At 61.3% G+C, this 115,343-nt stretch carries 84 protein-coding genes, 3 tRNA genes and 3 pseudogenes (2 of these 90 cut by a window edge); 41 read left to right on the plus strand and 49 right to left on the minus strand.

Annotated elements, in window-relative coordinates; all coding sequences use genetic code 11:
* From LOY22_RS16760 to LOY22_RS27080, 4 genes and pseudogenes are all read left to right on the plus strand, one after another.
* Nucleotides 1–486, plus strand: partial view of a PLP-dependent aminotransferase family protein gene (locus LOY22_RS16760; protein ID WP_093381222.1) — the 3' end only. 933 nt of this gene lie to the left of the window's left edge; 486 of the gene's 1,419 nt are visible here — the last part of the coding sequence; its start codon lies off the left edge, out of view; its stop codon occupies nt 484–486.
* A gap of 271 nt (nt 487–757) precedes the next feature.
* Entirely contained in the window at nt 758–2,146 is a 1,389-nt protein-coding gene (locus LOY22_RS16765) for an APC family permease (RefSeq protein ID WP_093381219.1), read from the plus strand.
* 336 nt (nt 2,147–2,482) lie between these two features.
* Nucleotides 2,483–3,490 (plus strand): annotated as a pseudogene (locus tag LOY22_RS27075) (HAMP domain-containing protein); the annotation flags it as partial.
* Nucleotides 3,491–3,592: 102 nt separating this feature from the next.
* Nucleotides 3,593–4,348, plus strand: a complete 756-nt coding sequence (locus tag LOY22_RS27080; protein ID WP_371128676.1) for a methyl-accepting chemotaxis protein — start codon at nt 3,593–3,595, stop codon at nt 4,346–4,348.
* Between the two features lie 72 nt (nt 4,349–4,420).
* On the opposite strand, the gene LOY22_RS16775 is transcribed toward LOY22_RS27080, so the two are convergent.
* On the minus strand, nt 4,421–4,753 hold the full coding sequence (locus tag LOY22_RS16775; RefSeq protein ID WP_249744419.1) for a hypothetical protein: 333 nt from the start codon (nt 4,751–4,753) through the stop codon (nt 4,421–4,423).
* 293 nt (nt 4,754–5,046) lie between these two features.
* On the opposite strand from LOY22_RS16775, the gene LOY22_RS16780 reads away from it, so the two are divergent.
* Nucleotides 5,047–6,384, plus strand: coding sequence for a ferric reductase-like transmembrane domain-containing protein (locus tag LOY22_RS16780; protein ID WP_258594083.1), 1,338 nt, complete (start codon nt 5,047–5,049; stop codon nt 6,382–6,384).
* A gap of 3 nt (nt 6,385–6,387) precedes the next feature.
* Here LOY22_RS16780 and LOY22_RS16785 read toward each other — a convergent pair whose 3' ends face one another.
* From LOY22_RS16785 to LOY22_RS16820, 8 genes and pseudogenes are all read right to left on the minus strand, one after another.
* The gene (locus LOY22_RS16785) at nt 6,388–7,140 is read right to left on the minus strand and encodes a sulfite exporter TauE/SafE family protein (protein WP_258594085.1); all 753 of its coding nucleotides are present in this window, start codon (nt 7,138–7,140) and stop codon (nt 6,388–6,390) included.
* 95 nt (nt 7,141–7,235) lie between these two features.
* A complete protein-coding gene (locus LOY22_RS16790; protein ID WP_258594087.1) occupies nt 7,236–8,108 on the minus strand; it encodes a hypothetical protein in 873 nt (290 codons plus the stop codon).
* A 30-nt stretch (nt 8,109–8,138) separates the two neighbouring features.
* Nucleotides 8,139–8,576 (minus strand): hypothetical protein, encoded by a 438-nt coding sequence (locus tag LOY22_RS16795; RefSeq protein ID WP_258594089.1) that lies wholly within the window; start codon nt 8,574–8,576, stop codon nt 8,139–8,141.
* Entirely contained in the window at nt 8,573–9,481 is a 909-nt protein-coding gene (locus LOY22_RS16800) for an NAD synthetase (protein WP_258594091.1), read from the minus strand. The genes LOY22_RS16795 and LOY22_RS16800 overlap by 4 nt, the downstream gene beginning before the upstream one ends.
* Before the next feature lie 274 nt (nt 9,482–9,755).
* Nucleotides 9,756–10,355, minus strand: coding sequence for a putative adenosine monophosphate-protein transferase Fic (locus tag LOY22_RS16805; protein ID WP_258597816.1), 600 nt, complete (start codon nt 10,353–10,355; stop codon nt 9,756–9,758).
* Nucleotides 10,355–10,528 (minus strand): YhfG family protein, encoded by a 174-nt coding sequence (locus LOY22_RS16810; protein WP_258597817.1) that lies wholly within the window; start codon nt 10,526–10,528, stop codon nt 10,355–10,357. The genes LOY22_RS16805 and LOY22_RS16810 overlap by 1 nt, the downstream gene beginning before the upstream one ends.
* 197 nt (nt 10,529–10,725) lie before the next feature.
* A pseudogene (locus LOY22_RS16815) lies at nt 10,726–10,872 on the minus strand (NAD synthetase); the annotation flags it as partial.
* Nucleotides 10,873–11,067: 195 nt separating this feature from the next.
* On the minus strand, nt 11,068–12,333 hold the full coding sequence (locus LOY22_RS16820; protein WP_258594092.1) for a phospholipase D family protein: 1,266 nt from the start codon (nt 12,331–12,333) through the stop codon (nt 11,068–11,070).
* 112 nt (nt 12,334–12,445) lie between these two features.
* Here LOY22_RS16820 and LOY22_RS16825 point away from each other — a divergent pair, with 112 nt between their 5' ends.
* Nucleotides 12,446–13,789, plus strand: a complete 1,344-nt coding sequence (locus LOY22_RS16825; RefSeq protein WP_258594094.1) for a hypothetical protein — start codon at nt 12,446–12,448, stop codon at nt 13,787–13,789.
* 64 nt (nt 13,790–13,853) lie between these two features.
* Here the strand turns inward: LOY22_RS16825 and LOY22_RS16830 are convergent, their stop codons facing one another.
* Together LOY22_RS16830 and LOY22_RS16835 are read right to left on the minus strand one after the other, a co-directional pair.
* Nucleotides 13,854–14,144, minus strand: a complete 291-nt coding sequence (locus LOY22_RS16830; RefSeq protein WP_258594096.1) for a DUF3077 domain-containing protein — start codon at nt 14,142–14,144, stop codon at nt 13,854–13,856.
* Nucleotides 14,145–14,225: 81 nt separating this feature from the next.
* On the minus strand, nt 14,226–14,453 hold the full coding sequence (locus tag LOY22_RS16835; RefSeq protein ID WP_258594098.1) for a hypothetical protein: 228 nt from the start codon (nt 14,451–14,453) through the stop codon (nt 14,226–14,228).
* Between the two features lie 427 nt (nt 14,454–14,880).
* On the opposite strand from LOY22_RS16835, the gene LOY22_RS16840 reads away from it, so the two are divergent.
* A complete protein-coding gene (locus tag LOY22_RS16840; protein WP_258594100.1) occupies nt 14,881–15,843 on the plus strand; it encodes a bifunctional GNAT family N-acetyltransferase/nucleoside diphosphate kinase regulator in 963 nt (320 codons plus the stop codon).
* 756 nt (nt 15,844–16,599) lie between these two features.
* Nucleotides 16,600–18,282 carry a hypothetical protein gene (locus tag LOY22_RS16845; RefSeq protein WP_258594102.1) on the plus strand — a complete coding sequence of 561 codons (1,683 nt, stop codon included), beginning with the start codon at nt 16,600–16,602 and terminating at the stop codon, nt 18,280–18,282.
* A gap of 225 nt (nt 18,283–18,507) precedes the next feature.
* Here the strand turns inward: LOY22_RS16845 and LOY22_RS16850 are convergent, their stop codons facing one another.
* Nucleotides 18,508–20,529, minus strand: coding sequence for an ATP-binding protein (locus LOY22_RS16850; protein ID WP_258594104.1), 2,022 nt, complete (start codon nt 20,527–20,529; stop codon nt 18,508–18,510).
* 83 nt (nt 20,530–20,612) lie between these two features.
* Between LOY22_RS16850 and LOY22_RS16855 the strand changes: the two genes are divergently transcribed.
* Nucleotides 20,613–21,050 (plus strand): very short patch repair endonuclease, encoded by a 438-nt coding sequence (locus tag LOY22_RS16855; protein ID WP_258594106.1) that lies wholly within the window; start codon nt 20,613–20,615, stop codon nt 21,048–21,050.
* On the opposite strand, the gene LOY22_RS16860 is transcribed toward LOY22_RS16855, so the two are convergent.
* Nucleotides 20,989–21,237 carry a DNA cytosine methyltransferase gene (locus LOY22_RS16860; protein ID WP_258594108.1) on the minus strand — a complete coding sequence of 83 codons (249 nt, stop codon included), beginning with the start codon at nt 21,235–21,237 and terminating at the stop codon, nt 20,989–20,991. The two genes, LOY22_RS16855 and LOY22_RS16860, sit on opposite strands and share 62 nt — an antisense overlap.
* Nucleotides 21,238–21,946: 709 nt before the next feature.
* Between LOY22_RS16860 and LOY22_RS16865 the strand changes: the two genes are divergently transcribed.
* From LOY22_RS16865 to LOY22_RS16875, 3 genes are all read left to right on the plus strand, one after another.
* A complete protein-coding gene (locus LOY22_RS16865) occupies nt 21,947–23,050 on the plus strand; it encodes a DUF262 domain-containing protein (protein WP_258594110.1) in 1,104 nt (367 codons plus the stop codon).
* Nucleotides 23,037–23,774 carry an MAE_28990/MAE_18760 family HEPN-like nuclease gene (locus LOY22_RS16870; RefSeq protein ID WP_258594112.1) on the plus strand — a complete coding sequence of 246 codons (738 nt, stop codon included), beginning with the start codon at nt 23,037–23,039 and terminating at the stop codon, nt 23,772–23,774. Before LOY22_RS16865 ends, LOY22_RS16870 begins: the two co-directional genes overlap by 14 nt.
* Before the next feature lie 114 nt (nt 23,775–23,888).
* Nucleotides 23,889–24,122 carry a hypothetical protein gene (locus LOY22_RS16875; RefSeq protein WP_258594114.1) on the plus strand — a complete coding sequence of 78 codons (234 nt, stop codon included), beginning with the start codon at nt 23,889–23,891 and terminating at the stop codon, nt 24,120–24,122.
* Nucleotides 24,123–24,191: 69 nt separating this feature from the next.
* Here the strand turns inward: LOY22_RS16875 and LOY22_RS16880 are convergent, their stop codons facing one another.
* Nucleotides 24,192–25,244 carry a DNA cytosine methyltransferase gene (locus LOY22_RS16880; protein WP_258594116.1) on the minus strand — a complete coding sequence of 351 codons (1,053 nt, stop codon included), beginning with the start codon at nt 25,242–25,244 and terminating at the stop codon, nt 24,192–24,194.
* A 599-nt stretch (nt 25,245–25,843) separates the two neighbouring features.
* Between LOY22_RS16880 and LOY22_RS16885 the strand changes: the two genes are divergently transcribed.
* Together LOY22_RS16885 and LOY22_RS16890 are read left to right on the plus strand one after the other, a co-directional pair.
* Nucleotides 25,844–26,227: a nucleotide pyrophosphohydrolase gene (locus tag LOY22_RS16885; RefSeq protein ID WP_150761950.1), complete on the plus strand. Its 384-nt coding sequence runs from the start codon at nt 25,844–25,846 to the stop codon at nt 26,225–26,227.
* A 24-nt stretch (nt 26,228–26,251) separates the two neighbouring features.
* Nucleotides 26,252–28,120 carry a DUF2075 domain-containing protein gene (locus LOY22_RS16890; RefSeq protein WP_258594119.1) on the plus strand — a complete coding sequence of 623 codons (1,869 nt, stop codon included), beginning with the start codon at nt 26,252–26,254 and terminating at the stop codon, nt 28,118–28,120.
* A 531-nt stretch (nt 28,121–28,651) separates the two neighbouring features.
* Here the strand turns inward: LOY22_RS16890 and LOY22_RS16895 are convergent.
* The 9 genes from LOY22_RS16895 to thrS all read right to left on the minus strand — a co-directional run bounded on the left by LOY22_RS16895 (nt 28,652) and on the right by thrS (nt 36,125).
* Nucleotides 28,652–28,728 (minus strand) — tRNA-Pro (locus LOY22_RS16895).
* 106 nt (nt 28,729–28,834) lie between these two features.
* Nucleotides 28,835–29,191: a MerR family transcriptional regulator gene (locus tag LOY22_RS16900; protein ID WP_038994582.1), complete on the minus strand. Its 357-nt coding sequence runs from the start codon at nt 29,189–29,191 to the stop codon at nt 28,835–28,837.
* Nucleotides 29,172–29,474 (minus strand): integration host factor subunit alpha, encoded by a 303-nt coding sequence (gene ihfA / locus LOY22_RS16905; RefSeq protein WP_002553164.1) that lies wholly within the window; start codon nt 29,472–29,474, stop codon nt 29,172–29,174. The genes LOY22_RS16900 and ihfA overlap by 20 nt, the downstream gene beginning before the upstream one ends.
* Before the next feature lie 3 nt (nt 29,475–29,477).
* The gene (gene pheT / locus LOY22_RS16910) at nt 29,478–31,853 is read right to left on the minus strand and encodes a phenylalanine--tRNA ligase subunit beta (protein ID WP_123565570.1); all 2,376 of its coding nucleotides are present in this window, start codon (nt 31,851–31,853) and stop codon (nt 29,478–29,480) included.
* Between the two features lie 36 nt (nt 31,854–31,889).
* Nucleotides 31,890–32,906, minus strand: a complete 1,017-nt coding sequence (gene pheS / locus LOY22_RS16915; RefSeq protein ID WP_038994580.1) for a phenylalanine--tRNA ligase subunit alpha — start codon at nt 32,904–32,906, stop codon at nt 31,890–31,892.
* A gap of 104 nt (nt 32,907–33,010) precedes the next feature.
* Complete coding sequence (gene rplT, locus LOY22_RS16920; RefSeq protein ID WP_010222414.1) at nt 33,011–33,367, minus strand: 50S ribosomal protein L20; 357 nt, start codon at nt 33,365–33,367, stop codon at nt 33,011–33,013.
* A 29-nt stretch (nt 33,368–33,396) separates the two neighbouring features.
* A complete protein-coding gene (rpmI, locus tag LOY22_RS16925) occupies nt 33,397–33,591 on the minus strand; it encodes a 50S ribosomal protein L35 (RefSeq protein WP_045194535.1) in 195 nt (64 codons plus the stop codon).
* Nucleotides 33,592–33,651: 60 nt separating this feature from the next.
* Nucleotides 33,652–34,203 carry a translation initiation factor IF-3 gene (gene infC, locus LOY22_RS16930; RefSeq protein ID WP_174242331.1) on the minus strand — a complete coding sequence of 184 codons (552 nt, stop codon included), beginning with the start codon at nt 34,201–34,203 and terminating at the stop codon, nt 33,652–33,654.
* Nucleotides 34,203–36,125, minus strand: coding sequence for a threonine--tRNA ligase (thrS, locus tag LOY22_RS16935; RefSeq protein WP_045194537.1), 1,923 nt, complete (start codon nt 36,123–36,125; stop codon nt 34,203–34,205). The genes infC and thrS overlap by 1 nt, the downstream gene beginning before the upstream one ends.
* A gap of 384 nt (nt 36,126–36,509) precedes the next feature.
* On the opposite strand from thrS, the gene LOY22_RS16940 reads away from it, so the two are divergent.
* Complete coding sequence (locus tag LOY22_RS16940) at nt 36,510–36,812, plus strand: hypothetical protein (RefSeq protein WP_082075393.1); 303 nt, start codon at nt 36,510–36,512, stop codon at nt 36,810–36,812.
* Between the two features lie 163 nt (nt 36,813–36,975).
* A complete protein-coding gene (locus LOY22_RS16945; RefSeq protein ID WP_007956027.1) occupies nt 36,976–37,188 on the plus strand; it encodes a cold-shock protein in 213 nt (70 codons plus the stop codon).
* Between the two features lie 131 nt (nt 37,189–37,319).
* On the opposite strand, the gene LOY22_RS16950 is transcribed toward LOY22_RS16945, so the two are convergent.
* Both LOY22_RS16950 and LOY22_RS16955 read right to left on the minus strand, forming a co-directional pair.
* Complete coding sequence (locus LOY22_RS16950) at nt 37,320–37,637, minus strand: I78 family peptidase inhibitor (protein WP_093381150.1); 318 nt, start codon at nt 37,635–37,637, stop codon at nt 37,320–37,322.
* A 130-nt stretch (nt 37,638–37,767) separates the two neighbouring features.
* Nucleotides 37,768–38,070 (minus strand): hypothetical protein, encoded by a 303-nt coding sequence (locus tag LOY22_RS16955; RefSeq protein WP_045194544.1) that lies wholly within the window; start codon nt 38,068–38,070, stop codon nt 37,768–37,770.
* Nucleotides 38,071–38,262: 192 nt separating this feature from the next.
* Here LOY22_RS16955 and LOY22_RS16960 point away from each other — a divergent pair, with 192 nt between their 5' ends.
* The gene (locus tag LOY22_RS16960) at nt 38,263–38,472 is read left to right on the plus strand and encodes a hypothetical protein (RefSeq protein ID WP_045195702.1); all 210 of its coding nucleotides are present in this window, start codon (nt 38,263–38,265) and stop codon (nt 38,470–38,472) included.
* On the opposite strand, the gene LOY22_RS16965 is transcribed toward LOY22_RS16960, so the two are convergent.
* The 7 genes from LOY22_RS16965 to LOY22_RS16995 form a co-directional block, all read right to left on the minus strand.
* Nucleotides 38,444–39,415, minus strand: coding sequence for a nucleoside hydrolase (locus tag LOY22_RS16965; protein ID WP_408980924.1), 972 nt, complete (start codon nt 39,413–39,415; stop codon nt 38,444–38,446). The two genes, LOY22_RS16960 and LOY22_RS16965, sit on opposite strands and share 29 nt — an antisense overlap.
* A 72-nt stretch (nt 39,416–39,487) precedes the next feature.
* Nucleotides 39,488–39,892, minus strand: coding sequence for a D-ribose pyranase (rbsD, locus tag LOY22_RS16970; RefSeq protein ID WP_258594125.1), 405 nt, complete (start codon nt 39,890–39,892; stop codon nt 39,488–39,490).
* The gene (rbsK, locus tag LOY22_RS16975) at nt 39,889–40,797 is read right to left on the minus strand and encodes a ribokinase (protein WP_258594126.1); all 909 of its coding nucleotides are present in this window, start codon (nt 40,795–40,797) and stop codon (nt 39,889–39,891) included. Before rbsK ends, rbsD begins: the two co-directional genes overlap by 4 nt.
* A gap of 14 nt (nt 40,798–40,811) precedes the next feature.
* Nucleotides 40,812–41,834, minus strand: coding sequence for a LacI family DNA-binding transcriptional regulator (locus tag LOY22_RS16980; RefSeq protein WP_258594127.1), 1,023 nt, complete (start codon nt 41,832–41,834; stop codon nt 40,812–40,814).
* Nucleotides 41,835–41,838: 4 nt separating this feature from the next.
* Nucleotides 41,839–42,831, minus strand: a complete 993-nt coding sequence (locus tag LOY22_RS16985; RefSeq protein WP_258594128.1) for an ABC transporter permease — start codon at nt 42,829–42,831, stop codon at nt 41,839–41,841.
* Nucleotides 42,828–44,378, minus strand: coding sequence for a sugar ABC transporter ATP-binding protein (locus LOY22_RS16990; protein ID WP_258594129.1), 1,551 nt, complete (start codon nt 44,376–44,378; stop codon nt 42,828–42,830). The genes LOY22_RS16985 and LOY22_RS16990 overlap by 4 nt, the downstream gene beginning before the upstream one ends.
* Before the next feature lie 47 nt (nt 44,379–44,425).
* Entirely contained in the window at nt 44,426–45,385 is a 960-nt protein-coding gene (locus tag LOY22_RS16995) for a sugar ABC transporter substrate-binding protein (RefSeq protein WP_258594130.1), read from the minus strand.
* A gap of 335 nt (nt 45,386–45,720) precedes the next feature.
* Between LOY22_RS16995 and LOY22_RS17000 the strand changes: the two genes are divergently transcribed.
* From LOY22_RS17000 to LOY22_RS17010, 3 genes are all read left to right on the plus strand, one after another.
* A complete protein-coding gene (locus tag LOY22_RS17000; RefSeq protein WP_045194561.1) occupies nt 45,721–46,809 on the plus strand; it encodes an asparaginase in 1,089 nt (362 codons plus the stop codon).
* Nucleotides 46,810–46,974: 165 nt separating this feature from the next.
* On the plus strand, nt 46,975–47,244 hold the full coding sequence (locus LOY22_RS17005) for a DUF1654 domain-containing protein (protein WP_045194563.1): 270 nt from the start codon (nt 46,975–46,977) through the stop codon (nt 47,242–47,244).
* A 6-nt stretch (nt 47,245–47,250) separates the two neighbouring features.
* Complete coding sequence (locus tag LOY22_RS17010) at nt 47,251–47,943, plus strand: endonuclease (RefSeq protein ID WP_045194565.1); 693 nt, start codon at nt 47,251–47,253, stop codon at nt 47,941–47,943.
* A 3-nt stretch (nt 47,944–47,946) separates the two neighbouring features.
* On the opposite strand, the gene LOY22_RS17015 is transcribed toward LOY22_RS17010, so the two are convergent.
* The 4 genes from LOY22_RS17015 to LOY22_RS17030 all read right to left on the minus strand — a co-directional run bounded on the left by LOY22_RS17015 (nt 47,947) and on the right by LOY22_RS17030 (nt 49,871).
* Nucleotides 47,947–48,372, minus strand: coding sequence for an HD domain-containing protein (locus LOY22_RS17015; protein ID WP_093381127.1), 426 nt, complete (start codon nt 48,370–48,372; stop codon nt 47,947–47,949).
* 458 nt (nt 48,373–48,830) lie between these two features.
* Nucleotides 48,831–49,403 carry an SPOR domain-containing protein gene (locus LOY22_RS17020; protein WP_258594132.1) on the minus strand — a complete coding sequence of 191 codons (573 nt, stop codon included), beginning with the start codon at nt 49,401–49,403 and terminating at the stop codon, nt 48,831–48,833.
* Between the two features lie 155 nt (nt 49,404–49,558).
* A tRNA-Val gene (locus LOY22_RS17025) sits at nt 49,559–49,635 on the minus strand.
* Nucleotides 49,636–49,794: 159 nt separating this feature from the next.
* A tRNA-Val gene (locus LOY22_RS17030) sits at nt 49,795–49,871 on the minus strand.
* A 186-nt stretch (nt 49,872–50,057) separates the two neighbouring features.
* Here LOY22_RS17030 and LOY22_RS17035 point away from each other — a divergent pair.
* The gene (locus LOY22_RS17035; RefSeq protein WP_045194571.1) at nt 50,058–51,341 is read left to right on the plus strand and encodes an FAD-binding oxidoreductase; all 1,284 of its coding nucleotides are present in this window, start codon (nt 50,058–50,060) and stop codon (nt 51,339–51,341) included.
* Between the two features lie 22 nt (nt 51,342–51,363).
* Here LOY22_RS17035 and LOY22_RS17040 read toward each other — a convergent pair.
* Nucleotides 51,364–52,102 (minus strand): annotated as a pseudogene (locus LOY22_RS17040) (peptidase C39 family protein).
* Between the two features lie 161 nt (nt 52,103–52,263).
* On the opposite strand from LOY22_RS17040, the gene LOY22_RS17045 reads away from it, so the two are divergent.
* Nucleotides 52,264–52,440 carry a hypothetical protein gene (locus LOY22_RS17045; RefSeq protein ID WP_177329140.1) on the plus strand — a complete coding sequence of 59 codons (177 nt, stop codon included), beginning with the start codon at nt 52,264–52,266 and terminating at the stop codon, nt 52,438–52,440.
* 77 nt (nt 52,441–52,517) lie between these two features.
* On the opposite strand, the gene LOY22_RS17050 is transcribed toward LOY22_RS17045, so the two are convergent.
* Nucleotides 52,518–53,267: a TerC family protein gene (locus LOY22_RS17050; RefSeq protein ID WP_045194575.1), complete on the minus strand. Its 750-nt coding sequence runs from the start codon at nt 53,265–53,267 to the stop codon at nt 52,518–52,520.
* 32 nt (nt 53,268–53,299) lie between these two features.
* A complete protein-coding gene (locus LOY22_RS17055) occupies nt 53,300–53,542 on the minus strand; it encodes a hypothetical protein (RefSeq protein ID WP_045194576.1) in 243 nt (80 codons plus the stop codon).
* A 137-nt stretch (nt 53,543–53,679) separates the two neighbouring features.
* Here LOY22_RS17055 and nhaR point away from each other — a divergent pair, with 137 nt between their 5' ends.
* The 3 genes from nhaR (at nt 53,680) to LOY22_RS17070 (ending at nt 56,727) form a co-directional block, all read left to right on the plus strand.
* Nucleotides 53,680–54,576 carry a transcriptional activator NhaR gene (gene nhaR, locus LOY22_RS17060; protein ID WP_045194578.1) on the plus strand — a complete coding sequence of 299 codons (897 nt, stop codon included), beginning with the start codon at nt 53,680–53,682 and terminating at the stop codon, nt 54,574–54,576.
* A 198-nt stretch (nt 54,577–54,774) separates the two neighbouring features.
* Entirely contained in the window at nt 54,775–55,986 is a 1,212-nt protein-coding gene (gene sstT / locus LOY22_RS17065) for a serine/threonine transporter SstT (protein WP_258594135.1), read from the plus strand.
* Nucleotides 55,987–56,082: 96 nt separating this feature from the next.
* Nucleotides 56,083–56,727: a YceH family protein gene (locus tag LOY22_RS17070; RefSeq protein ID WP_258594137.1), complete on the plus strand. Its 645-nt coding sequence runs from the start codon at nt 56,083–56,085 to the stop codon at nt 56,725–56,727.
* A gap of 85 nt (nt 56,728–56,812) precedes the next feature.
* On the opposite strand, the gene LOY22_RS17075 is transcribed toward LOY22_RS17070, so the two are convergent.
* On the minus strand, nt 56,813–57,631 hold the full coding sequence (locus LOY22_RS17075; protein WP_045194586.1) for a shikimate 5-dehydrogenase: 819 nt from the start codon (nt 57,629–57,631) through the stop codon (nt 56,813–56,815).
* Nucleotides 57,632–57,887: 256 nt separating this feature from the next.
* Between LOY22_RS17075 and LOY22_RS17080 the strand changes: the two genes are divergently transcribed.
* Nucleotides 57,888–58,070: a hypothetical protein gene (locus tag LOY22_RS17080; RefSeq protein ID WP_093381111.1), complete on the plus strand. Its 183-nt coding sequence runs from the start codon at nt 57,888–57,890 to the stop codon at nt 58,068–58,070.
* Between the two features lie 227 nt (nt 58,071–58,297).
* Entirely contained in the window at nt 58,298–59,221 is a 924-nt protein-coding gene (gene pbpG / locus LOY22_RS17085; protein WP_258594139.1) for a D-alanyl-D-alanine endopeptidase, read from the plus strand.
* 39 nt (nt 59,222–59,260) lie between these two features.
* Here the strand turns inward: pbpG and LOY22_RS17090 are convergent, their stop codons facing one another.
* Nucleotides 59,261–59,710 carry a hypothetical protein gene (locus tag LOY22_RS17090; protein WP_249744418.1) on the minus strand — a complete coding sequence of 150 codons (450 nt, stop codon included), beginning with the start codon at nt 59,708–59,710 and terminating at the stop codon, nt 59,261–59,263.
* Between the two features lie 186 nt (nt 59,711–59,896).
* On the opposite strand from LOY22_RS17090, the gene pvdM reads away from it, so the two are divergent.
* From pvdM to LOY22_RS17120, 6 genes are all read left to right on the plus strand, one after another.
* Nucleotides 59,897–61,246: a pyoverdine-tailoring dipeptidase-like protein PvdM gene (gene pvdM, locus LOY22_RS17095; protein WP_258594141.1), complete on the plus strand. Its 1,350-nt coding sequence runs from the start codon at nt 59,897–59,899 to the stop codon at nt 61,244–61,246.
* A 17-nt stretch (nt 61,247–61,263) separates the two neighbouring features.
* Entirely contained in the window at nt 61,264–62,535 is a 1,272-nt protein-coding gene (locus tag LOY22_RS17100) for an aminotransferase class V-fold PLP-dependent enzyme (RefSeq protein ID WP_258594143.1), read from the plus strand.
* 12 nt (nt 62,536–62,547) lie between these two features.
* Nucleotides 62,548–63,411, plus strand: coding sequence for a formylglycine-generating enzyme family protein (locus tag LOY22_RS17105; RefSeq protein ID WP_093381102.1), 864 nt, complete (start codon nt 62,548–62,550; stop codon nt 63,409–63,411).
* A gap of 112 nt (nt 63,412–63,523) precedes the next feature.
* Nucleotides 63,524–64,870, plus strand: coding sequence for a lysine N(6)-hydroxylase/L-ornithine N(5)-oxygenase family protein (locus tag LOY22_RS17110; RefSeq protein WP_093381099.1), 1,347 nt, complete (start codon nt 63,524–63,526; stop codon nt 64,868–64,870).
* A gap of 14 nt (nt 64,871–64,884) precedes the next feature.
* The gene (locus LOY22_RS17115; RefSeq protein WP_093381096.1) at nt 64,885–66,534 is read left to right on the plus strand and encodes a cyclic peptide export ABC transporter; all 1,650 of its coding nucleotides are present in this window, start codon (nt 64,885–64,887) and stop codon (nt 66,532–66,534) included.
* Nucleotides 66,535–66,627: 93 nt separating this feature from the next.
* On the plus strand, nt 66,628–69,087 hold the full coding sequence (locus LOY22_RS17120) for a TonB-dependent siderophore receptor (RefSeq protein ID WP_052676483.1): 2,460 nt from the start codon (nt 66,628–66,630) through the stop codon (nt 69,085–69,087).
* Between the two features lie 75 nt (nt 69,088–69,162).
* On the opposite strand, the gene LOY22_RS17125 is transcribed toward LOY22_RS17120, so the two are convergent.
* The 7 genes from LOY22_RS17125 to LOY22_RS17155 form a co-directional block, all read right to left on the minus strand.
* Nucleotides 69,163–70,122 carry an alpha/beta hydrolase gene (locus LOY22_RS17125; protein ID WP_258594146.1) on the minus strand — a complete coding sequence of 320 codons (960 nt, stop codon included), beginning with the start codon at nt 70,120–70,122 and terminating at the stop codon, nt 69,163–69,165.
* A gap of 65 nt (nt 70,123–70,187) precedes the next feature.
* On the minus strand, nt 70,188–79,355 hold the full coding sequence (locus tag LOY22_RS17130; protein WP_408980925.1) for an amino acid adenylation domain-containing protein: 9,168 nt from the start codon (nt 79,353–79,355) through the stop codon (nt 70,188–70,190).
* 13 nt (nt 79,356–79,368) lie between these two features.
* A complete protein-coding gene (locus tag LOY22_RS17135; RefSeq protein WP_309475561.1) occupies nt 79,369–82,782 on the minus strand; it encodes an amino acid adenylation domain-containing protein in 3,414 nt (1,137 codons plus the stop codon).
* Complete coding sequence (locus tag LOY22_RS17140) at nt 82,782–95,153, minus strand: non-ribosomal peptide synthase/polyketide synthase (protein ID WP_258594150.1); 12,372 nt, start codon at nt 95,151–95,153, stop codon at nt 82,782–82,784. Before LOY22_RS17140 ends, LOY22_RS17135 begins: the two co-directional genes overlap by 1 nt.
* Before the next feature lie 2 nt (nt 95,154–95,155).
* The gene (locus tag LOY22_RS17145; RefSeq protein ID WP_258594152.1) at nt 95,156–98,260 is read right to left on the minus strand and encodes an amino acid adenylation domain-containing protein; all 3,105 of its coding nucleotides are present in this window, start codon (nt 98,258–98,260) and stop codon (nt 95,156–95,158) included.
* 9 nt (nt 98,261–98,269) lie between these two features.
* Nucleotides 98,270–99,328: a TauD/TfdA family dioxygenase gene (locus LOY22_RS17150; RefSeq protein WP_045194609.1), complete on the minus strand. Its 1,059-nt coding sequence runs from the start codon at nt 99,326–99,328 to the stop codon at nt 98,270–98,272.
* Nucleotides 99,329–99,397: 69 nt separating this feature from the next.
* The gene (locus LOY22_RS17155) at nt 99,398–108,664 is read right to left on the minus strand and encodes a non-ribosomal peptide synthetase (protein ID WP_258594153.1); all 9,267 of its coding nucleotides are present in this window, start codon (nt 108,662–108,664) and stop codon (nt 99,398–99,400) included.
* A 225-nt stretch (nt 108,665–108,889) separates the two neighbouring features.
* Here LOY22_RS17155 and LOY22_RS17160 point away from each other — a divergent pair, with 225 nt between their 5' ends.
* From LOY22_RS17160 to LOY22_RS17195, 8 genes are read left to right on the plus strand one after another with little or no spacing between them, the layout of a single operon-like run.
* The gene (locus LOY22_RS17160; RefSeq protein ID WP_045194614.1) at nt 108,890–110,092 is read left to right on the plus strand and encodes a PepSY domain-containing protein; all 1,203 of its coding nucleotides are present in this window, start codon (nt 108,890–108,892) and stop codon (nt 110,090–110,092) included.
* Nucleotides 110,089–110,625, plus strand: a complete 537-nt coding sequence (locus tag LOY22_RS17165) for a thiamine pyrophosphate-binding protein (RefSeq protein WP_213603814.1) — start codon at nt 110,089–110,091, stop codon at nt 110,623–110,625. The genes LOY22_RS17160 and LOY22_RS17165 overlap by 4 nt, the downstream gene beginning before the upstream one ends.
* On the plus strand, nt 110,622–110,939 hold the full coding sequence (locus LOY22_RS17170; protein WP_184959411.1) for a hypothetical protein: 318 nt from the start codon (nt 110,622–110,624) through the stop codon (nt 110,937–110,939). The genes LOY22_RS17165 and LOY22_RS17170 overlap by 4 nt, the downstream gene beginning before the upstream one ends.
* The gene (locus LOY22_RS17175) at nt 110,936–111,505 is read left to right on the plus strand and encodes a DUF6162 family protein (RefSeq protein ID WP_258594156.1); all 570 of its coding nucleotides are present in this window, start codon (nt 110,936–110,938) and stop codon (nt 111,503–111,505) included. The genes LOY22_RS17170 and LOY22_RS17175 overlap by 4 nt, the downstream gene beginning before the upstream one ends.
* Nucleotides 111,506–111,519: 14 nt before the next feature.
* A complete protein-coding gene (locus LOY22_RS17180; RefSeq protein ID WP_045194619.1) occupies nt 111,520–112,437 on the plus strand; it encodes a metal ABC transporter substrate-binding protein in 918 nt (305 codons plus the stop codon).
* A complete protein-coding gene (locus tag LOY22_RS17185; protein WP_258594158.1) occupies nt 112,434–113,183 on the plus strand; it encodes a metal ABC transporter ATP-binding protein in 750 nt (249 codons plus the stop codon). The genes LOY22_RS17180 and LOY22_RS17185 overlap by 4 nt, the downstream gene beginning before the upstream one ends.
* The gene (locus LOY22_RS17190; protein WP_038994524.1) at nt 113,183–114,082 is read left to right on the plus strand and encodes a metal ABC transporter permease; all 900 of its coding nucleotides are present in this window, start codon (nt 113,183–113,185) and stop codon (nt 114,080–114,082) included. Before LOY22_RS17185 ends, LOY22_RS17190 begins: the two co-directional genes overlap by 1 nt.
* Nucleotides 114,079–114,999 (plus strand): metal ABC transporter solute-binding protein, Zn/Mn family, encoded by a 921-nt coding sequence (locus LOY22_RS17195; RefSeq protein ID WP_093381075.1) that lies wholly within the window; start codon nt 114,079–114,081, stop codon nt 114,997–114,999. Before LOY22_RS17190 ends, LOY22_RS17195 begins: the two co-directional genes overlap by 4 nt.
* A gap of 61 nt (nt 115,000–115,060) precedes the next feature.
* Here LOY22_RS17195 and LOY22_RS17200 read toward each other — a convergent pair whose 3' ends face one another.
* A protein-coding gene (locus LOY22_RS17200; protein WP_045194627.1) for a DUF1615 domain-containing protein crosses the window boundary here: on the minus strand, nt 115,061–115,343 show its 3' portion. It continues 797 nt past the right edge of the window; the window shows 283 of its 1,080 coding nt (coding positions 798–1,080); the start codon falls outside the window, past its right edge — the gene reads right to left on this strand; the stop codon is at nt 115,061–115,063.

Genomic DNA, 115,343 nt, shown 5'->3' on the forward strand with positions numbered 1-115,343 from the left:
GTCGGCAGCTACTCGAAGAGCATCTCGCCGAATGTGCGGGTCGGTTTCATGCTGGCCAACCCTGAACTGATGCAGCAACTGCTGCAACTGAAAATGCGTTCGGGCCTGACCACCTCGCAGGTGATGGAACGGGTGGTGTACGCGGCCATCACCGACGGCCGCTGGCGTAAGCACCTCAAACGCCTGCGCCAGCGCCTGGCCGATGCGCAGCAGCAGGTCAGCGAACAGCTCACGCGGCTGGGTTTCGAGCGCTTTATCGAAGGCGATGAAGGCATGTACCTGTGGACCCGCCACCCGGCCATCGCCGACAGCGCGGCGCTGGTCGACGACGCCCTGGAGCAAGGCATCATGCTCGGCCCCGGGCAGTTGTTCATGGTCGACTCACAAGCGACCGGGTGGATGCGCTTCAACGTGGCGTTCAGTACCGACGCGGCGTTGTGGGAGAAACTTGAGAAGTTGCTGGTCAAGCATGGGCGGCGTCAGTAGGAGCGGGCTTGCCCCGCGATGGCGACAAGGTAATCGATATAAATCGATTACTTTGAAAAACACAAAGCTCAGCGTCTATTTTATTCAACACGCACTCTTACCCATAAACCCCGCCATAGAGCCACACAGATCGCTTTTTCGAACCCCGCACCGTACCAACCAGAAATTTCTTGTAAAAATTTAATTGACACACCTCTGTCACTCTTCTTATTTTCCCTCCCTGCCTCACCTTCATAAAAATAATTTCAAACCCTACGGGCAAGCGCCATCCATGCCAGTCTCTTCGCGTGCAGCACACCAGCAGAACACAGGAACGGTTCTCGACTCCGCAGCGGACGCACACTTCAAAAAGACCCTGAAACTCTGGCAAGTGGTCATCATTGGCCTGGCCTACATCGCCCCGATGACCGTGTTCGATACCTTCGGCATCGTCTCCGGCATCACCAATGGGCATGTGCCCAGCGCCTACGTCCTGGCGCTGCTGGGCATCCTCTTCACCGCGGTCAGTTATGGCGTGCTGGTTCGGCGCTTTCCCGAGTCTGGTTCGGCCTATACCTACACGCGCCGGGCAATCAACCCGCACGTGGGCTTTCTGGTCGGCTGGTCGTCGCTGCTCGATTACCTGCTGCTGCCGATGGTCAACGCCCTGCTGGCCAAGCTCTACCTGTCGGTGATGTTCCCCGAGGTGCCGGCCTGGGTCTGGGTGGTGGGCTTCGTCACGGTGATGAGCCTGATCAACATGCGCAGCATCAACCTGGTGGCCAACTTCAATACCTTGTTCGTCGCCATCCAGGCGCTGATCATCGGCGTGTTCATCTACCTCACCATACGCGGCCTGCACAGCGGCGAAGGACTCGGCACTTCGTGGAGCCTGCTGCCGTTTGCCGATCAAGGCACGCACTTCAACGCCCTGGTCGCCGGCGCCACCATCCTCTGCTTCTCGTTCCTGGGTTTCGATGCGGTGACCACCCTGTCGGAAGAAACCGAGAACGCGCAGAAAGTCATCCCACGGGCGATCTTCCTGATTGCTTTGATCGGCGGCCTGGTGTTCATCGTCGTGTCCTACTACATCCAGGCGTTTTTCCCGACCATGGACCGGTTCCAGGACCACGAAGCGGCCCTGCCGGAAATCGCCCTGTATGTCGGCGGCAAGCTGTTCCAGTCGATCTTCATCTGCTGCACCTTCATCAACACCCTGGCCTCGGGCCTGGCTTCGCAAGCCAGTGTGTCGCGCCTGTTGTACGTCATGGGCCGCGACAACGTCATCCCGCGGCGCTACTTCGGCCGCCTGCACGGCAAATGGAAAACCCCGGTGATCAACATCGCCATCGTCGGGCTGATCTCGCTGTCGGCGATCTTCTTCGACCTGGTGACCGCCACCTCGGTGATCAACTTCGGCGCGCTGGTGGCCTTCAGCTTCGTCAACCTCTCGGTGATCGTGCACTGCTACCTGCGCGAAGGCTGCAACAAGACCTGGCTGGACAAGCTCAAGTACCTGGTGGTGCCGACCATCGGCTTTTGTATCATCGCCATCCTCTGGCTGGACCTGGACAGCCACTCGCTGCTGTTCGGCGGGGTGTGGGCGACGCTGGGGGTGTTGTACCTGGCGTACCTGACCAAAGCCTTCAGGGTCGCACCGCCCAGCTTCATTGCCGAGTAACTGCCCGTAGGAAACAGCCCGTCGATACTGACGGGCTTTGTGCATTCAACAACCCGACAGAACAAGGACGCCCTCATGCTGCTGCGCCGCCTGCTGATTCAATGGAAGATCACTTTGCTCGCCGGCCTGTGCCTGCTGGCCATCGTGGTGGTGCTGATGGCGGCCACGCTGATGCAGTCGAGCCGCAGCGCCGCGCTGGTCAACACTGCCAACACGCAGATGCTCGACCACAACGCACGGCTGCGCCTGCACACCTCGGCCCAGCTGCAGGCAGCGAATATCCAGCGTTACTTTCGCGATGCGTACCTGTATGGCGATGGCGTCGCGCAACTGGTGATGTTCTTGAAGGCCCAGGGCAACGACAACCTGCGCCACGACCTGACCGAACAGACCCGCAAGGCCTTGGGCAAGAACCCCGACCTGCTCGGCCTGTACCTGGTGTTCCTGCCCAACGCCCTGGACGGCAAGGACAGCGCCTTCAGCGATCAGGCCGCGGTCGGCAGCAACGAGAACGGACGCTTCTCGCTGTACTGGTCGCAGCCCAAGCCCGGCGAGCTGGAGTCTGAAGCCATGCCCGAGTCGATGCTTGCCGACACCAGCCTGTCGGCCAACGGCTCGGCCTACAACCGCTGGCTCACCTGCCCGCTGGAAACCGGTGAAGCCTGTGTAGTCGATCCGTACTTCGACAGCGTCGGCGACCGTACGCCATTGATGACCAGCATCGCCTTCCCGCTCAAGCAGGACGGCAAGATCGTCGGCGTCATGGGCCTGGACATCAGCCTCGACAACCTGCAGCAACTGAGCCTGGACGGGCGCAAGGAGCTGTTCGACGGCAACGGCCAGGTCAGCATCGTCAGCCCCGCCGGTTTGCTCGCCGGGCATAGCCGCGATGCCGCGCAGCTAAGCAAGAAATTCGAGCAAGTGTTCGGCCAGCAGGCCAGCGCCGTGGCCGCGCAGATGCGCGCCGGCAAGGCGGCTGAGTTCAGCGACAACGGCGTGCTGCAGGTCAGCCAGTCGTTCGCCCCGGTGCCCGGCGCACAACCGTGGAGCGTGCTGCTGGAAGTGCCCGAACAGGTGCTGCAAGCGCCGGCGATTGAACTCAACGCGCGCCTGGACGCGCACAACAGCAGCGCCAACCTCAGCAGCCTGCTGATGGCCCTGGCCGCGGCCTTGGTGGGCCTGGTGGTGATCTGGCTGACCGCCCGTGGCGTGACCCGGCCGATTTTAAGTGTGGCGGCGATGCTCAAAGATATCGCCAGCGGCGAAGGCGACCTGACCCGGCGCCTGGACTACGCCAACAAGGACGAACTCGGCGAATTGACCCACTGGTTCAACCGCTTCCTCGACAAGCTGCAACCGGTGATTGCCGACGTCAAAGCCTCGGTGCAGGATGCGCGCAGCACCGCCGACCAATCGGCGGCGATTGCCAGCCAGACCAGCGCCGGCATGCAGCAGCAATACCGCGAGGTCGACCAGGTAGCCACAGCCTCCCAGGAAATGAGCGCCACCGCCCAGGATGTCGCCCGCAACGCCGCGCAAGCCGCCGAAGCTGCGCGCGGCGCCGACCTTGCCAGCCGCGAAGGCCTGAGCATGATCCGCAACACCACCCAGGCGATCGAACGCCTGGCCAATGAAATGACCGCCGGCATGCAAGAAGTCCAGCAACTGGCCAGCCGCAGCGAGCAGATCGGCTCGGTGCTGGAAGTGATCCGCGCCATCGCCGAGCAGACCAACCTGCTGGCCCTCAACGCCGCCATCGAAGCGGCCCGCGCTGGCGAGGCCGGGCGCGGCTTTGCGGTAGTGGCCGATGAGGTGCGCAACCTGGCCAAACGCACCCAGGACTCGGTGGACGAAATCCGCGTGGTGATCGAAGGCCTGCAACAAGGCACCCGCGAAGTGGTCGACACCATGCACAGCAGCCACCGCCAGGCCCAGGACAGCGTCGCCCAGGCCGAACAGGCGCTACCGGCGCTGCAGCGAATTGGCGAAGCGGTGACGGTGATCACCGACATGAACCTGCAGATCGCCTCGGCGGCCGAAGAGCAAAGCGCGGTGGCCGAAGAAGTGAACCGCAACGTAGCGGGGATTCGCGACGTGACCGAGTCGCTGTCGGGGCAGGCGCAAGAATCGGCGCAGATCAGCCAGGCGCTGAACCGCCTGGCCAATCATCAGCAGGGGTTGATGCAGATGTTCCGGGTGTAGCGCTCCCCTGTGGGAGCGGCGGTGCGACGACTCGACTTGACCCGCGATGAGACCAGCAGCCAATGCACGATCTCACCGCCGCCGATAACTCTTCTTGCCACTGGGCGTCAGGCAGTACACCCCACCCCGCGGCCCCGTGCAGAAGCTCCCGGTCCCACAGCCACAGCCCTCACTTGCCCCGCGCAACGGCTGTAGCGCGGGCCGAGCCGCCCTGCCACCCATGGTCGCCGAGCAACTTTTCTTAGAAGCACTGATCGACCCGTCATTACACAAAAACAGATCGCCATCACATCCAGCAATCCCCCCCTTGCGCCCGGAGCAAGGCGTGTTGCCCGCCAACGCCGTGGACGCCGCCAACACCAGTACCAGGGCCAACCCTAGCCGCCCGTAAAAACAACGTGCCACAGCATTCCCTCCGTAGAATATGGCCGAATGCTATCAGCGTTGCCATAGCTCAGCAAAACCCGGCCATCCGTGCTCCCAGGGCAAAGCTGATTGTCCCCGTCGACTATCAACCCGGTGGCGATCCGCTAAAGGCGTAATGAGTAACGTTCACAGCAAAGTCCAGCGAAAAATCTCACCTTAATCGCTAACTGATTGATCTATATCAATATTTAACTAGTTAACTTATCAACAGATGCCCGCAACTGCCCGTTTAATGCCGAGAATGTCTACACCATTCACGGTGGAGAGTAGAGTTGAAGCGCATCAAGATAGTGTTGTGGTCGTTGTTCATCGGCTTGACCCTGCTATGGGCACTGGCAGATACCTTTGTGCCCACCCCACTGACTTACTTCTCGCTACGTTCAGTGCTGGTGCAATACACCGGCGTCATCGCCATCGCCGCCATGAGCGTGGCGATGATGCTGGCCGTGCGCCCGCGCCGCCCGGAACCGCTGCTGGGCGGGCTCGACAAGATGTACCGGCTGCACAAATGGCTCGGCATCAGCGCCCTGATATTCGCCAGCGTGCACTGGGTCTGGGCCAAGGGCACCAAGTGGGCGGTTGGCTGGGGTTGGCTGGTCAAGCCGGCCAAGGGCGGCGGCGCGGCGCCGGAACTCGGCGCGATCGAGCAGGCGCTGCGCAGCCAGCGCGGCCTGGCTGAAACCCTGGGGGAATGGGCGTTCTACGCCATCGGCGTGCTGATCATCCTGGCCCTGGTCAAGCGCTTCCCGTACCACTGGTTTGCCAAGACCCACACGGTGCTGGCTGCGCTCTATCTGGTGCTGGTGTTTCACACCGTGGTGCTGCTCAAGTTCGACTACTGGCTGCAACCCATCGGCATCGTCACCGCACTGCTGCTGGTCGGCGGCACGCTGGCGGCGCTCCAGGCACTGTTCAAGCGCATCGGCAAGCAGCGCAAGGTCCAGGGTCAGATCCAGACCCTGATCCACTACCCGCAGGCGAACCTGCTGGAAACCCATATTGCCCTGCAAGCGGGCTGGCCCGGGCACCAGGCTGGCCAGTTTGCTTTTGTGACCTCATCCGAGTCGGAGGGGCCGCACCCGTACACCATCGCCTCGGCCTGGGACCCGCAAGCGGCGCAACTGCGCTTTATCACCAAAGGCCTGGGCGACCACACCCGTAGGCTGCCAACGCGGCTGAAAGAAGGCGACCCGGTGACGGTAGAAGGCCCCTACGGCTGCTTCACCTTCGAAGACCAAAAGCCACGGCAGGTCTGGATCGGGGCCGGCATTGGCATCACGCCCTTCGTGGCCCGGCTCAAGCAACTGGCGCTGGAGCCGGACCGGCAACACAGTATCGACCTGTTCCACCCGTGCGGCGCGGATGCTGCCGACGCCATCGACAACCTGCGCGCCGACGCGGCCGCTGCCGGCGTGCGTTTGCACCTGTGTGTGTCTGGCCAAAATGGCCGGCTCAGTGGCGAACGCCTGCGCAAGGAAGTTGCCGACTGGCAGCAGGCGAGTTTCTGGTACTGCGGGCCTGCGGACTTTGGCCAGGCCCTGCGTGACGACCTGGTAGCCCATGGGCTGAAGCCGAAAGACTTCCACCAGGAGTTGTTCCAGATGCGCTGACGATCAGAGCACGTGGCGCGCCAGCAACCCGGGCACGGCCGCCACCAGCATCGCCACCCCGGACAGGGTCAACAGGCCCAGTACCAACCGGCGGAAGGTCACCTCGCTGATGCCGATGTACACCCGCGTACCGATCAGCGTCGGCAGCAGCATCGCCGGCGCCACCACCGCGAACATCGGCAGCATCGACGGGGTCACCAGGCCAGTGCCCAGGTACGTGAGCATGGTCACCATCAACATCGACAGATTGAAGTTCTGGATTACCGCTCGCTGCGCGTCGCGATCAAAGCCGCGCAGCGTGCACCACAGCGTCGGTACCGTACCGGTAAAACCACCGATGCCACCCAGCGCCCCGCCCGCCATCCCCACCACCCCGTCTGCCAGACGCCCGCCGCGCAACCGCGGCAAGCGCGGTGCGGCCAACATCAACGGGCACCAGAGCACCAGCAAGGTGCCGAACACCGCCTTGAACCAGAGCATATCCAGGTAAGGCAACACCCACACCCCCATGGGAATGCCCGCCAGCCCGCCCAGCACAAACGGCCACAACAATCCCCAGCGAAAGCCCCGGCGCATGCTGAACGCCGCAATCAACTGCCCGGTCAGCCCGCCGAACACCGTCAACACCGCCGCCACCTGCGGCTCCAGGCTCCAGGCCCAGAACGACATCGCGACCATGCCGAAGGCAAAGCCCGACAGGCCCTGGACAAAGCCGGCGACCATGGCGCCGAGGGCGATCAGGTAAAGAGGGTCCATGAGGAGTGGCGTCCTTTTCGTGATGACGGAGAATCAGAACTGGCACACATGCTATTACAGTGGGAGCGGTCTTGCCCCGCGATAAGGCCGCCAGATCACTTACCAGCCTTACGCAACCGCAACCGCCGCCGCACCGCAAAACGCTTACAAAACTGCCGATGGTGGTGACTGTTCAACAAAACCAGCGCCACCGTAGGCAGTGCAATCGATGTCGCGGAAAAAAACAGATGGATACCACCTCCCAAACTGGCGATGGCCATTAGCAGACTCGTCACCGCAACCGCAACGAGGCACCATACCCCCCAGGCAAAACCGTTAGCGATCAGACCAGCGCCTACGCCACACACCGCCACCCCGAGCAAAGTCACAATCAGCACATACCCCATGTTCTCGAGATGCCCGGCAAAGTAGGCGTACTCCAGCTGCACCGTTGCCAGCGCAATAGAGGCCATGGTCAAGAAAAACGCGGCGCAGGAGCGGCCCATGTAACGCCCCAAGAACGCCGCCATCCCCGGATACCGCAACACATCCACAGGCTCACCGGGCAAGCGCTTGGCGCGGGGAGCCTTGCTGATCTCGACGAACCTTGCATATATCCGCCGATAGCCCTGGCTGTTGAACACCAGCAGACCAGCCAGGGGACAGAAAAGCGCCAGGTAATAAACCAGCCCAGGTGGACGCTGGGCATACATCCCCAAAGCGACCAGCAAGCAACACACCAGCAGTGCCACCAACCACCAGATCAACCGCGTGCTCCCCCACACCAGCAAGAGGTGCAGCAGGGTCGGGATAACCACGCCGTTCTTCACGCCGCGCAAGATGTCGGATGAACTCATGGCGCTCAGAGAGTGTGCGCCGTTAATCACCAGCATCAGGCTCATGAGGGAAGCAACCGACAGCAACCAGCTCAAGGTCAGCAGCGGGAAATTGCGGCGTAGGCAGGCGTTGATTTGTTCTTGGTGATTCATCCGTGAACCTTTGAGGGGGAGGGTTCGATTTTATCGTTTGCCAGACACAGGCTTGAAGTGATTGCGCCGGATATCCGACAGGGTTTTGCTCATTTCTCGATAACGGCGGCTGTTATACGCCAACAGCGCCAACAAGGGGGCAATTACTGAAGCCACTGCCAGGAGTGCATCGTGAGCAAAGGGATAGGTCAGCACGCCGGCAACCAGACAAACGAGCAACAGCCCGACCACTGCACGGTTTCCGGATGAGTAGCCGCGTATTACAGCGAATTGGCCGATGCCGAGGGTGGATGAGCCTAAAATGAGCATGATAACGATGTAGATCGGCCGATTGGGATCACCTGCGAAATAGGTCTCTCCCAAGCGGATGAACGCAGCGGTGAAGGATATAACGGCCAGGAAAAATCCGGTCCATAGCACGGGGTAGTATCGACGTATGAAGGCCGGTAGTTCTTCAATGCTAATCATTCTTCAATCTCCCCCACCAAACTTAACGCAATACTGCGTACCCCATCGCTACCGGCAATACTCATAACGGCCCCGAGCGAATCCCTGATCGCAGCAGTAGTCGAATTCTTAATTTCAGTGGGCGTATAACGCTTTGGTAATGCGCCGAGCTTTTGCTGAAGTTTAATCTGCTTGGCTGTCAATGAAGGATGCTTGATAGATAGAACCTCTTTCATGAGCGCACGGCGCTGCTGCCGACTCAATGTCTTGCCAAGGTCAAACCAATCGCTTTTTGTGGCGGCTTTTCGCACTTGAAGGGACCTGAACACGGATGTCAAAGAGGCCGCAGCCCCTAGGAAGGAGATAGCATCCAGAAGTGGCATCAACACCTGGTACCAGAGCTGACGGTCAAGTAAGTCATTGCCTTCAGGACCTTGGTGCTCTTCATAAACTCTATACGAGCCGATTACACATTGAGTAACGCTAGCTGCCACAGCTGCTGCCCCAATTCTGGCGATTGTAACCCCCACCAACCCGGTGAAGGGCACAATCAAACCACCACTTACGATCGCGACAACGCCGAAAATCGCACTACCGCAGGCAAATCGCGCATTCGCGACTTCCTCCACCATCCGTGTTTGCCGAATATTGTGCTGCAATTCCAGAGCGTACTGCTCAGGCGTCAAATACCGCTTCACCTCCTGCAACACCACCCGCTTGGGCAACACACTACAAATCGGCCGAAACTCCCGCAACGTCACCACGTTGTAGTCCGCATCGATGTACACCACCCCTGCCCCAACGATCCCAGGATCGGCATCAATCGCTGCGAACAACCTCGGCACATTGACCAGGCTTTCAATCCGCTGGCGCGCAAAGTACTGCGACGGGCTCGCGCCAAGCCCGCTCATCCTTGAGTCGTTCATGGGGTCTCCTGAAACGTGAAAGCGCCTGCAAACCCGAGGTTGCAGGCGCTTGAGCGGCCTAGTTTTAGCAGCTAAGAATCAACGTTTCAGAAGTGTATTTTTGCCGGTTATGTCGTCCTACACACTCAAAACAGGAAGTACGCACGGGGTGCGTAGGACGCATCTTTTACCCTTGGGTGATCGCGCGCTCACATAATGCTGGTTGCCAGCCGACGCACAGCTTAAGTTGCACCACATTCATGCTAGCCAATTGATAAAAGTCCTGAGCGCTAATTTACTCAATGATGGTTTGCCCGATGCACTTATCGAACACCAATGCCATTAACCGGTAATCACAGACGACCGCCTCGATATTAGCACGTAGCCATTCTTGCTCGTTTACCGCCCACCAACTGACGGTATAGCCAGCATTGAGAATAAGATGTTCAAAGAGAATGCGTTGCGCACGGCCATTTCCCTCACGGAAGGGATGAAGCATGTTCAGGTCACCAAAATGCTCAGCACAGGCGGTGACCAAGTCGCCTCGGGTAAGATTTTCCAGCCAGTTTTCCTGGGCGAGACGTTTGAACAGTTTTACCGATTCGGGCTCGATTCGATTGACGGTGCAGAAATGCGTATCGCCCTTGGAGATGTCGACCGTACGCAACTCACCGGCCCAAGCGTAGAGGTCCTGGAACAATCGACGGTGAATATTCTGCAAATATGGGAGGTCGTAAGGAGGTAGGGCGAAATCAATTTCGCTGGCGGCGATACTGGAAAGATCGCGCTCAGCCTGGCTTAGCAGCGTGTCGTCCTGAAGGTCGAGAAGATTACGTAGAACCCCCGTACCGGCATAGCAGTATGGGTCCTGTCCTACCCCATACTTATCCAGGATCAGCCCCTGGCCTGTTGCCGATACGCTTTTAGGACGGCTTCACGGGTAGGTAGCTTGCGTTCAGCATCATCCGGCGTGACATCGAAGCCTTCAAGACGCAGGCTGGCCGAATAGTTGGACTGACGCGTCTTGGCGCAATGGGCTTTCTTGGCTTGCAAGCTTGGCGTTTTCAACGGCATGGCCTCATGGTTGAGCAGTGCTGACAGTATAACCCAAGCGCCGCCGAGCAACGGCAGCACTATCGACAATGTGCAATACGCTTGCGGCGGCTGCCATCAGCCATCCAGCCCGTCGCCATAATGAACCAACGCCCGGATGTGCACCTTTGGTCAGCACAGATCATTCACTTCGTATCAAATATCGCTGGGATGATATACACCACCCCTGCCCCGACGATCCCAGGATCGGCATCAATCGCTGCAAACAGCCTCGGCACATTGACCAGACTCTCAATCCGCTGGCGCGCAAAGTACTGCGACGGGCTCGCGCCAAGCCCGCTCATCCTTGAGTCGTTCATGGGGTCTCCTGAAACGTGAAAGCGCCTGCAAATTCGAAGGTTGCAGGCGCTTGAGCGGCCTAGTTTTAGCAGCTAAAAATCAACGTTTCAGAAGTGTATTTTTGCCAGGTATGTCGTCCTACTTTTCAAAAACCAGAAGAAAAACAATGACATGTAGGAATAGTCCTGCAAAGCGTGAGATAAAAATACTTTGCCCTACCCAGCCGGTTCTTCCTCGGGCTCAAGCACCCGCAACGCAACGTTGGAGCGCAGTTTGACCAGGCACAAAGTGTGCGAAGTACCCTCCGCGCCAAAGAACTTATCCGCCCTCTCGCCCGTCAGGTTTTCCTCGAATTTGAACGGCGTGGTGATCAGCCGTTTGATGTCCCGCGCGAAGCTCTCGGTGTTGGCATCGATCCACTTGACCGCCTTGCGTCGCTCATCGGCAGGCGCCTTGGGTTTACCTGAATTGCGGAGCATCACGGCAGGATAAACATCAAGGTCTTCGGTGTTGTAGCGCATAAACACATGGCACAGCTCTTTATCCTCGCGATCGATCACGGCCACGCGCAAGTTGTAATCGCCCTTCCTGGCCTTGCAGGCTTTGTCGCTCGCATCAATTGCCACCCCCCACTGCCCCTGACCCTTGATTTGACCTCTGTCAACGCCGATCCGATTCTCGATGAACGAATACACGGTCTTGTTCACCCTGACCCAGCCAAGCTTGCCGGCACCGGAGATACACAAATAGCGATGCTGGGGTTTGAGGTCGTGGGTTTTCTTGCCGATAGGCCAGGTCAGCAACTCTTCGCCTTTCAATGAGTGTTGAAGACGTGCGTATTTCTCATCAAAGCGAGAAACGATGCTGCACTTGCGGGGATTGGACTGCGGCCGTTTGGCGAGTTCCGAGCGAACCTCGGCATCGATTGCCCGTTCGCCGCGTTGCGCACCTGCGCGCGACTTTTCGGCAGCAATCAACTCGCGATCCAGTTTGTCGGCCTGCTCACGCAACGCCTTGTATTCGCCAGCCAGCGCCTGCGCAGCTTTATTCACCGACTCCAAAAAGCCTGGCGTCAGCAAGGTGGCCTGGCGCTCCATCTTCGCCACCAACGCCTGCACGCCCTTGCTGACCCCACGAACGCGAATGTTGGTTTCAAGGTTTGCAGTCGCACCCCGCTCGGTAAAATTCTGGCTACCCAACGTCACGAAGCGGTCTCGGGCCACAACCATCTTCGCGTGAAGTTTGGGCAATACGTAGACCGGGATCTCATTGTCCAATAGGGTTTTGATGGTGTCGCAATTCGAAGCGCCAGAGGCAAGCACCTGCACATTGACCAACGTATAAACCTTGGCGCTTTTACCCAGCTGGGCAATTTCCAGCGCGACCGAACCGGTCAGGTACGGCGAGAAAATCTTCAGATCAACCTTGTCGTTTTGCAGCTGTTCTTTTATCAGCGGCACGATATTGCTAGTGAACTTCAATCGTCGGCTTCCTTGTACGAATCTCTGCCGATAATACTACATTGCCACTATCAACCGATTAGCCCAAAATCCCGCCCCTCGCACGCCCAAGCCGCCCTACAAGGAAACCGCCATGGCCCAGCCCCTGCTCGATGCCTTCATTGCATGGATGAGCGCCAACCTGGACAACGCCACCCTCGCCCACGGCTACCAGAACCGCATGAGTGGCGAGCCCTGGCACTGCAGCAGCCTGTTCAACGCCTATGAAACCTACCACTGGCCGCACCCGGCGATTGCGCACCTGGACATCGACAAGGGCAGCGACATCACCAGTAACACCCGCGCACTGACGGCGCTTGAGCAGCAACTGCAACGCGCCCTGGCGCCCGCGCCTGATGACCTCGCCGCCAGCCGCGCAGCCATTGATGTGATGATCTGGGGTGGCGTACAAAACGGTAACGTCAGTTGGCTGAGCAACAATGCTGAGGGCTTGGCCCAACTGTTGATCGACACCCGCGACGCAATCGACAGCGGTGCTCTGAATCATCAACTGCTGCTTGACCCAGAGCTGCGCTTCAACGCCGGCATGACCAAGGTCTACTCGCTGATCTGCAAGCAGTTGGTGATTTACGACAGCCGCGTTGCTGCCGCGCTGGGCTGGGCGGTGGTGAAATTTTGCAAGCAGGTCGAGCCTGAACTTACCCAGGTTCCGCCCGAGCTGGCCTTCCCCTGGGCGTCGGCCAGGCCGAACAAGGGCATCTGCAAACAGCGCGATCCGTCCCAGGGCAACTTGCAGTTCCCGCCGCTGCAGGCCGGCACCCTGCACGCGCAGTGGAACATCCGCGCCAGCCAGATACTGGCGGCGGTGCTCGCCCATGACAATGCAAAGCACAGCGGCTTCAATCAGGACGACGGTACAGGCAGCAGCCCGTTGCGACGCCTGGAAGCGGCGTTGTTCATGATCGGCTACGACCTGGGCGGCGGTACGGTAACGAATTCGCAGCCAAAGGCTACCAGCCAGAGCGAGGTAATTGTGCAAACTCTGGGCTGGACTGAAGGCTGGACGCCCAAACAGCGCAAGGCTTTTCTCTATCGCCTGACCGAACAGGGCTTTGAAGCCCGCGGCACGAGTATCACCCGCTACCCGCTGCCGGTAATCAACGACACCCTTAACTACCTGTGGCAGCAGTTCGGTCGCGGGCCATTCCCCCTGGCCAATAGCGCCGACGGTGTGCCGGCCGGCACCAGCGAAGAAGGCATCGGCACCGCTTACTACCAGGCAATCAACCGGCAACAGCGGGTGCCGGAGTCGAGCCGCCTGGCTGCGATCCTTGAGGACCTCGGGGTGATTCAGCTAGTGAGCCGTGGGAAAAAACACTGGGTGTTGAACCTGGAGTTGCTGGACGCTACTGATAAAGGCACTTTGGATATCGAGCCGCTAGTGCTGCGTTTGCTTGAAGACGAGGCGCAGGACTAGCCCGCGCTGCCCGCCTGCAGTCATCGCCTCGGCCTCTTCGGCGAGCGCTGGTCCAACAGCTGCATCATTGCGGCCGGTCCAGCATGGCGTGAGCCACATCCTCCACCAGAGCTTTGGCCATGCCGCTAAGGTAATGCGCCGCCCAGGTCAGCTTGGGATCGTGCTCGATGCCGGCATGCAGGGTCAGCCGGTTTACGCAGCCCATCAGCAGCGACGACTGCTCCAGAGCGAACGCCGCACTGTGGCCGGGCTCGACGCGGAACAGCCTTTGTGTGGAGTGCCCACTTTCGCCTTCACCGAAGGCCGCGATGCCAGCGGTCTTCAAGGTACTGGCTGCCTTCAAATCCTCATCCATTGACAGGTCCTCCTGCTGAAATCGCTAGCCCGCGTTGCCAAGGGATTTCGTCAGCAACGCGGGCGTCTGCTGATTGGCAACTCAGTGGCGTGACTGCACCTTGCTCAAGGCCACTTCGACCAGAGCACGGGCGTGTTCGATTTCATGCAGGGTCGCCAAGGTGAGGACCTGGTCGGGAGCGTTGGGATGGAGCAGGACGGATTGTCGGGCGATGGTCTGGGCGCGGACCAGGTATTCGGAGGTCTGGACCAGGAGGTCTTCGAGGGACTGGTTGGGGTGGTGAGGTGGGTCGGGGACGATTTTTAACATTGCGAACTCCTTTGCTTTACGGAGCCGCCACACATTTGCTGTCAAACAAAAGGTGGCAGCCATACGTGGGTTGACAGACCGGCAAAGCAAAGGAAAACCCGGCGCACACGAAGGTGCCCCACGTACAGCCGCCATAACGCGTGCACATGCGGATTCACTTTGAATTCGGTCTGTCAAAACCGGTCGTTGAATTGGCAACGACTGGCGGAGACTAGAGCGCTCAAGGAACCACTGCAATGGCTTAACGGCGGCGGAAGTATGATTGGGAAATGGACTACAGGGAATCAGGAAATTCTGAAGAATTTGAGGGGCGGATGTTCATCGGCAAGGTCATCGAAAAGAACGGCAAAAGCCTGCCAGAGTGCGCAGGCTATTCGCCATTCACTAGCGTTTTGCCATAAAATGGCCGGTTGCCGAAAGAACCGTCATGGCCATAGCCATGAAGGGCTTTCATTCTTTCCAAATAACTGTGGTGAAGATGAACAAGCCTTTCATTTCGCTGTGCCCGGAAATTACTCGGGCACATGCACTGACGCTCATGGATTGGTTGGAAGATGAGCGCGTTACCTGCTACTTGAGCGATTCGCGTCATGTCTCCCGCTCCATCGAGCAAGTTATCGATCGGACCCAATTGCCGATCCTGACCCATCTATTCAACCGGGGCGGCCGATTCTTCATGGCCTACGACCGGCATGACGCCCCGGTGGGCTTTGTCCGCCTGATCAAGACCAGCTCCAATTGCGAAATCGTCCTGGTCATCGGAGACAGCGACAAATGGGGCCGAAACCTTGGCGCGCGCACAATCCGCGAAGGCATGAAACTGGCCTTCCTCGACATGCGCGCCGAGAAGCTCATCGCCAAGATCCACCCCGACAACACCCGCTCGCTGAAAGCCTTTGTGCGCAGCGGTTTTCTGCTTGAAAGCGAAACGCCGACATTGAAGTCATTTTCCATGACGGCCGCGCGCTATCTGCGGTTCTTGCGCGAAGGTGCCGTGGCCGACTCAACTGAGATCTACATCACCGAAATCGACAAGGCCAGGCTCGAGAGCCTGATCGCGCTCGAGCAAGGCCCGGCCGTTGTTGAGCTCGAACATGAGCTTGAGCGCGCCATTGTCGTCAAGCCGCAGCAGGTGGCGCGCAATGTCGTCACGATGAACTCCAGGGCCTTGCTGCAGCTGGACGACGAAGAGATCGAAGTGGCCCTGGTCTACCCTGAAGACGCCGACAGCAGCGCCGGAAAGTACTCCGTGTGCTCCGACATCGGCGCCGCCATCCTGGGCTATCAGGAGGGGGACGCCATCGACTGGCGAGTTTCTGACCGAACCCGCCGGATCGGGATCAGGAAAGTGCTTTACCAGCCGGAGGCTGCGGGCGATTTCCACCTGTAATTGAGCCTTTAGCTAAGTGCTCCATCAGGCACGAAGATCCCCAACGATTTCCGTGCCTGATGCAGACAGGGTGGACAAGGTCAGGACTTGGCCAGAGGGCCTCCTTCCTGCGCTCAATTTGGTAACAACAAGTAGGACCAATCCTTCATTTTCGTAGGATCTCGCGGTGTGGTTGCTGGCGATATGCCAGACCTGTAAGGACGCGAGATGCAATTTTTCTGGGTGAACTTAGGTACAACGCACAAAGAGGCCAGGGCCGGCAATTTTCTCTGGGCCCCGCTGAGCTCGCGAACACAAGCCGGCAAGGCCCACCTTTCGGTGAGCATCTTGAGTACTGCATATGGTACGGAACCAAGAATCGAACGATTTTTATGTATTTGATTCTTATAGATTTTATTTGAATATTTAAATCGAACTATCCATTTCAAGGTCCTTTCCCCGGACCTTGATCGAATCGGTCATCACACCTGATCTGCAGCTACTTCAAACCGTATTTGGATTACTCTCCAAAATGCAACCTGAGTTGTATTTCAAGGGATGAGCAACAGAAAGCGGTGGCGATGGCGGTTTTTCGGTGAGACGTGTGTCGACCCGAGCCTCAATAACATAGCTTTGATTTACCTCGTCTGGATGGCGATGGCTAACCAATGAACATTTGTGCAAAAAGAGGGCAGCGAGCCAAAAAATAATTCTGTCCCACACTTCTCTTTTAAATCAAAATGACATAAATTTCGTCTCTCGCCAAAGCAAAACATCATGAAAAACCCAATAGATCTCCTCCAAAAAACAATCGAAGATGAACGGTATCTATTAAGTGGCTACGAAAAACCTTCAGAATCTTTGACATTTGAGGCTCTTCGCGCTATTGACTTCGCGTTCTGTCGCGAACTAATCCCTGAATTGCAGCGCTTGGATGATTCAGAGCGACAGATGGAAAACGTTCGCAAACATGCGATCAACGCCGCCTTGCAACGAATTTTACCTACCGAACTGAAAACCGATGCGCCCAAGCTTTTCGCCTCTAACTCGAAGACCGCCGAACAAACAGACGAGTTCCTGTTGCGAATGGGCTACCTCACTATGGCCGAGAAGCAGCTGAGCTTGTTGCGCTCAGGTGCTCTAAAGGCTGAGATCGACCAGCGCAAGTTGAAAGGAATGACGCTACTCGTGCTGTCGATCAATGATACGACTGCCTACCGCGAGCAGATTGGGGCCGAAGGGCTGAACTGGCTCAGCGATATGACAGTTGCAGAAGATCGTCAGAAGGAAGAGGCCTTGGAGCTCCGCCATGTGGAGATACTCCCTCATTTGATTAAGTATCTACGCAGCAACACATCTCCTGAAGAGCTACCATTCAATGGCGTCGATGACTACTTCAGGGAGTGGGCGTCCCTGTATCTGCGAAGAATCTCATTTAGGGATATGTTGGATGACAATGATCAATTTGGCGGTCGTCCATATTCAGCGTACATAGCAGTCTTGGAAGCATTATCTGCGATGTCGCAGCAAAGGTTATGTTATGCCGGACTTCGCAACGAAGATGATCCTAGGATCGGCATAAGGAACCTAATTACTGGCAGCGCATTTCTTGAAGATCTTGTCGAGGGAGTGGCTAATTTTCTTCAAATAACGCGAGAGGATGTATCTGACATTCTCGATCATCTAACATTGAGTCCGGAAAACTCCAAGGATCATCTGAAACGTGGCATGCCGACGCTCGCACCTGTCGTTAGGACAAGTCAAGATTTCGTAGTGCTCCCAATGTATGGCCTAGAGCTCAACCCATTCTCGTTCCTTTGGACAGAGTTGCGCGGGCGGTACGAAAAAGAATGGTTTGAGGCGGCAAATCGGCGCGAGTCTCGATGGGTCTCTCAGCTTATAAAACAGTTTCCATCTCCTCGCTGGAGATGCTCGCATGGCGTCAATATAAAACGAGATGGTAAGGTGATCACGGATATTGATTTCGTTGCATATGATGCTGATTGCAACAGTGTCATCCTCTTCCAGCTCAAATGGCAGCAGCCATTCTTGAATGATGAAAAGTTGCGGCGGAACAATGCAAGTAGTCTAGTCCGTGACAGCAACAAATGGGTCTTGGCAGTATCGGACTGGATAGCATCCGTTGGCATCAATGGGGTGAAGGAGCGTCTCTCGATCAAATCTGATGAAGAACTTTCCATTCATCTCGTAGTTTTGGGACGTTACTATGCTCATTTCACTGCCGCTGAAGATTACGACACACGAGCAGTCTGGTGTGATTGGGGTAACTTCCTGCGTCAACGCACAAGTAACTCCAGAGCGTCAGCCATAGAGTTCGTTACACTCCTTCGCGAGTCTGTGGAGCAGGCAATCATGCAGGTGGAACCAGAGTCCTTCTTCTTCCCTCTGGGCAATATCATTTTGCTGGTCAATCCAAAACGAACGAAATCCACGAAATAACTCCCACAAGGAAAGGGGAAATCAATTAGTCGGCATTAAATCAAAGTTAAAATCCACTTTACCCTATAAGAAAGGGGAGAGATTTATCTGCGATTTGCTCACGCCGAGAAAATAAACCTGTCTCCTTTTCGATTTCTGCCAAAAGCGGACGGTGACACAGAAAACAAATCCATCTTGAAGAAAATCTGCCCTGCCTTATTTGACCATAAGGCAGGGCATGCGTGATCAGGTTATGTTCGACACGATGTCATCAATGATGGAAACACTCGGCGATGCATCCAAATACTCCTGATATGCTCTCCGCGCATTCACGATCATTCCCTCGTAAGTGAACGATTGCATTTGGTTTCCTCTGAGAATTTCCAGAACATCGCCGTCGCTGGTCCTAGGGAGTTCGCCGGTCACAAATACAACATCGATGGCTGGTCTGCGGCCATTCAGGCCTCCAATATCGCTATGCTTGCGGAGATATTCCGTAACCGCACCTCGATATTTCCGTCCTTGCTTCGTAAGGTCATCTACATCTATCGATTTTTTGTCAGGTTTCTTCAGCTCCACAATGACGTGGCGACCTGTCGAAGTTCTGTAGGCGATATCAATCCGTGCACCGGTAGGATTATCAGGCGCAATGTCTTTCAACTCTTTGGTGAGAGTCTGCTCCATAACCTTACTTTCACCTACCGGCCCCCATGTCGGGTCAAGTAGCCACAAGTGGTCGAACAAATAGTTTTGAGCAACCTTCTCAAGCGCATCTGTGTTAGCAATTTCTTTTTCGAATTTTTCAATCACCTGCAATCTGGAGCGGGTGATTTCGTGATAGTGGGTCGCTTCAACGTTATCGAGATTAAGAAACAGCCTCTGAAACTCGACGGACAACACATCGGTGACTTTTTCGAGCTTGTCCAGCTGCTTCCGGATTCGTAATTTTTCAAAGCCGACAATCGCACTACGTACCAAGTCTCGCTTGATGTCCTTGTTCTTGGTGTCATCATTCGAGTGCTCAGCCGACAGGATGGGAGTGATAAGTTTCTGAGCTAGCTTCCTATCTCGGCCGTCCGTCAAAGAGGCGTACCATTTTTCCAGCGCCAGCTTGGTGCGCTCATCGTCGCTATCGACATTCTGCTGGCGTCTCCAGTCATCCCACTGGTCCGCAATATCGTCAAGAGTATTCTTCAACCACGCGCGGACAGCGCTTACCAGAGGGTCTCCGGTTTTCACCGATTCCCTATTTGCCGTTGCCCGGTCAGTTCCATCCCTATCGAGAAAGTCCGCATGAATCTCACCAACGATGTAGCTGTTAAACACCTTGGCATTGCCGATGTCCTTCAGCATATCCTCTTGGAATACCCGGCCATTGGCAAACAGTGAGATCTGATTGATGTTGTCATCAGTCTTTTTCAGGCTCTTCGGCTTCGCGACAGTGGCGATGAAGCCTCGGAGGGTATAGGCATGGTTTTCGACGACTACGACGTTGTTTATGCGCTTTATACACTCCTGGCCATCTTCGTCGGTCGCAAGATTCTTGAGTAGAGGCTTTTGCTCGGATCTGGTTTCATCCTCCAAATCCCACCAGAACTGGACGTCTGCATGATACCCGCGATCTTGGGTCGTGATTTCATGCCCATCAATGATTACTTTAAATTTATGGATATCCCCCAGCACACTGAAACGCCTCGCTATGCGGGGACGGAGAAAGCTCTCCGTTTTATCCGTTCCCGCCGTTAGCTTCGAAAGAACGATGCGTGTTCCGGTCTTGTCTCCCCAGTCATATTCTGTGTCCAGCTTTTCGAGAGAATATTTCTTGGCTGACTGAATGTCTTTCCGGAGTTGTTCGACGTTGATTCGAGCGGAGACAGGAGGACCCCCGGCTTTTTTTGACCAAATGTCGATTTGGTCCGCTAGAGAGAACATGGCCAGTTTCCCGATTCCCTTTCGGCCCATCACCGGGCGGTCAAGAGTGTCGCTTTTATTGCCTTTCGGTTGGTCTCTGCGGGCATATCCGACGCGAAGGAATCGGGCCTGCAGCTCTCCGTGCCCCATCCCGTGGCCATCGTCTTGAACGATAATCTTGTCTTGCTGAATGTCTACCGTAACGGCATGGGCGTCGGCGTCCCATGCGTTGGCGACGATTTCGGTGACTACGGCGGGCGTGCTGCTGTATAGACCTATCCCCAGGTGATTCAACACGTTGAGGTCGATTTCCAAAAATAATTCCTGATCCTCAACCGCTTCGACTATTGCATCCATTGCTGTTTTTCCCTGTTGTGTTCGTTTGGCTTTGGCTGCATGGTTACACAAGTGGATCCGCAATTCAGCAGCGAAGAGCCACTATGAGCCAGTTCACGGCATCCGATCGGATGCGTTTGATCAAGCGGGAGCACACGCAGCCAGAATTGGTCGTGCGGCGCCTGCTCCATCGCATGGGGCTTCGATTCCGTCTGCATTCGAAGTTTCTGCCTGGCAGTCCAGACGTCGTCCTTCCTAAGCGAAGGACGGTGGTTTTCGTCCACGGATGTTATTGGCACCGGCATCCGGGGTGTCGTTACGCCTCGACGCCGAAAATACGCCAAGATTTCTGGCTACCGAAATTTGCATCGAATGTGGAGCGGGACAATAGGAAAGCCGAACAATTGCGCGACCTGGGCTGGCGAGTTGTCGTCGTTTGGGAGTGTGAGACCAAGGACTTGATGTCCTTGGATGCTCGACTCAGGAAGGTGTTTTTAGTCGCTCCAGCTCCTCAAGGTGACGCTGGATGCTCAGGCCAATGATTTCGCCCAACCTTACGGGAACCGTATTGCCAATCATGCGGCCTACGGACTTGAAAGTGATTTCTTCCGGTGGCATGAATCTGTAATCCTGGGGAAACGATTGCAGTGTGACCGCTTCCCTTAACGATATGGTGCCGCAGTTCAAGGAATGGACTGCACCTGACTGAGTCAGGCATGCCCCGGTCATCGCATTGCTGCTTGCACCTAGCTCAGGGTCTCGCGGCACTGGTCTCGTCAGCCAATGCAGCTTCCACCCGCCCACCGACAACGTTGCTCAGGAGGCCAGATCATGAGATGACCTGCTCCCGGAGGTAAGGAGCCGCCAGTCCCGCGTTAGAGGACATCCCCACAGGTACCAGGGGCCTTGATCCCTGATAACACTCAGCATTCTTGGCGGGATGACGTGGGGATTCAATGAGACTCAACTGCTAGAGGAGACAGATCATGTATGGCTGTTAAGCTGGGTTGCAGACATGCCACATTCGGCTTAGGCATCCAATCTTAAGTAATTACTGCGCTACCGACTGGTTATCGGGCATTCCCGAATGCGGGATAAAAATTGGTTTCGCTTGACCCGAAAATACCGACCTTCATGCTAGCAAAGGGCTTCCATTCACCGCCATTAATGGCAAAATGCCTTTCAGCGAAAAGATGGTTTTGCAGAGAATGCAGGCATTACGCGAAATCCCTCGGCGCCCCTTGCGAAGCATCCGGGGGGCAAGTTACCCGAGGAGCGAATGCTCAGCCCCCTCAAACCGTTTTATCGAACCCTATCAACTCATACACCGTCGGAAGGTGTAAGCTTAACCCAATGGTGGCAGCACAGACGGATAAAACCAAAAACCTCGCAACACCAATTAACAATTTGACCAACAATCAGCAGATAAGGAATTTTAATGGCGAAGCAGGGAGAAATGTTCGCACTTATTAGCGACGAACAAAAAATTGAAGCTGAAAAACAAATCATTGAGAGGCAAAAAGAAACAGACTTTGATATAAGAGAGTACCCTATCGAAGTAATTGTATCGAAATATGTAGACAAACTAGAGGAAACCGACAAAGCTGAGCTATTCATTCCAGATTATCAGCGCGAGCTAGTCTGGAGCGAGGAACAGCAAGGCAGATTTATTGAATCAATACTACTTAATTTACCAATACCATATTTATATGTCGCCGATGTACACACCGGCGAAAACGAAGGCCGCTTAGAAATAGTTGACGGATCGCAAAGAATAAGAACACTTGTACGTTTTTTAGGTAACGAGTTCAAGCTTGATGATTTGAAAATGTTACCAATGTTGAACGGATTTTATTTTAAAGATTTCCCAGTCTCACGCCAGCTTAGATTTAGACGCAAAACAATGCGAATGATCGAGTTAATGGAAGTTGATGAAGAGGCGCGCCGCCAGCTCTTCGATCGCCTTAACACTGGCGGGACAAAATTGAAGGACATGGAGCAACGATTCGGCTCACAGGATGGTCCGTTCACTGACTTTGTTCGAAACACTGCTGCCAACCTACGTTTCAGACAGCTCTGCCCTATCAGTGACGTAAGAATCAATCATCGCGACTATGAGGAGATGGTACTTAGATTTTACGCCTACCTACATAGATATGAAGCATTCAACAAGCGGGTCGATGAATTCCTAGACGAATATCTTGACCATATGAACAACCATGATTTCGACCGGGAGGAGCTCCTCACAACATTCGAAAACATGCTTGACTTCGTTCAAAGATTTTTCCCTCACGGATTCAAGAAAGCGCCCAATAATTCTTCGGTACCTCGAATTCGATTTGAGTCAATTTCAGTCGGTGTAGCCCTTGCTCAAAGAATAGCTCCAGGGTTAGTTCCCGCTTCAATGGCATGGCTGGCAAGTGATGAATTCAAGACGCTCACTCGCTCAGATGCAAGCAACTCCAGGCCAAAAGTGGTAAATCGAATCCACTTTGTCAGAGACAACCTACTGGGTCGAGAGGTCCAGTATGACCAACAGTGAAGTTCTTGTCGTCGAACTCTACGACCTATTCAGGCAAAGAAGCGCCGAGGTAAGCAGATACATTGATTTCATAGAGATAATTGCGAACAATCGTTCTGTTTCACTTGCCGGGGAAACTGACGGCGAAATCGCTCCAATTGCAGGAGCCGAGCTCTCGCGCGAGCTCACAAAAACATTACGCGCGAACACCTACTTGCTTCTTTACAATTTGGTGGAAGCGACTATGACAAATGCCATTGACGCAATTCACAAAGCTGTGGATGGCGACAACCTGGGTTTTGACCAATTAAGCGGAAACTTACAAAACATTGCACTTAGTCATTTTAAGCGCGCCATCAAAGACAATCATAGCTCAGCCTTGGATGGAAGAACGCACCCGATTGAAATTGCTATAACAAGACTTGGTTACGATAGAGAAAAAATATTCTCCGGAAATGTTGATTGCGCAGAGATAAAAACGACAGCTAAAAAGTACGGCTTCCAAACTGCAGACCCAAACTTAAACGGCCGTCAAACGCTGCGCCAACTACGAGACGTGAGAGATAAAAGAAATGCATTGGCTCATGGAAGGCTATCATTTGAACAGTGCGGGCAAGATACCTCACCAGAGTATCTTTCCAAGGTCCACTACCAAACTACGGTTTATCTAAGATCCGTGTTATGGTCGATTTCTTCATATCTGAGAAAGAAGAAATATGCAGCACCTACTGCACTACCAGCCTAATTTGGAGAACGACTGAACGAGACAGAAAAGCCACAAATACGCTTTAGGATTATGAAATCCGTAGGGCGCGCGCACATCCACCCTTAAATCGAGGCTAAACGCTTACTTCATCAAATGGGACTCCAATTCAGGCTACACAAAAAATCGCTTCCTGGAAGCCCGAATATAGTTCTACCGAAACATAGATCAATAATATTCGTGCAAGAGTGTTTTTGGCATCACCATCAGAAGTGCAAGTATGCAACTACCCCAAAGATTCGCCAAGACTACTGGATACCAAAGCTTAACGCTAACGTAGAAAGGGATGCTAGAAAGTCAGCCCAGCTTAGACGCTGGGCTGGCGAGTAATCATCGTCTGGGGGTGCGAAACGATAGATCCATGCTCACTTGAGCTGCGACTCAGAAGAGAATTTGCTCCTACTTCTGATCGGTAGCAAATTCTTCGAGGTGGCGCTGAATACTCAGCCCGATAATTTCACCTAGTCGGACAGGGACGGCGTTTCCTATCATGCGCCCGACTGCCTTGAACGTGATTTCCTGAGGCGGCATAAATTGATAAGTTTCAGGAAAGGATTGCAAAGTTGCAGCCTCTCTAAGAGAGATTGCGCGATGTTGCTTAATATCATAGTGACCGAACCGCCCGTTGCCAAATCCATAGCATAACGTCGTCATAGTCGGCCCGGGTTCATCATCGCGCATCCGACCATAAACACTCGGGTAAGTCTTGCCGCTACTCTTGCGATGACAAGGTGCGCGCAGCCACTCTGGCCAATCTTTCCATGTACCGCCTGGCGTTGATCGTTTGATGCGCTCAAGATTTGTTGGAGTTAAAGTGGCCGCACGGTGCAGAGGATCCTTCGGATCACACGCACCCGCTTCAAGCTTTGGAAAATGTCCAATTGCCTGTTCTACTGTCACCGGCTTACCTGCATGGGTCTTCGGAATCATAGTTATGGGACCAAATTTCGAAGCTAACAGTACGTGCCGGCGACGCTGCTGCGGAAGTCCGTAGTCAATGCAGTGGATGGTCCCTGCCCAAATATGGTAGCCCTCATCCTCCAGCCCCTTTACAAAGTCAAGATATACCTTGTGCTTGGTAACATCAGGGACGTTCTCCATGGTGACCAGCTCTGGCTTAATACCTTTTATGAGCTTTTCAAACGAATACAGAAGCGGCCACTTGCGATCAGTGCTGGTATCACGCCCCTGATTGTAGGTCGAGAAGGGCTGGCAGGGAGCGCATCCCGCCAAGAGCTTGACCCGACCGTCTCGATACCAAGCAGCAACATCGCTAACCTTTGCAGACTCAACGCTTTCGGCCACAAATTCAGCGCCGTTGTTCGTTTTATAGGCGTACTCGCAATTGCGATCGATATCGTAGCCAGCACGAACGTTGATACCGGTTTTGAGCAGACCTGCAGTCAGCCCTCCAGCACCACAAAAAAGGTCAACGGCGTCAATAGTATGCATGGGAAAGCCTCCTAACGGAGGTCATTCTAACCGGTTTGGCGCGAAAGATCGAGCACCAACACTGAAAATTTATACAGGGTTTGGCTAACCTCCTGAACCTGAGATGTGCAGAAGGCAGGGCTCGACGCTCCCCCAAGTCCTCAAAGCCCCTTCCCCACATATCTCCTGGGCTAAAAACCTCCGTTGAGCCCAGGATAGCCAATGAGATACAGCCCACAAAGCCTCCTGTAAAGTACATATAAATCAATGTATTAAACGGAAATTCGACTCCTGGTGCCGCGTCAATCAGGCCGGGCGCCGCGATCAGTCGCGATAAAGGTCTTCGACGAATCCTGCGCGTCGCCACGGCAGTCATCATCCTGTCGCCAATTGCCAGGCCAGAAACGACGGAGGATGTCGCCAGGCACTGGAAAATCCGCTTGTAGGCGGCCCACGTTCCCCCCCTCAAATGACATTGCGAATGCAGGCAAGCAATTCGGCTGGCAGATAGTGACCGAGAGAAAAACAAAAAGCCTGCGCCAATCGCGAAAGGTCTTACAATACGAAGCCCGATTTCCTACAGCTCTTTTGCTCCTCACTGACACCCAAGAGATAGCCCCGTGAGTGACTCAGACAGCTCATCCGCGCCACTGGTTGACGTAGTAAAGCTTGCCGCATCCCTTCAGCGTTTCGCAGATGATCGCGACTGGCAACAGTTCCACTCCCCCAAAAATCTCATCCTGGCTCTCACTGGCGAGGTAGGAGAGCTGTGCGAGATTTTCCAATGGATGAGCGATGCCGATTCGCTCTCCGCTGCAAAAAGCCCGGAAATGGGCCAAGCAGTCAAGGACGAATTGGCGGACGTACTGATGTACCTGGTTCGCCTGAGCAGCGTACTCGGCGTTGATCTCAACGAAGCGGTGACACGGAAACTCGCCTCGAACGGCCAGAAGTACCCCGTGGATAAAGCCAAAAGCAGCAGCAAAAAGTACGACCGACTCTGATCAACCCGAATCTAAGGACAACCCGTGATCGTTTACGCTGCGACCAAACAGCAATTTCTAAAAGACAACGATAACGATGACATCGAGGACGTGATCCTCAGGCATTTCAAGGAAGCCACCGGCAAGACCGTTGGCAGGTCGGAAATCAGGTCGTGGCAAGGATCGCTAACGTACATGGCCAAGGTCCTTCGGGATGAAGGCCTGCCGAGCGACGCGGGTCTGGCCATTGAGCTGCACATTCCGCAGTCGTCGAAGCGAATCGATTTTCTGCTCACCGGTCGCGACGAAAATCAGGCAAAAAAAGCCGTTTTGATCGAATTGAAGCAATGGAGCAAGGCCAACGCCACTACCAAGGATGCCATCGTCAAAACGGCATTGGGTGGCGGCCTCGTTGAGACCATTCACCCGTCCTATCAGGTATGGTCATACGCCTCGCTGCTGGAGGGTTTCAACGAGGCGGTGTATGACAAAAGCATCGAGATCCGTCCGTGTGCCTACCTTCATAACTACGTCAGCGACGGCATCATCGACTCAGCTCACTACGAGCCCCACATCAGCAAAGCCCCACTGTTCCTGAAAGGGCCGGACGAGCTCACTAAACTCAGAAGCTTCCTGAAAAAGCATATTGCTCACGGCGACAACAAAGAGGTTCTCTACGAACTGTCCGATGGGAAAATCCGCCCGTCCAAAGCGCTAGCCGAAGCCCTCGAAGGGCTGATGACAGGCAAGCCAGAGTTCGTGTTGATTGACGATCAAAAAGCAATTTTTGAATCGGCGCTTGCGGCATCAAGCGAAGCCTCGGACCAGGCACCAAAGGTGCTGATCATTGAGGGGGGACCGGGCACCGGGAAAACTGTTCTGGCTATCAATTTGCTGGTGAGGCTCACAGAATTGAGGCTGTTAAGCAAATATGTCTCGAAGAATGCCGCCCCACGCAAGGTCTACGAAAGCAAACTGGTTGGCACCATCAAACGCAGCCATTTCTCGAATTTCTTTTCAGGCTCTGGGGCGTTCATCGACACTGAGCCCAACACATTCGATGCGCTTATCGTGGACGAAGCTCACCGGCTGAATGAGAAAAGCGGGCTTTATGGGAACCTTGGCGAAAACCAGATCAAGGAGCTGATTGAATCAGCGAAATGCTCAATTTTCTTCATCGATGAAGACCAACGTGTGACCCTGAGCGACATAGGCAGCAAGCAGGCGATACGCGCCTTTGCCAAAGCCAAGGGGGCTGTGGTCGAGGAATATGTGCTGTCTTCACAGTTTCGCTGCAGTGGTTCTGACGGTTACATGGCATGGCTGGATGACGTGCTTGGCATTCGCTCGACAGCAAATCCGACGCTCGACACCTCGGAGTACGAGTTCAAGGTGTTCGACTCGCCTCAGGCGCTGCATGACGCCATCGACGAGAAAAACCATGGAAATAAGGCTCGCGTAGTCGCGGGCTACTGTTGGCCTTGGTTGAGCAAGAAAGACCCCAACGCTGCCGATATCGTCATCGGTGACTACACGCGACAATGGAACCTGGATCAGGATGGCAGCCTGTGGATCATCGCTGAGAACTCCATCGAGCAGGTTGGCTGTATTCATACCTGCCAAGGTCTGGAAGTCGACTATATCGGAGTCATTATCGGGCCAGACCTGGTCGTACGTGATGGCAATGTTATGACATCCCCGAATGAGCGCGACAAACACGATAAATCGATTCGCGGCTGGAAAAAAATGATGAAGGAGCAACCTGCTCTGGCGAAAAAAGAAACTGACCTGATCATCAAAAATACGTACCGAACCTTGATGACGCGCGGGATGAAGGGTTGCTACCTGTACTGCACTGACAAAGAGACTGCGCAATTCTTCAAGAGCCGACTTAGCCAACACAGCAGTCACTGACGGAATCGTTTGCTAGGAGCCTCTGAACCTACGAGTGGAGCATCGTACGCGCAGGGGCCATGATCATCAGCAGTTGGTCACCAGCCATAGCTAATGTTTACACGGCCATTTGCTTGATAGAGTCGATGCCGACTCATTAATGGCGTGGAGCTTAAAAAGCACCGTCCATCGGAATCCAGACCACGCAGCGTTCCAACTGGTATTCCAAGCAAGTTGACCAATAAATTATTAACCAAAAAAAACAGATAGATACCGACTTGTTTCAGATTACCCCGGCACATTGATGCCCAAGCACCTCAGGCCTTCCATTGAGGTTAATCTCAAGAACGGAAGCATCAGCAACCACTACTCGAATGCCGGGCTTACCAGTTGATAGAGTCGACAAATACGATGTAAGCCACTGCTTCACGAGGACCAGCACTAACCATTCTGAGCAGAAGATCGGAATATTGAACAAGGCCTATTCAACCAAAAGTCCCCTACCCCAAAAACAACAAAGCCACCCGAAGGTGGCTTAGTCGTTCTAAATAATGGTCGGGACGGAGTGATTCGAACACTCGACCCCTTGCACCCCATGCAAGTGCGCTACCGGGCTGCGCTACGCCCCGACTGGGCTTGAAGCATGTTCCCCTGGTTGCTGAGAACGTTGAAGAATGTACCCTAACCTTTTGAATTATGGAAGCATTTTTTCCAAAATTCCGGGCCCGACAGGGGTTACTTCTTCAGCACCACCAAGACGTCTTCCAACTCGGCAATCATCTGCCGGATCAGTTGTTTGTACTGGGTGGTGTCGTCCTTGGCTTCGTCGCCAGAGAGGCGCAGGCGCGCCCCGCCGATGGTGAAGCCTTGGTCGTAGAGCAGCGCGCGGATCTGGCGGATCATCAGCACGTCCTGGCGCTGATAGTACCGCCGGTTGCCGCGGCGCTTTACCGGGTTGAGTTGCGGGAATTCCTGCTCCCAGTAGCGGAGCACGTGCGGTTTTACCGCGCAAAGCTCGCTCACTTCACCAATGGTGAAGTAGCGTTTGCCTGGAATCGGCGGAAGCTCGTCGTTATGACTTGGTTCCAGCATAGGCCTCAACTCGGGCTTTCAACTTCTGCCCTGGACGAAAGGTGACGACCCGACGCGCCGTGATCGGGATCTCTTCCCCGGTCTTGGGGTTGCGGCCCGGCCGCTGGCGCTTGTCGCGCAGGTCGAAATTGCCGAATCCGGACAATTTGACCTGCTCGTTGTCTTCAAGAGCGTGCCTGATTTCCTCAAAGAACAGCTCGACCAATTCCTTGGCCTCGCGCTTGTTCAGGCCCAGCTCCTCGTACAGCCGTTCGGCCATCTCAGCTTTCGTCAGAGCACCCATACGCTATTTCCTTAACGTGGTGTTCAACCTTTGTTCGAGCGAGGTGAGGATGTTCTGGGTTGCAGTATTCACCTCTTCATCATTAAGAGTGCGCGATGGATGCTGCCAGGTCAAGCCGACGGCCAGGCTTTTTCTATCAGGATCAATGCCTTTACCCTGATAAACATCAAACAGCCTGAGGTCTGTGAGCCATTCGCCTGCATTGTCACGAATTACTTCAAGCACCGAGCTCGAAGCAACATCACGTCCTGCGACCAAGGCCAGGTCACGACGCACTTCCGGGAATTTCGACAGTTCGCTGAACTTCGGCAGGCGGCCTTCGGCCACTTCACCCAGCACCAGCTCGAAGACGTACACCGGACGATCCAGGCCCAGGGTCTTGGCCAGCTCCGGGTGGATGGCACCCAGGTAGCCGACTTCGCGACCGTCGCGCTCGATGCGTGCGGTTTGGCCCGGGTGCAGCGCCGGGTGTTTGCCCGCAACGAAGCTGAACTCGGCGAGCGAGCCGGAGAAGCCCAGTACCGCTTCAACGTCGGCTTTCACGTCGAAGAAGTCGATGCTGTCACGGCCGTTGGCCCAGCCTTCCGGCAGGCGGCTGCCGCAGACCACACCGGCGAGCATCGGCTGCTGCTTGAGGTCGCCCAGCTGGCCGACGAAGCGCAGGCCGCTTTCGAACATGCGCACGCGGTCTTGCTGGCGGTTGAGGTTGTGCTGCAGCGACTTGACCAGGCCCGGCCACAGCGAGGCACGCATGGCCGCCATGTCGTTGGAGATCGGGTTGGCCAGCAGCAGCGGCTCGACGCCCGGGCTGAACAGCTCGAACAGTTTCGGGTCGATGAAGCTGTAGGTGATGGCTTCCTGGTAACCACGGGCCACCAGCAGGCGGCGCAGGGCCGGCAATTCGCCACGGGCCTCGGCCTTGGCCTGCGGGGCCAGGCGCGCTTGCGGGTAACGCACTGGCAGGCGATTGTAGCCATACAGGCGCGCCAGTTCTTCGATCAGGTCGACTTCCAGGCTGATGTCGAAGCGATGGCTTGGTACTTCAACCTGCCACTGGCCTTCGCCGGCGGTGGTTTTCAGGCCCAGGCCGTTGAGCAGTTGCTCGACCTCGGCGCTGGCCATTTCCATGCCCAGCATCTGGGTCAGGCGCTCGGCACGCAGGGTGACCGGGGCCACCTTGGGCAGGTGCGCTTCGCTGGTGACGTCGATCACCGGACCCGCTTCGCCGCCGACGATCTCCAGCAGCAGGCCGGTAGCGCGCTCGATGGCTTCGCGGGCCAGTTGCGAGTCGACGCCGCGCTCGTAGCGGTGCGAGGCATCGGTGTGCAGGCCGTAGGAACGGGCCTTGCCAGCCACGGAAATCGGCTCGAAGAAGGCGCTCTCGAGGAAGATGTCGCGGGTGCCAGCAGCAACGCCGCTGTGCTCACCACCCATCACACCGGCGATGGCCAGGGCGCGGCTGTGGTCGGCGATGACCAGGGTGTCGGGGCGCAGGGTGACTTCCTGGCCGTCGAGCAGTACCAGCTTCTCGCCCTCTTCTGCCATGCGCACGCGGATGCCGCCGTTGATTTCGGCGAGATCGAAGGCGTGCATCGGCTGGCCGAGCTCGAGCATCACGTAGTTGGTAATGTCGACGGCAGCGTCGATGCTGCGCAGGTCGGAGCGACGCAGGCGCTCGACCATCCACAGCGGGGTCGGCCGGGTCAGGTCGACGTTACGGATAACGCGGCCCAGGTAGCGTGGGCAGGCAGCCGGTGCCAGCACTTCAACCGGGCGCACTTCGTCGTGAGTGGCGGCAACAGCCGGCACTTGCGGACGGGTCACCGGTACGTCGTACAGGGCGCCGACGTCGCGCGCCAGGCCGGCCAGCGACAGGCAGTCGCCACGGTTCGGGGTCAGGCCGATCTCGATGCTGGCGTCGTCCAGGTCCAGGTACACGCGAATGTCGGTGCCAACCGGGGCGTCAGCCGCCAGTTCCAGCAGGCCGTCGTTTTCTTCGCTGATCTGCAGCTCGGCCGCCGAGCAGAGCATGCCGTTGGATTCAACGCCACGCAGCTTGGCTTTCTTGATTTTGAAGTCGCCCGGCAGTTCGGCGCCGATCATCGCGAACGGGATCTTCAGGCCAGGGCGAACGTTGGGCGCGCCGCACACTACCTGGAAGGTCTCGCTGCCATTGCTGACCTGGCACACGCGCAGCTTGTCGGCATCGGGGTGCTGTTCGGTGCTCAGCACCTCACCGACGATGATACCGCTGAACTGGCCGGCGGCCGGGGTGACGCTGTCGACCTCAAGGCCGGCCATCGACAGACGGGCGACCAGATCGTCACGGGATACCTGCGGGTTGACCCAACCGCGCAGCCACTTTTCACTGAATTTCATCCTGCTCTCCTGAAAGATTCGTTACGGGTGCGCGACCTAGCGAAATTGCGCAAGGAACCGCAAATCGTTGTCGAAGAACAGGCGCAAATCGTTGACGCCGTAACGCAGCATGGCCAGGCGCTCGGCGCCCATGCCGAAGGCAAAGCCCTGGAACTCTTCCGGGTCGATGCCGGACATGCGCAGCACGTTCGGGTGAACCATGCCGCAGCCCATGACTTCCAGCCAGCCGGTCTGCTTGCACACCCGGCAACCTTTGCCGCTGCAGATCACGCACTGGATGTCGACTTCAGCCGAAGGCTCGGTGAAGGGGAAGAACGACGGACGGAAACGTACCGCCAGCTCTTTTTCGAAGAACACCCGCAGGAATTCTTCGATGGTGCCTTTGAGGTCGGCGAAATTGATGTCGCGATCGATCAACAGGCCTTCGACCTGGTGGAACATCGGCGAGTGGGTCAGGTCCGAGTCGCAGCGGTAAACGCGGCCCGGGCAGACAATGCGGATGGGCGGCTGAGTGGACTCCATGGTCCGCACCTGCACCGGCGAGGTGTGGGTACGCAGCAGCATGTTGGCATTGAAATAGAAGGTGTCGTGCATTGCCCGGGCCGGGTGGTGGCCGGGAATGTTGAGCGCTTCGAAGTTGTGGTAGTCGTCTTCGACCTCAGGGCCTTCGGCGATGCCGTAGCCAATGTGGGTGAAGAACTGCTCGATGCGTTCCAGGGTACGGGTGATCGGATGCAGACCACCGGAGGTCTGGCCACGGCCCGGCAAGGTTACATCAATGCACTCGGCGGCCAGTCGGGCGCTGAGCTCGGCCTCTTCAAACGCCGCTTTGCGCGCGTTGAGGACCTCGGTGACGCGTTCCTTGGCGTCGTTGATCAGCGCACCGACTTTCGGCCGCTCTTCGGCTGGCAGGTTGCCCAGGGTCTTCATCACCTGGGTCAGTTCGCCTTTCTTGCCAAGGAATTGCACCCGGATCTGTTCCAGGGCATTGATGTCTTCAGCGCGTTCCACGGCCTCCAGGGCTTGGGAGACCAGCGCGTCCAGGTTTTCCATGTACAGACTCCAGATACGAAATAGGGGAAGAGCGCAGGCTCTTCCCCTATTAAGACGTTTAACACCAGGCGCCGGAAATGACACCTGGTGATTGTCGGGGGTACTTAAGCCAGCGAGGCTTTAGCTTTCTCGACAATCGCAGCAAACGCCGCTTTTTCGTTCACTGCCAGATCGGCCAGAACCTTGCGGTCGATTTCGATCGACGCTTTTTTCAGGCCAGCGATCAGGCGGCTGTAGGACAGACCGTTGATACGCGCACCAGCGTTGATACGAGCGATCCACAGAGCGCGGAACTGACGTTTTTTCTGACGACGGTCGCGGTAGGCGTATTGGCCTGCCTTGATGACCGCTTGCTTGGCAACACGGAATACGCGCGAGCGAGCGCCGTAGTAGCCTTTAGCCAGTTTCAGAATTTTCTTGTGACGCTTACGAGCGATGACGCCACGCTTTACACGAGCCATGAGTAACTTCCTCTATCTAGAACCAAAAATTAACGAAGGCGCAGCATGCGCTCGACTTTTGCCACGTCCGACGGGTTCAGCAAGCTGCTACCACGAAGTTGACGCTTACGCTTGGTCGACATTTTGGTCAGGATGTGGCTCTTGAAAGCGTGTTTGTGCTTGATGCCGTTAGCCGTTTTCAAGAAACGCTTGGCCGCACCGCTTTTGGTTTTCATTTTTGGCATGTTCGGATACTCCGCATTCAGTTGATAAACATAACCGCAAGGCCTGCCGTGCCCTGGTGGTTATTTCTTTTTCTTGGGTGCGATGACCATGATCAGCTGGCGTCCTTCCATCTTAGGATGCTGTTCGACGGAACCGTATTCCAAAAGGTCAGTTTCGACCCGCTTCAACAGTTCCATACCCAGCTCCTGGTGGGCCATCTCACGACCGCGAAATCTCAAGGAAATCTTGGCCCTGTCCCCATCACTCAGGAAACGTACCAGGTTGCGTAGTTTTACCTGGTAATCCCCCTCCTCCGTCCCTGGACGAAACTTGATTTCTTTAATCTGGACCTGCTTCTGATTCTTCTTGGCCTCGTTAGCTTGCTTCTTCTTTTCGAAGAGGTGCTTGCCGTAGTCCATGACCTTGCAGACAGGCGGTACTGCGTCGGCAGAAATCTCTACCAGGTCCAGCTTCGCTTCTTCAGCGATACGAAGCGCTTCATCAATCGAGACGATGCCAATCTGCTCGCCGTCAGCGCCAATTAACCGAACCTCGCGTGCCGAGATATTCTCGTTGATCGGGGCCTTCGGTGCAGCTCGTTTATCGTTTCTCATTTCACGCTTAATAGTAATTACTCCGATTCTTGGCGACCACGCCGGGAAACCGCTTGAGCGAGGAATTCAGCGAATTGAGCGACGGGCATCGAGCCCAGGTCAGCGCCTTCACGAGTACGCACAGCGACGGTTTGCGTTTCGACTTCGCGATCCCCTATAACCAAAAGGTAAGGGACCTTGAGCAAAGTATGCTCGCGGATTTTAAAGCCGATTTTCTCATTTCTCAAGTCGGACTTGGCACGGAACCCGCTTTCATTGAGAGTTTTTTCAACATTCTGGGCGAATTCGGCCTGCTTGTCGGTGATATTCATGATCACCGCCTGGGTTGGCGCGAGCCAGGCCGGGAATGCACCTTCGTAATGCTCGATGAGAATTCCGACGAAACGCTCGAACGAACCGAGGATTGCACGGTGCAGCATCACCGGATGCTTGCGGCCGTTGTCTTCGGAGACGAATTCTGCGCCCAGACGGATCGGCAGGTTGAAGTCGAGCTGCAGGGTACCACACTGCCAGACGCGGCCAAGGCAATCCTTCAGCGAGAACTCGATCTTCGGCCCGTAGAAGGCCCCTTCGCCAGGCTGCAGGTCGTACGGCAGGCCGGCGCTGTCGAGGGCGGCGGCCAGTGCGGCTTCGGCGCGATCCCACAGCTCATCGGAACCGACGCGCTTTTCAGGGCGGGTCGAGAGCTTCATTTCGATGTCTTTGAAGCCGAAGTCGGCGTAGACATCCATGGTCAGCTTGATGAAGGCGGCGGATTCGGACTGCATCTGCTCTTCGGTGCAGAAGATGTGCGCGTCGTCCTGGGTAAAGCCACGCACGCGCATGATGCCGTGCAGCGCGCCCGACGGCTCGTTACGGTGGCAGGCACCGAACTCGGCCAGACGCAGCGGCAGCTCGCGGTAGCTCTTCAGGCCCTGGTTGAACACCTGCACGTGGCATGGGCAGTTCATCGGCTTGATGGCGTAGTCGCGGTTTTCCGACTGGGTGGTGAACATGTTGTCGGCGTAGTTGGCCCAGTGGCCAGACTTTTCCCACAGCGAACGGTCAACAACCTGCGGAGTCTTGATCTCCAGGTAGCCGTTGTCGCGCTGAACCTTGCGCATGTACTGCTCGAGTACCTGGTACAGGGTCCAGCCGTTCGGGTGCCAGAACACCATGCCCGGCGCTTCTTCCTGGAGGTGGAACAGGCCCAGGCGCTTGCCGATTTTACGGTGGTCGCGTTTTTCTGCTTCTTCGATGCGCTGAATATAAGCAGCCAGCTGCTTCTTGTCGGCCCAGGCGGTGCCGTAGACGCGCTGCAGCTGCTCGTTTTTAGCGTCGCCGCGCCAGTAGGCGCCGGACAGCTTGGTCAGCTTGAAGGATTTCAGGAAACGGGTGTTCGGCACGTGCGGGCCGCGGCACATGTCGACGTATTCTTCGTGGTAGTACAGGCCCATGGCCTGTTCATCCGGCATGTCCTCGACCAGGCGCAGCTTGTAGTCTTCGCCGCGGGCCTTGAACACTTCGATCACTTCGGCGCGCGGAGTGACTTTTTTGATGACGTCGTATTCGGTGTCGATCAGCTGCTGCATGCGCTGTTCGATCGCCGCCATGTCTTCGGGCGTGAAAGGACGCTCGTAGGCGATGTCGTAATAGAAGCCTTCATCGATGACCGGACCGATGACCATGCGCGCAGTCGGGTACAGCTGCTTGACCGCGTGGCCGACCAGGTGGGCGCACGAGTGACGGATGATCTCCAGCCCCTCTTCGTCCTTGGGCGTGATGATTTGCAGGCTGGCATCGTTCTCGATCAGGTCGCAGGCGTCGACCAGCTTGCCGTCGACCTTGCCGGCGACGGTGGCTTTGGCGAGGCCCGCACCAATGGATGCGGCGACTTCGGCAACCGAAACTGCCTTGTCGAATGAACGTTGACTGCCATCGGGAAGAGTAATAATGGGCATGGCGCCTCCTCTCCTAGTGGTGACCCCTACCAAAGGTCACGTGGGTTGGGATGAGCCAGTACGCGATCCGCCCCTGTCTTTGCACAAGCAAAGCCTGCCTCACAGTGGCAGAAGCCCGAAAGCCTGCCAGGGAACGAACCAGAGTGACTGGAATAGTAAAAAAACAGTTGGGAGCTGCAAGCTGCAAGCTGCAAGAAACAGCCGGCGGCGAGCTCAAGGCCAGCATGCTAGCACAAAGCTTTCGGGCGATTGCGGGCAGATTGACCGGCTGGGCAGAAATATTCGCAAATTGAGCTTTGGCGGTGAACTTGCGCGGATTTTTTCCGCTCAGAGTTTGTGAAGCGTCCTACTCTTGTGAGACTCGACCCCAAGGAGTGTTTGGTTATGCGACTTCAGTCTCTTCTGGCCCTGGCGGCTGCCTCTGCCCTGCTGCTGCCGTTGGGAGCCCATGCTGGCAAACTGCCCGGCAACTACCAGTCGACCTGCGTAGCGCAGGCGCAGAAGCAAGGCCTGGCAAAGGATAAAGCCGAACAGCACTGCAAATGCGCCGGAGACGTGCTCCAGAAAAATCTCAGCGACAAAGAGATGAAAGACCTGGATACCCTGGAGGATGGCGTTGATGCGGCAGTAATGGAGCGCGCGCAAAAAAATATTGCAGCGGTCTGCGGCCCGAAAAACCCGAAATAATAGGGCCTTTGGCCAGTTATCCATCGCTAATTTGCTCCAGATCAGCAATCTGCGAAGGTAAAAGGGGCTACAAGCCCATAATTAGACTATGATGGTCGGCGTGCACCCTGTTGGCCTCGGCAACACCGCACTACTGAAAATCATGTTTCCTGGAGATACACCCATGTCTAATCGCCAAACCGGCACCGTAAAATGGTTCAACGATGAGAAAGGCTTCGGCTTCATCACTCCACAAGGTGGCGGCGACGACCTGTTCGTTCACTTCAAGGCTATCGAAACCGACGGTTTCAAAAGCCTGAAGGAAGGCCAGACTGTCTCCTTCGTTGCCGAAAAAGGCCAGAAGGGCATGCAGGCTGCACAAGTTCGTCCAGAGTAAGATCTGACCGAATAAAAAAACCCGTCCTTGTGGCGGGTTTTTTTGTGCCTGGGATTTGGGAGCGGGCTTGCTCCGCGATAGAACCAGTAATGACCCTATCGCGGGTCAAGCCCGCTCCCACAGAGACCGTTTTAGCCGCAGTTTACGCGGGTGATCACGCCTTGTTCGTCGGCGTTGAGGTTCAGGCGCTCGGAGCGGTATTCCAGGGTCATGACGTCGTGAGGCTTGAGCACACGGGCCAGTTGCGAGCCGCTGGCTTTACGCGCCTGCTCGAGCAACTCGGGGGTGGCCGGCTTGCCGATGGCGAACTCGGCGCCGCTGGCCTGGCAACGGCCATCGGTGTTGGCAGCAGCCTGCGGGGCCTTCGACGAAGAGCCGCCAGTGCTGCTGCAACCTGCCAATACGGCGACAGCCAACAGGCTTACCAATGATGCACGCGTGCGGAACATGAATCCTCCTTAAATACTTGAATGCTGCCTATGTGACAGCACTCCTGGTTTTTCGTTGCAAAACCGGACCATTGTGCCCGAGCCAGAGCGCTCTAGGCCAAGGCTAATCGTGACCGGATTTTGCGCAAGCTCAATACAGGTCGATGTAATCGCTGGCAGGTTTGGGCCAGTTATTTTTCAGGGCGTTGTACACCTGGCGTATCCAGCGCTCGTCATCGGCCACCTGCGGGCCGACACAACCGGAGCCCGCCGCCCAGGTTTCCAGACGAAAGGCCAGGCCCTGCAGTTCGCGACCACCGGTGACCTGGGACAACCAGGCGATGCCCTTGTGATTGACCCGCAGCTGGTTGTGAACCGCACCATTGCCGGCCACCAGCAGGGCCCGGACGTTGTCGAGGGTAAAGTCGTTGGGGTTGTTGAGGTCGATCTGCACTGCGCTGTCCCGGCAAACTAAAACACCGATAGTTTGCCACGCCCCCTGCGCTTATGCCTAAGTCGCAGTGCGATGCAGGCGGCGGCCATGATTTACTGCAGCTATCGGCGGAGCGCAGGCCAGCCTCCCCTTCAAACGCCAGGGCCCGGCATTTGAACCGACAGCGCGCGCAGGTTTCATTCGAGAATGTTCATGACAAGCCACATCATCGATGCCGACATCAAGGTCAAATGGCCCGAGGGCCAGAGCGCCTACAGCCCGGCCAGCGCCGAAGAACTGCTGCTGATCGCCCTCGACTTGCTGGTCAAGGACCTAGGCCCGGACGACGCACGCAGCTACGTCGACCAGGTCTTTGAGCGTTACAGCCAGCCGGTTATGGCAGACGCGCCAGACGGGCACTGAGCAGATCAAAAAAGCCCTGGGCATCCCCCTCGGTAATCCAGGTGACGTTGCCCGGCTCTTTCAGGGTGCCATACCAGTCGGTAATGGTCTGGCCGAAGGTCGGGCCGTCGCGGCTGTCGACCTGCATGAACACCTGGCGGCCGCGGAACAGCTCGGGCTTGAGCAGGTAGGCAATCACCGTGGTGTCATGCACCGGGCCGCCAGGCATGCCGTAGTGCTTCATGTCCTGCTTGACGTAGGCATTGAGGATATCCACCACGCGCTTGCTCGCCCCATTGTTGAGGTCGGCAATCTGTTTGAGCCGCGCCTCGCTGGTCAGCACCTTGTGGGTGACGTCCAGCGGCAGGTAGGTGAGCTTGACCCCGCTATTGAGTACTACTTCGGCAGCGTGAGGGTCGGCGAACAGGTTGAACTCGGCCACCGGGGTGATATTGCCGCCATTGAAGTGGGCACCGCCCATGACGATCACTTCCTTGATGCCATTGACGATCTGCGGCGCTTCAATCAGCGCCAAAGCCAGGTTGGTCTGCGGGCCGAGCATGGCGATAGTGATGCTGTGCGGCTTGGCGCTGCTCAAGGTGTCGATCAGGTAACGCACCGCACTGCCGTTGGCCAGCCCCTTCTGCGGCTCGCTGACCGTTACCCCGGGCAAGCCTTCTTCGCCATGGATATCGGCGGCGTAGATCGGTGTACGCACCAGCGGTTTCGGCGCGCCGGCGTATACCGGAATGTCTTCGCGCCCGGCCCATTCGCGAGCCAGGCGGGCATTGCGCGAGGTCTTCTCGAGTCGCACGTTGCCGGCCACGGTGGTGATGGCGCGAATCTTCAGTTCATCTGGCGAAGCCATGGCCAGGAACAGCGCCACCACGTCGTCGGCACCGGGGTCAGTATCGATAATCAGGTCAATGGGCGCCGCCTGGGCACCCGCCGAAAGCACGGACATCAGCAACACTCCTTGGAGCAAACGTTTGGCACAGCTCAACATAAGACACGTCCTTATGATCAGATGGAACAGCTAGAAGGTCACCCCGGCAACCAAGGCAATGTTGCTGTAGGGCTGGCACTCGCCGGTGCGCACGATGGCGCGGGCACTGCGGCTCAACTGCTTGAACTCTTCGTGACTGAGCAAGCGTCGGGCGCCCAGTTCGCCCTTGGCGGTCAACTGCTCGACGGCGGTCAGGCCCGGCGGCTGATGCTGAAGGATTTCCTCCGCCAGCACGTGGCTTTCGACCTGCATTTCCGTCAGCACAATGCGCAGGGTGCTGGCGAAATCCGGAATACCCGGGGTCAGCGCCAGGTCGATCAGCTCCACCCCCGCCGGCACCGGCAAACCGGCATCGCCAATCAGCAGGATGTCGCCATGGCCGAGGGAGGCGATCAGGCGCGACAGGGCAATGTTCAGCAAGGGCGTCTTCTTCATGGCTGCAGCTCGCTCAAGTGCGGGATTGAAGGCTGCGCACCGGCGCGGGTAACCGACAGGGCCGCTGCACGCTGACCAAAGGCAATTGCCGCGCCCTGCGCTTCGCCACGTGCCAGGGCTGCAGCGAAACCGCCGACAAAGGTGTCGCCGGCCGCTGTGGTGTCCACAGGCTGCACCACTGGCGCCGGGAAATGCCTGAACACCTGGCCATCGGCAAACAGCGCGCCCTGGGCACCGAGGGTGACGATGACCTTGCCAACGCCCATGGCCAGCAAATGCGTGGCGGCCGCTTTGGCGCTGTCCAGGTCGTTGACCGGCAGCCCGCACAGGGCTTCGGCTTCGCTTTCGTTGGGGATCAGGTAGTCGATATGGGCAAACCATTCGGCCGGCAGCGGGCCGCTGGCCGGTGCCGGGTTGAGGATCACCGTCTTGCCCAGCGCCCTGCCCCGCTCAAGGGTGTAGGCGACGGTGGCCATCGGCACTTCCAGCTGGCAGATAATCACCTCGGCGTTTTGCAACAAGGCGTCGAAGCGCTGTACTGATTCGGGCAGCAACTGGCCATTGCCGCCAGCAACAATGACGATGGCGTTCTGGCTGGCGGCATCAACCACGATCAGCGCCACGCCACTGGACACCCCGGCAGCGATGCTCACTGCCTGGCAGTCGATCTGCTCATCGGCCAGGGCCTGGCGCAGTTGTTGGCCGTAAGCATCATCACCGACGCAGCCGACCATCGCCACCTGCGCGCCCAGGCGCGCCGCCGCTACCGCCTGGTTGGCGCCCTTGCCGCCCGGCACGGTGACGAAGCTTTCGCCCACCAGGGTTTCGCCGCCGCGCGGCAGACGCTGGGCACGCGTCACCAGGTCCATGTTCAGGCTACCTACCACTACTACATTGGCTTGCATGTGCGGGCTCGTTCTCAGCGGTAATCATTGAAAAGGTCGGGGCGCGGCGCGGTGGATTCGCGCAGGACGATGCTCGGCGCAACAATGCGCTGCTCTGGCGCGCCGCGCAGGGGTTCGGCGATGCGCCGCAGCAGCAGTTCGGCGGCGCTCTCGCCCAGCTCACGAATCGACTGGCCAACGGTGGTCAGCGCCGGGAATACGTACTGGCTGATCTGGATATCGTCGAAGCCGATCACCGACAGCTCGCTGGGCACGCAGATGTTGCGTTCGGCGGCAGCGCGCAATACGCCGATGCCGATCATGTCGTTGCCGGCAAAAATCGCCGTCGGCCGCTCGCCATCGAGCAGCGCCGCTGCCGCGCTATAGCCACCGATACTGGTGAATTCGCTACTCAGCAGCCACTCCTGGCGCGGGCTGACCCCGGCTTCGGCCAGCGCCCGGTGGAAACCGGCCAGGCGCAACTGGGCGACGCTGGTGGTCGCCGGGCCGCCGATGCAGGCGATGTCGCGATGTCCGAGTTCCAGCAAGTGGCGGGTCGCCAGATAAGCGCCTTGTTCGTGGTCAATACGTACCAGGTCGGCGGCCACGCCTTCCAGCGCGCGGTCGACGATGACCATCGGCGTGCGCACGCTGGCCAGGCTGTCGAGCAGGTCGTTGTCTTCACCGACCGAGGCGACGATCAGGCCGTCGATGCGTTTTTCCAGCAGCACGCGCAGGTAGCTGCGCTGCTTTTGCGGGTTGTCGTCGGAGTTGCAGAGGATCACGCAGTAGCCGTTGCGCTCGCAGCCGTCCTCGATGCCACGGGCCAGTTCGGCGAAGTACGGGTTGACGCTGTTGGGCACCAGCAGGCCGATGGTTGCGGTGCTGCGCGCCTTGAGCGAGCGGGCCACGGCGCTGGGCACGTAGTCGAGCTCAGCGATCGCCGCTTCGACCTTGAGGCGCACCGGTTCACTGACCGGGCGGGTCTTGTTCAGTACATGCGACACGGTGGTGTAGGAAATCCCCGCCAGTGCCGCGACATCTTTGATGGTTGCCATTGTTTCAGTTCCGCCTGCGCGCGCGCCGGCTGCGGTAGGTGTCGAGGACCACGGCGATGACGATCACCGCCCCGGTGATAATGCGTTTGGTTGGCTCCGAAGCGCCGATCTGCGCCAGGCCTGCGGCCAGCACCGAGATGATCAACACGCCAAAGAAGGTGCTGATCACCGAGCCGCGCCCGCCCATCAGGCTGGTGCCACCGATGACCACGGCGGCGATCACCTGCAGTTCAAGGCCGGAGCCGGCGTTGGGGTCGGCGGCTTCCAGGCGGGAAATCTGGAACAGCGCAGCCAGCCCTGCGAGCAGGCCCATCAGCGAGAACACCAGGATCTTGTACGGGCGCGGGTCGATGCCGGCCAGGCGCACCGCCTCTTCGTTGGTGCCGATGCCGATCAGGTAGCGGCCGAACACCGTGCGCGTCAGCACCAGCTGGGCGAGGATGATCACCAGCAAGGCGATCAGGAACGATGGCGAGATGCCAAAAGCCAGCGGGTTGGACAGCCAGGCAAAGGCATCGCCGATGTAAGCGGTGCGCGAATCGGTCAGCTGGTAGGCCATGCCCCGGGCCATTTCCAGCACGCCGAGCGAGACGATAAACGACGGAATGCGCCAGGCCACGGTGATCGAGCCGGTGATGCTGCCGGCCAGCGCCGCCACAGCCATGCCGAGCAAGGCCGCCGGCATCACGTTCCAGCCCCAGCCGAGCATCGCCACGCTGACTGCGGAACCGGCCAGGGCCAGCACCGAACCCACCGACAGGTCGATGCCGCCGATGATCAGCACGAAGGTCATGCCCACCGCCAGCACCATCAGGTCGGGGATCTGGTTGGCCAGGGTGCTGAAGGTGGCGTAAGACCAAAAGTGGCTGCTCAACAACGAGAACAGCACGATCATCGCCAGCAAGGCGCCGGCCAGGCCCAGGTAGGTGCCGAGGCCGTAGTAGCTGCCGCTGCGCTTGGCGCTGGGGGCAGCGGTGTCCAGTTGGGTGGTTTTCATGGGGTCGTCCTGGGCGCCGCTTCGTGCAGCAACGCATCACGTTTCTGATAGCCGGCAAAGGCTGCGGCCAGTAGTTGGTCCTGAGTCCAGCTGTCGCGCTCGAAGGTGTCGATCAGGCGCCCGGCACTGAGCACGCCGATGCGGTCGCAAATCAGCATCAGCTCGCGCAGGTCGCTCGACACCACCACCAGCGCCTTGCCCTGGCGCGCAAGCTCGGCCAGCAGGCCATAAATGTCGAACTTGGCGCCGACGTCGATACCGCGGGTAGGCTCATCGAACAGCAGCACTGAACAGTCGCGCTCCAGCCAGCGGCCGATCACCACCTTTTGCTGGTTGCCGCCCGACAACTCGCCGACCACCTGCTCGGGGCTGGAACTGCGGATGCGCATGGCGGCGATCTGCCGTTCGGCCAGTTCGCGCTCGGCGCCGCTGTTAACGATGCCGGCGCGGGAAATCGCCGGCAGGTTGCCCAGGGCGATATTGGCGCTGATCGACTGGCTCAGCAGCAGCCCTTCGCCCTTGCGGTCTTCAGTGATCAGGGCAATGCCCTGACGCACCGCCGCCACCGGCGAATCGACGCGCACTTCGCGCAAGGGATTGCCCAGCTCGATAGTGCCGCTGTCGGCGCTGTCGGCGCCATAAATCAGCCGCAGCAGCTCGGTACGCCCGGCGCCGATCAGGCCGGAGATGCCGAAGATCTCGCCGCTGCGCACCTCGAACGAGACGTCCTTGACCTTGTCGCTACGGCCGAGGCCGTTGACCTTGAGGATCGGCGCGCCGATGTTGCGCACGCCCAAATCGATATGCTCGCCCAGCTCGCGGCCGACCATCAGGTTGACCAGTTGCTCGCTGTTGTAGCGCTGCATCGGCTCGACGCACACCAGCTTGCCATCGCGCAGCACGGCAATGCGCTGGGCGATGCGCTTGAGTTCTTCGAGGCGATGGGAGATGTAGACGATGGCCACGCCGCGCTGCTGCAGGCGCTCGATCTGGGTAAACAGCAGCTCCACCTCGCGGGCGGTGAGCATCGCCGTCGGCTCATCGAAAATCAGCACATGGCAGTCGCCAATCAGGTTGCGGGCAATCTCGACCATCTGCTGATGGCCGATGCCCAGCTCGCCCACCGGGGTGTCCGGGTCGATGGCGTCCAGGCCGACCTGGGCCATGGCCGCCACCGCCAGTTGGCGCAGGCGTTTGCGGTTGATCCAGCCGGCGCGCCCGGGCAAGTTGTCGAGAAACAGGTTCTCGGCCACGGTCAGGGTCGGCAGCAGGTTGAGCTCCTGCATGACCATGCGCACGCCCAAGCGCTCGGCCGCGGCGCGGCTACCGGGCTGGTACGGCTGGCCCTGGTAAAGCATATGGCCGGTGGTGGGCCGTTCGAGGCCGCCGATGATCTTCGACAGGGTGCTCTTGCCCGCGCCGTTTTCACCGGTCAGGGCCAGCACTTCGCCCCGCCGCAGGCTCAGCTCGATATCACCGAGCACCGGCTGCGCGTAGGTCTTGCCGATGGCGCTGACTGAAAGTACGACATCCGCAGTCGCTGACATTGCCTGTTCTCCTGGCGCCCACCCCGTGGCAGGCGCGCACGCTGCGACTAGGGTTGGGTAACCAGCTCGACCGGGGTCTGGATGACGTTGTCGGCGTCGACATCGGTTTTCTCACCCTTGAGCATCTTCAGCGCCGCCTCGATGCCGAACACCGCTTGTTTGGCGGCGTACTGGTCGGCGGTGGCAAGCACGCGACCGTCCTTGAGCATCGGCTTGATGGCGTTGATGTTGTCGTAGCCGACCACCTGCACCTGGCCGGCCTTGCCTGCGGCGCGCACCGCCGATACAGCACCCAGGGCCATGCTGTCGTTGCCGGCCAGCAGAGCCTTGAGGTCGGGGTTGGCGTTGAGCAGGGAGGCGGCGACGGCATTGCCCTTGGCAATTTCCCAGTCGCCCGATTGCACCGAGACCACCTTGATCTGCGCCGCTTCCATTGCATCCTTGAAGCCGGCAGTGCGCTGCTGGGCGTTGGTGGTGGTCGAGACGCCTTCGATAATGGCCACCTGATCGCCTGCCTTGAGCTTCTGCTTGGCCAGGTATTCACCGACCAGCCGCGCGCCCTTGCGGTTGTCGGGGCCTACGAACGGCACGCTGAGGTGCTTGCTCTTGAGCACCTCGGGGTCGAGGCGGTTGTCGATGTTGATCACGGTGATGCCGGCATCCATGGCCTTTTTCACCACCGGCACCAGGGCCTTGGAGTCGGCCGGAGCGATGACCAGGGCGTTGACCCCGGAAACAATCATCTGCTCGACGATACGGATCTGGTTACTGGAGTCGGTCTCGTCCTTGATGCCGTTGGACACCAGGTCGAATTCATTGGCGTGGTCTTTCTGGTAGGCCTTGGCGCCGTCTTCCATGGTCAGGAAGAACTCATTGGCCAACGATTTCATCACCAGCGCGACTTTCGGCTTGGCGTCGTCGGCCAGGGCGTGGGAAACGGGTGTGGCGAGGGACAGTGAGGAAAGTACGGCGAGCGCCAGCAGGCGTCCAGCAAAGGGCAGCTTCATGGGTTTACTCCGGATCTTATGATTTTTATCGGGCCGCAAACGTTTGCGTTAACTCACTATGAAAACGTAACCAAATTTTGTCAAATCCGCTGCCGCAGACCATTTGGAAAGCGCACGTAGGAATTATCCTAAAAATAACCGGAAAACCGAACACCTCTTGTACACAATATTCGGAATTCCGAATAGGAAAATGCTTTACCGACGTTTTCCCGAGCGCTCTGAGCCCATGAAAATCAATAGATTGAAGATGAAAACCGACGAACGGCTGTTCTGGTACGGAATCTGCCTCTGTTAGCGCGTTACACAGCGAACTCCAGACACAAGAGAGATCAACGATGAAAGCTGCGCTTAATTCCTTCGTTCCGGGCGCTTTGGCCCTGCTGCTGTTACTGCCCGCAGGCGTCAACGCCAAGGAAGTCGAAAACCAACAGAAACTGGCCAACGTGGTGATCCTCGCCACCGGTGGCACCATCGCCGGCGCCGGCGCCAGCACCGCCAACAGCGCCACCTACCAGGCCGCCAAGGTCGGTGTCGACAAGCTGATCGCCGGCGTTCCGGAACTGGCCACACTGGCCAATGTGCGCGGCGAACAAGTGCTGCAGATCGCTTCCGAAAGCATCAGCAACGAAAACCTGCTGCAACTGGGCAAGCGCGTTGCCGAGCTTGCCGACAGCAAGGATGTCGACGGCATCGTCATCACCCACGGTACCGACACCCTGGAAGAGACCGCCTACTTCCTCAACCTGGTAGAAAAAACCGACAAGCCAATCGTCGTAGTCGGCTCCATGCGCCCAGGCACCGCCATGTCGGCTGACGGCATGCTCAACCTGTACAACGCCGTGGCTGTTGCCAGCAACAAGGACTCGCGCGGCAAGGGCGTGCTGGTCACCATGAACGACGAGATCCAGTCGGGTCGCGACGTCAGCAAATCGGTGAACATCAAGACCGAAGCCTTCAAGAGCCAATGGGGCCCGCTGGGCATGGTCGTCGAAGGCAAGTCCTACTGGTTCCGCCTGCCGGCCAAGCGTCACACCGTAGACTCGGAATTCGACATCAAGAAAATCAGCAGCCTGCCTGCGGTCGACATCGCCTACGGTTACGGCAACGTCACCGACACCGCCTACAAGGCCCTGGCACAAAATGGCGCCAAGGCGATCATCCACGCCGGTACCGGCAATGGCTCGGTGTCTTCTAAAGTAGCCCCGACCCTGATCGACCTGCGCAAGCAAGGCGTGCAGATCATTCGCTCGTCCCACGTCAATGCCGGCGGCTTCGTGCTGCGCAACGCCGAGCAGCCTGACGACAAGAACGACTTCGTCGTCGCCCACGACCTGAACCCGCAAAAAGCCCGGATCCTGGCCATGGTTGCAATGACCAAGACCCAGGACAGCAAAGAGCTGCAGCGGATCTTCTGGGAATACTGATCAAGTAGCCCCCAAGCGCTTGCCCGCCCTGTAGGACGGGCAAGTCTGCTTCCCCTACCCTGGCAAAAAATACTTTAAACAGACCGCAGCAAACCGCGCGGTTTGCGGTCACATGCGCTCTTTCACCGACGAGCTGTTGCGAAATTGCTTACAGTAAAATACTGTATGCGCATACAGCTAAAAAAGGAACGCTTTGTGGCCACCACTTCCGCCCCTGCCAGCAGCTACGAGCAACTGGGCACCCGCATCCAGAAAATCATCAATTCCCCCACCGCACAAAAAGCCCGGGCCGCGCTGATCTTCCGCCTGGAGCACGAAACGCCTGAAGACTGGGCCACCCTGCTCGACGAAATCGCCGAGAACGACAACGTCACCCTCGCCTACCGCGATGACGGTGGCGTGCAGATTTTCTGGGTTGTGCCGAAGGAAGATTGAAAGCGCATGAGATTTCCGGTTTTTGCAGTAGCTTGTTTGTTGTTCAGTGTCACCACCGCCCACGCCGATGCACCGCGCACCTTCAGCGAAGCCAAGAAGGTCGCCTGGCGTTTGTATGCGCCGCAGTCCACCGAGTTTTATTGCGGCTGCAAATACAACGGCAACAAGGTCGATTTGCAGGCCTGCGGGTATGTGCCGCGCAAAAATGCCAATCGCGCCTCGCGCATCGAGTGGGAGCATATCGTCCCGGCCTGGCAGATCGGCCACCAGCGCCAGTGCTGGCAAAGCGGCGGGCGCAAAAATTGTTCGCGCAATGACAAGGTCTACCAGCGCGCCGAGGCCGACCTGCACAACCTGGTGCCGAGCATTGGCGAGGTCAATGGCGATCGCAGCAACTTCAGTTTTGGCTGGCTGCCCGAGCAGCGCGGGCAATATGGCTCATGCCTGACCCAGGTGGACTTCAAAGCCAAGAAGGTCATGCCGCGGCCGTCCATTCGCGGCATGATTGCGCGCACCTACTTTTATATGAGCAAGCAGTACAGCCTCAAGCTGTCGAAACAGGACCGCCAGCTGTACGAAGCCTGGAACAAGACCTACCCGCCGCAGCCCTGGGAGCGCCAGCGCAACCAGCGGGTGGCTTGCGTGATGGGCCATGGCAACGAGTTCGTCGGCCCGGTCAACCTCAGCGCCTGCGGTTGAGGCTCAGGCCAGCGCCTGCAGGTAGGCGCTGGCCTGCTGGTAACGGGCCAGGCGGGCGATGTCATCGGGGCCGGGCATGGGGATGCGCGACAGGTCGCTGTTGTCGGCCAGATCAGCCAGCTTGACCACCCGCGCCAGCGGATCATCGCCGACCCGCACCACGAAGGCTTCGTAGCTTTCGTCATCGCGCCGGCTCAGCGCCTGCACGGCGGCCAGGATCTTCAGGGCGAAGCCTTCGCGGGCAAGGTCAGAGAGGGTCATCGGTGAATCCTCGAGCACGTCGTGCAGCACCGCGACAATGCGCTGCTCGGCCGTCGACACCCTCAGCATCACCCGCAACGGGTGGAGGATATAGGCCGTTCCGCCTTTATCGCGCTGCCCTTCATGTGCCCTCGCCGCAACCGCAATGGCCCGCTCCAGCGTAGACATATGGCCCTCCTGCTCAGCGCGGCTGGCGTCGTAGACGCGCCATGCTGTAGACATCGATCAACTCACCGTCACGCATAGCATAGTCAATCAGTTGAGAATGAATACGTCGCCCAACACCCGAACCAATTTGTTACAAACATTGGATCCAATAAACTTGTGAAGGGAAAGCTATCTCCTACGCTAACGACTGCACCTTAAATTGGGTGTCAATTCGCCATTATGGAGATCAAATATGTCTAAAGCACCAATTGGCACTACCGGGACCACTGGGCAAAATTGCCCCGAAAGCGGGGTGTGGAAAGTAGTAGGCACACCTACCACAAGCGCCCCAATTGCCAAAGGCAACCGGTTTCCGCCGTACGACGGTAAAGCTGTGACTTGGAAGCTGGCGCAGTACGCCTAACTCTAGGGGCGAGGTAGCACATTACCTCGCCCTCATAACTCTCGACCTTAATAAACTAGCGCGGGGCGTCGTGCTGGATGACGATCGAGTCGGTGCCCAGGCGTGCCATGACATCGGCTTGCTGCGCCTCGGCTTGCGCCTTGTCGGGATAAGGGCCGAGCAGCACCACCGGCTTGCCGTTGCGGTAGACCACCGAGGACGGGATCTGCTTTTCGATCAGGCGTGCGGTCATGTCGCTGAGGGCGCCCATGTTCGCACCCTGGACGATCTCGACATCCCAGCCTTGGGGCGCAGGTTTGTCTGCCGCAGCGTCGGCGGCGCGCTGCAGGTCGGCGCCACCGCATTTTTCGCGAATGGCCAGGTTGCTGCCCAGGTCGGCAATAATGAGCTGATAGTCGCCCGCGGCCTGCTTGATCGCCACGTAGCTGCGATACGGCACGAACACGCCGGCGTCGTCCTTGCCGCGCACCTGGCCGCAAATAATGCCTTGCTGGTCGAATCGCACGTTGGCGAACTTGGCTGTCTTGGGGTTCTGCAGGTGTTCGGCCACCTGCTTGTGCACGCCTTCGACTTCGTTTTCGCAACCGGCCAGAGCCAGCACCGCCATTACCACCGCCACTTTGCGCACGCGTCTATCTCCTGAATGCAAGCGGCGGATTTTAGCATTCTTGGCTGGCCTTTAGGGCCCTATCGCGGGGCAAGCCCGCTCCTACAGCTGAAATGCAAAAAGGGCGACCCTTGCGGATCGCCCTTTTTGTTACCACACAGCAGTGTGGATTTGTTTGGTAGGCACAATTGGATTCGAACCAACGACCCCCACCATGTCAAGGTGGTGCTCTAACCAACTGAGCTATGTGCCTGCTGTGGGGCGCATAATACGCAGGTCTTTAACCTTCGTAAAGCGAAATTTCATAAAAAAATCAGCAGCTTTGCTTTGCCGGCAAAAAATGCCCGCAAACAAAAAAGGCGACCCTCGCGGATCGCCTTTTTGTGTACCGCCAGCAGGGGCGGATTTGATTTGGTAGGCACAATTGGATTCGAACCAACGACCCCCACCATGTCAAGGTGGTGCTCTAACCAACTGAGCTATGTGCCTGCTGTGGGGCGCATTCTACCCAATCGCCGAAAGGTGTCAACTCTTTTTTTAACGCTAAGCCACTGAATATCAAAAGTATTTGCCAAAAGCCGGGGTAAAGGATTTTCAACACACGACTAGCGGGTGTTTATTATTATTGATAGCATCGGTACAGTCGTAAAAAATATAAAACAGAGGTTTCGCAGCATGGCCAATACCCCCTACCCTCAGTCCTACTACGCCGCATCGGCCAATCCGGTTCCGCCGCGCCCGGCGCTGCAGGAAGAGGTACAGACCGATGTCTGCGTGATCGGCGCCGGCTATACCGGCCTGTCCAGCGCCCTGTTCCTGCTGGAGAGCGGCTTCAAGGTCACCGTGCTGGAAGCTGCCAAGGTCGGCTTTGGCGCCTCGGGCCGCAATGGCGGCCAGATCGTCAACAGCTATAGCCGCGACATCGACGTCATTGAACGCACCGTCGGCCCCAAGCAGGCACAATTGCTGGGCCACATGGCCTTTGAAGGCGGGCGCATCATCCGTGAGCGCGTGGCCAAATACAACATCCAGTGCGACCTTAAAGACGGTGGCGTGTTCGCCGCCCTGACGCCCAAGCAGATGGGCCACCTGGAATCGCAAAAGCGCCTGTGGGAACGCTTCGGCCACACCCAGCTGGAGCTGATGGACCAGAAGCGCATCCGTGAAGTGGTCGATTGCGACCAGTACATCGGCGGCATGCTCGACATGAGCGGCGGCCACATCCACCCGCTGAACCTGGCCCTGGGAGAAGCTGCCGCGGTCGAGTCGCTGGGCGGCAAGATCTACGAGCAATCGCCGGCCATCCGCATCGAGCGCGGTGCCAACCCGGTGGTGCACACCCCACAAGGTAAAGTACGCGCCAAGTTCATCATCGTTGCCGGTAACGCCTACCTCGGCGGCCTGGTGCCGGAACTTGCCGCCAAGTCGATGCCGTGCGGCACCCAGGTGATCACCACCGAGCCGCTGGGCGAAGAGCTTGCGCGCAGCCTGCTGCCGCAAGACTACTGCGTCGAAGACTGCAACTACCTGCTCGACTACTACCGCCTGACCGGCGACAAGCGCCTGATCTTCGGCGGTGGCGTGGTGTACGGTGCGCGCGACCCGGCCAACATCGAAGCGATCATCCGCCCGAAAATGCTCAAGGCCTTCCCGCAGCTCAAGGACGTGAAGATCGACTACGCCTGGACCGGCAACTTCCTGCTGACCCTGTCGCGCCTGCCGCAAGTGGGCCGCCTGGGCGACAACATCTATTACTCCCAGGGTTGCAGTGGCCACGGCGTCACCTACACCCACCTGGCGGGCAAGGTGCTGGCCGAGGCTCTGCGTGGCCAAGCCGAGCGTTTCGATGCCTTCGCCGAGCTGCCGCACTACCCGTTCCCGGGTGGCCAACTGCTGCGTGTACCGTTCAGCGCGCTGGGCGCCTGGTACTACAGCCTGCGCGATCGTCTGGGCTTCTAAGCCCCCTGCCCGGCTCGCGCCGTCACTGCCCCAGGGCGCTGACGGCCTGCCGGGCCGCTTGTTCCTGGCCCGCCTGGGCCAGGTCATTGGCCGCTTTCAGCCAGCGCTGACGGTCAACCTGGGCCGGCAACTGGCCCGGCTGCTGCACCAGCACCGCCCAACTCCCCTGCTTTTGCCAGGCTGATTCGAAGTCATCGAACTCCATCAGCAGGCGCCGGTTCATCCCCGCCCGCAACAATACCCGCTGCTTGTAACGGTCATAGCCGACCAGCAAGGCATAGCGTGGCTCGCTCCAGAACGTCGAACCTTGCTGAAAGCGCAGCAACACCGGGTTGCCCGCCGCTACCTGCGCCAGCAAGGCGTCCAGGCGTGGTTCGAGCGGATACACGACCATGCCGTACTCGCGGCCCACCCGCGGGATCGCCTGCTCAAGCTGGTCGATGTGCTGTGGCAGGCCCAGCGATTTGTCGAGCAGCCCCGGAGTGATGCGCACCCCCTGTTGCGAGAGCAAGGCCGCCAGGGCCATCGAGGCGCTCTGGTTGGCTTCGCCACGGTAGAAAGGCACCGAGCCGATCTCGACCCGTTGCGGCAGGTTTTTCAGCTGGGATGGCGGCTGGCTGGCACAGCCGGCCAGGGCCAGGCCGAGCGCACAGGCCAGCAGCAGGCGGCGCGGGGTGAAGGCGGTTAGGGAAGTCGGTGCAGGCATGAACACTCGCTCGATGACGGCCGGCAGCCACTGCCCGGCCCTGAGCGCTGATCATAGGCTGGCGCGCGCCGTGGGTATAGCCCGTTGCAGGCTTAGAACAAAGCGGCCCAAGCCTCTAGACCATCGGTCAATAGCCTGCAACCTGCAACGGGCTAGACTGAAGACGTGTCCGCGTGGCGAGCCTCGTTGCCTTGGCGCGGATTTGAGGAGGCACACATGAGCCTGACAATGGCAATTTTGCTGCTGCTCGGCGCCTGGCTGAGCGTCGCTGCTGCCATGCTCTGGGGGGTGCTGCGCATCGCCCGGCGTCATCACCCGCACCATCGCATCCAGCCTGAAGGCAAAGACGCTGTACCGCTACGGCGCAGTCGCCGGCATGCCGGGGCGCATTAGAAATCTTTGAAAAGCATCGCGGGGCAAGCCCGCTCCCACAGTGACTGCAGGAGCGGGCTTGCCCCGCAATGGCTTTATCAGCCCTCAACCGCCTCGCGCTTCAAGCGTGCCCGGCGCGACATGATGTTGAGGATCTCGATCGCCGTCGAGAAGGCCATCGCCGCATACACATAACCCTTGGGTACATGAGCACCGAAACCTTCGGCGATCAGGGTCATGCCGATCATGATCAAGAAGCCCAGGGCCAGCATCACCACGGTCGGGTTGTCGTTGATGAAACGGGCCAGCGGGTCGGCGGCCACCAGCATCACGATCACGGCACTGATCACGGCAATGATCATGATCGGCAGGTGCTCGGTCATGCCCACGGCGGTGATGATGCTGTCGATCGAGAAGACGATGTCGAGCACCAGGATCTGACCAATCGCCGCAGCAAAGCCCAAGGTGATGGTCGAGGACGCCTTGGCTTCAGCCTGGGCGCGCGGGTCGACGCTCTCGTGGATTTCCTTGGTCGCTTTCCACAGCAGGAACAGGCCACCGGCGATGAGGATCATGTCCTTCCAGGAGAAGGTATGACCGAATACATCGACCACCGGCTCGGTCAGCTGGACGATCCAGGCCACGGTGCTGAGCAGGCCCAGGCGCATGATCAGGGCCATGCTGATACCAATGCGCCGCGCCTTGGAGCGGTACTCTTCAGGCAACTTGTTGGTCAGGATCGAGATGAAGATCAGGTTGTCGATACCGAGGACGATCTCCATGGCCACCAGGGTGGCCAGGGCGACCCAGGCGGTCGGGCTTGCAGCGAGTTCCAACAAGTATTCCATGAATCAAATCCTGCATCGGGGTAAGGGGTGGGTCAGATGTCCTGGGCGCTGGCGTCGCGCTCGGGTTTGCCTGCCTTGTCGCTGCCTTCGGAGCCGGTGGCTTCGCTCAGGGCCTGCTGGGCGGCTTCGTTGGTTTTGTCGATGGCCTCCTTGGCCGACTCCGCCGCCTGGTTGAGCATTTGCTGGGCGGACTTTTCCGCCTGCTCGCAACCGCTCATGGCCAGCAGGGCCAACAGCAACACCAGAGGTGTACCGATGGATTTGAAGTGAAGCATCTGTGGGTCTCCATGCAATTAAATCGGTGCGCATTCAGGGGCACCGTGATGGCAAGGGATTCTAAAGAGCCAGATACATCAGGAAAATTCGTATTTTCAGCGGTTATACTTCGGTTTTTACGAATCGGGAAATCGCCATGCTCAATTACCGCCAGTTGCATTACTTCTGGGTAGTGGCCAAGACCGGCAGCATCGTGCGTGCCTGCGAGCAACTGAACCTGACCCCGCAGACCATCAGCGGGCAGATCACCCTGCTTGAGCAAACCTACGGCATCGAGCTGTTTCGCCGGGTCGGGCGCCAGCTGGAGCTGACCGAGAGCGGCCGGCAGACCCTGACCTACGCCGAGCAGATGTTCCAGATTGGCGGCGAGCTCGAGGCGATGCTGCGGGCCCGGCCGGATGAACAGCAGATACTGTTCCGGGTCGGGGTGGCCGATGTGGTGCCCAAGTCCATCGTCTACCGCCTGCTGGCGCCGACCATGGACATGGAAGACGCCCTGCGCCTGAGCTGCCGCGAAGACAAGCTCGAACGGCTGCTGGCAGACCTGGCGATCCAGCGCCTGGACCTGGTGATTTCCGACAGCCCCATGCCCAGCCACCTGGACATCAAGGGCTACAGCCAGAAGCTGGGTGAATGCGGCATCAGCTTTTTTGCCACACAGGCGTTGGCTGAACAGTACGGGCGCAACTTCCCCGCCTGCCTGCAACACGCGCCGCTGTTGATTCCCGGCCAGGAAACCGTGGTGCGCAGCCGCCTGCTGCGCTGGTTCGCCGAACAGCAATTGCAGCCGCGGATTGTCGGTGAGTTCGACGACAGCGCCTTGATGCAGGCCTTCGGCCAATCGGGCAGCGGCATTTTCATTGCCCCCAGCGTGATCGCCGACGAGGTCTGCAAGCAGTATGGCGTCGAGCTGATCGGCCAGACCGACGCGGTCAACGAGTCGTTCTATGCCATTTCAGTGGAGCGCAAGGTCAAGCACCCGGGTATCGTCGCCATTACCGAAGGCGCCCGCCGCGAGCTGTTCAACTGGTAGCCGGCGCGGGTTCATCGCCGTTTGCAAAGGGCGCGCAGACTACACTTGCGTCCTACCGTCTGACGCAGCGCAAACACCAAATGTGCCCTGCTGTGCTAAAGTCGCGCCCTTTTTCTCGGCCCTGCCCCGCCAGGTGCCCCATGCTCCAGCGCCGTGGTTCGCCCACCGCGCCCTGAACAAGACAGAGAAACACCTGCCATGACCCCTGTTCTAAACCTGTTGAACCGCACCAGCCTGGTGGTCCAGATCATGATCGGCCTCGCTGCCGGCATTGCCCTGGCCGTGTTCGCCCCCACGACCGCCGCAAGCCTCGGCTTCGTCGGCAAGGTCTTCGTCTCCGCGCTCAAGGCGGTGGCGCCGATCCTGGTGTTCATCCTGGTCATGGCTTCGATCGCCAACCACCGTCACGGCACCGAAACCCATATCCGCCCGATCCTGGTGCTGTACCTGTTCGGTACCTTCGCCGCCGCCGTGGTCGCGGTGATTGCCAGCATGGCCTTCCCGTCCAACCTGGCGCTGAGCACCTCGGACGTTGCCTTGAGTGCTCCCGGTGGCATCACTGACGTGCTGCAAAGCCTGCTGCTGAGCGTGGTCGACAACCCGGTGAGCGCGCTGATGAACGCCAACTTCATCGGCATCTTGGCCTGGGCCATTGGCCTGGGTGTGGCCATTCGTCACGCCGGGGAGACCACGCGCACGGTGGTTGCCGACCTGTCCAACGGCGTGACTTTGATCGTACGCGTGGTGATTCGCTTTGCGCCGCTGGGGATTTTCGGCCTGGTCGCCTCGACCCTGGCGCAGTCCGGCCTGGACGCCCTGCTCGGTTACCTGCACCTGCTGGCCGTGCTGATCGGCTGCATGCTGTTCGTGGCGCTGGTGGTCAACCCGATCATCGTGTTCTGGAAGATTCGCCGCAACCCTTTCCCGCTGGTGCTGCTGTGCCTGCGTGAAAGCGGCATCACCGCCTTCTTCACCCGCAGCTCGGCGGCCAACATCCCGGTCAACATGGCCCTGAGCGAGAAACTCGGCCTGCACGAAGACACCTACTCGGTGTCGATCCCGCTGGGCGCGACCATCAACATGGCCGGCGCAGCGACCACCATCACCGTGCTGACCCTGGCTGCCGTGCACACCCTGGGCATCGCCGTCGACATCCCGACCGCGATCCTGCTCAGCGTTGTCGCCGCTGTCTGCGCCTGTGGCGCCTCGGGCGTGGCCGGCGGCTCGCTGCTGCTGATCCCGCTGGCGTGCAGCCTGTTCGGCATCCCCAGCGAGATCGCCATGCAGGTGGTGGCCGTCGGCTTCATCATCGGTGTGCTGCAGGACTCGGCGGAAACCGCGCTGAACTCCTCCACCGACGTACTGTTCACCGCCGCGGCCTGCCTGGCCAAAGAGCGCCAGGCCGCCTGAGCTTGACCTGCAGCCGGTGCGTCCTGCACCGGCTGCTTGTGTTTTACCCTGTTGCGCACCTAGGCTATAGGCCTTTCTTCGCATAGAGACAGGGCCATGTCCGCCGAACACGAAACCGCTTCCGACGCCCGCTTCACCAGCACCGAGATCCGCGTGCTCGGCTCGCTGATCGAAAAACAGGCCACCAGCCCGGAAACCTACCCGCTGACCCTCAACGCCCTGGTGCTGGCCTGCAACCAGAAGACCAGCCGTGAGCCGGTCACCAACCTCAGCCAGGGCCAGGTTGGCCAGGCCCTGCGCACGCTCGAAGGCCAGGGCCTGACCCGCCTGCAGATGGGCAGCCGCGCCGACCGCTGGGAGCAGCGCGTGGACAAGGCCCTGGAGCTGGTGCCGGCGCAGGTAACGCTGCTGGGGCTGATGTTCCTGCGCGGTCCGCAAACGGTTAACGAACTGCTGACCCGCAGCAGCCGCATGCATGAGTTCGAAGATGCCGAACAGGTGGTGCACCAGCTCGAGCGCCTGATCGCCCGCGGTTTTGCCCTGCACCTGCCGCGCCAGGCCGGGCAGCGTGAAGATCGCTACACCCATGCGCTGGGCGATCCGGCCGAAATCGAGGCGATCCTGGCGGCGCGCCAGCAAGGGCCGGAGCGTTCGGCCGGTGGCGCGGTGTCGCTGGAGCGGATCGAAGCGCTGGAAGCACGGATTGCGGCGCTGGAAGAGCGCCTGGCGCAGTTCGAGTAACAGCATCGCGGGGTTGTGTACCATCAGACCCACTGTGGGAGCGGCGGTGCGGCGACCCGACTTGCCCCGCGATAGGTTTTACCCTTCAGCCGCGGGCAAACGCCACTGCCCGCGCCACCTGCTCCGCCGTTGGCCGTACCCCGGTGTACAGCACGAACTGCTCCAGCGCCTGCAAGGCAATCACCTCCAGCCCGGTAATCACCGGTATGCCCAGACGCTGGGCTTCGACGATCAACGGCGTCAGCGCCGGCATCGCCACCACATCGAATACCCGCTGCGCCGCCGCTATCGCCTCGGGGGCGAAGGCCAACTGTTCGGCTTCAACCCCACCGGCCATGCCGATCGGCGTGACATTGACCAACATCGGCGGGCACAGGTCGCCCAGCTCTGCCTGCCAGCGATAGCCACAACTGTCGGCCAGTTGCCGCCCGGCTTGTTCATTGCGGGCAACGATGATGCCCTGGCTAAAGCCGGCATCGCGCAGGGCACTGGCCACCGCCTTGGCCATGCCGCCGCTGCCGCGCAGGGCAAACGCCGTCGACGGGTCCACCTGGTGACGCAGGAGCAAATGGCGCACGGCCAGGTAGTCAGTGTTATAGCCTTCCAGGTGGCCATTGGTATTGACGATGGTGTTGATCGACTCGATGACCGCCGCCGACGGGTCAATGCCGTCGACCAGGGCCAGGCAGGCTTCCTTGTAAGGCATCGACACGCCACAGCCGCGGATGCCCAAGGCACGGATACCGGCAACGGCTGCCGGCAGGTCATCGGTAGTCATGGCCTTGTAGTAGAAATCCAGATCCAGCTGCTGATACAGATGGTTGTGAAAGCGCACGCCAAAGGTGCCCGGACGCCCGGCCAACGAGATGCACAGCTGGGTGTCTTTGCCTGGAAATGTTGCCATTGAAATCTCCTCAGGAAACGGACTGGCACTGCGCCCTCGCCCGCCGCAGACCGCTGATCGGCCCTTACATAACCTTTACTCTGAACCTGTGTGATTTTTTCGGTTCCCGCAGTCTTATAAATATCCCCGACGTCGGCGTTGTGCTGTGAGGAGTGGCTATGAACTGTCGTGGCTGATGATCACTATCAAGCGCGTTGATTTCAACCACCCGGCCCTCGACGCTAAGGTAGGCCCATGACTCACGGGAGGAACCCCAATGGCCCCTATCAACATCATGTCCGTCATCGGCAGCGCCGTCCCCACCTCGCTCAGGGAGTTGGGCTTGCTGGCCTGCTGGTACCTGGTGCGCAATGGCGAAGCGATCTCCGGGCCATTGACCTCCTTGCCGGCCGCCCAGGCCCTCGCCGAGCGTCTCGAGGGCCCCGGCCTGCAAGCCTGAGGCCTGCCCACCGTTTTATCGTGCGTTGCTCCGCACAGCCCCTTGCCCCGCCCTTTGGCGGGGCTTTTTATGGGCCGCTGAAAGGCACTTGGATTAAGTTTTTTTCATCTGCACGATAGCGCTGTCCGGGCAATCGACAGCAACTAGGCCATACTCCTAAAATGCAGCGGTTTTTGGGGAAAACCCTTGCACAGCCAACGACATAACAACTTCTAGTGAGCCTCAACGTGAAAACTTCCCTTTCGATTCTAAGCCTGCTGCTGTTGCTCACAGGTACTGCGACTGTCACGTCGACCGCTGCTGCTCAACCCCCGGCCCAGCAACAACGCGATCCAGCGAAATTGCACCTGGCCTCCGGCAGCGCCCTGCTGATCGATCTGCAAACCAACAAGGTGCTCTACGCCAACAACCCTGACCGGGTGGTGCCGATCGCTTCGGTGACCAAGCTGATGACCGGCATGGTGGTGCTCGACGCCAAGCAGAACATGGACGAGATGCTCACGGTCACCATCGCCCAGAACAAGGAAATGAAAGGGGTGTATTCGCGGGTCAAGCTGGGCAGCCAGCTCAACCGCAAGGACATGCTGCTGATCACCCTGATGTCGTCGGAAAACCGCGCGGCCTCAACCCTGGCGCACAACTACCCGGGCGGTTACAACGCCTTCATCAAGGCGATGAACGCCAAGGCCAGGGCATTAGGCATGAGCCACACCCGTTATGTTGAGCCGACGGGGCTTTCGACCAGCAACGTGTCCACGGCCCGCGACCTCAGCAAGCTGCTGATGGCCGCGCGTAACTACCCGCTGCTGAGCCAGTTGAGCACCACCCGCGAGCAGACCGTGGCGTTCAAAAAACCCAACTACACCCTGGGCTTTCGCAACACCGACCACCTGGTCAACAAGAGCAACTGGGACATCAAGCTGACCAAGACCGGCTTCACCAACGATGCCGGCCACTGCCTGGTGCTGTTGACCAGGATGGACAACCGCCCGGTGGCCATGGTGATCCTCGATGCGTTCGGCAAGTACACCCACTTTGCCGACGCCAGCCGCATGCGCCAGTGGCTTGAGACCGGCAGCACCAAGCCGGCCCCGGCAGTGGCCATGCGCTACAAGTCAGAGCGCACGCAGAACCGTCAACTGGCTGACTGAAAACAAAAGGGCCTGTGCATGCACAGGCCCTTTTTCGTTTCAGGCGTTGGTGCTGACCAACGAGCCCGAGCTGCTGCCACCGGCTTCGGTCAGCGCCTTGAGCAGCGTTGCCGTGGCGCTGGCGATCGACGCCGTGGTCGCGCCCACCGCCGATTGCGCGGCAGCAACAGCGGAAGCCTTGAGGATCGGCTCCATGTCGCTGGCCAGGACTTCCTGCAAGCGTTTCTGCTGCTCGGCCAACTGCTTTTGCATTTTCTTGATCATCTCGCGCAATTGCTTGATGTGCGCCGGTTCTTCGCCGGCACTAGCCTCTTCCTTTTCCTTGGCCTCTTCGGCCTTGCCGCTATCACGCAGCTTGGACAGGTCGACGCTGACCGCGCCCGCCGCTTCCATCCCGGCCTGCCTTTCCTGGCCGGTGACGGTGATGCCGGTGTTGATGCCGCTGTTCAATGGGGTCCCGTTGATTGATACGGCGCTAAAACCTGCCATGTTTCTATCGTCCTGATGGTATTGGGGTTAACCCGGCTATCGGCCGCAGACGCTGAAACTTGAACCCGGCGCTCGCCCGGATAAATTTGCCCGCACGCCACTCGTCCCTCCTGATAACCAAGCTTTGCCCACGGCACGCCTGTGCACCGGGCAAACCGCTCCGATCAGCCTAACGTCGAGATGGCAATGACCACATCCCGTTCCCGCAAAGCCCTCTACATCGGCCTGCCCCTGGCCCTGGCAGTGGCCGCTGCCACCGCCGGCTACCTGTACTTCAAATCCCAGCACGGCTACCCGCGCCCGATCGTCGAACAGGCCAATGCCCTGCACGAGCACATGCTGTCGTTCGATAGCCATGTCACTGTGCCGCTGAACTTCGGTAGCGCCGGCAACGAGATCGACAAGGACGGCCACGGCCAGTTCGATCTGGTCAAGGCCGGGCAAGGGCGTTTGTCGGGTGCGGCGTTGACCATTTTCGGCTGGCCGGAGCTGTGGAACGGCGCCAATGCCCCGCACCGCCCGACCCCGGGCTTTGTCGACGAAGCCCGGCACCAGCAGGAGGTGCGCTACAAGATCATCAGCAACATGGTCCGCGACTTCCCCAACCAGGTCGGCATTGCCTATACCCCGGATGATTTCCGGCGCCTCAATGGCGAAGGTAAGTTCGCCGTGTTCATCAGCATGCTCAACGCCTACCCGCTGGGCCACGACCTGTCACAGCTGGACCTGTGGGCCAAGCGCGGCATGCGCATGTTCGGCTTCAGCTACACCGGTAACAACGATTGGGCCGACTCCTCGCGCCCGCTGCCGTTCTTCAACGACACCGCCGACGCCCTCGGCGGCTTGTCGCCACTGGGCGAGCAGGCGGTCAAGCGCCTCAACGCACTGGGGGTGATCATCGATGTGTCGCAAATGTCGACCCTGGCCCTGGAGGACGTCGCGCGCCTGAGCCAGGCGCCGTTCGTGGCCTCGCATTCGGCGCCGCGGGCGCTGGTGGATATTCCGCGCAACCTCAGCGACAAGGAAATGCAGCTGATCAAGGACAGCGGCGGCGTCATCCAGGTGGTCGGTTTCGGCCAGTACCTCAAACCGCTGAGCAAGCCGACCCTGGACAAGCTCGAAGCCCTGCGCGTGCGCTTCGACCTGCAACCGCTGCAAGGCCTGGCCAACGCCCTGATGCCCGGCGACGCGGTAATCGCCATCTGGCCCGAGGCACGCTTTGGCGAGTACGCCAGCAGCCTCTACGGCATCCTCGATCAAGAACCCAAAGCCACCCTCAAGGACTTTGTCGATGCCATCGACTACACGGTGAAGAAGGTCGGCATCGACCACGTTGGCATCAGCTCCGACTTCAACGACGGCGGCGGCCTGGAGGGTTTCAAGGATGTCAGCGAAATCCGCAACGTCACCGCCGAACTGCTCACCCGTGGTTACTCCGAGGCCGACATCGGCAAGCTGTGGGCCGGCAACTTCCTGCGGGTGTGGGCGCAGGTGCAAAAAACCGCCCAGCCCGTTGCCGCCACCGCCACCCCTTGAGCCGGAAGCCGCCCGCCATGACAGATCGCCGTACCTTTCTCAAGCAGGCCGGCCTGCTCGCCGCCAGCCTGCCGTTGCTACCCGAGGCGCTGGCCACCCCGACCGCGCCGCTGAGCGGCAGCGACAAATGGCGCAACCTGCGCCAGCTGTTCCCCCTGGATCCGGACTACGCCCACTTTGCCAATTTCCTGGTCACTGCCCACCCGCGCCCGGTGCAGGAAGCCATCGATTACTACCGCGCTGAAGTCGACCGCAACCCGGCCAGCCGCATGGACTGGGAGAGCCAGTACGAATGGCAGCGTGAAGGCGAGGTCCGCCAGTGGGCGGCGCGCTACCTGCAAGTCAGGCCCCGGCAGATCGCCCTGACCGGCAGCACCACCGAAGGCCTGGGGATGATTTACGGGCGCTTGCAGGTCAGCCCGCAGCAGGAAATCCTCACCACCGAACACGAGCACTATTCCACAAACCGCACCCTGGCCTTTCGCCAGCGCCACGAAGGCACCCAGGTGCGCAAGCTGCGCCTGTTCAGCCAGCCCTGGGAAATTTCCACCGACCAGGTGCTGAGCACGATCGACCAGGCCATCACCCCCAACACCCGGGTGCTGGGCATGACCTGGGTGCACTCGGGCAGCGGCGTAAAGCTGCCGGTCGGGCAGATCGGCGAACTGGTGCGCCGGCACAACCGTGACCGCGATGAAAACCAGCGGATTATTTACGTGGTCGACGGCGTGCATGGCTTCGGTGTCGAGAACAGCACCTTCGCCGACTTCAACTGCGACTACTTCATCGCTGGCACCCATAAATGGATGTTCGGCCCGCGTGGTACCGGTATCATCTGCGCCGCCTCGGAGAAGATGCAGCACCTGACCCCGACCTTCGCCACCTTCTCCGAGGACGAAGATTTCGCCACCATCATGACCCCCGGCGGCTACCACGCCTTCGAGCACCGCTGGGCACTGGGCAAGGCCTTCGAGCTGCACCTGCAACTGGGCAAGGCCGATGTCCAGGCGCGCATCCACCAGCTCAACGACCTGCTCAAGCAGCGGCTCAAAGAGCACAAGGCCATCGAACTGGTCACCCCGCTCAGCAGCGAACACTCGGCGGGCTTCACCTTCTTCAGGGTCAAGGAACGCAACGCCGATGCCATCGCCGCCTACCTGGTGCAGAACCGGGTAATGGTCGACGCCGTGTCGCGCGACGTCGGCCCGGTGATTCGCTTCGCTCCGGGCCTGCTCAACAACGAGCAGGAAATCGATCGGGCCATGGCCCTGCTGATCAAAAAACTCTGAAAAGGCCTTCGCATGTCTTCACCACTGCTCTACCCGCTATCCGTACTCGCGCTGCTGACCAGCATCGCCAGCGCCCAGGCCGCCGACGCGGTACAACCGGGCAAGGTCTTTCGCGACTGTAAAAGCAGCTGCCCGGAAATGGTCATGCTGCCGGCCGGCCGTTACACCATGGGCACCCCGGACGACGAAGTCGGCCGCCAGCCCGACGAAGGCCCGCAACACACCGTGACCTTCGCCAAGCCGTTCGCGGTCAGCCGCTACCAGGTAACTGCCGGTGAATGGGACGCCTACCTGCGCGAGTCCGGGGCCAAGATTGCCGACGGCGACACCCGCCCGGGCCGCGAGTGCAAGGCCAGCAAGCCGCGCTACCAGCAAGGCCCGCGACAACCGGCGGTGTGCATGAGCTATCACGATGCCCAGGCCTATGCCGACTGGCTGACGAAAAAGACCGGCAAGCACTACCAGTTGATCAGCGAAGCACAGCGCGAATACGCCGCCCGCGCCGGCAGCAACGGGCCGTTCCCGTTCGACATGGACCCGGACGGCGACTACCAGATCAGCCGCAACGCCAACGTCTACGGGCCCAGGGATGGCTTCAGTTTCAGCTCGCCGGTGGGCAGCTACCCGGCCAACGCCTTTGGTGTGTACGACATGCACGGCAACGTCTACGAATGGGTCGCCGACTGTTATCACGACAGCTACGAAGGCGCCCCGAACGACGGCAGTGCCTGGCAGCAGGCCGACTGCAAGGTGGTGGTGATTCGTGGCAACGACTGGGGCGAGGCGCCGATTTTCTCGCGCTCCGGCAACCGCAACGCCAACCTGCCAGGCAACCGCGGAGACTGGATTGGCGTACGCCTGGTCCGCGAACCGTGACGGGCCAACGGCGCTAAATTGTCCCGCAAGCCACTCGTCCTATCGTTGTAATCCCCAAGCCCCGGGGGCCGCCTTCGAGGCTATCGGCCCCGACACTGAAGGAACCGATAGCATGAGCCAGATCCATTTCCCCCAGAAGGTCCACGACCTCGTCGGCGTGGGCTTCGGCCCTTCCAATCTGGCCCTGGCCATTGCCCTGGAAGAGCTCGCGCAAACCAATGGTCACGCGCTGGATGCGCTGTTCATCGACAAGCAGCTGGACTACCGCTGGCACGGCAACACCCTGGCGACCCAGAGCGAACTGCAAATCTCCTTTCTCAAGGACCTGGTGTCGCTGCGCAACCCCACCAGCCCCTACAGCTTCGTCAATTACCTGCACCAGAAGCAGCGCCTGGTCGACTTCATCAACCTCGGCACCTTCTATCCCTGCCGCCTGGAGTACAACGACTACCTGCGCTGGGCCGCCGAGCACTTCGCCACGCAGGCCAGCTACGGCGAAGAAGTACTGCGCATTGAGCCGGTGCTCGACAGCGGCCGGATCCGCCACCTGAAGGTCATTTCGCGTGACGCACAGGGCCAGGAGCATGGCCGCCTGACCCGCTCGGTGGTCGTCGGCAGTGGCGGCACACCGAAAGTCCCCAGCATCTTTGCGGCCTTCAAGGACGACCCGCGAGTCTTCCACCATTCTCGCTACCTCAGCAGCCTGGCCGGCTTGCCCTGCACCGAAGGCAAAGCCATGCGCATTGCGATCATCGGCTCGGGGCAAAGCGCCGCGGAAGCCTTCATCGATCTCAACGACAGCTTTGCGTCGGTCAAGGTCGACATGATTGTGCGTGCCTCGGCGCTCAAGCCGGCCGACGATAGCCCCTTCGTCAACGAAGTCTTCGCCCCTGTGTACACCGACCTGGTGTTCAACCAGAGCAGCCCGGAGCGCAAGAAGCTGATTGACGAATATCACAACACCAACTATTCGGTCGTTGATATCGACCTGCTCGAACGCATCTACGGCATCCTCTATCGCCAGAAGGTCGCCCATCAGTTCCGTCACGCCGTGCTCTGCCGCCGCCAGGTGCAGGCGGCCACCGCCACCGCCGATGGCATCGAGCTGACCCTGGAAGACCTCTCGACCGGGCAACAGCAGACCCATCGTTACGATGCCGTGATCCTCGCCACCGGCTACGAGCGACGCTCGCACCGGGAACTGCTGGCACCGCTACAAGACTACCTGGAGGACTACAGCGTCGGCCGCGACTACCGCGCCCTGGCCAGTAGCGACCTGCAGGCCGCGGTGTACTTGCAGGGTTTCTGTGAAGCCACCCATGGCCTGAGCGACACCTTGCTCTCGGTGCTGCCGATTCGCGCGGCCGAAATTGGCCAGTCGCTGTACGACACCCTGGGCAAGCAGGCAGTACCTGCTTTTGCCACTTCCCATGCGCCGACTGCGCTGACCAGCGCCTGAGCCAGGAACCCTTCATGAGCAAGCAATACCGTGGCGCAATGCGCGAGCTGTTGGCGCTGTTGCGCCCTTTCTGGCCGCAGGTGGTCGTGTCGATTGTTCTGGGCATGATCGGTGGCTTGAGTGTCACCGCCTTGCTGGCGACCATCAACGATGGCCTGCACAGCCCGCAAGGCCTTGGCCCGTCGCTGATTGCCAGTTTCGCCGGGCTGTGTGTGGTGGCGTTACTGAGCTCGATTCTGTCCGATATTGGCAGCAACCGCATCGGTCAGAAGATCATCGCCAACCTGCGCAAGGAGCTGGGGGAAAAGGTCCTCAGCGCCCCGATCGGGCAGATCGAACGCTACCGCAGCCATCGCTTGATTCCGGTGCTGACCCACGACATCGATACCATCAGCTCGTTCGCCTTCGCCTTTGCGCCCCTGGCCATTTCCCTGACCGTGACCCTGGGCTGCCTGGGTTACCTGGCAATGCTGTCCTGGCCAATGTTTGTCATGATGCTGCTGGCAATCGGCATCGGCACGGTGATCCAGTACGTGGCCAGGGCTCGTGGCATCAAGGGCTTCATGGCCGCTCGCGAAGCCGAGGATGAACTGCAGAAACACTACAGTGCGATCGCCGAGGGCGCCAAGGAGCTGCGCATCCACCGCCCCCGGCGCCAGCGCATGTTCGTCGCGGGGATACAAAAGGTTGCCGAGCATATCTGCAATACCCAGATTCGCTCGATCAATACTTTCGTGATTGCCAAAAGCCTCGGCTCGATGCTGTTCTTCGTGGTCATCGGCCTGGCCCTGGCCCTGCAGTCGTTCTGGCCGAGCGCCGACAAAGCGGTAATGAGTGGCTTCGTGCTGGTGTTGCTGTACATGAAGGGGCCGCTGGAGCATCTGGTCAGCACCCTGCCCATAGTCAGCCGGGCGCAGATCGCCTTTCGCCGGATCGCCGAGTTGTCCGAGCAGTTTTCATCGCCCGAGCCGCACCTGCTGCTCAGCGACCAGGGCGCGCCGACAGTGAGCGTCGAGCGCCTGCAACTGCTTGATATCTGTCACAGCTACCCGACCCGGGACGGCTGCGCGCCCTTTCACCTGGGGCCGGTCAACCTGGATATCCGCCAGGGCGACATTGTCTTCATCGTCGGCGAAAACGGCTGCGGCAAGACCACGCTGATCAAGCTGTTACTGGGGCTCTACCCGCCACAGCAAGGCCAGATCCGCCTCAACGGCGAGGTCATCGACGATCGCGCCCGCGATGACTACCGGCAACTCTTCACCACCATTTTTGCTGACTATTACCTGTTCGACGACCTGGTCAATGACGGCCTGCAGGTACCTGCCCAAGCCTCGCAATACCTGGAACGCCTGGAGATCGCTCACAAAGTCAGTATCCGTGACGGCGCCTTCAGCACCACCGACCTGTCGACCGGGCAACGCAAGCGCCTGGCACTGGTCAATGCCTGGATCGAAGAGCGCCCGGTGCTGGTGTTCGATGAATGGGCCGCCGACCAGGACCCGACGTTCCGGCGCATTTTCTACACCGAGCTGTTGCCCGACCTCAAGCGCCTGGGCAAGACCATCATTGTCATTTCCCACGACGACCGTTACTTCGATATCGCCGATCAACTGATCCGGATGAAGAACGGACAAGTCGTGGCCGAACGTGCCATGGCTTGAAAAAGAAAAAAGTTTTCCGGATTTGGCCTGCTAGAGCGTCTTACAAAAAATACTAATCATTCTCACTTGTTTGCCTTCGCGCTGGAGCCTCCGTTGACCACTGCATACCGCTTGCCACCCTTCACCAGGGCTTTGCTGATTCGTCGGACTTTAACCAGGCCACTGGCACTGAGCAGCCTGGTCGGCCTCAGCGCCCTGGCTGTCACTGCCCAGGCCCATGCGCAGATGGTCGCGTTTGCAATTCCAGCGCAATCGCTGGCCAGCGCCCTGCAGGCGTTCGGCACCCAGGCCAACATCCAGATTCTCTACAGCCCCGACGACGTCGCCGGGCTTAGAAGCCGCGCACTGAACGGCACCAAGGAGCCTGCCCAGGCGATTGCCGAACTGCTCGGCGGGACCAGCGTGCGCTACAACCTGCAAGGCGATGTGCTGACCATCCATGGCAACAAGGGCGGCGCCGACCTGACCCTGGATGCCACCACGGTCAACAGCTCATCCCTGGGCCTTACCACTGAGGGCACCGGGTCCTACACCACCGGTGAAACCAGTACGGCGACCAAGATGAACCTGTCGCTGCGCAAGACCCCGCAGTCTGTCAGCGTAATCACCCGTCAGCAGATCGAAGACCAAGGGCTGTTGAGCATCGCCGATGTGCTCAACCAGACGCCCGGGGTGACGGTCAGCCAGGACAATACCGAGGTCAATACCTTTTATTCCCGGGGCTTCGAGATTTCCAACTTTCAGTTCGACGGCCTGCCCAGCCTCAGCACCAATGCCCCGTTGCGCGACAACTACGGTTTGATCGGCACCGCCATTTACGACCGTATCGAGATCCTGCGCGGCTCGGCCGGCTTGCTCAATGGCACCGGCTACCCGTCGGGCGTGGTCAACTTCGTGCGCAAAAAACCGACCGCGCAGTTCCAGGGGCATGTGACCGCCGGCGCGGGCAGCTGGGACCAGTACCGCACCGAAGTCGACCTGTCCGGCCCGTTGACCGACAGCAAGCATATTCGTGGCCGGATGGTGGCTGCCACTCAGGATGAAAAAAGCTACATCGACTACCTGCGTCGTGAAGACCACGTGTTCTACGGCATCATCGAGGCCGACCTGTCCGACAGCACCACCTTCGCTTTCGGCATGGACTATCAGAAAGGCAATGCCGACGGCTCGACCAACTCCAACCTGCCGGCGTTCTACACCAACGGCGCGACGGTCAAGCCGTCGCGTTCGACCAACTCCGGGGCAAAATGGTCGTACAGCAACACCGAAACCCAACGCTACTTCGCCAACATCGAACACCATTTTGAAAATGACTGGCTGCTCAAGGTCGAGACCAATTTCCGCCGCTATGACGTCGACAACCTCACCGCCACCGCCAACGGCCAGATCGACGCGGTCACCCACTCGGCCAACGCCTTTACCAGCAAGTACTACTCGACCTCCAAGGAAGTCGACGTAGCGGCTTATGCCACCGGCCCTTTCCAGCTGTTCGGGCGCACCCATGAAATGGTCATGGGCCTGAACTGGGCACGCAACGAAAACGAATCCGGTACCCATTCGTTCGGCAGTTACAAGATCGATGACTTTTTCAACTGGGACAACAATCCGGTCAAGCCCAGCAAACTGTTGTTCACCGTGCCTTACGACACCGTTGCCCGTGAGCGTGCCGGGTACTTTGCGACCATCCTCAAACCGACGGACCGGCTGAACGTGATTCTCGGTTCACGGGTGACCGACCACTACTGGAACCAGGATGGTTTCAACCCGTTGCTGCCCAACCCCAACACCCATTACAACTCCCGCGAAAGTGGCGTGGTCACCCCTTACGCGGGCATCACCTATGACCTGGACGACTACCACACCGTTTACGCAAGCTACGCCGATATCTTCAAACCGCAACCGTTCAACCCCGATCGCAACGGCACGCCGCTGGAGCCACTGACCGGTGAAAGCTACGAAGTGGGGATCAAGGGCGAATACTACGAGGGTCGCCTGAACGCCAGCCTCGCGCTGTTCACCTCCAAGCAGGACAACGTCGCCGAAGCCGACGGCCTGCGTGTGGACATTCCCAACGCCACGGCTTACAAGGCGGTGTCAGGCGCTACCACCAAAGGCTTTGAAATCGAAGTCTCGGGTGAACTGCTTCCCGACTGGAATGTTCATGGCGGCTACACCTACCGCACCTCCGAAGACAAGGACGGCAACAAGGTCAGCACCACCCAGCCTGAACAGATCGCCCGGTTCGCAACCACCTATCGCCTGCCCGGCCTGCTCAACCGCATGACAGTGGGCGGCAACGTCTCGTGGCAGAGCAATATCTACTACGACACCACCCTGGGCTTTGGCCCCGGCGCAATCCCCGCCCGCTTCGACCAGAAGGGCTACACCCTGGTCGGCCTGCTGGCCGGTTACGATTTCAGTGACAACCTGCGCGGCAACATCAACCTCAACAACCTGACCGACCGCAAGTACTTCAGCGGCATGGGCTCCTACGGTTCGACCTTCTACGGCGAGCCGCGCAATGTGATGGCCAGCCTCAAGTATTCGTTCTGATCCAGGGCACAGGAAAAAGGGGCACTGAACGTCGGTTCAGTGCCCCTTTTTCATGGCCAGGGTGAAACCTTTGCCTCAACGCTCGAACGCCTGGCGCAGGTCTGCGCATAACTGCGTGTAGATGTCCGTGACCTGGCCAACCACCGAGCCCAGGCGCAAAAAGTCATGGGTCAGGCCGGGGTATTCCCTGAGCGTTACAGGTACGCCCTGCTCCTGCAGCCGGTGTGCGTAGGCCCGGCCCTCATCAAGCAGCGGATCAAGCCCGGCCAGGGCAATGCAGGCGGGGGCAACGTTGCTCAGCTTATCTGTCAGCAACGGCGAAAAGCGCCAGTCACAGCGGTCTTGCGCAGCACTCTGGTAGTGCTGGTAGAACCACTCCAGCGTCTGGCTCTCGAGCAAGTAGCCTTCGGCGAACAGCTCCATGGAGGCGCTGCGCCGGGAGGCATCCGTCACCGGATAGCACAGGAGTTGCAAGCGCGGCTGCAGCGCCGCGTCCGGCCCTGCCTGGGCAGCCTGGGTCGCCAACACGGTGGCAATGGTCGCGCCGACACTGTCGCCGGCAAACGCGACGCGGGCAAGGTCCAGCTGCAGGGCCCGGGCCTGGCCGGGCAACCAGGCCAGGACATCCTCGCCATCGAGCAGCGGCTGCGGAAAACGGTGTTCGGGCGCCAACCGGTAGCCCACCGACAGCACCGCACATTGGCCGCCTGCGGCAAACTCGCGACAAACGCCATCGTGCGAATCCAGGCTGCCCACCACGTAGCCACCGCCGTGGAAGTACACCAGCAACGGCAAGGCCCCCTCGCATTGCCGGGCACGATACAGGCGCACCGGCACCGCGCCGCCATCGCGGCTGGTGACCGTCAGTTCCTGACAGTCGAGCCGCTGCTCGACGGGCCAGCGCAGTTGCTGGGTAGTCTGCTCGAACGCGGCCCGGGCCTGCTCCGGGGTTTGTTGATGAAAAGGCAGATCGAGCGGGCCGCGGCTTTCCTCGGCCAGGTCGAGGAAATCAGCAAGATCAGGGTGCAAAGACATTTGAGCTTCCTAAACGGTGTATCGAATCGTGCCGGCAAAGGTTTGCCGGCACACAGGTTGACGGCTCAGGCGGCCTGGGCCAGGCAATGGCTGATGATCGCCTGCAGCTCGCGCTGATAGTCGTCCATCAACTGGCGAATGGTTTCACGACGATAGCGCCGGGTACTGAACACACAACGCAAGGCCAGGCGGCCGTCGAACACCTGGCCGACAATCTCCAGCCAGTTGCCCAGCGGCGCTTGCAGGCTGTAGCACGCCCCCACGCTTTGCTCGGCCGGCACCAACAAGGCGCGCTCGTCAAAGCTCTGGTCGAACTGGCCCAGGTAGTTGAAGGTCACCCTGGCCTGGGCCAGCCCGGCAAACTGCTGCCTGAGGCTGTTGCCCGCCAGGTAGCGCAACACGCCGTAACCCAGCCCCTTGTCGGGGACTGCCGCCAACTGGCGCTGAACCCCGAGCAGGCTGGCGCGGACGTCATCCTCGGCACCGGGCACCAGGCGTACCGGGTACATGCTGGTGAACCAGCCCAGGCTACGGCTCAAATCCAGCTCGTCGAACAGGTCTTCACGACCGTGACCTTCAAGCTGGATCAACGCCGCATCCTGCCCGGTCCAGCGGCACAGCACGCGACTCAAGGCGCCCAGCAACAGGTCATTGATCTGCGTCTGGTAGACCGCCGGCACCTGGGTCAACAGTTCGCTGGTGCGCTGGGCGTCGAGTTCCATGCGCTCTACCGCATGGAAGCCGACCAGGTTCTTGCCGCGGGGGTTATCGCAAGGGAAAGGCTGCCCCGAGTCTTGCAGTTGTTCGAGCCAGTACCCCAGCTCGCGCTCCACCAGCAGCGGCGCTTGTTGTTCAAGACGGGTCGCCCAGGCCTGGTAGCTGCTGGTGCGAATCGGCAACGCTGGGCTGTTGCCCTGGCTGCAAGCCTCGTAGGCCTGTTGCAAATCCTGCAGCAAGATGCGCCAGGACACCGTATCAATCGCCAGGTGGTGAATAACCAGCAGCAAGCGCTGCTCGCCGGCAAAGGTGATATGCAGGGCGCGCATCAATGGCCCTTGCTGCAGGTCCAGGCTACGTTGCACCCGGGCGGTCAAGTCTTCCAGCGCCGCCTCATCGGCCACGCTCACCTGCTCCAGCAGCGGCTTGTCGGCCTGGGCCTGCTGTGGCCGATACGCCTGATACCAACGTTCGCCCTCCTTGGCAAAGCACAAGCGCAAGCCATCATGCTGCTGCACCACAGCCTGCAAAGCCTGCTCCAGCGCCTGCGGCTCGAGTGCCTGGCGCGAGCGCAGCATCAATGCCTGGTTGAAGTGGTGCGCCTCTGGCATGTTCTGGGCGAAGAACCATTCCTGGATCGGCAACAGACTGAACCGGCCATCGCTGACCCGGTGGCTCAGGTCCTCCTGCTGCGCAGCACCGGCAAAGACCTGCTGATCGAACAGGCCGGCGATGGTCTGGTAGCGCATCAGGTCGCGCAGCTTGAGGTTGATGTCCAGCTGCGGGTGATTACGCACGCGGGAAATGACCTGCAAGCTGAGAATCGAGTCGCCGCCCAGCTCGAAGAAGTTGTCACTGATGCCAACCCTGTCGACTTGCAGCACCTCGGCCCAGACCTGCGCCAGCAGGTGTTCCTGCTCGCTGCGCGGGGCCAGGTAGCTATCGGCGCTGAAATCCGGCTCTGGCAAGGCCTTGCGGTCGAGTTTGCCGTTGAGCGAGATGGGCAGTGCCGCGAGGCAGATTACCTGTGCCGGGACCATGTAGTCGGGCAGCACCGCGCGCAGACCGCTGAGCAGCGCCGGCCCCTGATCGATGCCGTGCGGGGTGACCGCGTAGGCAATCAAGCGCTTGCCGGCGGCAAAGTCACGGGCAATGACCAGCGCATCGCTGACCCCGGGTTGCTGGCGCAGGCAGGCCTCGACTTCGCCCAGCTCGATGCGAAAGCCGCGAATCTTTACCTGGTGATCGATGCGACCGACGTAGTCGATGATGCCGTCCTCACGCAGGCGCACCAGGTCACCACTGCGGTAGGCCCGGGTTCCTGGCTGGCCGAAAGGGTCCGGTACGAAGCGCTCGGCGGTCAGGCCCGGGCGACGATGGTAGCCTCGGGCGACCCCCTCGCCACCAATGTACAGCTCGCCGGCGAAGCCTGCAGGCAACGGGTTGAGGTCATCGTCCAGGACCTGCAAGGCGCGCAAGCCGACGGCGCGGCCGATCGGTGCATACGCAGCTTCACAGGTCGAATCGGCCGGCACTTTCCATAGCAGCGGGGTGACCACGGTCTCAGTCGGTCCGTAGCCATTGGTGAAGTACTGCGGGCGCAATGCTGCCTTGACCAGCTCGAAGGTCTGTTCGGGTACGGCGTCGCCGCCAAAGCAGTAGATGTTCACCGCAGGCGCAGGCTCGCCACACTGGCGGGCATACTCGGCAACCTGCTTGAGGTAGGCCGGTGGGAAGCAGGCGATGGTGATTGCCTGCTGTCCAAGGGCCTTGAACGTCTGCTCCGGTGTCCACAGTTCGGCGTCGCGAATGACCAGCGCCCCGCCGCTGCCGAGGACGCTCAACCAACGCTCATGGGCACCGTCGAAGGCAAACGACATAAAGTGCAGTTCGCGGGTGCTGGCGTTCATTTCGTAGCGTTCGATAATTGCCTGGCAGTGCATGCTCAAGGGCCCGCGGGTAACCGCCACGCCCTTGGGCTGACCGGTGGAACCGGAGGTGTAGATCAGGTACGCCAGGTTGCGATCATCGCCGCAGGCAAGCGCTGGCCCGACGCGCTGTTCATCGAGCGGCAGTCGATCCATCTCTACCCGTGGCAACAGCGCCGGCAGCGGCAGGCGCCCGAGCAGATCGCTGTGGGTAATGACCAGGGCCATGCCCGAGTCCTCGATCATGTAGGCCAGGCGCTCGCTCGGGTAATCGATGTCCAGCGGCACATACGCCGCGCCGCACTTGAGCACGGCCAGCAGTGCCACGATCATCTGCGGCGAACGCTCCAGGGCCACCCCGAGCAGAACTTCAGGGCCCGCGCCCTGCGCCATCAAGGTCGCGGCCAGAGCATTGCTCTGGCGCTGCAGGGCGGCATAGTCCAGGCGCTGCCCCGCACATTCCACCGCAATCGCCCCGGGCTGACGCCGGGCCTGTTCGTCAATCAGCTCGACCACCGACAGCGGACGGTACTGCCGCGCCGGCTGTGCCCCCCAGGCCTGCAGTTGCTGCCACTGCGCGGTATCCAGGCGTTGCAGGTTACCCACCCGCTGCAGCGGTGTCTCGAGCATGGCCGTCAGTAGCCCCTCCATGGCGTGACGGATGCCCTCGACGGCCTGCTCACTGAAGGCACTGCGCAAATGCAGGTATTCGATCGACAGGCTGTCGTTGAGGTGGACGGCCAGGTCCATCGGGAAGTTGGTGACATCGTGATTGCGTGACTCGCCAAAGTGCAGGCCGCTGTCCCGGGCCTCGCCAAGCCGCTCATCGATCGGGTAGTTCTCGAACACGATGATGCTGTCGAACAACGCCTGTCCGCCCATGCCTGCCCAACGCTGGATATCCGCCAGCGGCACATGGGAATGATCGCGCACGTCCAGGTTGTAGGCTTGCAGGTCGCGCAACCAGGCATCCAGCGCTTGTTCCGGCCTGATGCGGTGAATGACTGGCAAGGTATTGATAAACAGGCCCAGCAGGGTGTCGGCATTGGCCAGGCCCTCCGGTCGCCCGGCAACCGTGGCGCCGAACACCACGGTGTCCTGACGCGTGTAGCGTTGCAACAAGAGCAGCCAGGCGCCCTGAATCAGGGTGTTGGGGGTGATACGCAAGTCACGGCACACCTGTTGCAACCGTGCAGTGCGCGCTGCATCCCAGCGGGTGTACAGCGCCCGGTGACCGGGCTCGCTGCTGCTGTGCCGCGGATGCACCGCCTGGCTCAGCGAAGTCGGCTCGACCAAGGCCTGCAGGCGCTGCTTCCAGAACTGTTCGAGGCCCTTGGCGTCCTGCCCCTGCAGCCAGCCGATGAAGTCGCGAAAGCGCCCGCCTGGCGCCGCAACCTGCGCGCCACAGTAGTGCTGCAGCACTTCTGCGAGCAGACGTGAATTGCTCCAGCCATCCATCAGGATGTGGTGGCTGGTCCAGATCATCCGGTATTGCCCGGGGCCGGTACCAATCAGCAACAGGCGCAGCAACGGCGCGGCGCCGATATCAAAGCCGCGGGCCCGTTCCGCGCTGGCACATTGCGCGACACGCTGTTCATCCCAGGGTTGATCCTGCCAGTCGAGGGTCTGTACGTGCAGCTTGACCCGGCGCTGCACGACTTGCAGCGCCGGCGTCTGCCGATCGGGCCAATGAAAGCTGGTACGCAGGGCCTCGTGGCGGTCGATTGCCGCCTGCCAGGCCTGGCAGAATCGCTCGACATCCAGGCCCTGCACCGGCAACTGCACCTGGTTGATGTAAAGCGCCGACTCGTTGTCTTCCAGGGTGTGCAGGAGCATGCCCTGCTGCATCGGCGAGAGCGGGTAGATGTCTTCGATTTCGCCGGCGGCAATCGGCAGTTGGTCAAGCCAGGCCTGCGAAACCTGCGCCAGCGGAAAGTCCGAGGGGGTCACCGCGCCAACGCCCTGATCGCAGCAATGCTCGATCAGACGCTCGAGCTCCTCGCTGTACTGCGCGGCCAGGTGCGCGATCGTCGCCTCATCGAACATGCTGCGGCTGAAGGTCCAGCCTATGCTCAAGGCCGAGTCGTACACTTGGCCATTGAGGCTCAACCAGTTGCCCAGCGGCGCGTCCAGGCTGCGCTCAAGCCCTCGGTTTTCAGCGGCGGGAACGAACAGTGCCTGATCGCTGCTGAAACTGGCGTCGAACTGCCCAAGGTAGTTGAAGGTCACCCGCGGCACCGGCAATTGCGCCAGGCTTTCACGCGCCTGCTGATCACCCAGGTAACGCAGCACCCCGTAGCCGATGCCTTTGTCCGGCACCGCCCGCAGTTGCTCCTTGATCCCCTTGAGGGTGTCGCTCCACTGCTCGAAGGCCTGCAACTTGAGCGCAAACATGCTGGTGAACCAACCCAGGGTGCGGGTCAGGTCGACCTCATCGAACAGCTCTTCACGGCCATGGCCTTCAAGCTGGATCAGGCAATGATCGGCGCCGGTCCAGCGCTGCAACACCCTGGCCAGGGCTGCCAGCAGCAGGTCGTTGATCTGCGTGCGGTAAGCCGCGGGAGCCTGCTGCAACAGCTTGCGCGTCAGCTGCGGGCTCAACTGGCTGTACAGCGTCAGCGCATCGCGACTGCGCAGCGTACCGTCGGCGTGATCCTGGGGCAGCTCGGCGCATGCGCCCTGCAACTGCTGCTGCCAGTAGCCGAGCTGCGCCTGCAGGTTGTCGCCCCGCGCATAGGTTTGCAGACGTTCGGCCCAGGCTTTGACCGAAGTGGTCTTGGCCGGCAAGGCCACAGGCTGGCCTGCCGCCAACTGTGTGTAGGCCTGTTGCAGGTCTTCGAACAGGATGCGCCAGGACACACCATCCACGGCCAGGTGGTGGACCACCAGCAACAGCCGTTGCTGACCGTCGGCCAGGGTCGCCAACAGCGCCCGCAGCAACTGCCCTTGTGCCGGCTGCAGGCTGCGCTGGGCCTCGTCGCAGTCGACTGAAAGCGCGGCCAGGTCGACTGGCGCGGTTTGCCACAGCAGCGGCGCCTGCGCCCAGTGCGCAAGCAGGCGCTCGGGCTGCAGATAGCGCACCTGTTCGGCGCTGAAGCACGAACGCAAGACATCGTGGTGCATCACCAACGCTTGCAGCGCACGCTCCAGCAGGTCGGCCTGCAGCGGCTGCGATGGCTTGAGCAGCACCGACTGGTTCCACTGGTGACGCTGGGGGATGTCACTGGCAAAAAACGCCTGGTGGATCGGCAGCAGCAACGCCGCGCCACTGACCAGGCCCTGGTCCACTGCATCGACTTCGCCGACCTCGCGAGACCGGGCGACAGCCGCCAGGCTCTGCACCGTCTGGTGCTGGAACAGCTCTTTGGGGGTGAACACGATGCCCTGGCGCCGCGCGCGGCTGACCAGTTGAATGGACACGATGGAGTCGCCGCCGAGTTCGAAAAAGTTGTCGTTCAGACCCACCCGTTCAACCTTGAGCACCTCTTGCCAAAGCGCCGCCAGCGCCACTTCCACGGCACTGCCCGGGGCCACATAGGCCTGCTGCATCTGCTCTGCATCAGGCACCGGCAGCGCCCGGCGTTCCAGCTTGCCGTTAGGGCTCAACGGCAGGCTGTCGAGGAACATCAGTTGGCTGGGTACCATGTAGTCGGGCAAGGCCGCCAGCAAGCGCGACCGCAGCAGCTCGCGCGCCTGCGCCTGGCGCTGGCGGTCGTCGCCAGGCCAGTCGCGCCGGGCCGGCACCAGATACGCCACCAGTTGCTGGCCATTGCCAGTGGCAACGGCCAGAACAACCGCCTCGTGGATTTCATCCTGTTCCAGCAAGCGTGCCTCGATCTCGCCCAGCTCAATACGCAGTCCACGGATTTTTACCTGATGGTCGATCCGCCCGCGGTACTCGATCACCCCGTCACTGCGCTGACGCGCCAGGTCGCCGGTGCGGTACATACGCTCGCCGCTGGCGAACGGGCTGACGACAAACCGTTCGGCGCTCAGGCCCGGACGGCGATGATAGCCGCGCGCAAGCCCGATACCGGCCAGGTACAGCTCACCCGTTACCCCCACGGGCACCGGCGTCAGCTCGTCGTCCAGCACATAGGTGCCAAGGTTGGCAATCGGCTGGCCAATCGGCACGCTGTCGCGGCCTTCGTCGCGACAGGTCCAGTGGGTAACATCGATTGCCGCTTCGGTCGGTCCATACAAGTTGTACAAGCTGGCTTGCGGCAAGCGGCTCAGAACCTGTTGCTGGGCATCCGCCGGCAACGCCTCGCCACTGCAAATCACTCGGCTCAGCGAGGTGCACAGACCCGCCTGGTCATCGAGCATGAACACCTGCAGCATCGAGGGCACAAAGTGCAAGGTGGTTATCTGTTCACGGCGGATGACCTCGATCAGCCGCGCAGGATCCTTGTGATCACCCGGCGCCGCCAGCACCAGGCGTGCCCCCGTCATCAGCGGCCAGAAGAACTCCCACACCGAAACGTCGAAGCTGAACGGCGTCTTCTGCAAGACCCGGTCCTGTTCGCCCAGGCCATAGGCCTGTTGCATCCAGCACAGCCGGTTGGTCAGGGCCAGGTGGCGGTTGGCCGCGCCTTTTGGCTTGCCCGTGGAGCCGGAGGTGTAGATGACATAGGCCAGGTTCTGCGGGTGCGGGTAGCACGCCGGGTTGCTGACAGGCCAGCCATCCTGAGGTTGATCGAGCAGCAGGCATTCGACATCGGCCGGCACCGGCAAGCGCTCACGTACCGATTGTTGGGTCAGCAGCAGGCGCATGCCGCTGTCCTGCATCATGTAGGCCAGGCGCTCCGCGGGATAATCCGGGTCCAGCGGTACATAAGCGCCGCCAGCCTTGAGCACCGCCAGCAGGCCGATAACCATTTCCAGGCTGCGTTCGGCGGCAATACCCACCAGCACATCGGGCCCGACACCTGCGGCCAGCAAGCGGTGTGCCCACTGGTTGGCGACTTCATTGAGCTGGCGGTAACTGAGCTGCGCAGCGCCCAGGACCAGGGCTACCCGGTCGGGTGTGGCCTGCGCCTGTTGTTCGATCAACTGATGCACGCAGCACGCCAAGGGGTAGTCCATCGCCGTGTCGTTCCAGCGCACGACCTGTTGCTGCCACTGATCGCTGTCGAGCAGGGGCATGGCCGCGACGCGCTGATCGGGCTGTTGCACGATCGCCTGCAACAGGCCCAGCCAGTGCGCAGCCATGCGCTCGACGGTCGCGCGTTCAAACAGGTCGCTGGCGTAGGTCAGGCCGGCGGCAAGCCCGCTCGGGCTGTCATGGGTATCGAGCATCAGGTCGAACTGAGCGGTGTGCTTTTCCCACGCCAGCGCCTCGATCGTCAGGGGCCCGCCCTGCCCCGCCAGTTGGTGACGCGTGCGCGCGTCGCTCTGGTGGTTGTACATGACCTGGAACAGCGGGCTGTGGCTGAGGCTGCGCTCCGGGCGCAACGCCTCGACCAGTTGTTCGAACGGCAAATCCTGATGAGTCTGGGCATCGAGCACTGTCTGGTGCACGGCCTGCAGCAGCTGGCGGAAGGTCAGTTGATCGTCAAAGCAGGCCTTGATCACCTGGGTGTTGACGAAAAAACCGATCAGCCCCTCGGTCTCCACCCGGTTGCGGTTGGCCGAGGGTACCCCGACACGAATCTCGGCCTGGCCACTGTAGCGGTGCAGCAACAGCTCGAAGCTGCTCAGCAGCAGGGTAAACAGGGTGACATTCTCCTGCCCGGCGAAACGCTTGAGCGCATCGGCCAGGCCATCGGGCAGGCTCAGCGCCAGCCGCGCACCGCGATAACTCTGCTCAGCCGGACGCGGTCGGTCAGTGGGCAGTTCAAGCAAGGGATGCTCGCTACCCAGCTGCGCAGTCCAGTAGGCCAGTTGCCGCTCACGTTCACCTGCCTCCATCCACTGGCGCTGCCAGAGGGCGTAGTCAGCGTACTGGATCGGCAGCGGCGCAAGGTCCGGGGCCCGGCCCTGGGTGAACGCGCTGTAGTACTCGATGATCTCGCGCAGCAGGATCTCCATGGACCAACCGTCAGAGACAATATGGTGCTGGATGAGCAGCAATACGTGATCATCGACATCAAGGCGCAGCAGGCAGACGCGCAACAGCGGCCCCTGGCGTAAATCGAACAGCTGGCCGACCTGCTCCTCGACGAAGGCCTTCAGCCGCGCCTCAGAACGCGCCGACGCTGGCTCGTTCGACCAGTCCAGGCAGGTGAAGTCCGCAGTCATGGACGGGTGGACGACCTGCAGGGCCTGCAGGTCGTCGTCGACAAAGGTGGTGCGCAACGCTTCATGGCGCAGATGCAACGCCTCGACACTGCGCTGCAAGGCGCCAAGGTCGAGCTCGCCGCGCAGGCGCAGCGCGAGTGGAATATGGTAGTTGGCGCTGTCTGGCTCCATCTGCCAGAGAAACCACTGGCGCTCCTGCGCATAGGACAACAACAAGGGCTCGTCGGCTTTGCGCTTGAAAATCGGCGCGACATTGAAGAGGTTGATCCCTTTTTGCTTCAGCAGTATCGCCAAGGCTTTGCGTTCCTTCGACGAAAGCGCTCCAACTGCCCCGATCAGCTCTTGCACACCCAGACCCTCATTAGGAAATTAGCTTTTCAAGTTCATCTCCAGTTAAACGTTTGAGGGCCTGCAGAGATTTAGCCAATTCGTCTTCCAGCGGCGAGCTCTGCGCCTGAAGCGTTGCCACCAGCGTACAGAAAGCCTTGAAGTCGCGGGCCTGAAACAATTCACGCAACGGCACTTCGAGGTTCACCTGCTCACGGATGCGGACAATCACCTGGGTGGCCAGCAGCGAGTGCCCGCCAAGGCTGAAGAAGTCATCGTCGAGGCCAACCTGGGGCACCTGCAGTACCTCTTGCCAGACCGCTGCCAGTTGCAACTCGAGCGCGCTCTGCGGGGCGCGATAGCGGCGTGATCCCTGCAATTGGTCAGGCGTCGGCAGGGCCTTGCGATCAAGCTTGCCGTTGGCGGTCAACGGCCACGCCGCGAGGAAGACCATGTGGGTCGGCACCATGTACTCGGGCAGCGCCTGCAACAACAAGCCGCGCAAACGCTCCACGGCCTGAGCTTGATCCTCGGCGCTGGCCAGGGCGATGTCCGCGCGCGAAGCGATCAGGTAGGCCACCAGTTGTTGCCCGGCCACGCCCTGGTGCGCCAGGACCAGGGCCTGGTCGACCTCTGCCAGGGCTTGCAAACGCTCCTGGACCTCGCCCAGCTCAATGCGAAAACCACGGATCTTCACCTGGTGGTCGGCACGCCCGGCATACTCGACCGTGCCGCTGGCGGTGAAGCGCGCCAGGTCTCCAGTGCGATAGAGACGCCCGCCGGGGTTGCCGAACGGATCGGGAACAAAGCGGCTGGCACTCAAACCACCGCGATTCAAATAGCCACGGGCCAGCCCCGCGCGCCCGACATACAACTCACCCACACAGCCGTGAGGTACCGGGTTGAGGTCGCCATCGAGCACGTACCAGGACAAGTCGCCAATCGGTTCGCCAATGGGGCTGCCCTGGGCACTGCCCAGATCAGCCCTGGACAACGGTCGATAGGTCACGTGCACCGTGGTCTCGGTGATGCCATACATGTTGATCAGGCGCGGTGCCTCGTCACCAAAGCGCTCGAACCACGGCGCCAGGCTGCTGACCTCGAGGTTCTCGCCGCCAAACACCACATAGCGCAAGGCCAGGTCCAGCGTCCCGGCGGGCGCGGCGCAGGCAACCTGGGCCAGCACCTTGAACGCCGAGGGGGTCTGGTTGAGCACCGTGACCCGCTCGCGCTGCAGCAGCGCCAGGAACGCCTCGGGCGAGCGGGCAGTGTCCTGGTCGACCATGATCAGCCGGCCGCCGTGCAGCAAGGCACCAAAGATTTCCCACACCGAGAAATCGAAGGCGAATGAGTGAAACAGGCTCCACACATCGGCACTGTTGAAGGCGAACCACTGCTCGGTGGCCGCGAACAGACGCACGACGTTGGCATGCGCCAGCAAGGTGCCCTTCGGTAGCCCGGTCGAGCCCGAGGTGTAGATCACATAGGCCAGGTTGTCCGGGTCGAGCTTGAGCTGCGGGTTGCTGCAATCACCGTCATCCGCCACGTCCAGCAGCAGGGTTGGTACGCCTTCCGGCACCGGCAGCTGCGCCAGCAATTGCTCCTGCGCCAGCAACATCGACATGCCGCTGTCCTGCATCATGTAGGCCAGGCGGTCCTGCGGGTAGTTGGGGTCGAGCGGAACGTAGGCGCCACCGGCCTTGAGGATGGCCAGCAGGCCGACGATCATCGGCAGGTCGCGGGTCGCCGCCAGGCCCACCCGGACATCGGCCCCCACCCCCATGGCAATCAGCCGATGGGCCAGCTGGTTGGCGCTGTTGTTGAGCTGGCCGTAACTCAAGCACTGCTCACCGCGCGACACCGCCAGCGCATCCGGGTTGCGTTCGACCTGGGCTTCGAACAGTTCATGAATGCAGTGGCGCACAGGGAACTGTTGCGGCGCCGGGTTCCAGCAGCGCAGCGTTGACTGCTGTTGCGCCGGATCGAGCAACGCCAGCTGGCCCAGACGTGCCTGCGGGTCAGCGGCCACCGCCCGCAGCAGCGCTTGCCAATGCCCGAGCATCTGCTCGATGGTGGCCGCGTCGAACAGGTCCGTAGCGTAGTTGAGGCTGGCGCCAATGCCTTGCGCGGATTCATGGGTGGTCAGGGTGAGGTCGAACTGTGCATCCTGGCTGTCCTGGCCAACCGCCTCGACCTGCAGGGCCAGCGCGGCCTGAGGCGCCGCGCCCGGGGTGTCGCTGCGATGATTGAACATCACCTGGAACAACGGGCTATGGCTCAGGCTGCGCTCCGGGTGCAGGGCTTCGACCAGTTGTTCGAAGGGCAGGTCCTGGTGCGCCTGGGCGCCCAGCGCCCGCTCACGAACCTGGGCCAGCAGCTCGCTGAAACGCAGGTGCCCGTCAACCTCGGCACGCAGTACCTGGGTATTGACGAAAAAGCCGATCAAGCGCTCGGTTTCCGGGCGGTTGCGGTTGGCCACCGGTACTCCGACGCGAATATCCCGCTCGCCGCTATAGCGCGCCAGCAGCGCCTGGAACGACGCCAGTAACAGCATGAACAGCGTTGCACCCTGTTGCCGCGCCAGCCCTTGCAGTGCCTGGCTCAGGTCGCTGTCCAGCTGTATCTCCACACGTGCACCGCGAAAGCTCCTGCTGGCCGGGCGCGGCCGGTCGGTGGGCAGCGCCAGCACCGGCTGCTGATCGCCCAGTTGCTCAAGCCAGTAGGCCAGTTGGCGTTCGCGCTCACCAGCTTGCATCCAGTGGCGCTGCCAGATCGCATAGTCACTGTACTGCAGCGCCACTGCCGGCAGGCTGCAAGGCTGTCCTTGCAAGCGGGCGCTGTACAGGGCCACCAGCTCCTCGACCATGACCTGCATGGAGCGCGCATCCGAGACGATGTGATGCTGGGTCAGCACCAGCACGTGATCGTCGTTGCCCAGGGTCAGCAGCTTGATCCGCAACAAGGGCCCCTGGCGCAAGTCAAACAGCTGCGCGGTTTCGGCGCGGATGAACTGCCTGAGCGCCTGCTCGGCCGACTGCCCCGGCGGCACACTCAACGGCTGCACCGCAATGCGCAAATTGGCCTGGGCATCAATGACCTGGCAAGTGCCACCTTGGGCGTTCTGGACAAACCGCGTGCGCAATGTGGCATGCCGCGCGCCCAGCAGGTCGAAGGCCTGCTGCAGGCTGGCGATGTCCAGCGGGCCACGTAGACGCAGCGCGGTGGGGATGTGGTAGGCGGCGCTGTCAGGGTCCAGTTGCCAGAGAAACCACTGGCGCTCCTGGGCAAAAGACAGTGGCAGTTGTTCGAACTCATCGCTCACCCGCGGTATCGGCAGGTTGGCGGGCGAGATGCCCTCTGCCTGCATTTTTTCCAGGTACAGCCGGCGTTTTTCCAGCGGCAGAAGAATGAAACGCTGAGCAATCTTCAAGGCGACCTGCTGATCCATCAGATGGCCTCCATTTCGTCGAGCAACGCATCGAGCCTGCTGAGTTTTTCACTGTTCAGCGAAGACCCGCTCTGTTCCAGCTCGGCGACCAAGGCGCCGAGGACCGGGAATTGAAAAACCGTTTGCGCTGTCAGTTTCATACCAAGCTCAAGTTGAATTCGCGACACCACGCTCACCACCAGCAAGGAGTGACCGCCCATCTCGAAGAAGTTATCGTTCATGCCAATCCGCTCGACCTGCAGCACCTGCTGCCAGATCTGCGCCACCTGGCAGGCCAGCTCAGTGCCTGGCGCAATGAATTCGCTGCTGCCAACCTGGCTGTCGACTGCCGGCAGCGCCTTGCGGTCAAGTTTGCCGTTGGGGGTCAGCGGCAACTGTTCAAGGAACAGCACGTGGGCTGGAATCATGTAGTCGGGCAGGTCGGCTCGCAGCGCGTGCCTGATGGCTTCGCCGGCCTGGGCGTAGGCGCTTGGCGCGAGGTCGCCATCCACCACCAGGTAGGCCACCAGGTGTGCGCCCCGCGCCCCCTGCAGCGCCAGTACCGCAGCCTCGCGCACCTGGGCCAGGGCCTGCAGGCGTGCTTCGATTTCGCCCAGCTCGATGCGGAACCCGCGGACCTTGACCTGATGATCCAGGCGGCCGATGTACTCAAGCTCGCCGTCGTCGCGGTAGCGCACCAGGTCACCGCTGCGGTACAGGCGGGCGCCGGGCACACCGAAGGGATCCGGCACGAACTTCTCGGCGGTAAGACCCGGGCGCAACAGGTAGCCACGGGTAACCCCGTCGCCGGCCAGCAGCAACTCGCCGGCCACCCCAAGGGCGGTCGGCTGCAAGCGGCCATCGACGACGTAGGCGCGGGTGTTGGCCAACGGCCGGCCGATACTCGGTGTGCCGCCAGGGTGACGGCGCGTCCAGGTCGAGTAGGTGGTGTCTTCCGACGGTCCGTACAGGTCGTAGACGTGCTCGATGGTGCCGCTGGCATACAGCTGCTCCACCAGCGCCTGCCTGAGCGGCTCGCCGGCCAGGTTGACGATGCGCACGCCCGGCGGAATCTGCCCGGCACGCTGCAGGGCCGCGACTGCCGAGGGCACACTGTTGAGCAAACGTACCCGCTCGCGGGCCGCCAGCGTCGGCAGCTCCAGGGCATTGCGCGCCATGATCACCTGACCGCCATTGGCCAGGGTGACGAACAGCTCCCACACCGACAGGTCGAAGCAGATCGACGTCGACGCCAGCACACCCTGGATATCTTCCTGGCTGTAAACCTGCTGCGACCACTGAATCAGTGCGCCGACGTTGCGATGGGTAATCGCCACGCCCTTGGGTTTGCCGGTGGAGCCGGAGGTATAGATGACATACGCCAGGTTCTGCGCCGAGACCGCTGTCTGCGGGTTGCCAGGCGTCGTCGCCGCCTGCTCGCCATAGCCACGCTCCACCGGCACGACCTGAACGCTGGCGGGCACGCTGAGGTGCTCCAGCACCTGCTGCTGGCTAAGCAGGACACGGGCGCGACTGTCTTCAAGCATGTAGGCCACACGCTCGGCCGGGTAGTCGGGGTCCAGCGGCACATACGCACCACCTGCCTTGAGCACCGCCAGCAAGGCCACCAGCATTTCACTCGAGCGCGGCATCGCCACGCCGACCCGCACCTCGGGGCCCACGCCAAGCTCGATCAAGGCACAGGCCAGAAGATTGGCCCGCTGGTTCAACTGGGCATAACTGATGTGCGCCTGACCGTCGATCAATGCTGTTGCGTCAGCCCTGCGCGCGGCCTGCGCTTCGATATGCTGATGGATACAGCGCTGGTGAGCAAAGGCCAGGGTATTGCTGTTGCAGGTTTCGAGCAGCAGCCCGCGCTCGCTGCCGGTTAGCATGTCCAACTCGCCGAGGACCCGTTGCGGCGCCTGGCAGAGTTGCTCGAGCAGGTTGTCCAGGTGGGTGGCGATACGCTCGATCTGGGCATCGCTGAACAACGCACAGGCATAGTTGAACTGCAGCACCAGTTCCTCGCCCGTCGAAACCAGCAAGGTCAGCGGGTAGTGCGTTTGCTCGTGGCTGTTGAGCCGGCCGAAACGCAAGTCCTGGGTTGCGCCCTGCTCCAGGGCCTGCGACACCGGGTAGTTCTCGAACACCAGAATGTTGTCGAACAGCGATTCAGCGCTGTGTCCGGCCCAGCGTTGAATGTCGAACAGCGGGGTATGTTCATGCTCGCGCAGGCTCAGGTTTTTCGCCTGCAGCGCCTGCAGGAAGCTGCCGACGCTTTGCTCCGGGCGCGGCGTGGTGGCAACCGGCAGGGTATTGATGAACAACCCCATCTGCCGTTCGGCATCAGGCAGTTCGACCGGACGCCCGGCTACCGTGGCACCGAACACGACCGTTTGCTGGCCGCTATAACTCTGCAGCAAGAGTGACCAGGCGGCCTGAACCAGGGTGTTGAAGGTCACCTTCTGCTCGCGGGCAAACCCATGCAAGCGTTGGCTGCGCGAGCCTTCCAGCACGTGCCGGTACTCGCGCTGGTGGCGGTTGCCAGCGTCATGTGCCGTGCTTGCGGCCAGCCGGGTTGGGCCGACCAGGTCCTGCAGTTGCGCTTTCCAGAACGCTTCACTGGCCTGCTCGTCCTGAGCCTGCAGCCACTGGATATAGTCACGGTAACGGCCGTGCAGCGCAGCCGGTTGCTCGCCACGATAGCGTTGCAGCACCTCCCCCATCAGTTGTGAATTGCTCCAACCGTCCATAAGGATATGGTGGCTGGTGTAGATCAGCTGGTAGCGTTGCCCGTCGCAGTGCACCACATGCAGGCGCAGCAACGGCGCGCAGCCCAGGTCGAAACCGCGCTTGCGCTCACTGGCCGCCAGCGCGCCCAGCGCCTCGTCCAGGTCGGCACGCTGACGCCAGTCAAGAACGGTAAAGGGCACCTCCACCGATGCTTGCACTGCCTGCAAGGGACGTGCGCCAACGCCCTGCCAGATGAAACGGGTTCGCAGGATGTCGTGGGCCTGCACAGTGGCCTGCCAGGCGGCGGCAAAAGCCTCTACATCGAGGCCGAAAACCTCGACGCTCATCTGGTTGACGTAACTGCCCTGCTCGCGACCATCGAGGGCATGGAACAACATGCCCTGCTGCATCGGTGACAGCGGATAGAGGTCTTCGACTGCGCTCAGGTCCAACTGATCGAGCTGTGCCTGAGTCAGTTGCGCCAGGGCAAAGTCCGATGGCGTGGCGCCCTGGCTGCGTGGGTCACAGCAATGGGCGACCAGCGCTGCCAGTTCCTGCTCATAGTCATCGGCCAGGCGCTGCACCGTCGAGGCAGCGAACATTTGCGTGCTGAACGTCCAGCCGATACTCAGCTCGCCATCAAACACCCGGCCATTGAGCATCAACCAGTTGGCCAGTGGAACATCAGCGCCCTGCTCGGCCCCCCGCGCCTCGCCAGTCGGGGTGAACAGTGCCGCGTCGTCGGTGAAACTGCTGTCGAACTGGCCCAGGTAGTTGAACGTGATGCGCGGCACCGCCAGCCCTGTGAGCCGGGCGCGATCGCCTGGTTCAGCAAAATGGCCGAGCACGCCATAGCCCAGCCCCTTGTCGGGGATCGCGCGCAACTGCTCCTTGACGGTTTTCAGGGTCGTACCCAGGTCATCACGGGCACTCAGGCGCACCGGGAACAGGCTGGTGAACCAGCCAACCGACCGGGTCAGGTCAATGTCATCGAAGAGGTCTTCGCGGCCATGCCCTTCCAGCTGGATCAGCGTATCGGCCTGCCCGCTCCAGCGCGCGATGACCCGCGCCAGCGCCGCCAGGAGCACATCGTTGACCTGCGTCCGGTAAGCATTCGGCGCCACTTGCAGCAATTGCCGGGTGAGCCCGGCATTCAGGCGGGTGACCACGCTGTGGGCGTAACGGCTATGCAGGCTGGCGTCCGGATCGTCGCAGGGTAGCGCACTGCCCGACACCGACAATTGCGCCTGCCAGTAGTCGACCTGCCCGCGCACGGCCTCGCTTTGGGCATAGCGCTGCAAGCGTGCCGCCCAGGCCTGCACCGAACTGGTCTTGGCCGGCAGGTTGCCGGGCGTGCCCGCCAGGGCACTGGCGTAGGCTGCCTGCAGGTCCTCAAAGAGGATGCGCCAGGAAACCCCGTCCACCACCAGGTGGTGGATGACCAGCAGCAAGCGCTGCTGCTGGTCAGGCAGGTCGAGCAGCAACGCTCTGAGCAGCGGCCCCTGTGCAAGGTCGAGGCTGCACTGGGCCCGTTCACAGGCTGCGGCCAGTTCGCTTTGGTCGTGCACGCTTGCCTGCCACAGCAGCCCTTCGCGCCGCCAGTGCTGCGCCTGTTGTTGCAGGCTGCGGTAATCGGCCCGCCATTGCCCGTCTGCCGCGCTGAAGTTCAGGCGCAACGCGTCATGATGCTGCACCAGCGCTTGCAGGGCCTGCTCCAGTGCTGGCGCCTGCAGGCGTTCGGCGGGCTTGAGCAGCACCGACTGGTTCCAGTGCTGGCGTGTCTGCATGTCTTGTTCGAAGAACTGCGCCTGGATCGGCAGCAACTGCACCCGCCCGCTGGCTGGCCCCTGATCGATCTCAAGGGCCGCGGCGCCGGTTGCCGCAACCGCCGCCAGGCTTTGCACGGTCTGATGCTGGAACAGCTGTTTGGGAGTGAAATGGATACCCGCCTGACGCGCGCGGCTGACCACCTGGATGGAAATGATCGAGTCACCGCCCAGTTCGAAAAAGTTGTCGGTCAAACCGACGCGCTCGCACTTGAGCACGCTTTGCCAGATCTGGGCAATCTGCCGCTCCAGCTCCGCCACCGGTGCCACATACTGCTGGCTCGGTTCCAGGTCAGGTGCAGGCAGGGACTTGCGCTCCAGTTTGCCGTTGGGGCTGAGTGGCATCCGCTCGATCAACTGGATGCGAGCGGGCACCATGTAGTCGGGCAGGTTTGCCTTCAAGTGCTGGTCCAGCGCCTGGCGCCAGGCGCCTTGCTCGGCCTGGGCGCTGGCAAAGTCCGCGCTCGGTACCACATAGGCCACCAGGCGTTGGGCGGCGTTGTCGCCCACCGCCAGCACCGCGGCCTCGCGAACCGACGCGTGTTCGACCAGGCGTGCCTCGATTTCGCCCAGCTCGATACGCAGCCCGCGAATTTTTACCTGGTGGTCGATGCGACCGGCATATTCGATCACCCCATCGGCACGGTAGCGCGCCAGGTCACCGGTGCGGTACAGGCGCTGAGCAGCGTCGAACGGGCTGGCGACGAAACGCTCGGCGGTCAGTCCTGGACGCAAATGATATCCCCTGGCCAGGCCTTCGCCGCCAAGGTACAGCTCGCCTATCACCCCCGCCGGCAGCAATTGCAGGCTCGCATCGAGAATCCAGGTTTGCAGGTTGGCGATCGGCTCACCGATCGGCACGCTGTCCCCCGGCTCTTCCCGGCAGGTCCAGTGGGTGACGTCGATGGCCGCTTCAGTCGGCCCATACAGGTTGTAAAGCGCCGCACCGGGCAACTGGGCAAAAACTTGCGCCTGGGCATCCACCGGCAGTGCTTCGCCACTGCAGACTATCCGCTTGAGCGAGGTACAACAGGCCACCGCCTCGTCCTGCATGAACGCCTGCAACATGGACGGCACAAAATGCAGGGTGCTGACGCCCTGGTTGCGGATCAAAGCAACCAACCTTGCAGGATCCCGATGATCGCCGGGCTCGGCGATGACCAGGCGGGCACCGAACATCAGCGGCCAGAAGAACTCCCAGACCGAGACGTCGAAACTGAACGGGGTCTTCTGCAGCACGACATCGTCAGGTGTCAGGCCGTAAGCCTGTTGCATCCAGTTAAGGCGGTTGCTCAGGGCCACATGGCGGTTACCGGCGCCCTTGGGCTTGCCGGTCGAGCCTGAGGTATAGATCACGTAGGCCAGGTTCTGCGCATCAGGCGTGCACGGCACTGGCGCCATGCCCTGGGCGGGTGTCAGTGCCTCGGGCCGGTCCAGCAGCAAGGTCTGCAGACTGCCCGGCAGACTCAAGCGCTCGAGCAGTGCCGACTGGGTCAGCAACAGCCCGATACCGCTGTCCTCGATCATGTAGCTCAGGCGTTCGGCGGGGTAATCGGGGTCCAGCGGCACATAAGCGCCGCCGGCCTTGAGCACCGCCAGCAAGCCGACGACCATTTCCAGGCTGCGTTCGGCAGCGATGCCGACCAGCACCTCCGGGCCCACGCCTGCGCCAACCAGGCGCTGGGCCCATTGGTTGGCCTGCAGCTCCAGCGCCGCGTAGGACATGGCCTGACCGGCGAAGACCAGGGCAGTGGCCGCGGGCGTGCGCTGGGCCTGGTCGGCAATCACCTGGTGCACGCAGCGCGAGTCGGCATAGTGCTGCGCGGTATGGTTCCAGCCGTCGATAACCTGGCGTTGCGCGCATTCACCCAGCATCGGCAACTGGCCAAGCGGCTGATCGACCTGCTCGACAAAGCCTTGCAGCAGTTGGGTCAGATGGCCGCACAGGTTCGTCACCGCAGTGTCATCGCACAGCGCCCGGTCGTAGCTGAACTGCAAGGTCAGCACCTCGCCGAGCCCCACCGCAAGGGTCAGCGCAAAGTGCGTCTGCTCCTGCATCTGCACCTCGCCGAACTGCAGCCCTTCAGGCGCACCTTGTTGCAGCGCATCGGCAATAGGATAGTTCTCGAACACCAGGATGCTGTCGAACAGCGGCTCGCCCGCCCGTCCAGCCCACCGCTGAATATCGGCCAGCGGCACCTGCTCATGTTCACGCAGCGCCACGTTCTGCGCCTGGACCTGTTGCAGCCAGTGCCCGACGCTGAGCTCTGCAGCCGGGCTGGCAATGACCGGCAGGGTGTTGATGAACAGGCCAACCTGCTGTTCGATGCCGGCAAGCTCCGCCGGCCGCCCCGCCACCGTGGCACCCAATGCCACGGAAGGCTGGCCGGTATAGCGCTGCAGCAATACCAGCCAGGCTGCCTGTACCAGGGTATTGAGGGTGACTTTCTGTTGCCGGGCAAACTCGCTCAAGCGAGCGCTTTGCGCCGGCGTCAGGCTCGCCTGGTACTGGCCCTGACCGCTAGCGGCCTGCCCGTGCGCGCCAGCCAGGGCTGGTGCCAGCAGGGTCGGCGCGGCGAGGTCAGACAATTGCGCCTCCCAGAACACGCGGCTGCGCGCATCATCCTGCGCCTGCAACCAGCCGATGTAATCGGCATAACGCCCAGGCCGCGCTGGCACGGCGTGCCCTCGGTAACGCTGGAGCACTTCGCCCATCAGCAACGAGCTGCTCCAGCCGTCCATCAGGATGTGATGACTGGTGTGGATCAGGTGATAGTCATGCTCGCCGCTACGCACCAACAGCAAACGCAGCAATGGCGCGCAGCTCAGCTCGAAACCCCGTGCGCGCTCAGTGTCCGCCAGTTCCTGCAGGTCCTGGGCACTGCCCGGCCGCCCGCGCCAGTCAAGGACCTCAAACGGCAGCTCGACCTGTTTGAGCACCACTTGCACAGGTTTGTCGGCATCGTCAGGCCAGATAAAACCACTGCGCAGCACTTCATGGGCCTGCAGGCACGCCTGCCAGGCATCGCGGAAGCGCTGCAGATCCAGCCCGCGAATATCCACGCGCAACTGATTGATATAGTCACCCGACCCCTGCTCATAGAGGGAGTGGAAAAACATGCCCTGCTGCATCGGCGACAGTGGATAGAGGTCCTCGATATCCGCGCCATTGCACGCCAGCCGGTCCAGTTGCGCCTGGCTCAAGCGCGCCAGCGCGAAGTCGGACGGGGTAACCCCACGGTGGCGTGGATCACAGCAATGGCTGATCAGGCTGCGCAGCTCGTCGGCATACTCATCGGCCAGCGCCTGCATCTGCGCGCGGTCGAACATCTGCTCGCTGAAAGTCCATTCCAGGCTGAGCTCGCCCGCGTAGACCTGGCCGTTCAAGGTCAGCCAGTTGCTCAACAGTGCCTGCGGGCTGCGCTCCTCGCCCTTGTCCTCGGTACTGGGGACAAACAGGCCTTGCCCATCGGCAAAACTGGCATCGAACTGCCCCAGGTAGTTGAAGGTGATCCGCGGTTGCGCCAGGCCACGCAACTGCAGGCGCGTCGGCTCATCGGCCAGATAGCGCAGAAGACCGTAGCCGATGCCCTTGTCAGGCACCTGGCGCAGTTGCTCCTTGATCTGCTTGATCGATTGCCCAAGGTCGTCGCAAGCCGTCAGACGCAGCGCAAAGACGCTGGTAAACCAGCCCAGGGTCCGGCTCAGATCGATATCGTCAAACAGCGCTTCACGGCCGTGGCCTTCCAGGCGGATCAAGGTATGCCGGTCGCCGGTCCAACGGCTGATGACACGGGCCAGGGCCGTCAGCAGCAAGTCGTTGATCTGCGTACGGTAGGCAGCAGGCGCCTGTTGCAGCAACTGGCGCGTCGCGGTGCTGTCGAGCCGGGTCTGGACGCTGCGGGCGTGACTGGCCAACAGGCTCGCCTGCGGGTCACGGCATGGCAAGTCGTTGGCGCAGCTCAACTGCTCACGCCAGTAAGCCAGCTCGGTGTCCATGCGCCGCTCGCGGGCTCGCACCTGCAAACGCTCGCTCCAGGCCCTGAGCGAACTGGTCTTGTCCTGCAAGCGCAGCGCTTGGCCAGCCATCAGCTGCTGGTATGCCTGCTGGATATCCTCGAGCAACAGGCGCCACGACACACCATCGACCGCCAGGTGGTGAACCACCAGCAGCAGCCGCTGCGAGCCATCGGCCAAGGTTGCCAGCAACCCGCGCAGCAGCGGCCCGTGCTGCAAGTCCAGACTGCGCTGAACCTCGTTGCAGCGCGCGGTCAGGGCCTGCTCATCCGCCACGTCAGCCTGCCACAGCAATGCCGCTGGCAGGCGCGTCAACGCACCGTAGGTGGCCTGCCAGCTACCGTCGGCCTGGCGCTGGAAGTTCAAGCGCAGCGCATCGTGATGCACCACCAGCGCTTGCAGCACCTGCTCCAGCAGCTCGGCTTGCAAGGGCGCTCGCGGTTGCAGCAGGACCGATTGGTTCCAGTGCCCAGGGGCCTGCAGTGACTGCTCGAAAAACGCCTGGGCAATCGGCAGCAATGGCACCTCACCGACCACCGGCGCTTGTTCGAAGCGCTGCACACCACCCAGCCGGGCGACACTGGCCAGGCCCTGGACAGTCTGCTGCTGGAACAGATCGCGCGGGGTGAAATGAATGCCGGCCTGGCGTGCGCGGCTCACCACCTGAATGGAGATGATCGAGTCGCCACCGAGCTCGAAGAAGTTGTCCTGACGACCAATGGCCTGGCGCTTGAGCACCGCCTCCCAGATCGTTGCAATGCGCTGCTCCAGCTCATTGGCCGGTGCCTGATAATCTTCCTGCGCGCGCTCCAGGCCGGGCTGCGGCAAGGCCATGCGGTCGAGCTTGCCATTGGCCGTCACGGGCAGTTGGTCAAGCAGCACCACGTGCGCGGGCACCATGTAGTCCGGCAGCACTGCGTGCAATTGCTCGCGCAGCTGGCTTGGCGGGGTGCCAGCGTCGGCGACCACGTAGGCAACCAGCTGTTTGCCAAGGCTGGCGTCAACGGCCAGCACCACCGCTTCGCGCACCGGTGCCAGGGCCAGCAACTGCGACTCGATTTCCCCCAGTTCGACACGCATGCCGCGGATCTTCACCTGGTGATCGATACGGGTAACAAACTGCAATTCGCCGTCAGCCCCCCGCCGCACCAGGTCACCGCTGCGGTACAGGCGTGCGCCCGGGCTGCGGCCGAACGGATCGGGGACAAAGCGCTCGGCCGTCAGCCCAGGGCGGCGGTGATAACCACGCGCCAGCGCCGCGCCGCCGATGTACAGCTCACCGATGGCCGCCGGGGCCAGCACCTCAAGACCGCCACCGAGCACGTACAAGGCGGTATCAATCAGCGGCCGGCCAATGCCTACCCGTGTATCGCTGGCGGTTGCGCGTTGGCTGTGGCTGGCATTGATGGTCGCCTCCACGGGCCCGTAACGGTTGTACAAGGCTACGTGGGGCAGGCGTTGCAGCACCTTGTGCTGCAACTCACGGGACAACGCCTCGCCACCACTGAACAGATTGCGCAACGATGTACAGCCTTCAAGCCCAGGGGTTTCAATGAACGCCTGGAGCATCGAGGGAACAAAGTGCAAGGTACTGACCTGATGAGCCTGGATCAGCGCCAGCAGACGCTCCGGGTCTCGCTGGTCGCCCGGTTGCGCCAGCACCACCGGCGCACCACAGGTCAACGGCAGCAACAGCTCCCAGACCGAGACATCAAAACTGCTTGAGGTTTTCTGCAGCACCGCGTCTGCGGGGCTCATGGCATAGGTATCGCGCATCCATTGCAAGCGCCCGCTCAAGGCCCCATAGCGATTACCCGCCGCTTTCGGCCGGCCGGTGGAACCGGAGGTATAGATCAGGTAGGCGAGGTTCTCGGCCTGCTGCACAATCGGCAAAGGCTGGTCGCTGCACTGCTCCAGAGACGAATCATCAAGCAACTGCACAGGCAGCGGCAGGTCGGCGGGCAGGCGCGAGAGCACCGGCGCCTGGCTCAGCAGCAGGGCGATACTGCTGTCCTCGATCATGTAGGCCAGGCGCTCGCGCGGATACTCAGGGTCCAGCGGTACATAGGCGCCACCGGCCTTGAGCACGGCAAGCACGGCCACGACCAACGCCATCGAACGCTCGACGGCGATGCCCACCAGAACGTCCGGCCCAACCCCCGACGCCCGCAGGCGCTGGGCCAGCCGGTTGGCCTGGGCGTCGAGCTGCGCATAACTCAAGGTCGCCTCGGCAAACACCAGCGCGGTTGCCTGGGGCCGGGTTGCGACCTGCTCGGCGATCAGGCTCAGCAGGCAAGCCGGGACGCTGGCTTGCGGGTCATTGCAGGCGTCGAGCAACTGACGAGTCTGGGCATCGTCGAACAGCGACTGTTCCGCCAGGCGCTGGTGCGGCTCGGCAAGGCAGCGCTCAAGCAGGTAACGCCAGTGCTCGCCGAGCCGCTCGATGGTGGCTGGCTCGAACAGGTCACAGGCATAGGCCAGCGACGCCTTGAGTATCCCGCCCTGGTCCTCGGTGTTGAGGGTCAGATCGAAACGCACCGTGTCGCTGCCTCGATCGAGCGCCTCGACGGTCAATCCCGGCAGGCGCCACTGGTCAACCGCCGGTTGCGCCACCTGGTGGTTGAACATCACCTGGAACAGCGGGCTCTGGTTCAGGCTGCGCTGCGGCTGCAAGGCATCGACCAGGTGCTCGAACGGCAGGTCCTGATGGGCCTGGGCCTCGAGCACGCGCTGCTTGGCCTGCTGCACCAGCTCGACGAACGACATCTGCCCATCGACCTGTGCCCGCAGTACCTGGGTATTGACGAAGAAACCGATCAGCGGCTCGACCTCGGCCCGTGTCCTATTGGCGATCGGCGTGCCAATGCGGATATCCGATGCGCCGCTGTAGCGATGCAGCACCGCCTGAAACGATGCCAGCAGCACCATGAACGGCGTCGCGCCCATGCTCGCGGCGAATGCGCGCACCGCTTGCGAAACGCTCTCGGACAAGGCAATCGGCACCCGTGCGCCACGTGCACTGCGCGACGCCGGGCGTGGGTAATCGAGGGGCAGCTCGAGGTTGACCGCCTCCTCTCCAAGGTTGGCTTTCCAGTACGCCAGCTGCCGTTGCGCTTCACCGGCGTCCAGCCACAGGCGCTGCCAACGTGCATGGTCGGCATACTGCACGGCCAACGGCGCGGGTACGGCCTGCTCGGCGTCCGCGACCAGGCGCGCATAGCCGTGGGTCACTTCTTCGACCAGAATCGGCAGGGACCAGGCATCACAAACGATGTGATGGGTGCAGAACAACAGCACATGTTGCTCGGCATCCAGCCTGAGCAGCGTGGCCCGCAGCAACGGCCCCTGCTCCAGGTCGAAGGCTTGCCGGGCCTGGCGTTCAATCTCCTGATCCGCCAGTGCCTGGCCGTTCTCGCCGCTAAAGTCGAGCAGTTGCAGTTCAAAGCGCGCAACGGCCTCGACCTGCTGCAACACCTGGCCGTCCTGCAGCACAAAACGGGTGCGCAGGACTTCATGGCGGGTCACCAGCGCCTCGAAGCTTTGCCGCAGGCTTTCGACATTCAACTGTCCGCGCAAGCGCAGCACGGCCAGTTGGTTATAGGCCGTGGAGTCCGGCTCCAGTTGCCAGAGAAACCACATCCGTTGCTGGGCATGCGAGGCGGGCGTCGCCTCGCTGGGGTCTTCGCGCCGGGGAATCGGCAGGCTTTCCAGCGACAGGCCTTGCTCAAGCATGCGCGCCTGCAAGGCGCGCCGTTCAGCAGCGGAAAAACGGGTGAAGCGCTCAGCCAGCGCCAGCATTCGTTGCTCAAGCATGCTCATTGCTCCTGAGCCTCGGCAAACAGCGCTTCGAGCGCCTGGACCTTGTCTTCGCTGACCGCCTCGTCACGGTGCATCTCGATCTGCCGGGCCAGCAGCTCCACGGTTTCGCCCTCGAAGAACACCTTGAGCGGCAAGGTGACATTGAGCCGCGCCTGAACCTGAGAACGAATCCGCGTGGCCAGCAACGAATGCCCGCCCAGGGCAAAGAAGTTGTCGTTGATACCCACCCGCTCCAGTTGCAAAGCCTCCTGCCAGACCTCGGCCAACAATTGCTCGAGCTCATTGCCCGGCGCGACGTAGGCAACACCGTCCAATGCCCGCGCAGCCAGAGCGGTCCGGTCAAGCTTGCCATTGGGGGTACGGGGCAGGCTTTGCACCGCCTGCAACGTCGAGGGCACCATGTACTCAGGCAACTGCTCTCGCAACAGTCCCAGCAATTGCACGGTCCGCGGCTGCGCATCGGCCATGGCGGCCAACACCACATAAGCCACCAGTTGCTTGCCGGCGGCGGTGTCGCGGGCGATGGCCACGGCCTCGCGCACGCCCTCCTGCGAACCCAGCAGAGCTTCGATCTCACCCAGCTCGATGCGGTGGCCACGAATTTTCAATTGATGATCCAGCCGACCGAGGTAATCGACCAGGCCGTCGGCGCGCACACAGGCAAGGTCGCCGGTGCGATAACAGCGCTGGCCCGGCTCGCTGGCGAACGGATCCGGAACGAAGCGACTGGCCGTCAGCCCGGGCCTGTTGAGATATCCCCGGCTAAGCCCGGCACCGGCAACGTACAACTCACCCTCCTGGGCAACCCCCGCCCAGCGCTGTTGATCATCAAGAACATACAGGCGAGTGCCGGCAATGGGCTCACCGATGGCGACGCGCAGTTCGTGATCAACGCGATCCTCTGGCGCCACCTGGTAGGCGCAGCACCAGACAGTGCTCTCCGAGGGCCCGTATTCGTTGACCAGCGTTACCCCCGGCAGTGCCTGGCGGTGGCGGCGCAGCAGCTCGGGAGGACAAACCTCGCCGGCAACAATGGCGCAACGCAACGCGGGCGCCGCCTGCAGATGCTCAAGCACCTGGGCGTGCAGCGACGGCAGGGCGAGAAAGTGCGAGATGGCCTGGCGCTCTATCAGTTGGGCAATGGCTTGAGGGTCCTTGTGCGCCTGCTCAAGCGGCAGGCACAGGCTGCCGCCCTGCCCCAGGGACCAGAAAATCCCCGCCACGGAGCTGTCGAACGAGAACGACGAGAGCATCAGGAAGCGTTGCACCGGCTGCTGATAGAACTGCACCCGCGCCTGGGTCGAGGCCAGCGCATTGGCGTGGCTGACCATCACCCCCTTGGGTGTGCCGGTGGAGCCTGAGGTGTAGATCACGTACGCCAGGTCATCCGCCTCGCCGCAACTGGCCAGCGGGCTGTCATCGACCTGATCGAGCGCCTCGTCATCCAGGCTGAGCAGGGTTGTCGTCGCCGGCATGGCGATAGCCGGATCAAGCGCCTGCAAGGCAATCAGGCACTCTACCCCAGCGTCCTCGAGCATGAAGGACAGGCGCTGCGCCGGATACTGCGGGTCCAGCGGCAGGTACGCCGCTCCCGCCTTGAGGATAGCCAGCAACGCCACGACGATCTCCACCGAACGTGCGCCGTAGACGCCAACAATCGCCTCACGGCCGATTCCGCGCTGGTTCAGAACGCGGGCCAGCTGGTTGGCACGGCGCTCAAGCTGGGCATAACTGACCTGCTGCTCGCCGATCTGGATCGCTGTCCGTTCGGGATGCTGCTGCGCGTGGCGCTCGAACAACTGGTGCAACTGGCGGCTGGCGCTCTCGCCCAGCGACTGGCTGCGGTCCAGTGCCTGCTGCAACGGTCGGGCCTGGGCGGCATCCACCAGGGCAACCTTTTGTGCTGCTTGCCGGGGGTCAGCCACGGCTTGAGTGACGAACTCAGCAAACTGAGCCAGCCAGGCGCGGCCCAGTTCGGCCCTGAACGAGCCGGTCGGCGACAGCAGGCGCAACAGCAGATCATCACCGCTGGGAGCTACCTGCAGGTGGAGTTTTTCCAGGCTGGGGCGATCCAGCCGGGCCCCCTCAATCGGCTGATCAGCCCAGGAAAAACCGAAGTCCAGCCCCGCGCCCTGACCACCGAGCATGTCCAGTTCGTTAAAGCAGTCCTGCCAGGACTGGCTCAACTGCAGCTGCACGGCAAAGTGCTCGGCGTAGCCGTCCACGGACAGATCAGCCTGGCGACTGAAGGCAACCGGCAAACGCCAGGCCAGATGCCCCAGGGTAGAGTGCAACTGCTCGTTGCGCCCGCTCATTGCGCAGGCCACCAGCCAATGCTCGCGGCCACTCAGGCGACCGACGAACAGCCCCCACAGCAACAGCAGTGATGCTGCGTCCGAGTCCAGTCGCCATTGCTGGCGCAGGGTGCGCAGCGCCGGCACAACCGCTGGCAAATGCTGCTCGTGTTGCTGCAATGCCCCCATGAACGGGGTGAGCCGTTCATAAGGCAGACGCGAGTCGACCTGCATGTCGCGGTACAGATTGCGCCAGAACTCGCCCCCCTTGCGGCCGATGTCCTCCTGCGCAAGACCGGTCTGCCAATCGGCGTAGTCGGCGTATTGCAACCCGTCGAAGGGGGCCAGCGACTGCCCCTGGTAGAGCGCGCGCAATTGCTCCTCCAGCAAACCCAGGGCAACCTCATCCAGGCTCGCCAGGGGCGCAGCGACTCGTAAGCGGTGTGCATCCTCGCCACTGCCCAGGCCCAGCACCAGGCTGTGGCTTGCCAACTGCGCCAGGCACGCTGGACCCGCCTGTTCGAAGGTGCCCGGCGCCACCGACAGCAGGCACAGGCGCGGCTGGGCATGAATCACCTGAACCGGACGTTTCATCCCCGGCATGTTTCGGTACTCGGTGCGCAGGATCTCGTGCCGTTCACTCAGGTCAATCGCCGCCTGCTCGAGCCGCTGGCGATCGATGGGGGCATCGAACGTCATGATCAGCTGGGCGCCGAGGATCGTGCCGCGGGCTTGCTGGGCATCGAGAATGGACGCTTGCTGGGCGGAAACCTGGAAAACTTCGGAAGGGTCGACTGGAGCGTTCATGGGGAATCCTTAACCAATTGCCACATCGACGCTGTTCAGCGCGATAGCCATTGCAGTGAGTATTTTTCGCGGCCCGGTGTATTCGTTGCGCGCGTGAACCGTAAGAATGTTGTCGAGAATCACCACGTCGCCCTGCTGCCAGGGGAACTCGACCATGACCTCTCGATAGATTTGTTGCAGGTGGGTGATGTAGTGCTCGGGGATTGCCGAGCCGTCACCGAAGAAGGTGTTCTGCGGCAGGTCCATCGGCGCGAACTCGGCCAGCAGGCTGGTGCGGATACTGTCTGGCAGCGTCAGCGCATTGAAAAAGGTCGCGTGATTGAACCAGACCGTCTCGCCCGTACGCGGATGACGGACCATGGCCGGACCGCGCTGGCGCGTGCGCAGCCGGTTACCGGGCTTCCACTGCGGCTCGACGCCGATCTTGCGGCAGTAGGCTTCAACCGCCTCGCGGTCTTCGGTCTGGAACACGGTCTGCCACGGCAAGCCCATGCCATCCCCATAGTTGCGCACATACAGCACGCCTTTGCGGGCAAACGCTTCACGCACCTGAGGATCGATCCGATCGAGAATCAGCCGTGTATCACCCAAGGGCGTCTCGCCCCCGGTCTGTGACGCCAGGTCACAGTAAAAATACAGGTGCAAGGGAAAGACCGGCGAATAGGAGTGCTCGTTGTGCGGGAAGATCTTCTCCACCGCCGGGTAGTCTGTGGAGCTGTAGACATTCAACTTGCGGGTAATCTGGGTACGTGGCGAAGCCCGGAACAGGTACTCGAGCGCGCCGCCGGAGATCACATCGACACAGCGGTTGAAGGTTTCAATGTCCTGTACATCGAAACCACGAAAAAGAATCGCCGCGTGCTTGTCCAGCTGTTGCTCGATCAGTTCGCGGTTTTCGCTGGCCCATTGCACCAGGCCCACGCCGGGTACGGTCGGGCGACACAGCAAGGGCATAGAGCCGCCTTCCAGCAGCGGCGAAAACGCCACCAACTGCTGGGCGCTGGCACCAAGGCTCTTTCTTCTGCCTTTGGCCAGTGCCGGTATGACGTGAGACTGGAAATCCGACATTTAACACCTTCCATTCGCTGATTCGACATTGGCGGCAAAGCCAACCGATAGATCCGTCCGGGCGCTGCTTCAATTCACCTGGTTACTGCCTGCGCGCTGAGGCGAGCGCCGGCGAATCGGGTGCTGCTGCAGCAATTGCGTTCTGCGCGCTAGCGCCTGATCCTTGCCGGCCTGCTCCTGCACGGCCCGCGAGGCGTCGAGCAGAGCCTGGAGCGGTTGCTCTGGCGCCTGAATCATCTGTTCGAGTACCAAGGCCGTCTGCGCAAACAGACAGGCCATGTCATTGCTTTCGTACAGCCCGGCAATGCATTTGAAGCCAACCCCGATGGTCGTCGACGAGTTGACGAACTCGGCGATCAGGTCCAGCTCCGCCGCCGCCTGCCCCGCGGCCCAGGGCCTGATCTGCAGCCCATCGATAGCCACCGGCTGCGCCCCTTGTTCCTGGTAGATGAATTTGATCGCGAACAACGGCGACTTGCCTGAACGACGCGGCAACCGCAGCGCCTCCACCAGGCGATCGAACGGCAGGTCCTGATGGTCCGAAGCACCGATGACCGTGGTGCGGCAGGACGCCAGGAAACTGCCGATCGTCTGTTGTTGATCCACCGAGAGTTGCAGTACCAATTGATTGACGAAGAAGCCGACCATTTCTTCAACGCCGGCGTGATTTCGGTTGGCGACATCCGTCCCCAGGCGGACCCGGGCAGCGCCACAGCGCTGGCTGACGACCAGGGCAAAGCCGGCCAGCAGGAGCATGTACAGGGTCAGGCCCTGTGCCTTGGCAAACTGACGCAAGCGCTCGCTCAAGCCCTGCTCAAGGGCAAACTCGTACACCTCGCAGTCTTGCTGCTGATCGGCGGATGCGCCGCTGCCACTGGCCGGCAAGGTGGTGAAGAAATGCTCGCTGCCCAGTTGCTGCTGCCAGTACTGCAACTGCCGGTCATGCTCCCCAGCCGCCAGCCATTGACGCTGCCACACCGCAAAATCGAGGTACTGCAGGCCTGGCGCGCTCAAGCCAGGCGCCACACCGGTGGCAAATGCCTGGTAGAGCGCGCTGAACTCGCGGATCAAAATGGCAAACGACCAGTGGTCGGCGACGATGTGATGCAGCGTCACCAGCAACACGTGGCGCTCTGGCTCGGTGCACAGCAACTGCACCCGCAGCAGCGGCCCACGCTGCAGGTCGAAGGGGCGCAGGGCCTCTTGCTGCACCTGTTGCGCCAGCACCACCTGCCGGTTGGCGCTGTCCAGGGCCTGCAAGTCGACACTCTCGAACGGCACGGGCAAGTGCGCCTGGACCCGCTGCCAGCTTTCGCCCTGATCCTCGAAGAACGTCGTGCGCAGCACCGCGTGGCGCGCAACCAGGGCTTCGAAGGCCAGGCGCACGGCCTCGACCTGCAATGGCCCGAGCAACTCCAGCGCGCGCGGAATGTTGTACATCGAACTTTGCGGTTCAAGTTGCCAGAGGAACCACAAGCGCTGCTGAGCATAAGACAGCGGCTGCGGCTGCGAAGCATCGACCCCATGCAAGTCCGGCAGCACGCGTCGGCTTCCGGTTGCCGGTAACTGCTCGACGAATGCCTGTAGCGACGGGCTGTCGAACAGCGCGCGCAAAGGCAGGTCCAGCTGCAGTTCATGGCGCAGTCGACTGATCACCTGGGTCGCCAGCAATGAATGGCCGCCCAGCTCGAAGAACTGGTCGTCGAGCCCGACCCGCTCAAGCTTGAGGACCTCCTGCCAGACCTGGGCGACCTGCTGCTGCAGCGCGGTGCTGGCGGGCCGATAAGGCTTGCTGGCGACGCTGCTGTCGGCCAGCGCCAGCAAGGCCTTGCGGTCGAGCTTGCCGTTCGGGGTCAAGGGCAGATGGGCAATGACGCTCAGGCGTGTCGGCAGCATGTGCGCCGGCAGGTTCAAAGCCAGGGACTGGCGCAACTCGCTGCACAGTTGCTGGCCCTGCGCCGCGTCCTCGAACAGCTGCCGGTCGGCCCCCACCAGGTAGCCCACCAACTGCTGTACACCTTGCTCTTGCTGGGCCACAACCACCGCATCACGGACCCGCGCATCGGCCAGCAAATGACGCTCGATCTCACCGGTTTCGATACGAAAGCCACGGACCTTGACTTGATGATCGGCGCGCCCGGCATACTCGATCTGCCCATCTGCCGCGTAGCAGCCCAGATCGCCAGTGCGGTACAGGCGCCCGCCAGGTTGCGCGGCGAACGGGTCCGGCACAAAGCGTTCGGCCGTCAACCCGGGCCGCGCATGGTAACCCCGCGCCAGTGCATCGCCGGCAATGCACAACTCGCCAACCACGCCCGCAGGCACTGGCTGCAGGGCCGGCCCCAAAACCAGCAGCCGGACGTTATCGAGCGGCCGCCCGATCGGCACCATGACCCGTTCCAGCGCCCCGGTGAGCATGGCGAAGGTGACCTCGATGGTGGCTTCGGTCGGCCCGTAGAGGTTGACCAGCGTACCCGGCCAGCGCTGCAACAGCTGGTTGGCCAGGGTTGCACTCAAGGCCTCGCCCCCTGCCATCAGATAGCGCAAGCTGGCCATGTTCTGCGCCGTCGCCGCCGGCAGCACCGCCTGCAGCAACGAGGGCGCCGCCTGGACAATGGTGATGCCCAGCGCTTCGACCCGGGCCCAGAGCCTGGACATATCGGCTGACAAGCCCGGCTCGGCAATGACCAGTTGCGCCCCGCAGATCAATGGCAGCCAGCACTCCCAGACCGAAGCGTCGAAGCTCAGGGCGGTCTTTTGCAGAACCCGGTCGGCAGGCTCCAGTTGCAGGGTGCGCTGCATCCAGTGCATGTGATTGGCCAGCGCCCCGTGCCGCACCTGCACGCCTTTCGGGGTGCCGGTGGAGCCTGAGGTGTAGATCATGTAGGCCAGGTTGTCCGGGTGCAGGCAGGTGCTGACATCGGCGATTGGCGGCCCGGCGTAGGCTGCGCTGTCGAGCACCAGGCGGGTAACGCCCGCCGGCACGTCCAGCGCAAGGCCCGGCTGAACGAGCAACAAGCGCGCGGCGCTGTCGTCGAGCATGAAGCGGATGCGCGCCTGCGGATAACCGGGGTCCAGTGGCAGATAGGCGCCACCGGCCTTGAGGATCGCCAGCAAGCCAATGATCATCTCCAGGCTTCGCTCGACAGCAATGGCGACGACCACCTCGGCCCCTACCCCAGCCTCACGCAAACGGACTGCCAACTGGTTGGCTGCGCTGTTCAATTGCTCGTAGCTCAGGCGCTGGCCGGCATACTCGACGGCACAGGCCTGCGGTGTGCGCGCCGCCTGCTGGCGCACCCAGTCATGGATAGCCAACGGCGGCACGTCCACCGGCGGCTCAGGTTGAGCCCGCTGCAACACCGCCTCGCGTTCGGCCTGCGCCAACATCTGCAGTTCGCCCAGCGGCGTCGACAACGCGTGCGGCAATTGCTCGAGCACAGTGCGCAAATGCTCGGCCAGGCCCTGCAGCGCCTGCTCGCCGATGGCGTCGCAGGCATAGTCGTAATCGAGCTGCAGCTCATCGCCCACGCTCACCGCCACCGACAACGCGTAGTGGGTCTGCTCCTGGTTCGCCACCGCACCAAACCGAGGGCCCTGCTGTTGTTGCAACGCCTCGGCCAGCGGGTAGTTCTCGAACACCAGAATATGGTCGAACAACGCATGGGCCTGATGCCCCGCCCAGCGCTGGATTTCGAACAGCGGGGTTTGCTCGTGCTCGCGCACCGCAAGGTTGAGCGCCTGCACCCGCTCCAGCCACTGCGCCAGGGTCTGCTCGGGCCGCGGGCTGGCAATGATCGGCAGGGTGTTGATGAACAGGCCAATCTGCTGCTCGATCCCCGGCAGCGGCAGGCTGCGCCCGGCCACCGTGGTGCCCACCACCACGCTGCGGCGCCCGCTATAGTGCTGCAGCAACAGCAACCAGGCCGCCTGCACCAGGGTATTGAGGGTGATTTTCTGCTGACGGGCGAAGGCACTTAGCTGCGCGGTGTGCTGCGCGTCGAAGCGCTGGACCAGGCTTGCACGCAGGCCCTGGGCCTGTGCCCGGCCCGCTTCGGGCAGGTAGCGCGCCAGGTGCAGCGGCTCGTCCAGCGCCTGCAGCTGCGCAGTCCAGAACTGCTGGGCTGCCCGTCCATCAAGACCCTGCAAATGCTCGATGTAGTCGCGGTAGCGGCTTGCCGGCAAGGCGCCAGGCTGGTCGTTGTAACGCGCCAGCACTTCGCCGAGCAGCCTGGCATTACTCCAGCCATCCATCAGGATATGGTGGTGGGTGTAGATCAAGTGATGCCGCTGCTCACCGGTGCGCACCAGATCGAAGTTCAACAAGCCCGCGACCTGCAGGTCGAAGCCGTGTTGACGCCGGCTCAGGGCCAGGCCCTGGAGCCTGGATGCCAGCCCGGCATCGCCGCGCCAGTCATGCTCGCGCAGATCAAGCCGGACCTGCTTGCAGACAAACTGCAGCGGCTGTGCCAGGCCGCCGTCCCAGATAAAACCACTGCGCAGAATATCGTGGGCCTGCACCGTCGCCTCCCACGCCTGGCGAAAGCGTTCCGGCTCCAGGCCGTCGACGTCAACCCGTAACTGGTTGACGTACTCGGCACCGTTGTTGCTGTACAGGGCATGAAACAGCATGCCCTGCTGCATGGGCGACAGCGGGTAAAGCTCATCGACCTGGCCGAGCAGCGGCGCAAGCTGATCGAGTTGCGCCTGCCCAAGCCTGGCCAGGGGGAAATCCGATGGTGTCGCCTGCGCGCCTGGCAGCTGGCAGCAATGCCCGATCAAGCCTTGCAGCTCATCGAGGTAGGCATCGGCCAAGGCCTGGACGGTACTTGCCTGGAACATGGCTTGACTGAACGTCAGGCGCAGGCCCAGTTGCCCTGCATAGACTTGCCCCTCGATACTCAGCCAGTTGGCCAATGGCGCATCGCTGGCCTGCCCGGCGCCACCCGGCTCACTGGCCGGATACAGCAAGGCGCGCTCGTCGAACTGACTGTCAAAGCGCCCCAGGTAGTTGAAGGTGATCCGCGGTGCAAGCGCATCACCGCCCAGGCTTGCGCGCTGCTGCGCGCTCCCCAGGTAACGCAGCACGCCAAAGCCCAGGCCTCGATCAGGCACCGCCCGCAACTGCTCCTTGATCGATTTGATCGAAGCCCCAAGATCATCCTCGGGTACCAGCCGAAGCGGGAAAATACTGGTGAACCAACCCACGGTACGGGTCAGGTCCAGGTGTTCGAACAGATCTTCGCGGCCATGGCCCTCCAACTGCAGCAACGCACTGTCATGCCCCGTCCAGCGACACACCGCCCGCGCCAGGGCGGTCAGCAGCAGATCATTGACCTGGGTGCGGTAAGCGCCCACGGCGTCCTGCAACAATTGCCGGGTGTGCTGCACATCGAGGCGGATTTCAATGCTTGCCGCGTCGCGGTTGTACAGCGTGCCCTGGCGGTTGTCACAGGGCAGGTCCACAGCGTGCTCAAGCTGCGCTTGCCAATATGGCAGTTGCTCGCCGGCACGCTCGAGGTAATCCTGCAGCTGCACAGACCAGGCCTGATAGGCACTGGTCTTGGCGGGCAGTTGAACAGCTTGCCCGGCCTGCAACCGGGTATAGGCCGACTGCAGGTCTTCGAGCAGGATCCGCCAGGAAACCCCGTCGACCAGCAAGTGATGAACCACCAGCAACAGGCGTTGACTGCCATCGCCCATGTGCACCAACAGGGCCCGCAGCAACGGCCCCTGCTGCAGATCGAGGCTGCGCTGGGCGGCCTCGCACAGCTCAAGTAGCTGGGTCGGCGTATCGGCCTGACGCTGCCACAGCTCAAGGGCCGCTGGCGGGGCCTGGTGAAACTGGCGCCAGCTCGCGCCCAGCGGCTCAAAGCGCAAGCGCAGGGCATCATGGTGATCGACCAGCGCCTTGAGCGCCGCTTCCAGCAACGCAGGCTCCAGCGTTTGCCGCGCATTGAGCAGCAATGACTGGTTCCAGTGCGCCGGTTGCGTCAGTGACAGCTCAAAAAAGCCCTGTTGCACCGGGGTCAAGGCTACATCGCCATGCACCGGCCCCTGCTCGATTTCGCGCACCGTACCGGCTTGCGCCGCCTGCGCCAGGCTGCGCAACGTCTGGTACTGGAACAGATCGCGCGGCGCCAGCAGCAGGCCGGCCTGGCGCGCGCGGCTGACCACCTGGATGGCAATGATCGAGTCACCGCCCAGCTCAAAAAAGTTGTCATCCAGACCAATGCGCTCATGCCCCAGCAGGGTCTGCCAGATCTGCGCCAGGGCGCGTTCACGTTCACTGCCCGGGGCCTGGTAGGCGCCTTTGGGGGCAGCCTGGGGCGCAGGCAACGCCTTGCGGTCGAGCTTGCCGTTGGGTGTCAGCGGCAACGCCGGCAAGACCATCAGGTGATTGGGCAGCATGAATTCGGGCAGGCTCTGCAGCAGCCAGGCCTTGAGCCGGGCTTGCCAGTCGTCCGGCGCCTCACCTTCAAACACCAGGTACGCCACCAGTTGCTTGCCCTCCGGGGCCAGCACCACGGCCTCGCGCACCAGAGTATGCTGAACCAGGCGCGCCTCGATTTCGCCCAGTTCAATGCGCAGGCCGCGGATCTTGACCTGATGATCAAAGCGCCCCAGGTACTCGATAACCCCGTCGACCCGCTGTCGCACACGGTCGCCAGTGCGGTACAAGCGCTCGCCACTGCCAAACGGGTCAACCACAAAACGCTCGGCGGTCAACCCCGGGCGGCGGTGATAACCGCGGGCCAGGCCTTGCCCCCCGAGGTACAGCTCACCCGCAACACCGGGCGGTACGGGCGCGAGGCTAGCATCCAGCACCAGGGTACGCAGGTTGGCGATCGGCACCCCGATCGGTACGCTGTCGCGGCCCTCGTCCACACAGCTCCAGTGGGTAACATCGATGGCCGCTTCGGTAGGGCCGTAGAGGTTGTAAAGCCCGGCCTGCGGCAACTTGGCAAACACCTGTTGCTGGGCATCCACCGGCAGCGCCTCGCCACTGCAGACGATACGCTTGAGGCTGCGACAACCCTCGACACCCGGCTCATGAATAAATGCCTGGAGCATCGACGGAACAAAATGCAAGGTAGTGACCTGATAACGCTCGATCGTGGCAATCAGCCGCGCAGGCTCGCGGTGTTCGCCCGGCGCGGCCACCGCCAGGCGGGCACCGCTGAGCAGCGGCCAGAAGAACTCCCAGACCGACACGTCAAAGCTGAACGGGGTTTTTTGCAGTACCGTGTCGCCGGCCTCCAGGCCATAAGCCTGTTGCATCCAGCACAGCCGGTTGACCAGCGCCGCGTGGCTGTTGCCGGCGCCTTTGGGGCGGCCGGTGGAGCCCGAGGTGTAAATCACATAGGCCAGCTGCAGCGGGTCGACGACGATGTTCGGGTTGCTCGTGGCGTAGCCACCCAGCCAGGCACCGGCCTGGTCCAGCACCATCACCTGCACCGCCTGCAGCGGCAAGCGCTCGGTCAGCGCCGCCTGGGTCAGTACCAGGCGCACGCCGCTGTCCTCGATCATGTAGGCCAGCCGCTCGGCCGGGTAGTCGGGGTCGAACGGCACGTAGGCGGCGCCGGCCTTGAGGATCGCCAGCAGGCCGACAACCATCTGCAGCGAACGCTCGACAGCAATGCCGACCAGGCTGTCGGCACCGATGCCGGCTTCGATCAGGCAATGGGCAAGCTGGTTGGCGCGGGCGTTGAGCTCGGCATAGCTGAGCGTTTGATCGGCAAACAGCACCGCCGTGGCATGGGGGCTGCGCTCGACCTGGGCTTCGATCAGCCGGTGCAGCGGTTGCTGCAGTGGATAATCAACGGATGTCGCGTTCCAGTCGACGACGATACGCTGCAACTCTTGAACATCAAGCATGCGCAACTGCTCGACAGGCGCGTGCGGTGCGGCCAGCATCGAACCCAGCAGGTTCTGCCAATGCCGGCCCATACGCTCGATGGTTGGCGCCTCGAACAGGTCGCTGGCGTAGGTGATTACAGCCTGCAGACGCCCGCCCTGCTCAAAGGTATCCAGGCTCAGGTCAAACTGGGTGGTGCGGCTTTGCCAGTCGACCTGGCTCATCTGCAGCCCGCCCGCCAGGTGCAGCGTGGTGACGTCGGCGACCTGCGGCTGATGGTTGTACATCACCTGGAACAACGGCGTGTGGCTGAGGCTGCGCTCAAGGGCAAAGGCCTCCAGCAGTTGCTCGAACGGCAGGTCCTGGTGCGACTGGGCCCCCAACACCGTGTCCTTGACCGCCGCCAGCAGTTGGCTGACGGTCGTCTGCCCGTCGAGCCGGGTACGCAGTACCTGGGTGTTGACGAAGCAGCCGATCAGGCCTTCGATCTCACTGCGGTTGCGGTTGGCAATCGGCACGCCAACGCGCAGGTCACCCTGACCTGTGTAGCGGTACAGGAGAATGTTGAACGCACCGAGCAGCAGCATGAACAGGGTCACGCCCTGGCTGCGGGCAAACGCGCCCAGGGCCTCGGCCAGTTGCGGGTCCAGGCTCAAGCGCTGGCGTGCACCGCGATAGCTGGGCAACGCCGGGCGCGAATGATCCAGCGCCAGTTCCAGCGGCGGGTGCTCCTCGCCCAACTGCGCGCGCCAGTAGTCGAGCTGACGCTGCTTCTCGCCCGCTTCCAGCCAGCAGCGCTGCCACAGGGCGTAATCGCTGTACTGGATGGGTAGCGCGGCCAGGGCCGGCACCTGCTTGCCCAGGTGCGCGGCGTACAACTGGCTGAACTCTTCAATCAGGACGTTCATCGACCAACCGTCGGAAACGATATGGTGCAAGGTCATCAACAGCACATGCTCATCGGCCTTGAGCTTGAGCAGCAGCACCCGCAGCAACGGCCCCCGGGCCAGGTCGAAGGGCTGCAGCGACTGTTGCTCGGCCAGGTCCCGCACGCGCTGTTCACGTTCGGCGGCATCCAGCACACCGAGGTCCAGGTGCTCGACCTGCGGCCATTGCGCAGCCGGCATCAGCGCCAGGCGTTCATCGGCTTGCTGAACAAACACGCTGCGCAGGGTTTCGTGGCGCTGTACCAGGCTGGCAAACGCCTGTTCCAGCGCCTCGACATCCAGGTTGCCCTGCAGGCGCACGGCGCTGGGCAGGTTGTAGGCCGCGCTGCCAGGCTCCAGTTGCCACAACAGCCACATGCGCTGCTGGGCATAGGACAAGCCGCCCTGCCCGGCCACCGGCACCTGGGCCGGGATCGGGAACTGGGCAAAGTCGACCCCTTCACGGGCCAGCCCCTGAAGAAAGATGCGGCGCTTTTCCAACGGCAACTCTATGAATCGGCGGGCAAGCTTGCGGGCATCTTCGGCATTCATCGGCTTTCATCCATCCAGGGGAACAACGAGCCTGCAGGCCCGGTAATTCAAGAAAAACGGATGACCGCGAATGAAAATTAAGCGCATCGGGCTGATGACCCAGGAGCTTTGAAACATTTGCTTTCAACTAACCCTGCGGGTTTTACGATTCTCGTTCGTCTTATCTATTGCAGTCCCAAGGCTGAGCATTGGCTCGACCTCAATTTCTCTGAAAAGACACCTGCAATGTCCCAGAAAGCGAAAAAGTCCAAATCCAGGCTGTGGTTCCTGGTCCATAGCTGGCTCGCCCTGCCGATCTGGTTTTTCGTCCTGATCGTCTGCGTCACCGGCACCCTGGCGGTGGTCAGCCAGGAGATCGTCTGGCTGGCCAACCCTGATGTGCGCGCCAGCAAGCCTGACGGCGACGCCGAGCGGCTGAGCTTCCAGCAGGTGCTCGATGCCCTGCACAAGGCCGAGCCGGACATGGCCGTGCGCTTTATCAGCCAGCCGGACGGTTCGCACTTTGCCCTGACCGCGGCGGTCACCTTCCCCGACGGCAGCGCCCCGACCCTGTACGTCAACCCCTATACCGGGGCGATCCAGGGCAAGAGCCCGGCGTTCAACTTCGAGGGTTTCACCCGTGCCCTGCACGGCTGGTGGCTGGTGCCGTTCACCAATGGCTACAGCTGGGGCTGGTATCTGGTGTCGCTGCTCGGCCTGCCGATGCTGGCCTCGCTGGTTACCGGGCTGGTGGTCTATAAACGCTTCTGGAAGGGATTCTTTAAGCCGACGTTGCGTTTTAACCATGGCGCGCGGATCTTCTGGGGCGACTTCCACCGCCTCAGCGGCATCTGGTCGATCTGGTTCATTGCGGTGATTTCCATCACCGGCACCTGGTTCCTGATCCAGGCGATCCTCGGTGACAACCACATCACCATTTCCACCGAACCGGTGGTGCCGGTGATTGCCCGCGAAGACGTGCCGCGCACCGAATCCGGCGCACCGGCACCGCGCATCAGCCTGGATGACGCCACGCGCATCGCCAAAGAGCAGATCCCCGGCCTTGATGTGAGCTTCGTGTCGCTGCCCGGCAACGCCTACGCCCACGTCTACCTGGGCGGGCGCGGCTGGTACCCGCTGATGTTCCAGACCGTCAACGTCAACCCGTACAACAGCAAGATCGAGGCGCAGTTCCTGATCAACGACCGCTCGACCCTGGAGTTCGTCACCGAATCCATGCGCCCGCTGCACACCGGTGACTTCGGCGGCCTGGCGATCAAGCTGATCTGGGCGTTCTTCGGCCTGGTGCTGTCGATGATGGTCTTGAGCGGCCTGCTGATCTGGACCAAGCGCACCGCCCAGGCCACCGCTGCCGCCCTCAAGCGCGAGCAACGGCCGCGCAAGCAAACCGCCAGCGCTACCGACACCGCCACGGAGGCCAGCCTATGAGCAAGGCAGCAGTTGCGCCGCAAAGCCCGTTGAGCCGCTTCTGGCACAAGTGGCGCTTTCACCTGAACATCCTGCTGTTGCTGATCCCGCTCGGCTTCATGCCCAAGTACTTTGCCGATGCCGCGCTGTTTCGCGGTGACAGCGGTCTGGGCGAGCGCGAGCTGGGCGAGATCAAGGTCGGGCCGTGGAGCGTGCAGCTGGCCGAACTGCGCGATGAAGCACCGCGCGCCGATGGCCCTGCCGGTCACTTCAAGGCCTTTAACATTGCTCTGTGCCAGGCCTGCATTCCCGAGGTCAAGGCGGCTTACCTGCGCATCGGCAAGCCGCGCAGCCTGCGCGCCGCCGGGACGATTTTCTTCGGCACCCCGTACCGCATGAGCACCAGCCTGCCAGTGCCGGCCAAGACCCGCGCCGATGCCGAAATCTGGATCACCCTCGAAGGCTGGGACGGCAGCATGCAGCAGGCTGCCGTGCCGCTGAGCAAGGCCTCGCCGGCCACCGTCGCCTGGCTGAACAAACAAGGAGGCAAATGATGACGTTGCGCAAACTGCTGCTGCCGTTGCTGCTGCTTGGCGCAAGCGGCCAGGCCATGGCCCACAACCCGATGTGCGAATGCAAGCCGATCGATGGCGGGCAAATCGAATGCACCGGCGGCTTTTCCGACGGTAGCGGCGCGCCCGGGGTAACCCTCGACGTGATCGGCTACAACGAAGAGATCCTGGTGCCGGGCAAGCTGGGGGAAAACTCCAAGCTGACCTTCAAGCGCCCTGAAGGCGAGTTCTATGTGCTGTTCGACGCAGGCCCCGGCCACGTGGTGGAAATCGACTACGCAGATATCGAGCAATGAGCCGCGTGCAGGTGGTGCGCCCGGCCGGTGCCGGGCATGAAACCCTGTACGTGCTGCTGGTCAGTTTGTTGATCCTGGCGGTGGCCGCCGGCATCGTCGCCCTGCGCGGCGAACGGCATGACGAGGTCAGCATCGAGGCCCACCAACTGGATGCCCGCCGCGACCTGACGGCCGCCGAGCAAGGCGTGTATGCCGACCTGCGGGTGGCCTTCGACGAGATCCAGGCACGCCGCGAAGAAGCCCCACAGTTGCTGGCCGTCGAAGACCTGGCCGAAGAAGGCTTCCCGCCCTTCGTCGCCGATGCCAGCGCCGCCAGCCGCGGCCAGCACCACTGGCAACTGCTGCAGGAACGCGCCTACCTGGGCCTGAGCCAGGCCAGCACGGTGGCCGGCAGTTTCCTCTTGCTGGTGCCCGAAGCCGTGGACGGCACAGCCGACGTCTGGCTGCAGCGCAGCCCTTCCGCCAGCGCCCCTGCCGACTTCAGCCAGGCCGCGCTGATCGCCGCCGGCTGGCAACAGATCGCCGCCCACTACGACGCCGGCGTCACCCGCCAGCATCGTCACTGACACAAGGACGCCCCATGTTTCGCGCCACCCTCGCCCGTCGCCTTCTAAGTGTGTTCCTCGCCTGCGCCCTGCCCGCCCTGGCGGTGGCCGATAACGGCAAGCCGCTGCGTATCGGCATCACCCTGCACCCGTACTACAGCTACGTGAGCAATATCGTCGGTGACAAGGCCGAGGTGGTGCCGCTGATTCCGGCCGGCTTCAACCCCCATGCCTACGAGCCACGGGCCGAGGACATCAAGCGCATCGGTACCCTGGACGTGATCGTGCTCAACGGCGTCGGCCATGACGACTTTGCCGACCGGATGATCGCCGCCAGCGAAAAACCCGCCATCGCCACCATCGAATCGAACAGCAACGTACCGCTGCTGGCCGCCACCGGCGTGGCCGCGCGCGGCGCCGGCAAGGTGGTCAACCCGCATACCTTCCTGTCGATCAGCGCCAGCATCGCCCAGGTCAACAACATCGCCCGCGAACTGGGCAAGCTCGACCCGGACAACGCCAAGTACTACAGCCAGAACGCCCGCGCCTACGCCAAGCGCCTGCGCAAACTGCGCGCCGAAGCCCTGGCCCAGGTCACCGAAGCGCCGGGCGCCGAATTTCGCGTGGCGACCATCCACGCCGCCTACGATTACCTGGTGCGCGAGTTCGGCCTGGAGGTCACCGCCGTGGTGGAACCGGCCCATGGCATCGAACCCAGCCCGAGCCAGCTGAAAAAGACCATCGACCAGCTCAAGGCCCTGGATGTGAAGGTGATCTTCTCGGAGATGGACTTCCCTTCGGCCTATGTCGAAACCATCCAGCGTGAGTCAGGGGTGAAGATCTACCCGCTGACGCACATCTCCTACGGCGAATACAGCAAGGAGAAGTACGAAGTCGAGATGAAGCGCAACCTCGACACCGTGGTGCGGGCGATCAAGGAGTCCCAGGCATGACCGTGGCCCAGCCGCTGCTCAACCGCGCCTGCGGGCCGGACATTGCCTTCGCCGAGGTCGACCTGACCCTGGGCCGCACGCGCATCCTCGACAAAGTCAGCTTCAGCGTTGCCGCCGGCAGCGTGCATGCGCTGGTCGGGCCCAATGGCGGCGGCAAGAGCTCGCTGATCAAGACCCTGCTCGGGCAGATGCCGCACCAGGGCCAGTTGACCCTGACCTGGCCGGGCGACCAGCAGATCATCGGCTACGTACCCCAGGCCCTGGAATTCGACCGTGGCCTGCCAATGACCGTGGACGACTTCATGGCCGCCATGTGCCAGCGCCGCCCGGCCTTTCTCGGCCTGTCAGCCAAGGTGGCGCCGGCCATCGACGCGGCGCTGCAGCGGGTGGGCATGCTCGACAAGCGCAAGCGGCGCATGGGCGCCCTCTCCGGGGGCGAGCGCCAGCGCGTGCTGCTGGCCCAGGGGTTGATCCCGGCGCCGCAATTGCTGGTGCTCGATGAGCCGATGTCGGCGCTGGACGAGGCCGGTATCCAGGTGTTCGAGCGCCTGCTGCACGAGTGGCGCGCTGCCGGCACCACGGTGCTGTGGATCGAACACGACCTGGAAGCCGTGGCACGCCTGGCCGACCGCGTTACCGGCCTGAGTCGCCGGGTGCTGTTCGATGCGCCACCGAAACAGGCACTGACCCCGGACCGCCTGCTCAGCCTGTTCTCCATCCACCCGCGCAGCGAGAGCACTGCCTGATGAACTACGAAGAATTTCGCCTGCTGATCCAGGGCTGGGCCACTGCCGGTTACCTGCCCGAGGCCCTGGCCTACGGCTTTGTGGTCAATGCCCTGCTCGCCGGCCTGATGATCGGCCCGGTGCTCGGCGGCCTTGGCACCCTGGTGGTGGTCAAGCGCTTTGCCTTCTTCTCCGAAGCGGTCGGCCACGCGGCGCTGACCGGCGTTGCCATCGGCATCCTGCTTGGCGAACCCTACACCGGTCCCTATGGCAGCCTGTTCGGCTACTGCCTGCTGTTCGGCATCCTGCTGAACTTTCTGCGCAACCGCACCGGGCTCTCGCCCGACACCCTGATCGGCGTGTTCCTCTCGGTATCCTTGGCCCTGGGCGCCAGCCTGCTGCTGATGCTGGCCGGCAAGATCAACGTGCACATCCTCGAGAACGTGCTGTTCGGCTCGGTGCTGACCGTCAGCGGCCAGGACCTGCTGGTGCTCGGCATCGTCGCCAGCCTGGTGCTGGCCCTGGCCTTGCCGCTGTACAACCGCATCATGCTGGCCAGCTTCAACCCGCAACTGGCGGCGGTGCGCGGCGTTGCGGTGAAGAGCCTGGACTACCTGTTCGTGGTGCTGGTGACCCTGGTCACGGTGGCGGCGGTGAAAGTCATCGGTGCAATTCTGGTCGGCGCCTTGCTGGTGATTCCGGCAGCGGCGGCGCGCTTGATCAGCCAGTCGCTCAAGGGCTTTTTCTGGGCTTCGGTGCTGATCGCCACCCTGAGCACTTTGGTAGGCATCCTGCTGCCGATCGTCTTCGACCTGCCGGTGCCTTCGGGTGCGGCGATCATCCTCGTCGCCGGCTGCTGCTTCGCCCTCGCCGCCCTCGCCCGCGGCCTTGTTCCACGCCTGCAAGGAAACCCGGCATGACCTTCAAACTCCAGCACCTGTGCCTGGCCCTGGCCCTGGCCGGCCTGCCGACCCTGAGCCTGGCCCAGAGCGCCCCGGCGGCGGCCAAACAACAAGCGGCCGGGGTGACCGTCCTGGCCTCGCTGCCGGTGACCAACACCCTGGCCAGCGCCCTGCTCGACGGCACCTCGGTAAAACTGCAACGGGCAGCGCCGGCGAATATTCCGGCCTCGCGCCAGCCCTCGTACTTCAGCGGCCGCGGTGGTGCCAGCCTGCAAAAGGCTGCTGGCGGCGCCGATGCGGTGATCGGCCTGCGCTCGATCTGGAGCGACGACCCGTTGTACCCGGTGGCGCGGCGCAGCAATATCCGCATCGTCGAGATCGACGCCGCGCGCCCGGTCGATGGCGCCCTGCCGGGCATCGCCGTGCAGGGCAACAATGCCTTTGCCGGCTACCCGTGGCTGAACCCGAGCAACCTCGGGCGCATGGCCGATGTGCTGGCCAACGACCTGGGGCGCTTGAGCCCGGCCGACCAACCGAAAATCCAGAGCAACCTGGCGGCGCTCAAACGCCAGTTGCTCGAGCTCAGTGCCGGCAGCGAAGCGCGCCTGGCCGAAGCGGACAACCTCAGCGTGGTGAACCTGTCGGATCGCCTGGATTACCTGGTCAGCGGATTGAACCTGGACCTGATCGACCACCCGCAGGTGGCCGATGACCAGTGGGATGCGGCGGCGCTCAAGCGCCTGGGCGATGAGCTCAAGAACCAGGAGGTGGCGCTGGTGCTTCATCACAAGCAGCCGAGCAAGGAAGTCGCCGAGGTGATAGCAGCCTCCGGGGCCAAGCTGCTGGTGGTGGAGACCGATGCCCAGGATTCACTGGCGGGGTTGAAGGCCAGTGTCGAGCAGGTGGTGGGGGCGTTGGTCGCCGGCAATAGCTGAGGGCCTCATCGCAGGTCCCTGTGGGAGCGGCGGTGCGGCGACCCGACTTGACCCGCGATGCTCAACGTTTCATACAGCGCTGATAACGCTCATCAACGCGCTTGGCAAACCACGCCGTGGTCAGTTTGCGGGTGATCTTCGGGCTTTTCAGTTCGATCCCCGGTAGCTGCGCCCGCGCCACCGCCTTGCCCGCCGCACCGTCGGCCAGGGCATACACGCCCTTGTACAGGCGGGTGTCTTCGAATTCCAGGCTATCGCCCTTCTCCAGCTGGTTGCGGATGCTGACATTGCGCAAGTCCAGCTTCTGCCCCAGGCGCCTGGCCGCCTGCTCGGTGCTGCCGGGC

The sequence above is a fragment of the Pseudomonas sp. B21-035 genome (assembly GCF_024748945.1).
Taxonomy (GTDB): Bacteria; Pseudomonadota; Gammaproteobacteria; order Pseudomonadales; family Pseudomonadaceae; genus Aquipseudomonas.

Bases quoted from the DNA above. Each gene is read 5' to 3' on its own strand.
- LOY22_RS16995 (WP_258594130.1), bottom strand. From the start codon at position 45,385: ATGAAGCTGCCCTTTGCTGGACGCCTGCTGGCGCTCGCCGTACTTTCC.
- pheS (WP_038994580.1), bottom strand. From the start codon at position 32,906: ATGGAAAACCTGGACGCGCTGGTCTCCCAAGCCCTGGAGGCCGTGGAA.
- LOY22_RS16940 (WP_082075393.1), top strand. From the start codon at position 36,510: ATGCGACTTCAGTCTCTTCTGGCCCTGGCGGCTGCCTCTGCCCTGCTG.
- LOY22_RS17195 (WP_093381075.1), top strand. From the start codon at position 114,079: ATGACCTTCAAACTCCAGCACCTGTGCCTGGCCCTGGCCCTGGCCGGC.
- LOY22_RS17150 (WP_045194609.1), bottom strand. From the start codon at position 99,328: ATGTCGGATTTCCAGTCTCACGTCATACCGGCACTGGCCAAAGGCAGA.
- thrS (WP_045194537.1), bottom strand. From the start codon at position 36,125: ATGCCCATTATTACTCTTCCCGATGGCAGTCAACGTTCATTCGACAAG.
- LOY22_RS17100 (WP_258594143.1), top strand. From the start codon at position 61,264: ATGACAGATCGCCGTACCTTTCTCAAGCAGGCCGGCCTGCTCGCCGCC.
- LOY22_RS16795 (WP_258594089.1), bottom strand. From the start codon at position 8,576: ATGATTAGCATTGAAGAACTACCGGCCTTCATACGTCGATACTACCCC.
- LOY22_RS17075 (WP_045194586.1), bottom strand. From the start codon at position 57,631: ATGGCAACATTTCCAGGCAAAGACACCCAGCTGTGCATCTCGTTGGCC.
- LOY22_RS16860 (WP_258594108.1), bottom strand. From the start codon at position 21,237: ATGACCGGGGCATGCCTGACTCAGTCAGGTGCAGTCCATTCCTTGAAC.
- LOY22_RS17115 (WP_093381096.1), top strand. From the start codon at position 64,885: ATGAGCAAGCAATACCGTGGCGCAATGCGCGAGCTGTTGGCGCTGTTG.
- LOY22_RS16835 (WP_258594098.1), bottom strand. From the start codon at position 14,453: ATGTTAAAAATCGTCCCCGACCCACCTCACCACCCCAACCAGTCCCTC.
- LOY22_RS17170 (WP_184959411.1), top strand. From the start codon at position 110,622: ATGATGACGTTGCGCAAACTGCTGCTGCCGTTGCTGCTGCTTGGCGCA.
- rbsK (WP_258594126.1), bottom strand. From the start codon at position 40,797: ATGCAAGCCAATGTAGTAGTGGTAGGTAGCCTGAACATGGACCTGGTG.
- LOY22_RS16785 (WP_258594085.1), bottom strand. From the start codon at position 7,140: ATGGACCCTCTTTACCTGATCGCCCTCGGCGCCATGGTCGCCGGCTTT.
- LOY22_RS16900 (WP_038994582.1), bottom strand. From the start codon at position 29,191: ATGCTGGAACCAAGTCATAACGACGAGCTTCCGCCGATTCCAGGCAAA.
- LOY22_RS16845 (WP_258594102.1), top strand. From the start codon at position 16,600: ATGAAAAACCCAATAGATCTCCTCCAAAAAACAATCGAAGATGAACGG.
- LOY22_RS17015 (WP_093381127.1), bottom strand. From the start codon at position 48,372: ATGTCTACGCTGGAGCGGGCCATTGCGGTTGCGGCGAGGGCACATGAA.
- LOY22_RS17155 (WP_258594153.1), bottom strand. From the start codon at position 108,664: ATGAATGCCGAAGATGCCCGCAAGCTTGCCCGCCGATTCATAGAGTTG.
- LOY22_RS17180 (WP_045194619.1), top strand. From the start codon at position 111,520: ATGTTTCGCGCCACCCTCGCCCGTCGCCTTCTAAGTGTGTTCCTCGCC.
- LOY22_RS16985 (WP_258594128.1), bottom strand. From the start codon at position 42,831: ATGAAAACCACCCAACTGGACACCGCTGCCCCCAGCGCCAAGCGCAGC.
- nhaR (WP_045194578.1), top strand. From the start codon at position 53,680: ATGCTCAATTACCGCCAGTTGCATTACTTCTGGGTAGTGGCCAAGACC.
- LOY22_RS16965 (WP_408980924.1), bottom strand. From the start codon at position 39,415: ATGTCCGTGCTTTCGGCGGGTGCCCAGGCGGCGCCCATTGACCTGATT.
- LOY22_RS16840 (WP_258594100.1), top strand. From the start codon at position 14,881: ATGGCCATAGCCATGAAGGGCTTTCATTCTTTCCAAATAACTGTGGTG.
- LOY22_RS16865 (WP_258594110.1), top strand. From the start codon at position 21,947: ATGGCGAAGCAGGGAGAAATGTTCGCACTTATTAGCGACGAACAAAAA.
- LOY22_RS17080 (WP_093381111.1), top strand. From the start codon at position 57,888: ATGGCCCCTATCAACATCATGTCCGTCATCGGCAGCGCCGTCCCCACC.
- LOY22_RS16765 (WP_093381219.1), top strand. From the start codon at position 758: ATGCCAGTCTCTTCGCGTGCAGCACACCAGCAGAACACAGGAACGGTT.
- LOY22_RS16800 (WP_258594091.1), bottom strand. From the start codon at position 9,481: ATGAACGACTCAAGGATGAGCGGGCTTGGCGCGAGCCCGTCGCAGTAC.
- LOY22_RS17010 (WP_045194565.1), top strand. From the start codon at position 47,251: ATGAGATTTCCGGTTTTTGCAGTAGCTTGTTTGTTGTTCAGTGTCACC.
- LOY22_RS16990 (WP_258594129.1), bottom strand. From the start codon at position 44,378: ATGTCAGCGACTGCGGATGTCGTACTTTCAGTCAGCGCCATCGGCAAG.
- LOY22_RS17035 (WP_045194571.1), top strand. From the start codon at position 50,058: ATGGCCAATACCCCCTACCCTCAGTCCTACTACGCCGCATCGGCCAAT.
- LOY22_RS17160 (WP_045194614.1), top strand. From the start codon at position 108,890: ATGTCCCAGAAAGCGAAAAAGTCCAAATCCAGGCTGTGGTTCCTGGTC.
- sstT (WP_258594135.1), top strand. From the start codon at position 54,775: ATGACCCCTGTTCTAAACCTGTTGAACCGCACCAGCCTGGTGGTCCAG.
- LOY22_RS17165 (WP_213603814.1), top strand. From the start codon at position 110,089: ATGAGCAAGGCAGCAGTTGCGCCGCAAAGCCCGTTGAGCCGCTTCTGG.
- LOY22_RS17190 (WP_038994524.1), top strand. From the start codon at position 113,183: ATGAACTACGAAGAATTTCGCCTGCTGATCCAGGGCTGGGCCACTGCC.
- LOY22_RS16790 (WP_258594087.1), bottom strand. From the start codon at position 8,108: ATGAATCACCAAGAACAAATCAACGCCTGCCTACGCCGCAATTTCCCG.
- rpmI (WP_045194535.1), bottom strand. From the start codon at position 33,591: ATGCCAAAAATGAAAACCAAAAGCGGTGCGGCCAAGCGTTTCTTGAAA.
- LOY22_RS17145 (WP_258594152.1), bottom strand. From the start codon at position 98,260: ATGAACGCTCCAGTCGACCCTTCCGAAGTTTTCCAGGTTTCCGCCCAG.
- LOY22_RS17070 (WP_258594137.1), top strand. From the start codon at position 56,083: ATGTCCGCCGAACACGAAACCGCTTCCGACGCCCGCTTCACCAGCACC.
- LOY22_RS17000 (WP_045194561.1), top strand. From the start codon at position 45,721: ATGAAAGCTGCGCTTAATTCCTTCGTTCCGGGCGCTTTGGCCCTGCTG.
- rplT (WP_010222414.1), bottom strand. From the start codon at position 33,367: ATGGCTCGTGTAAAGCGTGGCGTCATCGCTCGTAAGCGTCACAAGAAA.
- LOY22_RS16980 (WP_258594127.1), bottom strand. From the start codon at position 41,834: ATGGCAACCATCAAAGATGTCGCGGCACTGGCGGGGATTTCCTACACC.
- LOY22_RS17135 (WP_309475561.1), bottom strand. From the start codon at position 82,782: ATGGATCAGCAGGTCGCCTTGAAGATTGCTCAGCGTTTCATTCTTCTG.
- LOY22_RS17140 (WP_258594150.1), bottom strand. From the start codon at position 95,153: ATGCTTGAGCAACGAATGCTGGCGCTGGCTGAGCGCTTCACCCGTTTT.
- LOY22_RS17050 (WP_045194575.1), bottom strand. From the start codon at position 53,267: ATGGAATACTTGTTGGAACTCGCTGCAAGCCCGACCGCCTGGGTCGCC.
- LOY22_RS16950 (WP_093381150.1), bottom strand. From the start codon at position 37,637: ATGTTCCGCACGCGTGCATCATTGGTAAGCCTGTTGGCTGTCGCCGTA.
- LOY22_RS16875 (WP_258594114.1), top strand. From the start codon at position 23,889: ATGGGACTCCAATTCAGGCTACACAAAAAATCGCTTCCTGGAAGCCCG.
- LOY22_RS16825 (WP_258594094.1), top strand. From the start codon at position 12,446: ATGGCCCAGCCCCTGCTCGATGCCTTCATTGCATGGATGAGCGCCAAC.
- LOY22_RS16850 (WP_258594104.1), bottom strand. From the start codon at position 20,529: ATGGATGCAATAGTCGAAGCGGTTGAGGATCAGGAATTATTTTTGGAA.
- LOY22_RS17185 (WP_258594158.1), top strand. From the start codon at position 112,434: ATGACCGTGGCCCAGCCGCTGCTCAACCGCGCCTGCGGGCCGGACATT.
- LOY22_RS17175 (WP_258594156.1), top strand. From the start codon at position 110,936: ATGAGCCGCGTGCAGGTGGTGCGCCCGGCCGGTGCCGGGCATGAAACC.
- LOY22_RS16960 (WP_045195702.1), top strand. From the start codon at position 38,263: ATGACAAGCCACATCATCGATGCCGACATCAAGGTCAAATGGCCCGAG.
- LOY22_RS16880 (WP_258594116.1), bottom strand. From the start codon at position 25,244: ATGCATACTATTGACGCCGTTGACCTTTTTTGTGGTGCTGGAGGGCTG.
- LOY22_RS17045 (WP_177329140.1), top strand. From the start codon at position 52,264: ATGAGCCTGACAATGGCAATTTTGCTGCTGCTCGGCGCCTGGCTGAGC.
- ihfA (WP_002553164.1), bottom strand. From the start codon at position 29,474: ATGGGTGCTCTGACGAAAGCTGAGATGGCCGAACGGCTGTACGAGGAG.
- LOY22_RS17055 (WP_045194576.1), bottom strand. From the start codon at position 53,542: ATGCTTCACTTCAAATCCATCGGTACACCTCTGGTGTTGCTGTTGGCC.
- LOY22_RS17125 (WP_258594146.1), bottom strand. From the start codon at position 70,122: ATGTCTTTGCACCCTGATCTTGCTGATTTCCTCGACCTGGCCGAGGAA.
- pvdM (WP_258594141.1), top strand. From the start codon at position 59,897: ATGACCACATCCCGTTCCCGCAAAGCCCTCTACATCGGCCTGCCCCTG.
- LOY22_RS17110 (WP_093381099.1), top strand. From the start codon at position 63,524: ATGAGCCAGATCCATTTCCCCCAGAAGGTCCACGACCTCGTCGGCGTG.
- LOY22_RS17090 (WP_249744418.1), bottom strand. From the start codon at position 59,710: ATGGCAGGTTTTAGCGCCGTATCAATCAACGGGACCCCATTGAACAGC.
- LOY22_RS16855 (WP_258594106.1), top strand. From the start codon at position 20,613: ATGAGCCAGTTCACGGCATCCGATCGGATGCGTTTGATCAAGCGGGAG.
- LOY22_RS16830 (WP_258594096.1), bottom strand. From the start codon at position 14,144: ATGGATGAGGATTTGAAGGCAGCCAGTACCTTGAAGACCGCTGGCATC.
- LOY22_RS17005 (WP_045194563.1), top strand. From the start codon at position 46,975: ATGCGCATACAGCTAAAAAAGGAACGCTTTGTGGCCACCACTTCCGCC.
- LOY22_RS16945 (WP_007956027.1), top strand. From the start codon at position 36,976: ATGTCTAATCGCCAAACCGGCACCGTAAAATGGTTCAACGATGAGAAA.
- LOY22_RS16870 (WP_258594112.1), top strand. From the start codon at position 23,037: ATGACCAACAGTGAAGTTCTTGTCGTCGAACTCTACGACCTATTCAGG.
- rbsD (WP_258594125.1), bottom strand. From the start codon at position 39,892: ATGAAGAAGACGCCCTTGCTGAACATTGCCCTGTCGCGCCTGATCGCC.
- pheT (WP_123565570.1), bottom strand. From the start codon at position 31,853: ATGAAATTCAGTGAAAAGTGGCTGCGCGGTTGGGTCAACCCGCAGGTA.
- LOY22_RS17105 (WP_093381102.1), top strand. From the start codon at position 62,548: ATGTCTTCACCACTGCTCTACCCGCTATCCGTACTCGCGCTGCTGACC.
- LOY22_RS27080 (WP_371128676.1), top strand. From the start codon at position 3,593: ATGCAGCAGCAATACCGCGAGGTCGACCAGGTAGCCACAGCCTCCCAG.